104 protein-coding genes and 4 pseudogenes (2 of these 108 running past the window's edge) are annotated in these 113,252 nt (G+C 62.1%); 64 read left to right on the top strand and 44 right to left on the bottom strand.

Annotated elements, in window-relative coordinates; all coding sequences use genetic code 11:
• From rluB to AB5Y51_RS09180, 5 genes are all read right to left on the bottom strand, one after another.
• Window positions 1–850, bottom strand: the 5' portion of a protein-coding gene (gene rluB / locus AB5Y51_RS09200; RefSeq protein ID WP_039039190.1) for a 23S rRNA pseudouridine(2605) synthase RluB. Its footprint begins 74 nt before the window's first position; only the first 850 of its 924 coding nucleotides appear in the window; its start codon is at window positions 848–850; the stop codon falls past the left edge of the window.
• The gene (gene scpB / locus AB5Y51_RS09195; protein WP_039039191.1) at window positions 843–1,535 is read right to left on the bottom strand and encodes an SMC-Scp complex subunit ScpB; all 693 of its coding nucleotides are present in this window, start codon (window positions 1,533–1,535) and stop codon (window positions 843–845) included. The genes rluB and scpB overlap by 8 nt, the downstream gene beginning before the upstream one ends.
• A 41-nt stretch (window positions 1,536–1,576) precedes the next feature.
• Complete coding sequence (locus AB5Y51_RS09190; protein WP_010673703.1) at window positions 1,577–2,458, bottom strand: ScpA family protein; 882 nt, start codon at window positions 2,456–2,458, stop codon at window positions 1,577–1,579.
• A complete protein-coding gene (locus tag AB5Y51_RS09185) occupies window positions 2,451–3,071 on the bottom strand; it encodes an L-threonylcarbamoyladenylate synthase (protein WP_010673702.1) in 621 nt (206 codons plus the stop codon). Before AB5Y51_RS09185 ends, AB5Y51_RS09190 begins: the two co-directional genes overlap by 8 nt.
• Window positions 3,072–3,197: 126 nt before the next feature.
• On the bottom strand, window positions 3,198–4,079 hold the full coding sequence (locus AB5Y51_RS09180) for a PHP domain-containing protein (protein WP_039039192.1): 882 nt from the start codon (window positions 4,077–4,079) through the stop codon (window positions 3,198–3,200).
• Between the two features lie 424 nt (window positions 4,080–4,503).
• Between AB5Y51_RS09180 and AB5Y51_RS09175 the strand changes: the two genes are divergently transcribed.
• The 7 genes and pseudogenes from AB5Y51_RS09175 to trpA all read left to right on the top strand — a co-directional run bounded on the left by AB5Y51_RS09175 (window position 4,504) and on the right by trpA (window position 11,532).
• Window positions 4,504–6,138: an anthranilate synthase component 1 gene (locus tag AB5Y51_RS09175; RefSeq protein ID WP_041213211.1), complete on the top strand. Its 1,635-nt coding sequence runs from the start codon at window positions 4,504–4,506 to the stop codon at window positions 6,136–6,138.
• Window positions 6,131–6,202: pseudogene (locus tag AB5Y51_RS09170) on the top strand (anthranilate synthase component II); the annotation flags it as partial. The gene AB5Y51_RS09175 and the pseudogene AB5Y51_RS09170, both read left to right, overlap by 8 nt.
• A 16-nt stretch (window positions 6,203–6,218) precedes the next feature.
• Window positions 6,219–6,818 carry an aminodeoxychorismate/anthranilate synthase component II gene (locus AB5Y51_RS09165; protein WP_039039194.1) on the top strand — a complete coding sequence of 200 codons (600 nt, stop codon included), beginning with the start codon at window positions 6,219–6,221 and terminating at the stop codon, window positions 6,816–6,818.
• Window positions 6,819–6,828: 10 nt separating this feature from the next.
• The gene (gene trpD / locus AB5Y51_RS09160) at window positions 6,829–7,842 is read left to right on the top strand and encodes an anthranilate phosphoribosyltransferase (RefSeq protein WP_113736249.1); all 1,014 of its coding nucleotides are present in this window, start codon (window positions 6,829–6,831) and stop codon (window positions 7,840–7,842) included.
• On the top strand, window positions 7,842–9,347 hold the full coding sequence (gene trpCF, locus AB5Y51_RS09155; protein ID WP_368178316.1) for a bifunctional indole-3-glycerol-phosphate synthase TrpC/phosphoribosylanthranilate isomerase TrpF: 1,506 nt from the start codon (window positions 7,842–7,844) through the stop codon (window positions 9,345–9,347). Before trpD ends, trpCF begins: the two co-directional genes overlap by 1 nt.
• 188 nt (window positions 9,348–9,535) lie before the next feature.
• The gene (gene trpB / locus AB5Y51_RS09150) at window positions 9,536–10,729 is read left to right on the top strand and encodes a tryptophan synthase subunit beta (RefSeq protein ID WP_368178315.1); all 1,194 of its coding nucleotides are present in this window, start codon (window positions 9,536–9,538) and stop codon (window positions 10,727–10,729) included.
• Window positions 10,726–11,532, top strand: coding sequence for a tryptophan synthase subunit alpha (gene trpA / locus AB5Y51_RS09145; protein WP_368178314.1), 807 nt, complete (start codon window positions 10,726–10,728; stop codon window positions 11,530–11,532). The genes trpB and trpA overlap by 4 nt, the downstream gene beginning before the upstream one ends.
• A gap of 179 nt (window positions 11,533–11,711) precedes the next feature.
• On the opposite strand, the gene AB5Y51_RS09140 is transcribed toward trpA, so the two are convergent.
• Window positions 11,712–12,701, bottom strand: a complete 990-nt coding sequence (locus tag AB5Y51_RS09140) for an IS110 family transposase (protein ID WP_368178313.1) — start codon at window positions 12,699–12,701, stop codon at window positions 11,712–11,714.
• Between the two features lie 879 nt (window positions 12,702–13,580).
• Here AB5Y51_RS09140 and AB5Y51_RS09135 point away from each other — a divergent pair.
• The 3 genes from AB5Y51_RS09135 to AB5Y51_RS09125 all read left to right on the top strand — a co-directional run bounded on the left by AB5Y51_RS09135 (window position 13,581) and on the right by AB5Y51_RS09125 (window position 15,842).
• A complete protein-coding gene (locus AB5Y51_RS09135; protein WP_368178312.1) occupies window positions 13,581–14,120 on the top strand; it encodes a hypothetical protein in 540 nt (179 codons plus the stop codon).
• Window positions 14,117–14,773 (top strand): hypothetical protein, encoded by a 657-nt coding sequence (locus AB5Y51_RS09130; protein ID WP_368178311.1) that lies wholly within the window; start codon window positions 14,117–14,119, stop codon window positions 14,771–14,773. The genes AB5Y51_RS09135 and AB5Y51_RS09130 overlap by 4 nt, the downstream gene beginning before the upstream one ends.
• A gap of 346 nt (window positions 14,774–15,119) precedes the next feature.
• Window positions 15,120–15,842: a hypothetical protein gene (locus AB5Y51_RS09125; protein WP_368178310.1), complete on the top strand. Its 723-nt coding sequence runs from the start codon at window positions 15,120–15,122 to the stop codon at window positions 15,840–15,842.
• 126 nt (window positions 15,843–15,968) lie between these two features.
• Here AB5Y51_RS09125 and AB5Y51_RS09120 read toward each other — a convergent pair.
• Window positions 15,969–16,237: pseudogene (locus AB5Y51_RS09120) on the bottom strand (metal-dependent hydrolase); the annotation flags it as partial.
• A 29-nt stretch (window positions 16,238–16,266) separates the two neighbouring features.
• On the opposite strand from AB5Y51_RS09120, the gene AB5Y51_RS09115 reads away from it, so the two are divergent.
• The 8 genes from AB5Y51_RS09115 to AB5Y51_RS09080 all read left to right on the top strand — a co-directional run bounded on the left by AB5Y51_RS09115 (window position 16,267) and on the right by AB5Y51_RS09080 (window position 21,137).
• Window positions 16,267–17,061, top strand: coding sequence for a hypothetical protein (locus AB5Y51_RS09115; RefSeq protein WP_368178309.1), 795 nt, complete (start codon window positions 16,267–16,269; stop codon window positions 17,059–17,061).
• Between the two features lie 112 nt (window positions 17,062–17,173).
• A complete protein-coding gene (locus AB5Y51_RS09110) occupies window positions 17,174–17,806 on the top strand; it encodes a hypothetical protein (RefSeq protein WP_124245392.1) in 633 nt (210 codons plus the stop codon).
• A gap of 606 nt (window positions 17,807–18,412) precedes the next feature.
• Complete coding sequence (locus AB5Y51_RS09105) at window positions 18,413–18,832, top strand: hypothetical protein (protein ID WP_323941005.1); 420 nt, start codon at window positions 18,413–18,415, stop codon at window positions 18,830–18,832.
• A 214-nt stretch (window positions 18,833–19,046) separates the two neighbouring features.
• Entirely contained in the window at window positions 19,047–19,424 is a 378-nt protein-coding gene (locus tag AB5Y51_RS09100) for a hypothetical protein (RefSeq protein WP_368178308.1), read from the top strand.
• A gap of 109 nt (window positions 19,425–19,533) precedes the next feature.
• Window positions 19,534–19,992, top strand: a complete 459-nt coding sequence (locus AB5Y51_RS09095; protein ID WP_103260459.1) for a DUF6678 family protein — start codon at window positions 19,534–19,536, stop codon at window positions 19,990–19,992.
• Between the two features lie 155 nt (window positions 19,993–20,147).
• Complete coding sequence (locus AB5Y51_RS09090; RefSeq protein ID WP_368178307.1) at window positions 20,148–20,435, top strand: hypothetical protein; 288 nt, start codon at window positions 20,148–20,150, stop codon at window positions 20,433–20,435.
• Window positions 20,436–20,612: 177 nt separating this feature from the next.
• On the top strand, window positions 20,613–20,792 hold the full coding sequence (locus tag AB5Y51_RS09085; protein ID WP_103260461.1) for a hypothetical protein: 180 nt from the start codon (window positions 20,613–20,615) through the stop codon (window positions 20,790–20,792).
• A 102-nt stretch (window positions 20,793–20,894) separates the two neighbouring features.
• Window positions 20,895–21,137, top strand: coding sequence for a DUF3297 family protein (locus AB5Y51_RS09080; RefSeq protein WP_010673692.1), 243 nt, complete (start codon window positions 20,895–20,897; stop codon window positions 21,135–21,137).
• Window positions 21,138–21,414: 277 nt separating this feature from the next.
• On the opposite strand, the gene AB5Y51_RS09075 is transcribed toward AB5Y51_RS09080, so the two are convergent.
• Complete coding sequence (locus AB5Y51_RS09075) at window positions 21,415–21,849, bottom strand: DMT family transporter (protein ID WP_368178306.1); 435 nt, start codon at window positions 21,847–21,849, stop codon at window positions 21,415–21,417.
• A 10-nt stretch (window positions 21,850–21,859) separates the two neighbouring features.
• Window positions 21,860–22,348: a DMT family transporter gene (locus AB5Y51_RS09070; protein ID WP_080769911.1), complete on the bottom strand. Its 489-nt coding sequence runs from the start codon at window positions 22,346–22,348 to the stop codon at window positions 21,860–21,862.
• A 100-nt stretch (window positions 22,349–22,448) separates the two neighbouring features.
• Between AB5Y51_RS09070 and AB5Y51_RS09065 the strand changes: the two genes are divergently transcribed.
• From AB5Y51_RS09065 to tauD, 6 genes are all read left to right on the top strand, one after another.
• On the top strand, window positions 22,449–23,342 hold the full coding sequence (locus AB5Y51_RS09065) for a LysR family transcriptional regulator (RefSeq protein WP_221435874.1): 894 nt from the start codon (window positions 22,449–22,451) through the stop codon (window positions 23,340–23,342).
• Window positions 23,343–23,492: 150 nt separating this feature from the next.
• Complete coding sequence (locus AB5Y51_RS09060; RefSeq protein ID WP_368178325.1) at window positions 23,493–24,596, top strand: ElyC/SanA/YdcF family protein; 1,104 nt, start codon at window positions 23,493–23,495, stop codon at window positions 24,594–24,596.
• Window positions 24,597–24,905: 309 nt separating this feature from the next.
• Window positions 24,906–25,880 carry a taurine ABC transporter substrate-binding protein gene (gene tauA, locus AB5Y51_RS09055; protein ID WP_042014206.1) on the top strand — a complete coding sequence of 325 codons (975 nt, stop codon included), beginning with the start codon at window positions 24,906–24,908 and terminating at the stop codon, window positions 25,878–25,880.
• 16 nt (window positions 25,881–25,896) lie between these two features.
• A complete protein-coding gene (tauB, locus tag AB5Y51_RS09050) occupies window positions 25,897–26,664 on the top strand; it encodes a taurine ABC transporter ATP-binding subunit (protein ID WP_042014207.1) in 768 nt (255 codons plus the stop codon).
• Window positions 26,661–27,491, top strand: a complete 831-nt coding sequence (gene tauC / locus AB5Y51_RS09045; protein WP_368178305.1) for a taurine ABC transporter permease TauC — start codon at window positions 26,661–26,663, stop codon at window positions 27,489–27,491. Before tauB ends, tauC begins: the two co-directional genes overlap by 4 nt.
• Window positions 27,492–27,570: 79 nt before the next feature.
• Window positions 27,571–28,422, top strand: coding sequence for a taurine dioxygenase (tauD, locus tag AB5Y51_RS09040; protein ID WP_043155533.1), 852 nt, complete (start codon window positions 27,571–27,573; stop codon window positions 28,420–28,422).
• A gap of 139 nt (window positions 28,423–28,561) precedes the next feature.
• Here tauD and AB5Y51_RS09035 read toward each other — a convergent pair whose 3' ends face one another.
• From AB5Y51_RS09035 to AB5Y51_RS08995, 9 genes and pseudogenes are all read right to left on the bottom strand, one after another.
• Entirely contained in the window at window positions 28,562–28,930 is a 369-nt protein-coding gene (locus tag AB5Y51_RS09035; protein WP_010673687.1) for a DUF1428 domain-containing protein, read from the bottom strand.
• A gap of 83 nt (window positions 28,931–29,013) precedes the next feature.
• Entirely contained in the window at window positions 29,014–30,375 is a 1,362-nt protein-coding gene (locus tag AB5Y51_RS09030; protein WP_041213223.1) for an MFS transporter, read from the bottom strand.
• A gap of 165 nt (window positions 30,376–30,540) precedes the next feature.
• Window positions 30,541–30,639 (bottom strand): annotated as a pseudogene (locus AB5Y51_RS09025) (protoheme IX farnesyltransferase); the annotation flags it as partial.
• A 13-nt stretch (window positions 30,640–30,652) separates the two neighbouring features.
• A complete protein-coding gene (cyoE, locus tag AB5Y51_RS09020) occupies window positions 30,653–31,546 on the bottom strand; it encodes a heme o synthase (RefSeq protein ID WP_010673685.1) in 894 nt (297 codons plus the stop codon).
• 8 nt (window positions 31,547–31,554) lie between these two features.
• Complete coding sequence (locus AB5Y51_RS09015; protein ID WP_010673684.1) at window positions 31,555–31,884, bottom strand: cytochrome o ubiquinol oxidase subunit IV; 330 nt, start codon at window positions 31,882–31,884, stop codon at window positions 31,555–31,557.
• Window positions 31,885–32,580, bottom strand: coding sequence for a cytochrome o ubiquinol oxidase subunit III (locus AB5Y51_RS09010; protein WP_080560441.1), 696 nt, complete (start codon window positions 32,578–32,580; stop codon window positions 31,885–31,887). It abuts the gene before it with no gap.
• The gene (gene cyoB / locus AB5Y51_RS09005) at window positions 32,501–34,477 is read right to left on the bottom strand and encodes a cytochrome o ubiquinol oxidase subunit I (protein WP_368178304.1); all 1,977 of its coding nucleotides are present in this window, start codon (window positions 34,475–34,477) and stop codon (window positions 32,501–32,503) included. Before cyoB ends, AB5Y51_RS09010 begins: the two co-directional genes overlap by 80 nt.
• Window positions 34,478–34,480: 3 nt before the next feature.
• Window positions 34,481–35,569, bottom strand: a complete 1,089-nt coding sequence (cyoA, locus tag AB5Y51_RS09000) for a cytochrome o ubiquinol oxidase subunit II (RefSeq protein ID WP_080767819.1) — start codon at window positions 35,567–35,569, stop codon at window positions 34,481–34,483.
• Window positions 35,570–36,075: 506 nt separating this feature from the next.
• Complete coding sequence (locus tag AB5Y51_RS08995; RefSeq protein WP_103260469.1) at window positions 36,076–36,519, bottom strand: carboxymuconolactone decarboxylase family protein; 444 nt, start codon at window positions 36,517–36,519, stop codon at window positions 36,076–36,078.
• A 119-nt stretch (window positions 36,520–36,638) separates the two neighbouring features.
• Here AB5Y51_RS08995 and AB5Y51_RS08990 point away from each other — a divergent pair, with 119 nt between their 5' ends.
• Window positions 36,639–37,547, top strand: a complete 909-nt coding sequence (locus AB5Y51_RS08990) for a LysR family transcriptional regulator (protein ID WP_039039206.1) — start codon at window positions 36,639–36,641, stop codon at window positions 37,545–37,547.
• A gap of 90 nt (window positions 37,548–37,637) precedes the next feature.
• Here AB5Y51_RS08990 and AB5Y51_RS08985 read toward each other — a convergent pair whose 3' ends face one another.
• The 3 genes from AB5Y51_RS08985 to AB5Y51_RS08975 form a co-directional block, all read right to left on the bottom strand.
• Entirely contained in the window at window positions 37,638–37,967 is a 330-nt protein-coding gene (locus AB5Y51_RS08985) for a DUF3634 family protein (RefSeq protein WP_039039207.1), read from the bottom strand.
• A gap of 95 nt (window positions 37,968–38,062) precedes the next feature.
• Window positions 38,063–39,034 (bottom strand): nucleoside hydrolase, encoded by a 972-nt coding sequence (locus AB5Y51_RS08980; protein ID WP_069785312.1) that lies wholly within the window; start codon window positions 39,032–39,034, stop codon window positions 38,063–38,065.
• A 132-nt stretch (window positions 39,035–39,166) separates the two neighbouring features.
• The gene (locus AB5Y51_RS08975; protein ID WP_041214821.1) at window positions 39,167–39,466 is read right to left on the bottom strand and encodes a DUF3861 domain-containing protein; all 300 of its coding nucleotides are present in this window, start codon (window positions 39,464–39,466) and stop codon (window positions 39,167–39,169) included.
• An 81-nt stretch (window positions 39,467–39,547) separates the two neighbouring features.
• Between AB5Y51_RS08975 and AB5Y51_RS08970 the strand changes: the two genes are divergently transcribed.
• From AB5Y51_RS08970 to AB5Y51_RS08960, 3 genes are all read left to right on the top strand, one after another.
• Entirely contained in the window at window positions 39,548–39,970 is a 423-nt protein-coding gene (locus AB5Y51_RS08970) for a MarR family winged helix-turn-helix transcriptional regulator (protein ID WP_050498310.1), read from the top strand.
• 128 nt (window positions 39,971–40,098) lie between these two features.
• Window positions 40,099–40,662 carry a HutD family protein gene (locus AB5Y51_RS08965; RefSeq protein ID WP_257726141.1) on the top strand — a complete coding sequence of 188 codons (564 nt, stop codon included), beginning with the start codon at window positions 40,099–40,101 and terminating at the stop codon, window positions 40,660–40,662.
• A 101-nt stretch (window positions 40,663–40,763) separates the two neighbouring features.
• On the top strand, window positions 40,764–41,219 hold the full coding sequence (locus AB5Y51_RS08960; protein ID WP_052130404.1) for a PD-(D/E)XK nuclease superfamily protein: 456 nt from the start codon (window positions 40,764–40,766) through the stop codon (window positions 41,217–41,219).
• Window positions 41,220–41,274: 55 nt separating this feature from the next.
• Here the strand turns inward: AB5Y51_RS08960 and azu are convergent, their stop codons facing one another.
• Complete coding sequence (azu, locus tag AB5Y51_RS08955) at window positions 41,275–41,715, bottom strand: azurin (protein ID WP_041213229.1); 441 nt, start codon at window positions 41,713–41,715, stop codon at window positions 41,275–41,277.
• Window positions 41,716–42,014: 299 nt separating this feature from the next.
• On the opposite strand from azu, the gene AB5Y51_RS08950 reads away from it, so the two are divergent.
• On the top strand, window positions 42,015–43,058 hold the full coding sequence (locus tag AB5Y51_RS08950) for an FAD:protein FMN transferase (protein ID WP_319869667.1): 1,044 nt from the start codon (window positions 42,015–42,017) through the stop codon (window positions 43,056–43,058).
• 41 nt (window positions 43,059–43,099) lie between these two features.
• Here the strand turns inward: AB5Y51_RS08950 and AB5Y51_RS08945 are convergent, their stop codons facing one another.
• Window positions 43,100–43,525 carry an Hsp20/alpha crystallin family protein gene (locus AB5Y51_RS08945; protein WP_039039212.1) on the bottom strand — a complete coding sequence of 142 codons (426 nt, stop codon included), beginning with the start codon at window positions 43,523–43,525 and terminating at the stop codon, window positions 43,100–43,102.
• 270 nt (window positions 43,526–43,795) lie between these two features.
• Between AB5Y51_RS08945 and AB5Y51_RS08940 the strand changes: the two genes are divergently transcribed.
• The 7 genes from AB5Y51_RS08940 (at window position 43,796) to AB5Y51_RS08910 (ending at window position 53,634) form a co-directional block, all read left to right on the top strand.
• Window positions 43,796–45,442 carry a response regulator gene (locus tag AB5Y51_RS08940; RefSeq protein ID WP_042014219.1) on the top strand — a complete coding sequence of 549 codons (1,647 nt, stop codon included), beginning with the start codon at window positions 43,796–43,798 and terminating at the stop codon, window positions 45,440–45,442.
• A gap of 60 nt (window positions 45,443–45,502) precedes the next feature.
• Window positions 45,503–46,465, top strand: coding sequence for an ion channel (locus AB5Y51_RS08935; RefSeq protein ID WP_069785315.1), 963 nt, complete (start codon window positions 45,503–45,505; stop codon window positions 46,463–46,465).
• A 252-nt stretch (window positions 46,466–46,717) separates the two neighbouring features.
• Window positions 46,718–47,524, top strand: coding sequence for an exodeoxyribonuclease III (gene xthA, locus AB5Y51_RS08930; RefSeq protein ID WP_010673667.1), 807 nt, complete (start codon window positions 46,718–46,720; stop codon window positions 47,522–47,524).
• 183 nt (window positions 47,525–47,707) lie between these two features.
• Window positions 47,708–48,196 carry a hypothetical protein gene (locus tag AB5Y51_RS08925; RefSeq protein ID WP_368178303.1) on the top strand — a complete coding sequence of 163 codons (489 nt, stop codon included), beginning with the start codon at window positions 47,708–47,710 and terminating at the stop codon, window positions 48,194–48,196.
• Between the two features lie 285 nt (window positions 48,197–48,481).
• A complete protein-coding gene (locus tag AB5Y51_RS08920; protein WP_182951599.1) occupies window positions 48,482–50,014 on the top strand; it encodes an efflux RND transporter periplasmic adaptor subunit in 1,533 nt (510 codons plus the stop codon).
• A gap of 73 nt (window positions 50,015–50,087) precedes the next feature.
• A complete protein-coding gene (locus AB5Y51_RS08915; RefSeq protein WP_368178302.1) occupies window positions 50,088–53,210 on the top strand; it encodes an efflux RND transporter permease subunit in 3,123 nt (1,040 codons plus the stop codon).
• Window positions 53,211–53,256: 46 nt separating this feature from the next.
• Window positions 53,257–53,634: a copper-binding protein gene (locus AB5Y51_RS08910; protein WP_368178301.1), complete on the top strand. Its 378-nt coding sequence runs from the start codon at window positions 53,257–53,259 to the stop codon at window positions 53,632–53,634.
• Window positions 53,635–53,708: 74 nt separating this feature from the next.
• On the opposite strand, the pseudogene AB5Y51_RS08905 reads toward AB5Y51_RS08910, so the two are convergent.
• Window positions 53,709–55,403: pseudogene (locus AB5Y51_RS08905) on the bottom strand (aspartate aminotransferase family protein).
• Between the two features lie 176 nt (window positions 55,404–55,579).
• Window positions 55,580–56,593, bottom strand: a complete 1,014-nt coding sequence (locus tag AB5Y51_RS08900; protein ID WP_368178300.1) for a lipoate--protein ligase — start codon at window positions 56,591–56,593, stop codon at window positions 55,580–55,582.
• 468 nt (window positions 56,594–57,061) lie between these two features.
• Here AB5Y51_RS08900 and AB5Y51_RS08895 point away from each other — a divergent pair, with 468 nt between their 5' ends.
• The gene (locus AB5Y51_RS08895; RefSeq protein ID WP_368178324.1) at window positions 57,062–59,449 is read left to right on the top strand and encodes a diguanylate cyclase; all 2,388 of its coding nucleotides are present in this window, start codon (window positions 57,062–57,064) and stop codon (window positions 59,447–59,449) included.
• A 33-nt stretch (window positions 59,450–59,482) separates the two neighbouring features.
• On the opposite strand, the gene AB5Y51_RS08890 is transcribed toward AB5Y51_RS08895, so the two are convergent.
• Genes AB5Y51_RS08890 through AB5Y51_RS08870 form a run of 5 tightly spaced genes read right to left on the bottom strand, consistent with a single transcriptional unit; the run spans window position 59,483 to window position 64,901 of the window.
• On the bottom strand, window positions 59,483–62,665 hold the full coding sequence (locus AB5Y51_RS08890) for an efflux RND transporter permease subunit (RefSeq protein ID WP_368178299.1): 3,183 nt from the start codon (window positions 62,663–62,665) through the stop codon (window positions 59,483–59,485).
• A complete protein-coding gene (locus AB5Y51_RS08885; RefSeq protein WP_368178323.1) occupies window positions 62,658–63,677 on the bottom strand; it encodes an efflux RND transporter periplasmic adaptor subunit in 1,020 nt (339 codons plus the stop codon). The genes AB5Y51_RS08890 and AB5Y51_RS08885 overlap by 8 nt, the downstream gene beginning before the upstream one ends.
• A gap of 39 nt (window positions 63,678–63,716) precedes the next feature.
• Entirely contained in the window at window positions 63,717–64,163 is a 447-nt protein-coding gene (locus AB5Y51_RS08880) for a YeeE/YedE family protein (RefSeq protein WP_041214809.1), read from the bottom strand.
• Between the two features lie 13 nt (window positions 64,164–64,176).
• Window positions 64,177–64,590 (bottom strand): YeeE/YedE family protein, encoded by a 414-nt coding sequence (locus AB5Y51_RS08875; RefSeq protein ID WP_162540542.1) that lies wholly within the window; start codon window positions 64,588–64,590, stop codon window positions 64,177–64,179.
• Window positions 64,587–64,901 carry a metalloregulator ArsR/SmtB family transcription factor gene (locus tag AB5Y51_RS08870; protein ID WP_041214807.1) on the bottom strand — a complete coding sequence of 105 codons (315 nt, stop codon included), beginning with the start codon at window positions 64,899–64,901 and terminating at the stop codon, window positions 64,587–64,589. The genes AB5Y51_RS08875 and AB5Y51_RS08870 overlap by 4 nt, the downstream gene beginning before the upstream one ends.
• 87 nt (window positions 64,902–64,988) lie before the next feature.
• On the opposite strand from AB5Y51_RS08870, the gene AB5Y51_RS08865 reads away from it, so the two are divergent.
• The 4 genes from AB5Y51_RS08865 (at window position 64,989) to AB5Y51_RS08850 (ending at window position 68,154) form a co-directional block, all read left to right on the top strand.
• Window positions 64,989–65,174 carry a DUF2892 domain-containing protein gene (locus tag AB5Y51_RS08865; RefSeq protein ID WP_041213243.1) on the top strand — a complete coding sequence of 62 codons (186 nt, stop codon included), beginning with the start codon at window positions 64,989–64,991 and terminating at the stop codon, window positions 65,172–65,174.
• Window positions 65,175–65,226: 52 nt separating this feature from the next.
• A complete protein-coding gene (locus AB5Y51_RS08860; RefSeq protein ID WP_039039227.1) occupies window positions 65,227–66,498 on the top strand; it encodes an NAD(P)/FAD-dependent oxidoreductase in 1,272 nt (423 codons plus the stop codon).
• A 371-nt stretch (window positions 66,499–66,869) separates the two neighbouring features.
• Window positions 66,870–67,244, top strand: coding sequence for a hypothetical protein (locus AB5Y51_RS08855; RefSeq protein ID WP_274799219.1), 375 nt, complete (start codon window positions 66,870–66,872; stop codon window positions 67,242–67,244).
• Window positions 67,245–67,425: 181 nt separating this feature from the next.
• Complete coding sequence (locus tag AB5Y51_RS08850; RefSeq protein WP_368178298.1) at window positions 67,426–68,154, top strand: MgtC/SapB family protein; 729 nt, start codon at window positions 67,426–67,428, stop codon at window positions 68,152–68,154.
• A 77-nt stretch (window positions 68,155–68,231) separates the two neighbouring features.
• Here the strand turns inward: AB5Y51_RS08850 and AB5Y51_RS08845 are convergent, their stop codons facing one another.
• The 8 genes from AB5Y51_RS08845 to grpE all read right to left on the bottom strand — a co-directional run bounded on the left by AB5Y51_RS08845 (window position 68,232) and on the right by grpE (window position 79,135).
• On the bottom strand, window positions 68,232–69,242 hold the full coding sequence (locus AB5Y51_RS08845) for a LacI family DNA-binding transcriptional regulator (RefSeq protein WP_266136589.1): 1,011 nt from the start codon (window positions 69,240–69,242) through the stop codon (window positions 68,232–68,234).
• A 27-nt stretch (window positions 69,243–69,269) separates the two neighbouring features.
• Window positions 69,270–70,685, bottom strand: a complete 1,416-nt coding sequence (locus AB5Y51_RS08840) for a glycoside hydrolase family 32 protein (RefSeq protein ID WP_368178297.1) — start codon at window positions 70,683–70,685, stop codon at window positions 69,270–69,272.
• On the bottom strand, window positions 70,685–72,049 hold the full coding sequence (locus AB5Y51_RS08835) for a sucrose-specific PTS transporter subunit IIBC (protein ID WP_041214803.1): 1,365 nt from the start codon (window positions 72,047–72,049) through the stop codon (window positions 70,685–70,687). The genes AB5Y51_RS08840 and AB5Y51_RS08835 overlap by 1 nt, the downstream gene beginning before the upstream one ends.
• A gap of 81 nt (window positions 72,050–72,130) precedes the next feature.
• Window positions 72,131–73,090 carry an aminoimidazole riboside kinase gene (locus tag AB5Y51_RS08830; protein WP_323922898.1) on the bottom strand — a complete coding sequence of 320 codons (960 nt, stop codon included), beginning with the start codon at window positions 73,088–73,090 and terminating at the stop codon, window positions 72,131–72,133.
• 111 nt (window positions 73,091–73,201) lie between these two features.
• Window positions 73,202–74,692 carry a carbohydrate porin gene (locus tag AB5Y51_RS08825; RefSeq protein ID WP_080944225.1) on the bottom strand — a complete coding sequence of 497 codons (1,491 nt, stop codon included), beginning with the start codon at window positions 74,690–74,692 and terminating at the stop codon, window positions 73,202–73,204.
• Between the two features lie 264 nt (window positions 74,693–74,956).
• Entirely contained in the window at window positions 74,957–76,093 is a 1,137-nt protein-coding gene (gene dnaJ, locus AB5Y51_RS08820; RefSeq protein WP_201890229.1) for a molecular chaperone DnaJ, read from the bottom strand.
• A gap of 254 nt (window positions 76,094–76,347) precedes the next feature.
• A complete protein-coding gene (dnaK, locus tag AB5Y51_RS08815; RefSeq protein WP_010673646.1) occupies window positions 76,348–78,276 on the bottom strand; it encodes a molecular chaperone DnaK in 1,929 nt (642 codons plus the stop codon).
• A 283-nt stretch (window positions 78,277–78,559) separates the two neighbouring features.
• Window positions 78,560–79,135, bottom strand: coding sequence for a nucleotide exchange factor GrpE (gene grpE, locus AB5Y51_RS08810; protein WP_029314044.1), 576 nt, complete (start codon window positions 79,133–79,135; stop codon window positions 78,560–78,562).
• 264 nt (window positions 79,136–79,399) lie between these two features.
• On the opposite strand from grpE, the gene nadK reads away from it, so the two are divergent.
• Window positions 79,400–80,284 carry an NAD(+) kinase gene (nadK, locus tag AB5Y51_RS08805; RefSeq protein WP_010673644.1) on the top strand — a complete coding sequence of 295 codons (885 nt, stop codon included), beginning with the start codon at window positions 79,400–79,402 and terminating at the stop codon, window positions 80,282–80,284.
• A gap of 24 nt (window positions 80,285–80,308) precedes the next feature.
• On the opposite strand, the gene AB5Y51_RS08800 is transcribed toward nadK, so the two are convergent.
• Entirely contained in the window at window positions 80,309–81,466 is a 1,158-nt protein-coding gene (locus tag AB5Y51_RS08800) for a GGDEF domain-containing protein (RefSeq protein WP_279473663.1), read from the bottom strand.
• 306 nt (window positions 81,467–81,772) lie between these two features.
• Here AB5Y51_RS08800 and recN point away from each other — a divergent pair, with 306 nt between their 5' ends.
• The 7 genes from recN to AB5Y51_RS08765 all read left to right on the top strand — a co-directional run bounded on the left by recN (window position 81,773) and on the right by AB5Y51_RS08765 (window position 91,389).
• The gene (recN, locus tag AB5Y51_RS08795; protein WP_042014248.1) at window positions 81,773–83,437 is read left to right on the top strand and encodes a DNA repair protein RecN; all 1,665 of its coding nucleotides are present in this window, start codon (window positions 81,773–81,775) and stop codon (window positions 83,435–83,437) included.
• Between the two features lie 471 nt (window positions 83,438–83,908).
• Window positions 83,909–84,349: a universal stress protein gene (locus AB5Y51_RS08790; RefSeq protein ID WP_041213254.1), complete on the top strand. Its 441-nt coding sequence runs from the start codon at window positions 83,909–83,911 to the stop codon at window positions 84,347–84,349.
• A 194-nt stretch (window positions 84,350–84,543) separates the two neighbouring features.
• Complete coding sequence (macA, locus tag AB5Y51_RS08785) at window positions 84,544–85,707, top strand: macrolide transporter subunit MacA (RefSeq protein ID WP_368178296.1); 1,164 nt, start codon at window positions 84,544–84,546, stop codon at window positions 85,705–85,707.
• Window positions 85,704–87,722: a MacB family efflux pump subunit gene (locus tag AB5Y51_RS08780; RefSeq protein WP_182975942.1), complete on the top strand. Its 2,019-nt coding sequence runs from the start codon at window positions 85,704–85,706 to the stop codon at window positions 87,720–87,722. The genes macA and AB5Y51_RS08780 overlap by 4 nt, the downstream gene beginning before the upstream one ends.
• Window positions 87,719–89,092, top strand: coding sequence for an efflux transporter outer membrane subunit (locus AB5Y51_RS08775; RefSeq protein WP_368178295.1), 1,374 nt, complete (start codon window positions 87,719–87,721; stop codon window positions 89,090–89,092). The genes AB5Y51_RS08780 and AB5Y51_RS08775 overlap by 4 nt, the downstream gene beginning before the upstream one ends.
• A gap of 132 nt (window positions 89,093–89,224) precedes the next feature.
• Entirely contained in the window at window positions 89,225–90,031 is an 807-nt protein-coding gene (locus AB5Y51_RS08770; protein WP_368178294.1) for a siderophore-interacting protein, read from the top strand.
• A gap of 251 nt (window positions 90,032–90,282) precedes the next feature.
• A complete protein-coding gene (locus AB5Y51_RS08765) occupies window positions 90,283–91,389 on the top strand; it encodes a 3-deoxy-7-phosphoheptulonate synthase (RefSeq protein WP_368178293.1) in 1,107 nt (368 codons plus the stop codon).
• A 470-nt stretch (window positions 91,390–91,859) separates the two neighbouring features.
• Here the strand turns inward: AB5Y51_RS08765 and AB5Y51_RS08760 are convergent, their stop codons facing one another.
• Complete coding sequence (locus tag AB5Y51_RS08760; RefSeq protein WP_010673634.1) at window positions 91,860–92,267, bottom strand: H-NS family nucleoid-associated regulatory protein; 408 nt, start codon at window positions 92,265–92,267, stop codon at window positions 91,860–91,862.
• 349 nt (window positions 92,268–92,616) lie between these two features.
• A complete protein-coding gene (dsdC, locus tag AB5Y51_RS08755) occupies window positions 92,617–93,561 on the bottom strand; it encodes a DNA-binding transcriptional regulator DsdC (RefSeq protein WP_368178292.1) in 945 nt (314 codons plus the stop codon).
• A 215-nt stretch (window positions 93,562–93,776) separates the two neighbouring features.
• Between dsdC and dsdA the strand changes: the two genes are divergently transcribed.
• Window positions 93,777–95,108: a D-serine ammonia-lyase gene (gene dsdA / locus AB5Y51_RS08750; protein ID WP_368178291.1), complete on the top strand. Its 1,332-nt coding sequence runs from the start codon at window positions 93,777–93,779 to the stop codon at window positions 95,106–95,108.
• 339 nt (window positions 95,109–95,447) lie between these two features.
• The gene (locus AB5Y51_RS08745; protein ID WP_010673631.1) at window positions 95,448–95,624 is read left to right on the top strand and encodes a hypothetical protein; all 177 of its coding nucleotides are present in this window, start codon (window positions 95,448–95,450) and stop codon (window positions 95,622–95,624) included.
• A 66-nt stretch (window positions 95,625–95,690) separates the two neighbouring features.
• On the opposite strand, the gene icd is transcribed toward AB5Y51_RS08745, so the two are convergent.
• On the bottom strand, window positions 95,691–96,944 hold the full coding sequence (gene icd, locus AB5Y51_RS08740; protein WP_010673630.1) for an NADP-dependent isocitrate dehydrogenase: 1,254 nt from the start codon (window positions 96,942–96,944) through the stop codon (window positions 95,691–95,693).
• Between the two features lie 410 nt (window positions 96,945–97,354).
• Here icd and AB5Y51_RS08735 point away from each other — a divergent pair, with 410 nt between their 5' ends.
• Window positions 97,355–98,446 (top strand): alpha/beta hydrolase, encoded by a 1,092-nt coding sequence (locus AB5Y51_RS08735; protein WP_201890219.1) that lies wholly within the window; start codon window positions 97,355–97,357, stop codon window positions 98,444–98,446.
• Between the two features lie 85 nt (window positions 98,447–98,531).
• On the opposite strand, the gene AB5Y51_RS08730 is transcribed toward AB5Y51_RS08735, so the two are convergent.
• Complete coding sequence (locus tag AB5Y51_RS08730; protein WP_010673628.1) at window positions 98,532–98,681, bottom strand: hypothetical protein; 150 nt, start codon at window positions 98,679–98,681, stop codon at window positions 98,532–98,534.
• 558 nt (window positions 98,682–99,239) lie between these two features.
• Here AB5Y51_RS08730 and AB5Y51_RS08725 point away from each other — a divergent pair.
• The 3 genes from AB5Y51_RS08725 (at window position 99,240) to AB5Y51_RS08715 (ending at window position 102,661) form a co-directional block, all read left to right on the top strand.
• Entirely contained in the window at window positions 99,240–99,533 is a 294-nt protein-coding gene (locus AB5Y51_RS08725) for a hypothetical protein (protein WP_042879347.1), read from the top strand.
• A gap of 236 nt (window positions 99,534–99,769) precedes the next feature.
• Window positions 99,770–101,890: a hypothetical protein gene (locus AB5Y51_RS08720; RefSeq protein WP_368178290.1), complete on the top strand. Its 2,121-nt coding sequence runs from the start codon at window positions 99,770–99,772 to the stop codon at window positions 101,888–101,890.
• 3 nt (window positions 101,891–101,893) lie between these two features.
• Window positions 101,894–102,661 (top strand): DUF3142 domain-containing protein, encoded by a 768-nt coding sequence (locus AB5Y51_RS08715; RefSeq protein ID WP_323922891.1) that lies wholly within the window; start codon window positions 101,894–101,896, stop codon window positions 102,659–102,661.
• Here AB5Y51_RS08715 and AB5Y51_RS08710 read toward each other — a convergent pair.
• Entirely contained in the window at window positions 102,642–103,886 is a 1,245-nt protein-coding gene (locus AB5Y51_RS08710; protein WP_102983802.1) for an NADH:flavin oxidoreductase/NADH oxidase family protein, read from the bottom strand. The two genes, AB5Y51_RS08715 and AB5Y51_RS08710, sit on opposite strands and share 20 nt — an antisense overlap.
• A gap of 224 nt (window positions 103,887–104,110) precedes the next feature.
• Between AB5Y51_RS08710 and AB5Y51_RS08705 the strand changes: the two genes are divergently transcribed.
• The 9 genes from AB5Y51_RS08705 to pykF all read left to right on the top strand — a co-directional run.
• Window positions 104,111–104,602 (top strand): MerR family transcriptional regulator, encoded by a 492-nt coding sequence (locus tag AB5Y51_RS08705; RefSeq protein ID WP_323922889.1) that lies wholly within the window; start codon window positions 104,111–104,113, stop codon window positions 104,600–104,602.
• 2 nt (window positions 104,603–104,604) lie between these two features.
• A complete protein-coding gene (locus AB5Y51_RS08700) occupies window positions 104,605–105,072 on the top strand; it encodes a GNAT family N-acetyltransferase (protein WP_368178289.1) in 468 nt (155 codons plus the stop codon).
• An 82-nt stretch (window positions 105,073–105,154) separates the two neighbouring features.
• Entirely contained in the window at window positions 105,155–106,063 is a 909-nt protein-coding gene (locus AB5Y51_RS08695) for a pseudouridine synthase (RefSeq protein ID WP_368178288.1), read from the top strand.
• A 64-nt stretch (window positions 106,064–106,127) separates the two neighbouring features.
• On the top strand, window positions 106,128–106,595 hold the full coding sequence (locus AB5Y51_RS08690) for an NUDIX hydrolase (RefSeq protein WP_010673620.1): 468 nt from the start codon (window positions 106,128–106,130) through the stop codon (window positions 106,593–106,595).
• Window positions 106,596–106,898: 303 nt separating this feature from the next.
• The gene (gene mnmA, locus AB5Y51_RS08685; protein ID WP_221365667.1) at window positions 106,899–108,005 is read left to right on the top strand and encodes a tRNA 2-thiouridine(34) synthase MnmA; all 1,107 of its coding nucleotides are present in this window, start codon (window positions 106,899–106,901) and stop codon (window positions 108,003–108,005) included.
• A 273-nt stretch (window positions 108,006–108,278) separates the two neighbouring features.
• Window positions 108,279–108,890: a high frequency lysogenization protein HflD gene (gene hflD / locus AB5Y51_RS08680; protein ID WP_010673618.1), complete on the top strand. Its 612-nt coding sequence runs from the start codon at window positions 108,279–108,281 to the stop codon at window positions 108,888–108,890.
• Window positions 108,891–108,920: 30 nt separating this feature from the next.
• Window positions 108,921–110,291, top strand: a complete 1,371-nt coding sequence (gene purB, locus AB5Y51_RS08675; protein WP_041214787.1) for an adenylosuccinate lyase — start codon at window positions 108,921–108,923, stop codon at window positions 110,289–110,291.
• A 152-nt stretch (window positions 110,292–110,443) separates the two neighbouring features.
• Entirely contained in the window at window positions 110,444–111,574 is a 1,131-nt protein-coding gene (locus tag AB5Y51_RS08670; RefSeq protein WP_368178287.1) for a cupin domain-containing protein, read from the top strand.
• A 404-nt stretch (window positions 111,575–111,978) separates the two neighbouring features.
• Window positions 111,979–113,252 carry the 5' portion of a pyruvate kinase PykF gene (pykF, locus tag AB5Y51_RS08665; RefSeq protein ID WP_010673615.1) on the top strand. Its footprint extends 139 nt past the window's final position, so the window shows 1,274 of its 1,413 coding nt (coding positions 1–1,274); the start codon lies at window positions 111,979–111,981; its stop codon lies off the right edge, out of view.

Genomic DNA, 113,252 nt, shown 5'->3' with positions numbered 1-113,252 from the left:
GCTCCTTGCCCTGCATCTCCTTGTGGCGCTTCACGGCGCGACGGATCTGGGCGGCCTGCTTGTGGCGGGTGCTCTTGCCATCCTGCTGCAGATCGACCTTGGATTCGGTCTCGTTGGGCAGGTTGACCAGGCCGCGCAGGTAGTTCACCTCGGGGAGTTTCAGCTCCTGCCAGCCGCCGCGGGGGATGCCGCGATCCAGCTTGACGTCGCCGTAGCGGATACGCATCAGGCGGCTCACCTGCACTTCCTGGGATTCCCACAGGCGGCGCACTTCCCGGTTGCGGCCCTCGGTCAGGGTGACGTTGAACCACTGGTTCAGCCCTTCACCGCCGGCCGGCTTGATCTTGTTGAACTTGGCCATGCCGTCTTCCAGCTGCACGCCCTTGCGTAGGCGCTGCAGCATGGCTTCGGTGATCTCGCCAAAGACGCGCACCGCGTATTCCCGCTCCACTTCGTGGCTCGGGTGCATCAGCCGGTTCGCCAGCTCGCCGTCGGTGGTGAACAGCAAGAGACCGGAGGTGTTGACGTCGAGACGACCCACCGCAATCCAGCGGGCGCCATCCATCTTGGGCAGACGATCAAACACGGTGGGACGTCCTTCCGGATCGTGGCGGGTGCACATCTCCCCTTCGGGCTTGTGGTAGGCCAGCACGCGGCAGATCACTTCCTCTGCGGCGCGGGTCTTGACCTGGTGGCCATCCACCCGGATCACGGCGTTCACTTCGACGCGATCCCCCAGCGTGGCGACCTTGCCATCCACGCTGACCCGACCTGCGGTGATCAGGGCCTCCATCTCACGACGGGAGCCTTGACCCGCGCGGGCCAATACTTTTTGCAGTTTTTCACTCATCGGGTTTACCTGATTGTTGATCGCTGCCCGCCGACATCGCGGACAACCTTGGCTCTTGTGGGACGGCCCCGTTGGCCTCCCCACCATGTTCATGCTCAGCACGGCCTGCCAGAGGCTGACCGTCACCGCCCTCGCCCGGCATGAGCGACAAGGGGGCCTGCAGATCGGGATCCAGCTCGGGGAGCTGCTCCAGACTCTGCAGGTTGAAATAGTCCAGAAATTCACGGGTGGTGGCGAGCAGCTCGGGGCGACCCGCCACCTCCTTGTGGCCGATGCTGCGCACCCAGCCACGCTCCTTGAGGGTGTTGACGATCTGGCTCGACACCGCCACCCCGCGGATGGCTTCTATCTCCGCCCGGGTGATGGGCTGACGATAGGCAATCAGCGTCAGCGTCTCCATCACGGCGCGGGAATAACGGGGAGCCCGCTCGCTCCACAGGCGCGACAGCTCCTCGGCGTACTCCTGGCGGGCCTGGAAACGCCAGCCGGAGGCCACCTCTTTGAGCTCGACCCCCCGCTCGCTGTAATCCTGTCTGAGCTCTGCCAGCAGCAGCTGGACATAGCGGCCGGTGACCGGGTAGTCCGAGAGCACGCTGCCCTTGATTTCGCTCACCGTGAGGGGACGCCCCGCCACGAAGATCGCCGCCTCGATCAGGGTCTTCAATCGTTCAGCAGGCAGCGCCACGGTGGACCTCCCGGGTCCGCGCCCCTGGCGCCGCCCCTCGCTCAGTGTAGATGCTCATGCTCCTCCCCCTTCCCCTGACTCGCCAGGGCAAAATGGATGGGGCCCAGGGGCTCCGCCTGCAAGATCCAGATCAATTGTTCCTTGCACAGCTCCAGCAGGGCCAGGAAGGTCACCAGCACCCCCATGCGCCCCTCCTCGGCCCGCAGCACCTGCTCCAGGCGCAGGGTCTGGCCCAGGGAGAGCATGGCGAGGATCTCCGCCATCCGTACCCGGGTCGGGATCTGCTCGCGGCGGATCTGGTGATGTTCAAAATGAGTCGCGCGTTTTACCACACTTTGCATGTAAAGGGCGAGTTCAACCAGAGAAACATCGGGCGCCAATGGCTTCAAGGCACCAAAATCCGGCGCCATGGCGGCGGCGACGAAGATCTCCCGCTCCACCCTCGGCAGGGCATTGACCCGCTCCGCCCCCAGCTTGTAGCGCTCGTACTCCTGCAGGCGACGAATGAGGGTGACGCGGGGGTCTTCCCCCTCCTCCTCGTCTTCCAGCTCCGGGGCCTTGGGCAGCAGCAGGCGGGACTTTATCTCCGCGAGCCAGGCCGCCATCAGCAGGTATTCCGCCGCCAGCTCGAGGTTGAGCCCCTGCATCAGATCCACGTACTCCATGTACTGGGCGGTGATCTGCAGGATGGGCAGGTTGAGGATGTCGAGCTGCTGGCGCCGGATGAGGTAGAGCAAGAGATCCAGCGGCCCCTCGAAGGTGTCGAGAAACACCTCCAGCGCATCGGGGGGGATGAACAAGTCCTGGGGCAGCTCATGGTAGGGCTGCCCCAGCACGGTGGCGATGGGCGGGGGAAGGGAAGCCTCCCCCGTCGTGCCCGCGGGGGTTGTCAGCGCGGGCACGGGGTCGGCAAGATCACTCAAACGGCGTCGGATCCCCGGCACCGCGGCGACGCAGCACGGGCTCGTCGTCGGAGAAGTCCACCACAGTGGTGGGCTGCTCGCCCAGATACCCGCCGTTGACCACCAGATCCAGCTGCTTGCCGAGCTTGTCGGCAATCTCCTCGGGGTCGAACTCCGCCATCTCGGAGCCCGGCAGGATCAGGGTGGTGGAGAGCAGCGGCTCACCGAGGGCCTCGAGCAAGGCCAGCGCGATGTTGTTGGCCGGGACCCGGATGCCGATGGTCTTCTTCTTCTCGTTCATGAGGCGACGCGGCACCTCCTTGGTGGCCTTGAAGATGAAGGTGTAGGGTCCGGGGGTGTTGTTCTTGACCAGCCGGAAGGCGGTGTTGTCCACCTTGGCATAGGTGGAGATCTCCGAGAGATCCCGGCACACCAGGGTGAAGTCGTGGTTCGGCTCGATGCGACGGATGCGGCAGATGCGCTCCAGGGCATCCTTGTTGCCCATCTGGCAGCCCAGGGCGTAGCCGGAGTCGGTGGGATAGACGATGACGCCGCCGTTTTGCAGGATTTGCACCGCCTGGCTGATGAGGCGAACCTGGGGATTGTCGGGATGTACGTAAAAATGCTGACTCATATGCTCTTCTCGCGATAGGGGGCACGCTCGTTGCCCGCTTCATGGTCAAGGGCCCCTTGGCCCATGACACTACCTTAACCTGTTTGACGCAGACTCGCCTGCATCAAAGATGCCGGCCCGGGGGGGTCAGCGGCTGGCCAGCAGGCCCGCATGCTCCTCGGGGGTGAGCCCGAAATGACCGGGGTGACCCAGCCACAGCGGCATCCCCTCCTTGGGGAGCCAGAGGTGGCGGCCAAGCTCGGTCCAGTTGGAGGGGAAGTGAAAATCGGACCCCACCGAAATATAGAGATCGTGCTCCCTGGCCCACTGGCCGAGATTCGCCCGCTCCTGGGGGCTCTGCTGGGGCAGGGAGACCTCCATGGCATCCCCCCCGACGGCCTTGAAGGCCACCAGCAGCCGCTTGATCCACTTGGCGGTGAGATTGTAGCGGCTCGGGTGGGCCAGCACCGCCAGCCCGCCTGCGGCGTGGATGGCCTCGATGGCCTCCCCCATCCCGGGCCACTCGGCGGGCACATAGCCCTTGTTGCCCCGGCTCAGGTACTTCTTGAACACCTTCTGCATATTGTCGGCCACCCCGCGCGCCACCAGCACCCGGGCAAAGTGGGCCCGGGTCACGGCGGCGTCACCGGCGAGCTGCTTGGCCTCTTCATAGGTGCCCGGGATGAGGCACTTCTCCAGACGACGCCCGATCTCCTCGGCGCGCGCCTCCCGGCGAGCCCGCTGCCCTGCCAGAAAGGCGAGCAACTGGGGATTTTTCTCGTCCACCCCGAGGGCCACGATGTGGATCTCGTGATGCTCCCACCCGGTGGAGATCTCCACCCCGCTCACCAGGCGCAGTGGCAACTGGTCGGCCGAGATGGTCTGGCGCACTTCTTCAAGCCCGTCGAGGGTATCGTGGTCAGTGACCGCTAACACCTCCACCCCTTTTTCGGCGGCGCGGCGCACCAGGTCGGCGGGGCTCAGCACCCCGTCCGAGGCGGTGGTGTGGCAATGAAGATCGAATCTCATCGGCGTGTTTCGCTCTTGTTTGGGACCTGCCTGGAAAAGGCCGGCAAAAAAGCGACTTGACTTGGCCGCGGCTTTATCGTTTTCTGTAGGCACTTCATTGCAAACATCTTTTTACAGGACTCAATCTCATGCAAGCGACTTCCATCCTGACCATCTGGTGGTGGCACACTCCCTGACATGCGGGCGTGTGGTCGTTGCTGTACCTGTAATCTGACAGCAAGTTAAGAACCCAAAGAAAAAGCCCGCTGACCCCAGCGGGCTTTTTTATTATCCGGCAAATGGACCTGTGATGAAACCGACAATTCAGAGAAGCACACTGACATGGCGATGGCGAACTCGCTGACGTGACCCGAACCCGACCCATTTTCAAGAGAGACAGCGCCATGACCATCGGTGACACACAACACATGCAAGGGAAGGCATTATGACAGGCAACAAGACCCGTTTGCCCCTGGGCGAATTCGATACCATCCGGCTCAATGCCCCCTATGTGACAGACCCCCTGGCACTCTATACCCGACTCTGCCAGGACAGACCCAACAACCTGCTGCTCGAATCGGTGGAGATCGACTCCAAGGCCGGTACCCAGAGCCTGCTGCTGGTGGACGCCTGCCTGCGCATCGAGTGCCGCGGCCGCGCCGTGCAGGTGCGCCCCCTCGGCGACAACGGCGCCGCCCTGCTGCGCCTGCTGGAGCAGCGCCTGCCCGCCGTCATCACCCAGACCCGAGTGGCGGACGAGCTGCACCTCGACTTCCCGGCGTCCGATCGGGAGCTTGACGAAGACAGCCGCCTCAAGGGCAGCAGCGTGCTGGACGTGCTGCGCACCCTGCAGCGGGAGCTGCAATGCCAGCAGGGCAAAGAGGCCCTCTTCATGGCGGGCAGCTTCGCCTACGACCTCATCGCCTCCTTTGAAGACTTGCCCGAGGTGCCAGAGGGGAGCAACGACTGCCCTGACTACTGCTTCTATGTGGCCGAGACCCTGATCACCATCGATCACATCAAGCAGAGCACCCAGTTGCTGGCCTGCCTGTTCGGCGGCGAAGAGGATGAGCAGCTGGACGCGCGCTACGCCCGCCTGACCGCTCGCCTCGAGTCCTTCAAACAGGCCTGTCAGCAGCCGCTGCCTGCGCCGCAGGGCACGGCGCCGCTGACCGGCGCCCTGGCCGTCGACAAGGGGGACAAGCAGTTCTGCGCCGAGGTCGAGAAGCTCAAGGGCTTCATCCGCCGTGGTGACATCTTCCAGGTGGTGCCGTCCCGCAGCTTCTCCCTCCCCTGCCCGGATCCCGTCGCCGCCTATCGCCGCCTCAAGCAGACCAACCCCAGCCCCTACATGTTCTACGTGCAGGACGAGGGCTTCACCCTGTTTGGCGCCTCCCCCGAGAGCGCGGTCAAGTTCTGCGCCAACAGCCGCCAGGTGGAGATGTACCCCATCGCCGGCACCCGCCGCCGTGGCCTCAACCCGGACGGCAGCATCAACCTGGATCTGGACGGCCGCATCGAGCTGGAGCTGCGCCAGGACGAGAAAGAGGTGGCCGAGCACCTGATGCTGGTGGATCTGGGCCGCAACGACATCGCCCGCATCTCCGCCCCCGGCACCCGCTACGTCAAGGATCTGCTGAAAGTGGATCGCTACAGCCACGTCATGCACCTGGTCTCCCGGGTGGTGGGCACCCTTCGCGCCGACCTTGACGCCCTGCACGCCTACCAGGCCTGCATGAACATGGGCACCCTGACCGGTGCCCCCAAGCTGCGCGCCAGCGAGCTTATCCGCATGGTGGAAGGCAAGCGTCGCGGCAGCTACGGCGGCGCCGTGGGTTACCTCAACGGCGCAGGGGAAATGGACACCTGCATCGTCATTCGCTCCGCCTTCGTGAAAGAGGGGGTCGCCCATGTCCAGGCCGGCGCCGGGGTGGTCTATGACTCCAAACCCCAGGCCGAGGCGGACGAGACCCGCGCCAAGGCGGCGGCCGTGCTGGCCGCCATCGCTGCCAGCCATGGCACCTCCCTGCAGGCCCTCAGCGCCCAGCAGGAACAACACAAGGACGTGAGCCATGACTAACATCTTCCTGCTCGACAACTTCGATTCGTTCACTTACAACGCTTTGGCCGACCAGTTCCGCACTTCGAAGGAGCAGTCCCATGACTAATATCTTCCTGCTCGACAACTTCGACTCGTTTACCTACAACCTCGTCGACCAGTTCCGCACCCTGGGCTACCCGGTGCGCATCTACCGCAACAGCCTGCCGGCGAGCCGCATCATGCAGGAGATCGACGCCTGCGAAGGGGACGCCGTGCTGGTGCTCTCCCCGGGGCCGGGCGCTCCCCATGAGGCGGGCTGCCTCATCGATCTCATCAAGCTGGCCCGTGGCCGGGTGCCCATCCTCGGCATCTGCCTCGGTCATCAGGCCCTGTGCGAAGCCTACGGCGGCACCGTCGGGGCGGCGGGGGAAATCGTCCACGGCAAGCGCTCCCTCATCGAGCACAACGGCCATGGCGCCTTCGCGGGGCTGCCGAGCCCCTTGCCGGTGGCCCGCTACCACTCCCTGGTGGCCACCTATGTGCCACAAGAGTTGCAGGTGATTGCCCACTATCAGGGCATGCCCATGGCCATCGAGCAGCGTGACGAGCGGGTGCTGGGCTTCCAGTTCCACCCGGAATCCATCATGACCAGCGAAGGGGCCCGTCTGCTCACCCAGGCCCTCGCCCATGTCACCCGTCCAGAAAGCCACGTGCGGTAAGGAAGAGACCATGCATCAACATCTCAACACCCTCTATCAGGGTCAGTCTCTCACCCGCGACGCCGCCCGCGACGCCTTCGGCCAGGTGGTTCGTGGTGAAGTGGATCCCATCGTGCTCGCGAGCCTTTTGACCGCCCTCAAGATCAAGGGGGAGACCCCGGAGGAGATCGCCGGCGCCGCCGAGGCGCTGTTGGCCGAAGCCCGCGACTTCCCGCGCCCGGACTATGCCTTCTGCGACATCGTCGGCACCGGAGGGGACGGCCTCAACACCATCAACGTCTCCACCACCTCGGCCCTGGTGGCCGCCGCCTGCGGCTTGAAAGTGGCCAAGCACGGCAACCGCTCGGTCTCGAGCAAGTCGGGGTCGAGCGATCTGCTCGACAAGATGGGGATCAAGCTCGACATGAGCCCGGCCCAGGCCCGCCGCTGCCTGGACGAGCTCGGGGTCTGCTTCCTGTTCGCCCCCCAGTACCACGCCGGGGTGCGCCACGCCATGCCGGTGCGCCAGGCCCTCAAGACCCGCACCCTGTTCAACGTGCTGGGGCCGCTCATCAACCCCGCTCGCCCCAGCTTCCAGCTGATGGGGGTCTATGCCCCCGAGCTGGTGCGCCCCATCGCCGAAACCCTGCTGGCACTCGGCCTGAAAACCGGTATGGTGGTGCACGGCGCCGGCCTCGATGAGATTGCCATCCACGGCCCGACCCAGGTGGCGGAGATCCGCGACGGCGAAATTCGCGAGTACTTGCTCACCCCGGCGGACTTTGGCCTCGACACCTACCCGGTCAGCGCCATCCAGGGCGGTGAGCCCGAGGAGAACCGCGCCATCACCGCCGCCATCCTGGAAGGGCGCGGCAGCCCGGCCCACAACGCCGCCATCGCCGCCAACGTGGCGCCGCTCCTGGTCATGGCGGGCGAGGCCCCGGACTTTCGGCAGGCCGCCGCCCGGGTGCTGACGGTGCTGGCAAGCGGCCAGGCCGCCCTCCTCGCCCGGGATCTCGCCACCCTGAGCCATCAGGAGGCATGATGTCAGCCACCACCACAGCGTGCCCCAGGGGCACTCACCCAGAACGCCCGACGGGCAACAGCCAGCTTCGCAAGGATAACGAGATGTCAGATGTCATTGCTCCCCACGCCTTTCTGAACATGGCCTCCATCAGCCAGACCATTCTCGGCAAGATCGTGGCGGCCAAGCAGGAGTGGGTCGCCGCCCGCAAGGAGAGCCAGCCCCTGGCGAGCTTCCAGGACGCGCTCACCCCGAGCGATCGGGACTTCGAGGGGGATCTGCGCCAAGGCTCCACCCGCTTCATTCTGGAGTGCAAGAAGGCCTCCCCCTCCAAGGGCTTGATCCGCAACGACTTCAGCCCGGAGGCCATCGCCGACATCTATGGCCACTACGCCACCGTCATCTCGGTGCTGACGGACGAGAAGTTCTTCCAGGGGGATTTCGCCTTCCTGCCCCGGGTACGGGGCCGCGTCCAGCAGCCGGTGCTCTGCAAGGACTTCATGATTGACCCCTATCAGGTCTATCTGGCCCGCCACTATCAGGCGGACGCCATCCTCTTGATGCTCTCGGTGCTCACCGACGAGGGGTATCGCGCCCTGTTCAAAGTGGCGAAAGAGTTGGGCCTCGGGGTGCTCACCGAGGTGAGCAACGAGGAGGAGCTGACCCGCGCCATCGACCTCGGCGCCCCGGTGATTGGCATCAACAACCGGGATCTGCGGGATTTGAGCGTCGATCTTGCCCGCACCCGGCAGCTGGCCGCCAGGATCCCGGGGGATCGGGTGGTGATCAGCGAATCCGGCATCAACCACCGCGCCCAGGTGGCGGCCCTGCGCCACCACGCCAAGGGCTTCCTGGTGGGCTCCTCCCTCATGGCGGAGCCGGATCTGGAGGCCGCGGTGCGCAAGCTCGTGCTCGGCCAGAACAAGGTGTGCGGCCTGACCCGTCCCGAGGACGCCGCCGCCGCCCATCAGGCGGGCGCCGTGTTCGGCGGCCTCATCTTTGTGGCGAAAAGCCCGCGCTACGTGGACATTCCCGCCGCCCGCGCCGTGATGGCGGGTGCGCCGCTCTCTTACGTCGGGGTGTTTCGCAATGCCCAGCCCGCCACCATCGCCAAGACGGTGGATGCACTGGGGCTCGCCGCCGTGCAACTGCACGGGGATGAAGACGCCGCCTATATCGAGACCCTGCGCCCCCTGCTGCCGGCGGGCTGCCAGATCTGGAAAGCCGTAGGAATAACGAGCGGCGAGCCCCTGCCCGCCCTCGACTACCCGGCGGATCGCCTGCTGCTGGATACGAAAGTCGGCAGCCAGAGCGGCGGCACCGGTCAGGCGTTCGACTGGACTCTGCTGGCCGGGCTCGACAAGAGCAAACTGATGCTGGCAGGGGGGCTCAACCCCGACAACGCCCTCGAGGCCGCCCGGGTGGGCTGTCTCGGCCTTGATTTCAACTCCGGGGTGGAGAGCGCCCCGGGCAGGAAGGATGCCCACAAGCTGGCGGCCGCCTTTGGCGCCTTGCGTCAACTGTGAGCGCCCTCGTGACTCATTCAAAGAATTAATGAACTGCGTTTGCCCATAAGCACAAGGAATAATGTATGACCCTGCTCAACCCGTTTTTCGGTGAATTTCGTCGATGACATGTATGTGCCCCAGCCATACGCATCAGCCCGCCAAGGCTCATACCTGATCTCAATTGCAGAATGTAAAGGAAGATAACCATGACCCTGCTCAATCCGTTTTTCGGTGAATTTGGTGGTATGTATGTGCCCCAGATCCTCATCCCCGCCCTGCTCCAGCTGGAGAAGGCCTTCGTCGATGCCAAGGATGATCCGGCCTTCGTCGCCGAGTTTCAGGCGCTCCTGACCGAGTACGCCGGTCGCCCGACGCCGCTCACCCTGACCCGCAATTTGACCAAGGGCACCAAGACCCGCCTCTACCTCAAGCGTGAAGATCTGCTGCACGGCGGCGCCCACAAGACCAACCAGGTGCTGGGTCAGGCGCTGCTGGCCAAGCGGATGGGCAAGAGCGAGATCATCGCCGAGACCGGTGCCGGTCAGCACGGCGTGGCCACTGCTCTGGCCTGCGCCCTGCTCGGCCTCAAGTGTCGGGTCTATATGGGCGCCAAGGATTGCGAGCGCCAGAAACCGAACGTATTTCGCATGAAGCTGATGGGCGCCACCGTCATTCCGGTGCACTCCGGCTCCAGCACCCTGAAAGATGCCTGCAACGAGGCGCTGCGGGACTGGGCCGCCAACTACGAGTCGGCCCACTACCTGCTCGGCACCGCCGCCGGTCCGCACCCCTTCCCCACTATCGTGCGGGAGTTCCAGAAGATGATCGGGGAAGAGGCCAAGGCCCAGTGCTTCGAAAAAGAAGAGCGCCTGCCCGATGCGGTGATCGCCTGCGTCGGCGGCGGTTCCAATGCCATCGGCATGTTTGCCGACTTTATCGATGAGCCTTCCGTGCGCCTTATCGGGGTCGAACCCGGTGGTCACGGCATCGAGAGCGGCGAGCACGGCGCGCCGCTCGGTCACGGCAGCAAGGGGGTCTTCTTTGGCATGCACTCCTTCCTGATGCAGGACAACCAGGGCCAGATCCAGGAATCCTACTCCGTCTCGGCGGGGCTGGACTTCCCCTCTGTCGGCCCCCAGCACGCCCACCTGGCCGCCATCGGCCGCGCCGAGTACCCCTCGGTGACCGACAAGGAGGCGCTGGACGCCTTCCAGGAACTGGCCAAATCCGAAGGCATCATCCCGGCGCTGGAGTCCTCCCACGCCCTGGCCCACGCCCTCAAGATGGCCCGCAGTGAACCGGAAAAAGAGCAGGTGCTCATCGTCAACCTCTCCGGCCGTGGCGACAAAGACATCTTCACCGTTGCCGACATTTTCGAGAAAGAAGGAACCTTGTCATGAACCGTTACGCACAACTCTTTTCCCGTCTGGACAAGGCCAATCAGGGCGCCTTCGTGCCCTTCGTGATGCTGGGTGACCCCACCCCCGAATTGTCCCTGGCCATCGTCGATGCCCTGGTCGAAGGGGGCGCCGACGCCCTCGAACTCGGCATTCCCTTCTCCGATCCGGTGGCGGACGGCCCCACCATTCAGGGCGCCGCCCTGCGAGCCTTTGCCAGCCACACCACCCCGGACGACTGCTTCGGCCTGCTCGGCCGCATCCGCGCCAAGTACCCACAGCTGCCCATTGGCCTCTTGGTCTACGCGAACCTGGTCTATGTGCGCCACATCGACGGCTTCTACGAGAAGTGCCAGCAAGCCGGTGTGGATTCGGTGCTGGTGGCGGACGTGCCGGTGCAGATGTGCGAGCCCTACAAGGCGGCGGCCGACAGGTTCGGCATCGACAGCATCTTTATCGCCCCGCCCAACGGCGATGCCGAGACGCTCAAGGCTGTTGCCGAGCTCGGCTCCGGTTACACCTATCTGGTGAGCCGCGCCGGCGTGACCGGTGCCGAGACCAAGGCCGGCATGCCGGTGGAGGGCCTCATCAACACCCTGCGCGAGTTCAACGCCCCCCCCGCCCTGCTCGGCTTTGGCATCAGCGAACCGGCCCAGGTACGTGACGCGATCAAGGCTGGCGCCGCCGGTGCCATCTCCGGCTCCGCCGTGGTGAAGATCATCGAGACCCACCACCAGAACCCGGAGCATATGCTCACCCGTCTGAAGGAGTTTGTGGAAGGGATGAAGGCCGCGACCAATCGATAAGGGGCGGCATTGGTCAAATGCCATTGACCATGTCTGCAAAAAGGGAGCCTGATAGGCTCCCTTTCTATTTTCTGCTTGTTGCCGCTCCCAGCGTCTTTGTCCCCTCTCCCCTTGGGAGAGGGCAAGGGTGAGGGAACCCATAATCCCCCGGCGTTATCGAATCGTAGATACCGTCTGTGTTAGCAAGATTCCTGGCTGTAGTTTTTGTTATAAGGCTGACGGTTTTTAATGACGCCAAAGCACAGGTGTACCAGCTTGCGCATTGCAGCACCTAATGCCGACATTTTGCTTTTTCCAGACGCGATCAGCCGTTCGTAAAGTGCTTTTACATGGGGGTTATGTCTGCTTGCAACCACGGCTGCCATATAGAGCACCGCTCTGATATGCGAAGGCCCAGTCTTGGATAGCTTGGGCCTGCCAAGTACCGAGCTGCCAGACTGCCGCTGTATCGGCACCACGCCCAAATAGGCTGCGAGGCGTTCAGCTGTATGGAAGTGGTGGAGGTGTATGACTGACAAGAGGTGCTGACTTGTTTTTATTCCAACGCCCGGAATAGTGATCAGCAATGCGGCATCGTCACGAAGTTCCGGATGACGATTAATGTGATCATCTATGTCTTGCCGAAGCTTTTTGAGCTGCGTTTGCAGGAACATAATTGAGTCAGCCAGTGACTGGCGAATCAGTTCTGGCGTGTCTGTTGCGTCGGCTTTTTCCTGCCGATTTTTCTCACGCAGCAGGTCTTGGTGGACTGCATCAACTCGAGACAGCAAAGCTTGCAGGGCTCGAGCCTGTGGCGTTGGGGGTATCCAAATGGTGGGCTGGACTAATGCGCCGTAGCGCGCCAGCACCAAGCTATCGAGCCCATCCGTTTTACTTCGAATAGCTAATCCTTTGGCAAAATCGCGAGCCTGTGCGGAATTGATGATCGATACCTGCATCCCCGCGTCATGTAGTGCGATGGCTGCTCGTTCGTGATAAACCCCAGTGCCTTCCATTACCGCATGGGTATCAGAAGCCGAGATCCGTTGTTTATCAAGCCAATGGACTAACTCGGTAAAACCAGAGTCGTTGTTGTAAAAGGACTTTGTCTTTCGCTTACAGCTCGAGAGCTCAAGCAATAGACAACAATCCAACTTGGCCTTGGCCACATCAATACCGAGATAATGCACGGCAAATTCCTCATGTTAATGACCAAATCGCCCACTTGCCTTGTACATACAGGGTCTGAGCCCTTGGCTACCGTTCAGTGTCGGGTTTGGCGATGAGGTGAGGATGAGGGCCATATCTACGGCACAAGGTTTAGTTCCTTAAGGTTCGAATCTGGCTTCCTCAGCCTCATGTGATGAGAGCTAATCATCACGCAAGTAAGATACAAGGTTCGAATAGCGCAGCGTATTCGGACGTTCGCGATCCGGGCGGAGTTACTCCGAGCTCCCGAGCCAACGGTTGGCCCCCTGATGCGGCTGCACCGCATGGGACGCGAGGGCGCTGCCCTCGACAGGGTTTCGCCCGCCCTTCGGGCCTGGGCGAGTGACTTTGGAAAGACCCAAAGTCACCAAAAGTCTTCTCCCCTTGAGAGAGGGTTGGGGTGAGGGTAACTTTGCATTCCCAGCAAAATCAGTTGCTTACTCAGCGCACGTTTGAATGACTAATTTATTGATCCAACACAAATTCCCGCCAAAACACGCTTCTCAACACGCCACCAGCCCCTTAAGATACCCGAATGACAATCAACCTCTCGGAAGAACGCCATGACAGCGATTGTTGCTATTTCGCAGGTTAACAACAGCGAACTGGGAGCTGTCACTCAGGGGCGGTAGCCTTGCCTAATAAAATCGACAGGAACTTGTAAGTATGGTGGGCTCTTTGATTGTACTGTTGTCCAGAGGTCACTTGTGACGAAATAATTTAAGACGAGTTTTTCATGGCGATTATCAATATGACATGGAGTTATATTGAAAGCTTCCTTATCTGGCTAATACAGATGCTCACTTCATTACTGTTAAGTGAAAATATATTTTAGCCCCTTATCTATTGAGGTTTAATTTATGAATAAAAAAGAAATCGAATTGAGACTCAAGGGTGCCCTTTGCCCCATAAACAATGCCTTTGGCAACTCCATCCTATTCACAAAAAAATACAGGTCTATAAAAAAACTAGACGCTATGCTATTAGAACGCTGTGAGAAATATAATCTAGAGATTGATTCAATCCAAAGAAAATATAAACACATGTCAATCGACAATGATTATAAGACATTCGAGCTGGTTAATATGGCAATAGGATGCTTAGGAAACAAAGCCAGCAGCTTCGGAACGTCTTATTGCGTTGCTCATGATAAAAATTTGCACCGAGAGTTGAAAAAACGCTTAGAAAAGATCGGTCCAATTGGGACTAGCCCCAGCTCTGGCAAGACAAGCAATATCATTGGAAAATGTGCTGAGGTTAAGGCTGCAAACCCTGTTTTAAGAGGGGAAAAGGGTATATGTATAATAAACTTAAAATTTACACCAGCCAGAAGACCACGCACATTGCAAAAGCACCGCACATGCTCTAATTGTCAGGAAACTTTCGGATTAACAGAATGAGCCATTTTGACTTTGACTTTGATTTGTTTTTTTACCCAACACTTTCATTTGAATTACTTTTTAATCCCCTTGAAATCAAAAGAAATAAGAACCTCCAGCTAATTCACATTGCCACGGCCGGAGGCTATATATCAAACCAAGTCCATAGTAATACTTTTAACCACAGAATGCGCCATAAATTAAAAAACAGCATAGGGTTAGATGGTCCAGTTAGGATAAATCCAAACCTCGAATCGATATTGGGAACAAGCCTAGACAAAGACCTCAACACCCCAAAAAGAACCGCATTGAATATATATACCAGTAACTTTTCTGAATATGCACAACGTAATTGCTTTTCATTTGACAGAACCCATATCAGTAACCCACTAATCAACCTATATCATCTTGTAGCTGCACCACCTGACAAAAACGCTGGGGATAAAATACCTGACCACGGCTCACCCTATCATTTTTCTTTCTGTAAATTTAACAATTTTACATTTTTATTGTTAAACAACATCTATGAGCTCCTCCCTGACCTGGCAGATTTTTCTATCCCAATTAACGACTTTTGTAGTCCCCTTGATTGCAACAGCCTTAGCCGATACGAATTCAGTATAAAATCATCCATCATAGGGATTTCACCATTTGAATGGCCCAAGTATTCATAGCTACTTTCCAATAGCTGAAAATTCTGATGGGTAGGGCAACATCAAGATAATAGTACAACATAGCAATGGCCAATAAAAATATACAAGGCGAAACATATATCTACTTGGTCGGACTTGAAATGTATCAAAACCTGGGTTTTATCTTCGCGATAAGGCAATCTCAAATATAGGAAATGATGAAGAGTTCGAGTCTATACAGATAGTTAGGACACTCCCCTTTCTGAACACCTCGCTGCATTGCTGCATTGCTGCATTGCTGCATTGCTGCATTGCTGCATTGCTGCATTGCTGCATTGCTATAATTATTCAATAGCTTTATTTTTTAGGCATAGAAAAATATAAAATCATGATAGATAAAAATAAAATTGCATCAATTGCTAAAAAATCCAGTCAATTTGCAGGAGCTATTCTGTCCGCTATAGGGATAATCAATATCCTTGACGACCTAAATTCTTGGAGGCTGTTTGGGCTTTACTTGATTGAAAAATCTAGCTTTATTGGCTTAGAGGATGTGTTTCATTATACATTTTTGTTTATTCACACCATATCAACATATTGGCATTTGTGGTTGCATCCAATATTTGATTTATTAACATCATGGCTTCCTTTTAAAATCCCATTCTTGATTAAAGATATGCTAATAATAGCTTTATTTGTAATTATGGGAAAAAGAAAGGCATTTCGAGTTTTTACGCAAAGTTTGAAGAAAGAAAAACAAGTAATGTCTAAAATTGTGCACCAATATTTAAAAAACCAAAATGAACGTTTTTTATACTTTTCAATTAGAGATGCAAAATCATATATACTTATGCACAATGCCGACAAAGGTATTCTAGAATCATACGAAATACAAAACATAGAAAAATTCAACCGTTGTTTTGGAGAGGATGCCGAAGCATTTGCCTATGATGTATTAACAAACCCTGAATTACTACAACTTCACGAACAACATTTATCAGCATTAAACCTTTCAGAAAATCTTAAAAAGTCAATATATTTCCTAGCCTCAATAGTCATAGTTTTCTTACTTTTCGATTACATTTATCTGTTGCAACAAAATTTAAATTAAAATCATCTAACGAGAATTAGGACATCCACCGTTTCTGAGTAAAAATCAGCATCGCTAACATTCAAAATGATGGGAGTCCTACTGTTCTGTTGCCAGTTTGGGATTGGTCCAGCCACGCTAAATCCGCTAATCACTTCCCATCCAACCCCGTCCCCACACCCGCCACCCAATCAACACCAGCATCAATACCATCCCCGACAGCCATACCCAGTAGGCTCGGAGAGGATCACCGCTTCACCTCGGGCGGTGAGATAGGCCTCCAGCTTGAAGGGAGCGACCCGGATCACCTGCCAGGGGGCGAAGAAACGCTCGTCACGCCATGGCCAGAACCAACCTACCCCCTTGCCGCCGGTGGTATGCGCATCGAGCAGGCGGTGGGGGAGCAGAGAGACCAGAGCGGTGGCGGAATGCTGGGAGTATTCCTATGGACAGGCAGGCTCGTCTCCATTCGTGGCTCAAAACGCTTGCCATGGGTATCCATCTTACGCATCATTCACCATTTATAGAGTCATACGAAAACGGAATGGTGATGAAAAAAGGGTTATTCCTGCTTTTAATGCTGTTGCAAGCACAAGTTTTAGCCGAAGGCGCCCCTCTGAAAGCCAAAGATCCGCTCGATTTTGTCCCCAAGGGATATGTTGTCTTTGAGAAAATCGAGGGGGATTTAAACAAGGATGGCCAGAGTGATATGGTCATCGTCATCAAAGGCACTGACAAGCGCAATGTCATTGTTGACGAATACCGTGGTGAGCTGGATCGTAATCGGCGAGGCCTTATCATCGCGTTCAATAAGGGGGATCACTATGAGCTGGCGCTCGATAATCCAAGCTGTTTCTCCTCGGAGCATGAAGATGGTGGTGTCTATTTTGCCCCTGAGCTTTGGGTCTCCGTAGAGAAAGGGATCTTGCAGATCCACTATGGCCATGGACGTTATGGTTACTGGTCTTACAAATTCAGATATCAGAACGCCGGTTTCGAATTGATTGGCTACGACATGAGTGAAAACCGCGGCACCCTCGTCGAGCGGGTGACGAGCATCAACTTCTCGACCAAGAAAATATTAATAAAGGAGAACATCAATCAGGATGCGCAAGAAGATGGTGACGAAATCTTCAAAGAAACCTGGAAACGATTCACCTTGCCAGCACCGTTTACCCTAAAAACGGTTGCTGACTTTGATGATTTTTACTACGACAAACTGTACAAAATCATTCTCTAGATACCTTGAAGGGTATCTGGATAAAAAGACTACATATATAAAAACGGTAAATCCAAGCGAAGGCAGCGTATACCCAAGGCTTTGTGAGAATTTGTACATACAAGGAAAAGTAATGAATACAAATCAATTTGAGATGAGAATCCACAATCAACAGATTGCTTGGATTGCTCCTATAATAGAACAATGGGGACTACTCCACAAAGAATTCACTGAACAGAAGCAGTATAATGACTGTCTCTACTGGTATAATGAACGGGCTAATGTAAGCGCCTTTTCAGGAGCTGTTTGGAGAAGTGGCGGAATTGCCTTGGAAGAGTACTCCAGCCAAAAAGGTAACATAGATAACACGGTTAACGGCCGTGTTGATCTGTATTTTTCAAAGCAAGCTAATATCGCTATTGCTGAAGCAAAGATGGAATGGCTGTATTTTGGTGAACGAGCTAAATCAGATCTAGATGAAAAAATAAACTCGGTGGTGGGAAAGGCAAAGAATGATATAGAACATAGCCTAGGCCCCAGCGCCTATCACCTCGGCATAGGACTTTCCTTTATCGCTCCATATTGGCGAAAAAATTATGATGGTTCACAAGATATGCTGTCACTTAGGGCGTTGATAAGGTCATACAACTGTGCCTTCTATGCAATATTTGAGTCCAGTCGTGATGTCATCAGTAGCAAAGGCAATGTTTGCAATGCAATAGTTCTTATTGGCACCATGCATTTAAAGTCAGAAGACATTGTATAGATATATAAACACTGTTATTTCTTAAGGTTTGGTCGCATGGCCTGCCCACAAAAATGTGGCTTCCGACCTCGCTCTATAACCAAATGTCATCATATAAAATGAAAAGGGAATTCTTGTGAGCTCTGAATATATTGAGGTAAGCAAACAGTTTTCTGTTGGGTGGGAAACATTGATGTTAATCAATGCTGTCCTCGCCCAAGGGAAGAACCGTAGCGGTTTAGCCTGGTTTTTTATTTCATTGCTGCTAGGCCCGGTTGCAACATTGATATTGGCTCTGGTTCCAAAAAGAACAGAAAGTCAATGACAAGACATACTTTAACCATGATGCTTTTCAATTTTGTGATAACAGGTGGATCATGTAGCGATTCATTTTTATCAATTTGGCAGGTTCTAAAAATCAGTCAATATGCTTGAAAAAAACAAATTATATCGCTGTGAACTGGCGCTATATGAATTTTCCTAGTTGATGTTCATGTTTGTACCGCAATCCAGGCCGTGTATCAATCCCTCACCATGAATATATTTCCATCAGACATATTCGGATATCCCGGTAAGGACCTGGTATCTGATGGTGCGATCATGCTCTCAATCTGAGGCTCATCAAAAATGAACCCCCTTTTTTTATCTGAAAGACATCCTGTTTCCCATAAGGCGGCCATTCTTGCTGATGAAGGGACTTCGGTCTGGCTCTACATGACAGACTCCGGGTCTGATTACCCTGCAGCGGACTGTTGGCTGCTCAATACGGTACCATCCCCTGCACATCTGAATGAGCACTGCGACAACAACGCACCGCCGGCAATCCTCAAGTTTGTTGTTCCTGGTAGTGAAGGTGATGCACCCCTCGAAAGCGATATTGAGCTGCGTTGGGCGCCTGACGGTCATTCCGTCGCCCTGTTGGTCAAGGGTACTCCACTGGGGTTTATTGCACAGGGAAACAAACATGGCTACAGCAAGAATCTGGTGACTGCCAGCCCGTTTGGCATGCCATTTGAACAAGAGCTTTATGAGCGGTTGTTCCCATGATCACTCCTGTCTTGTCGGCCTGTCATTCAAGACGTTCATAGCCTTCACTGGTCTGGATTGACCACCCCATCTTGCCAACAGGTCGGGCAATATTGCAGCCAAATCCCAAACACAGAATCTGCCGCAGAACAATTTTCTGTTATGCATGTTGACCGCGAGATAGGTTGCCGCCGCTGGATATAACACGCCATAACATAGAATCTGAGAAGGCAAAATGGACAATCTGGAAAAAATCAAAAACCTTATTCCGCTATGGTATGCACAAAGGAAGTGGGCTGAAGAGCTGCTTGTACGTGTTTTTCATCTGGCCTCCGCAGAGGAAATATTGGAGCCAAAGCATAGGGAAAGCATGACCCTACCAGGGAATCATTGGGTCTATCGTACTCATGGTGTTGGTGTCGGTATATACCGAACTGCTTCTGTCGGTGGAATAGACTTTGATTTCAACAAGCCAGATCCCGACGAATGGCGCTTAAAAATATTCTTTGAAAAACAGTACAATGAAGGCAACCTCTCTTTCACCGCGTACCACGATCTGTATGAGGACGAAGAACTGCTTGACCGCGTTATAAAAATAGCGCTTGACAGGTGATCTACAACACCTGCCGTTTATCAAACCAATATCTGGTTTTAGTGGGTCGTGTCACGACAGGGCGGCGTAGATTTCCCGGGCAAGGTGTCATTCGATCTGGAGGATAATGATGGACATTCGACATAGAGAGCCCGTCAAAGAGTATGTTATCAAGGCAGGCATGACGTCTGTTTCGAACAATTCCAAATGGAATCGTCTTTTTGCGTTGCTGCATCAGAGCAACAGGTTCTTCCAATACCGGCGAACGGATCTGGATGGTTCCACATTTCCAGAAGATGGCAAGAGCTATACACCAGAACTGGCCCAATATTGGGGCAACTTCTGGGCCATGGAGTTCCTGGACGTCCTGGCATACCAGGCTCACTCCAGAGGGGCATTGCTGGCACCGGATATTGAAGATTTCACGGATGAAGCGATTCATATTGCGAGCCAGGCCGGTGTCAAATTTACCATGCTGGAGCGTGGTATCCGGGTCTGGGGTTATGTGAGAAAAGAGAGCCATCCCGTTTTCGTCTGTATGCACAACCAGTCTCTACAGGCGCAGCGGCAGGACCACTGCGCGAACTAGCGTACTGTGTTGACCCTTATTTTTCTGCATTGCGCAAACGACTTGCGCCCCAAAAAGAGCGACGAATGTCTTGGTGCAAATACATGCCCTACACAGGGTAGTGTCACTGGACATATCAACCATCGTCACACACCAGATGTTGCAGGTAAAGCAATATGCTCGATGAAATACAGCTGGCATTTACGCCAGACAATGTAAAACAGGTTTTGACATGGGGCGCCCATCCAGAAAGTGCACCTCACCATCATGAGTCCATTGCTCACTGGTGTGAGGCTTTCTGGAACAAATACGCTGATGTGGATGCCCCCGCAGAGATTGATGCCGTGATGCCCATACTCGCGGAGGTAGAATCGAACTGGGATATCCACGTTGCGTTGAATAAAGAGTCTGCCTCCATGCCTGCTGAATGGTTTGTCGCATGGTTATCTCAACTACCGGAGTGACAAGGCAACTCCCCGTCAGGCCGGAATCGCAAAATAGCACCTCGTGACAGAATAGAGAGCCGGAAGAAGATGACCCATTGTTGAATTACACCAACTGGCATGGCTGATTAACGCTGCGAAAGGCTAGCGACAAGCGCCTGATCCTCCATATTTCACATCCAATAAGTGAATCGCCCCATGACAAGAACACTTATCCAGCTTCTGTTGACACCGCTTCTGGCGGTTGCCTTCCTCTATCTTTGCAGCCTGCCGGAGGATCTCTATTTCGACCCGCCGCTCTTAAGCTATGTCGTCATGTTTCTTGTCACTCTGGCTGGCACCGCCTATGGCAGGATCAAGGCCTGGCGCGCCTCCTGACCGACCTCATCACAGATTCTCAAGGCTGCGCAGACGCAGCCTTGAGCCCATGGCGGGCATTGCCTACAATGACCCACTTTTTATCACACTCAGGTCTATAAAATGAGCGACAACAAACCTGCACTGCCCGACCGTCTGGCGGCCAACCCGCGCAGCCCGCACCATGTGGCAGAGTGCTTCGAGCACGAGATCGGCATTCGCGTAAACGGCAAGGAGCGCACCAATGTCGAGGAGTACTGCATCAGCGAAGGTTGGGTGAAGATCCCCTCCCCAAAGGCCAAGGATCGCTACGGCAACCCCATGCTGATCACCGTCAAGGGCACCGTCGAGGCCTTCTACGCCTAAGCTGCGTATGACCGCGACGCCCAGAGCAGGGGCGCGACCCTGTTATTTCAGAACACCGGCCTTGCGCCGGTGTTCTGCTGTTGAGGGCGGCCCAGGGTGACAGGCGCCTCTCTTTCTTTGCTCTCTGTTGCCTTCCTGTTTCTTCCTTTCCCTCCCTTTCTTTCGCCTTATTCCTTTTCATCTGGGCCCTGATCCGGCAGGCGAGCCGCCTTTGGCATCCAGGCAGGGCGACGCTCTTGTCATCCCTGCCGGTTTACCCAGACCATCACCGCATCACTCACCCTCGGGAACGCGACTTGCCGCCCTGCCAGCGCTGCAGAGCTGCACCGGCCAGCACCAGCAGAGTGCCGAGCAGATCGCTCATTTCTAGGCGCCCGGCCAGGGCATCGAGCAGCGCGCCCCCCGCCAGCTGGCCCGTGACGATGAGCAGGGCGCAGGCCAGGGCGCCGATCCGGCCGATGGCCCAACTGCTGATGGCGACGAAGAGCGCCCCCAGCACCCCGCCGAGCAGCAGCCAGGGATCGAGACCGGCGAGCCGCTCCCAGGGTGCCCCTTTGAGGATGAGCAGGACGCCGAGCAGCCCGAAGCCGAACAGGTGGTTGGCCAGCGACGCCGTCATGGCGCCCCGGGCGCTGGCGAGGCGGCCATTGAGGGTGCGCGACAGGCTCACCGCCACGCCGTTCAGCAGTCCCAGCAGAATCAAGAGGGTCATGGTGTCTCTCCTAATGCAGCACGATGAGCAGGGCGCCGGCCATCACCAGCAAGGCGGCGAGCGCGTCCTTCCCCGAGGGGCGGCGGCGAGCCAGTCCGAGCCAGCCGAGGCCATCGCACAGGGCACCAAACAGCAGCTGGCCGAGCAGCAGCAGGGCCAGGGTGCCCGCCATGCCGAGGGGCGAGTTGAGGCAGAGGGCCGCCAGCACCACGGTGAGCGCCCCCGGCAGACCGCCGAGCCAGGCCCAGGGCGGGGCCGCCTCCGGCGTCGGGGGCCTTGGGGAGAGCCACCACAGGAGCCCGGCCACCAGGCTGCCGACCCCGTGGGCCAGCCAGCTCGCGAGCCAGGGGTCGGTGGCGCGGGACAGGGCGCCGTTCTGGGCGATCATCAGCGCCAGCAGCAGGCCGGCAGCGAAGGCGGCCAGGGCGCCTAGGGTCTGGCCAAGTGTCTGGCCGAGGGCGGGGCGGCCGGGGCCGCGGTCAACAAGCGGGGGGATCATGGGGTTGCTCCTTGGTTGAACTGACGAGCAGGGTAAATTGTTTTTGATTTGGGGATAATCTACCCTCCTGGAACAACATTGTTTCCATATCGAGAACAACATGAACCAGGAAGCCTTCGCCCTGCTCCCCGCCTTCGTCGCCGTGGTGGAGTCGGGCACCTTCTCCGGCGCAGCCCGTCAGCTCGGCCTCAGCAAGTCGGTGCTGAGCAAGAAGGTGAGCCAGCTCGAGCAGGCCCTCGGCTGCCAGCTCCTCTATCGCACCACCCGCTCCCTCACCCTCACCGAGGCGGGGGAGCGCTACTTCGAGACGGTGCGCCATGCAGTGCGCCTGGCCAGCGACGGGGAAGATGCCATCGGCGCCCTGCAATCGGCCCCCCGCGGCCTGCTGCGGGTGACGGTGCCCATGGTCTATGGCCGGCGCCACATCGCCCCCCTTGTCCCCGAGTTTCTCGCCCTTCACCCCGAGGTGCAGTTGCAGTTGGAGATGAGCGACGCCCGGCAGGATCTGGTGGCCGAGGGGTTCGACGTGGCGGTGCGCATCGGCGAGCTGGAGGATTCGAGCCTGGTCGCCCGCCGCCTCGCCCCCTGTCTCAGCACCCTGTGCGCCGCCCCCGCCTACCTGGCGCAGGCCGGCACGCCCCGCACCCCGGCGGATCTCGAGCGCCACAACTGCCTCTTCTACTCCCTGTTTCGCGGAGGCACCCAGTGGCGGCTGCACGGCCCCGAAGGAGAGGTGGCCATCACCCCCAGGGGCAATTTCGAGGTCAACAACAGCGATGCCATCCACACCGCGCTGCTGGCGGGGCTTGGCATCGGCAACATGCCGGACTTCATCGTGGCGCGGGATCTCGCCATCGGGCGGCTGGTGCCCGTCCTGCCAGACCATGCCCTGCCCGAGCACGGCATCTGGTGCGTCTATCCCAAGCGCCGCCACCTGCCCGCCAAGGTGGCGGCCTGGCTGGCCTTCCTGCAGGAACGTCTGGGGCTGCGCTGAGGGGGGTCATCGGGATAACCGGAACGGTTCACGTTTTTTTCATCGGGAAGGGAGTAGAGTAGGCAGCAAACCAAGCATCTGTTTTTATTGGAAAAGCATTCAGGGGACGAGCCACGGCATCGCGCCCCGCACCCCAGAGGGAGCCCCATGATGAAGAAAACCGCGATTGCCCTGACCCTCACCAGCCTGCTGACGCTGCCGCTCGTTGTCTCATCCGATGCCTGGGCCGCCCCGGTGCGCTCCCTGCAAAAGGAGCAGAATTACGAGCAGTTCATCAGCAAGCGCCAGGTGGTGGATCAGCTGCTGGCAGACGCCGCCCGCATCTTCCACTCCCCCGCCCGGGTCTCCGATGCGGGCTTCACCGCCAAGATGCCGAGCAACATGGAGCAGGTGACCACCCTGCTGCTGGAGGCCCACCAGCTCGAGCCCTATCGCACCGATCTGCTCGTCTCGGCGGCCAACGCCCAGATCTACAACGGCAACGTGGACAGGGCCATCGCCCTGTTCGAGCAGGCCCTCACCGCCGCCCCGGACGATCTGGACATCAACACCTATCTCGCCACCTGGCAGCGCTTCAAGGGCAACCAGGCCAAATCCGATGGCTACCTCAAGCGGGTCGGCGAGCTCAATGCCGGTCGCGCCGCCGACTTGCAGCGACTGTTCGCCACCGTGGACAGGGTGGTCGCCACCCCCCTCAAGGAGCGTCAGGGACGGGGCGAGAAGAAGGGGCGCCGCGCCATCGTCACCCTGGGCTATGCCCTCAATCCCGATGGCTCCATGCACGAGATCCTGCTGGGACGCCTCGAGACCACCCGCGCCCTGGCCCAGGCCGATCCGGCAGCCCTCATCATCCTCACCGGCGGCGTGCCCCAGAACCGCCAGACCGAGGGCAAGCTGATGGCGGACTGGCTGGCGAAAAAGGGCATCGACCGCTCCCGCATCATCGAGGAGAACTACGCCACCAGCACGGTGGAGAACGCCCTCTACAGCGGCTATGCCCTCGCCCGCCACGAGATTGAGTTCGCCACCCTGGTGAGCTCGGCGAGCCATGTGCGCCGGGGCCAGACCCTGCTGGAAATCGCCTGTTGGCAGAGCGGCCCGGCGAACATCCGCATCGACAGCGTCGCCTACCCGGACAAGCCCCTCTCGGCCCTGGCCAAGGCAAGCCCGGAGGAGCTGCTTGGCATCTACCGGGACGCCCTGCGCACCTACGGCCTGTGGAGCTACCGCTCGGCCCCGCTGGTGGAGCGCTGATCCCCCGGCCCCGCCACCCTGGCGGGGCCTTTTCCTCTCTTCTCCCTGTCAGTCACTGCCCTCCCTGTTGGCCAGCCCCTGCACGCACCTGCTGGCCCCTGGTGGCCGGCCCTTGGCCCCTTGCGCCAGCCACCCGATAGACGGCGGGTGAGCAAGCTATCCACTTTCTGGCATATCTCAATCAGATCATTGATTTACCGTTCTTTTTCTAAGAACCAAACGGCATGAGAACACCCTTCTCGTTCCTTCGCCCCCGGGGATGTTCAGATAAAGATGTGGCTTCCAACACCCCCAACAAGGAAGTGCATCATGACAGCAAAAGGCATCTCTCTGTGGCTCGCAGCCTCCATGCTGCTCGGCCAGTCCGCCCAGGCCCTCGACGTCACCGTGGCCTACCAGACCTCCGCCGAACCCGCCAAGGTGGCCCAGGCCGACAACAGCTTCGCCAGGGAGAGCGGCGCCACCGTGGACTGGCGCAAGTTTGACAGCGGCGCCAGCGTGGTACGGGCGCTCGCCTCCGGCGACGTGCAGATAGGCAACATCGGCTCCAGCCCCCTGGCGGTGGCGGCAAGCCAGAACCTGCCCATCGAGGTGTTCCTGCTCGCCTCCAAGCTCGGGGAGTCCGAGGCTCTGGTGGTGAAGCAGGGGCTCGCAAAACCCGAGGATCTCGCGGGCAAGCGCATCGCCGTGCCCTATACCTCCACCACTCACTACAGCCTGCTGGCGGCCCTCAAGCACTGGAACGTCGACCCCGCGACGCTGCAGATCGTCAACCTGCAACCACCAGCCATCATCGCCGCCTGGCAGCGGGGCGACATCGACGGCGCCTATGTCTGGGCCCCCGCCCTCAACCAGCTCACCAAGGAGGGCAAGGTGCTGACCGACTCCGCCCAGGTGGGTGACTGGGGGGCGCCGACCCTGGACGTCTGGGTAGTGCGCAAGGACTTTGCCAAGGCCCACCCCGAAGTGGTGCAGGCCTTCGTGAACAGCACCCTGGCCGCCCAGCGCGACTACCTGGCCAACCCCGACGGCTGGCTCACCAAGCCGGACAACCTCGCCAAGCTGGCCAAGCTGAGCGGCGTTCCCGAGGCGGACGTTCCCGCGCTGGTGAAGGGCAACACCTACCTCGATGCGAAGGCCCAGAGTGCCGAGCTCGGGCGCCTCGTCAACCAGACCATCATCGACACCGCCCGCTTCCTCGAGAGCCAGGGCAAGGTCGCGAACGCCGCCTCGGACTACCGCCAGTTCGTGACCGATCGCTTCGTGAAAGCCGTGGCCCAGTAAATCCAAGGAGACGACCATGTTGCAGCTCTCTCATGTGTCCGCCGAGTACGCCGGCAGACGGGTGCTCGACAACATCAACCTCTCCCTGTCCGAGGGGGAGCTGATGGTGGTGCTGGGGCCCTCGGGCTCGGGCAAGACGACCCTCCTCAACCTGGTGGCGGGCTTCGAGCCTTGCCACCACGGCCAGATAAGCCTTGAGGGCAAGCCGGTCACCGGCCCCGGCGCCGAGCGCGGCGTGGTGTTCCAGAGCGAGGGGCTGCTGCCCTGGCGCAACGTGCGAGACAACGTGGCCCTCGGCCTGCAGCTGGCGGGCGTGCCCAGTGCCGAGCGCACCGAACAGGCCCAGGCACTGCTGCGTCAGGTGGGGCTGGAGGGGGCCGGCGATCGCGCCATCTGGCAGCTCTCCGGCGGCCAGCGCCAGCGGGTCGGCATCGCCCGGGCCCTCGCCACCCAGCCCCGCCTGCTCCTGCTGGACGAGCCCTTCGGCGCCCTGGACGCCTTCACCCGGGAGCAGATGCAGACTCTGCTGCTGCGCCTGTGGCACGAGCACCGGCGTCAGGTGCTGCTCATCACCCACGATATCGAGGAGGCCATCTTCATGGCCACCGATCTGGTGCTGCTCTCCCCCTCCCCCGGGCGGGTGACGGAGCGGCTGACCCTGGATTTCGGTCGCCGCTTCGCCGCCGGGGAGCCCTGCCGCAGCATCAAGTCCGATCCGGCCTTCATCGAGCGCCGTGAATACGTGCTGGAACGGGTGTTCGCAGAGCGGGAGGCCTTCGCATGACCCTCGCCCTCGCCCGGCAACGGGATCTCACCCACACACGGGCAGCGGGCTGGCCCCTGCCCCGCCGTCTGACCCTGAGCCTCGCCACCCTGATCGTGCTGCTGGCCCTGTGGTGGCTGGTGGCCCACTTCGGCTGGGTCGATCCCCTGTTCCTGCCGCCCCCACAGCGGGTGCTGGCACAGCTCATCACCGTCGCAGGCCCTATGGGCTTTATGGATGCCACCCTGTGGCAACACCTGGGGGCCAGCCTGTGGCGCATCCTGGTGGCGCTCGCTGCCGCGGCGTTCTTTGGCATCACGGTGGGCATCGCCATGGGGCTCTCCCCCACGGTGCGCGGCGTGCTGGATCCCCTCATCGAGCTCTACCGCCCGGTGCCGCCGCTCGCCTACCTGCCACTCATGGTGATCTGGTTTGGCATCGGTGAAACATCGAAGGTGCTGCTCATCTATCTGGCCATCTTCGCCCCCGTGGCCCTGGCGACCCTGGCGGGCGTGCAGAGCGCCAACGCGGTGCGAGTGCGGGCGGCCCAGGCGCTGGGCGCATCCCGGTCCCAGGTGCTCTGGCACGTGATCCTGCCCGGCGCCCTGCCGGACATCCTGACCGGGCTGCGCATCGGGCTCGGGGTGGGCTGGTCCACCCTGGTGGCGGCCGAGCTTATCGCCGCCACCCGGGGGGTGGGCTTCATGGTGCAATCCGCCGGCGAGTTTCTCGCCACCGACGTGGTGCTGGCGGGCATCCTGGTGATCGCCCTGATCGCCTTCGTACTGGAACTGGGCCTGCGCGCCCTGCAGCGCAGGCTCACCCCCTGGCATGGAGAAGGACAATGAGCCACAGGCTGACCGCGATCCTTCGCCCCCCTTTCCTATTGGCATCGGGCCTTCACGCCCCCAGACATGGAGCAAGACCATGACCGACAAGTTGACCATTACCCCCCTCGGCCCCCACATCGGCGCCGTCATCGCCGGCGTCAATCTGGCCGAGCCCCTGAGCCAGGGGCAGTTCGAGCAGCTCCATCGCGCCCTGCTCAAATACCAGGTGCTGTTCTTTCGCAACCAGCCCATCACCCCGCGAGCCCAGCGGGCGCTGGCGAACCGCTTCGGGGATCTGCACATCCACCCCGTCTACCCCCACACGGAGGAGGCCGAGGAGATCATCGTGCTCGATACCCACGACGACAATCCGCCGGACAACGACAACTGGCACACCGACGTGACCTTTATCGAGACGCCCCCGGCACTGGCCATTCTGGCCGCCAAGCAGCTGCCCCCCACCGGGGGGGACACCCTCTGGGCCAGCGGCATCGCGGCGCTGGCGGCCCTCTCCCCGCCCCTGCAAACCCTGCTGGCAGGGCTGGAAGCCGAGCATGACTTCACCAAGTCCTTCCCCGCCCATCGCCATGATGACAGCGAGGAGGCGCGCCAGCGCTGGCAGGCGGCCGTGGCCCGTCACCCGCCCCTGCGCCACCCGGTGATCCGCACCCACCCGGTGAGCGGCCGTCAGGCCCTGTTCGTCAACGAGGGGTTCACCACCCGGCTGCCCGGGCTGCCCCCCAAAGAGAGCGAGGCCCTGCTCGGCTTTTTGTTCGAGCACATCACCCGCCCCGAGTTCCAGGTGCGCTGGCGCTGGCAGGAGAACGACATCGCCATCTGGGACAACAGGGTGACCCAACACTATGCCAATGCCGACTACCTGCCGGCCCGCCGGGTGATGCACAGGGCCACCATTCTCGGGGACAAGCCCTTCTGGCGCCCGGGCTGAACGTCCCCCATGGAGAGCGACCATGAGATAACGCCCAGCAAAAAGCCCGCCGGCTGGCGGGCTTTTTCATCATCTGACGGGCCTGGGTGTTGCTATCGGCCCTTGCGCTCCGGCCACCTGGGTGACCCGATGGCCGGTCTCAGCCCTTGAGCTCCAGCACGGTGGTGAAGCCTCCGAAGATCATGCGGGCGCCGTCAAACGGCATGGTCTGGTGCAGGGGATTGGCGGGGTCCATCCTGGGGTCCTGCATCATCTTGCCCATGGCGTCGTCCCGCACCGCCTTGCTCGGCCACTCCACCCAGGAGAAGACCACGGTTTCATCCTCCCTGGCCGCCACCGCCCGATAAAAGTCGGTCTGCTTGCCGTGGGGCACGTCGTCCCCCCAGCACTCCAGCACCCGGGTGGCGCCGTATTCGAGGAAGATGGGGTCAAACTGCCCCGCATGATCGATCAGGGCCTGCTTGTTGGCCGTCGGCACGGCGAGCACGAATCCGTCCACGTATGACATCAGAGGTTCCTCCTGTGAGTGAGGATCTCAGCATAGCAGCCGCCCATCAGCCCGCGCTCTGCGCCGCCCCGCGCAGCCAGCCATCACAAAGAGACCAGCCGCTCCAGATCGCTGCGGGTCAGGCGCTTGCTGTCCACCTTCACGTAGAGGGAGTGCTCCTCGCGCACCAGCAGCACGTCGCTCACCCCCTCGCAGGCGCGGATCCGCTGCTCCAGGGCCGGGGTGGCCTCGACCCCTTCCGGCAGCACGATGCGCAGGCTGCTCACATAGGGGGGCTCGGCCATGGTGAGGCTCACCCCGAGCCAGGCAAGGGCCAGGGCGGCACAACCGCCAAACACCAGGGGGCCGCCCCCCAGGCTGTAGAGCAGGCCACCGAGACTGCCGCCGATGGCGACCCCGAGGAACTGACTGGTGGAATAGACCCCCATGGCGGTGCCCTTGTAGCCCGGCGGGGACTCCTTGCTGATGAGAGACGGCAGCAGCGCCTCCATCACGTTGAAGCCGATGAAGAAGAGCTGCAACCCGGCGAGCAGACCCCACAACTGCTGGCCGCTCTGCCAGAGCACCAGCTCGGCGGCCAGCATCACCACCACGCACCCGATGAAGACCCGCTTCATCTGGCGGTGCTTCTCGGCATAGATGATGAAGGGCACCACGCTCACGAAGGCGATCAGCATGGTGACCAGATAGGCCTGCCACTGGCTGTCACGGGGCAGGCCCGCACGTTCCAGCAGGGGCGGCAGGGCCACGAAGCTCGACATCAGCAGGGTGTGGACGCAGAGGATGCCGAGGTTGAGCTTGAGCAGGCGAGGGTTGGTGAGCACGGTACGAAAGCTGCCTCGCACCATGGCGGACTCGCGATTTTGCAGGTGGGCCGCCGGGGTCGGCACCACCCAGAGCACCATGGCGATGGCGGCCAGGGCCAGCAGGGCGATGAGCCAGAAGAGGCCGGACAAGCCCAGGGCATGGGTGATGAGGGGGCCGGTCACCATGGCGATGGCGAAGGTGATGCCAAAGCTCACCCCGATGAAGGCCATGGCCTTGGTGCGATTCTGCTCCCGGGTGAGATCCGACAGGAGCGCCATGACGGCGGCGGAGATGGCGCCGCTCCCTTGCAGGGCGCGCCCGACGATGACCCCCCAGATGGCGTCGCTCAGGGCGGCGATGACACTGCCAAGGGCAAACATCAGCAGGCCGCCGACGATGAGGGGCTTGCGCCCCACCTTGTCGGAGAGCAGGCCGAAGGGGATCTGGAACAGGGCCTGGGTCATGCCGTAGATGCCGATGGCAAGCCCGATGAGCGCCTCGGAGGCGCCCGCCAGGGACATGCCGTAGGTGGTCAGCACCGGCAGCACCATAAACATGCCGAGCATGCGCAGCGAGAAGACGGAGCCGAGCGCCCAGGTCGCGCGTCGCTCGCCCCTCGTCATGGTGAAATCATTCATGAGGGCCTCGATGAGTCAAAAAGAAGAGAGAAAGAAAGGGGTGACAGGCGCCCGGCCGCCCCCGAAAAATCGGCGATGCCCCTCGCAGGGCGGCGCCCATAATAGCAGAGCCGGGAAGATTCCCGGCTCTGGATTTCATGCATTTCAGGGGTGCAGTTCACACTATCAGGGCAGCATGCTCACCAGCAGCGGCGCTGCGTCCGGCTGGAAGCCCACCGACATCATCACGCTCAGGCAGGTGAAGATGATGACGATGGAGAACATGTCAGCTCCAGCGTCAGGGCAGCATGCTCACCAATACAGGCGCTGCGTCCGGCTGGAAGTCCACCGACATCATCACGCTCAGGCAAGTAATGGTGACGATGGAGAACATGAACAGCTTGCGCGCCCAGAGGGAGTCGTCCACCGCCGCCTTGTAGCCCGACAGCGCCATCCCCAGCCACCAGACGCTCACCGCGGTGGCCACCACCAGATACTTGTAACCGGCGTAGCCGCCGAGGAACAGCATCAGGGTCGGCACCATGAACGCCAGGATGTAGAGGGTGATGTGGAGCTTGGCCACCGGGATCCCCTTCACCACCGGCAGCACCGGGATGTTGGCGGCCTGGTAGTCCTTGAAGCGGAAGATGGCGATCGCATAGGAGTGCGGCATCTGCCACAGGCTGAAGATCGCCAGCAGGATCAGGGCCCCCGAGTCGAACTGCCCGCTCACCGCGCAGTAGCCGATGACCGGCGGCGCGGCGCCGGAGAGGCTGCCGACCAGGGTGCCATAGACCGAGTGGCGCTTCATGTAGAGGCTGTAGACCCCCACATAAACCAGGAAGCCCAGCACCGCCAGCAAGGCGGCCAACGGATTGGCCGCAAAGTAGAGCAGTGCAATGCCCGCAACGCCCAGCGCCGTCGCATACCAGAGGGAGACACCGGGGGCGATGAGCCCCCGCACCAGGGCGCGGTTCTTGGTGCGCTCCATGATGCAGTCGATGTCCCGGTCGATGTAGTTGTTGAACACGCAACCGGAGGCCACCACCAGTGACACCCCCACCATGGTCAGGATGAACAGGGGCACATCCAGGCTCCCCTTCGAGGCCAGCAGGAATCCCCCGATAACCGAGATGAGGTTGCCGAAGATGATGCCCGGCTTGGTCACTTGCAGGTATTGCTTCATCATCATCAACCCGCTCAGTGAACCATCATGTTGATGTTGAGGTTGTACATGATCCACAGGGAACCCACGACCACGATGGCGATGATGAGCACGGTAAAGACCAGTGCCACCAGGTTCCAGCGCTCCTCGGAGGAGGTGTTCATGTGCAGGAAGTAGACCAGGTGTACGAAGATCTGCACCACCGCCATGGCCACCACGGTGCCGAGCACCACGGCGTGGGAGGCGGAGCCGTCCATCACCATCCAGAACGGCACGGCGGTCAGGATGAGTGACAGCACGAAGCCGATCATGTAGGACTTGACGCTGCCGTGGCTGGCGCCGTGATTGTCAACGGAATGACTCATTTACATGACCCCCATCAGATAGACCACGGTGAAGACGCAGATCCATACCACGTCGAGGAAGTGCCAGAACAGGCTCAGGCACATCAGGCGAGTGCGGTTGCGCTCGGTCAGCCCCTTCTTGGTGATCGACACCATCATCACGATGATCCAGACCAGGCCGCTGGTCACGTGGATACCGTGGGTCCCCACCAGGGTGAAGAAGGCAGAGAGGAAGCCGCTGCGATCCGGGCCCGCCTCGTGCACGATCAGGTGATGGAACTCGTAGATTTCCATCGCGATGAAGCCGGCACCCAGCAGGAAGGTGACGAACAGCCAGGTGTTGACCGCCGCGACCTTGTTCTTGTTCATGGCCAGCATGCCGAACCCGAAGGTGATGGAGCTCAGCAGCAGCAGCATGGTTTCGGCGAACACGAACGGCAGTTCGAAGATGTCCTTGCCGGTGGGGCCGCCGGCAGTGCCGTTGACCAGGACCGCATAGGTCGCGAACAGGGTCGCGAACAGGATGCAGTCACTCATCAGGTAGATCCAGAAACCGAATACCTTGGTGGCACCGGCATCGTGGTGCCCATCCTCATGGGCACCGTGAGAGTGATGTAGTACGTCAGTCGCCATGGAATTAAGCCACCTTGTTGATGTTGTCGAAATGCTGACTTTCGATGCGCTCGATCTCGTCAACCTGTACGTAGTAGTCCACATCGTCGTTGAAGCTGTGGATGATCCAGGTGGCGATCATGCCGATGAAGCCGGCGATAGCCATCCACCAGATGTGCCAGATCATGGCAAAGCCGAACACCACGCTGAAGGCGGCGATGATGACACCGGCACCGGAGTTCTTCGGCATGTGGATGGGGGCATACTGGGCAGGCTTCTTGTAAGCGCTGCCGTCAGCCTTGGCTTCCCAGAAGGCGTCCAGACCGGTGACCTTCGGCTCGATGGCGAAGTTGTAGAACGGCGGCGGAGAGGACGTCGCCCACTCCAGGGTACGGCCACCCCAGGGATCGCCGGTCAGGTCGCGGTTCTTCTCGCGGTCGCGGATGCTGACCACGATCTGGATGACCTGGCACAGCACGCCCAGGGCAATCAGACCGGCGCCGCAGGCGGCGACCACCAGCCAGCCGTGGAACTCGGGATCGATGTTCTGGCTGACACGACGGGTCATGCCCATGAAGCCCAGCACGTAGAGCGGCATGAAGGCCACGAAGAAGCCGGTGATCCAGCACCAGAAGGCACGCTTGCCCCAGACGTCATCCAGCTTGAAGCCGAACGCTTTCGGGAACCAGTAGGTGATACCGGCGAAGCAGCCGAACACCACGCCGCCGATGATGACGTTGTGGAAGTGGGCGATGAGGAACAGGCTGTTGTGCAGCACGAAGTTGGCGGCCGGCACGGAGAGCAGTACCCCGGTCATGCCACCCACGGTGAAGGTGATGATGAAGCCGACGGTCCACAGCATGGGCGAGGTGAACTCGATGCGACCGCGGTACATGGTGAACAGCCAGTTGAAGATCTTCACCCCGGTCGGGATGGAGATGATCATGGTGGTGATGCCGAAGAAGGCATTCACGTTGGCGCCGGACCCCATGGTGAAGAAGTGGTGCAGCCAGACGATGAACGACAGCACGGTGATCGCCACGGTCGCCCACACCAGGGAGGTGTAACCGAACAGCTTCTTCTTGCAGAAGGTCGCCACCACTTCGGAGAAGATCCCGAACACCGGCAGCACCAGGATGTACACCTCGGGGTGACCCCAGGCCCAGATCAGGTTGATGTACATCATCATGTTGCCACCCATGTCATTGGTAAAGAAATGGGTACCCAGGTAGCGGTCTGCGGTGAGCAGGGCGATGGTGACGGTCAGGATCGGGAAGGAGGCGATGATCAGGATGTTGGCACACAGGGCGGTCCAGGTGAAGACCGGCAGGCGCATCATGGTCATGCCAGGGGCACGCATGCGGATGATGGTGGCGAAGAAGTTCACGCCGGTCAGCAGGGTACCCAGACCCGAAATCTGCAGACTCCATATCCAGTAATCGACCCCGACCCCGGGACTGAACTCCAGCCCCGACAAGGGCGGATAGGCCAGCCAGCCGGTCTGGGCGAATTCACCGACCCCGAGGGAGACGTTGATCAGCACCACGGCCGCGGCGGTGAACCAGAAGCTCAGGTTGTTCAGGAAGGGGAAGGCCACGTCACGGGCACCGATTTGCAGCGGCACCACGATGTTCATCAGACCGATCACCAGCGGCATGGCCACGAAGAAGATCATGATGACGCCGTGGGCGGTGAAAATCTGGTCGTAGTGATGGGCGTTCAGGTAGCCTTCGCCACCCCCGGAGGCGATGACCTGCTGGCCACGCATCAGCACGGCGTCGGCAAAGCCACGCAGCAGCATGACCATGCCCAGAATGAGATACATGATACCGAGGCGTTTGTGGTCGACCGAGGTCAGCCACTCTTTCCACAGATATTGCCACTTGCCGTAGTAAGTGATGAGACCGGCGATGGCCAGGCCCCCCAGAATGATACCGGCTATCGTGACCATGATGATGGGTTCATGGTACGGAATAGCCTCGAGTGTCAATTTTCCAAACATCGATTATTCCTCGGATCCTGCTTTCACACTCTTGTCGGCCGACATGGCCATGTGTCCGGCATGGGCGTCATGGTTCATGGCCTGGTTCTCCATGGCGTCCTCTTGCGAGGCCTCATGGTTCATCCCTTCGTGGTCCATGGCACCCGCTTTCGGGGCGGCGTCATGGTTCATGGCCTCGTGGTTCATGCCCTCGTGATCCGCGGAGCCCGCAGCCGGGGTGGCGTGACCACCATGGGACATGCCGCCCATGAACTTGTTGATGATGTTGACGAACAGCTTGGGATCGGCGCTGGCGAAGTACTCCACCGGGTGGTTTTCGCTCTTCTTGGCCAGGGCATTGAACTCATCCATGGTGCTCAGGGCCTTGGAAGAGGCCTTCACCTTGGCTACCCAGGCGTCGAAACCGGCTTGGTCCTGGGTCGCGATGGCCTTGAACTTCATGCCGGAGAAACCGGCACCGCTGTAACCGCCGGAGATGCCCTTGTACTCGCCCGCCTCGTTGGCAATCAGGTGCAGCTTGGTCTGCATGCCGGCCATGGCGTAGATCTGGCCGCCCAGTTGCGGGATGAAGAAGGAGTTCATCACGGTGTCGGAGGTCACCCGGAAGTTGACCGGGGTGTTGACCGGGAAGGCCAGTTCGTTGACCGATGCAATGCCCAGCTCCGGATAGACGAACAACCACTTCCAGTCCAGGGAAATGACATCCACCTGAACCGGTTTGACGTCCGATTCCAGCGGCTTGTAGGGGTCGAGGGAGTGGGAAGTTTTCCAGGTGATCACCGCCAGGATGACGATGATGATGACGGGTACAGTCCAGACGACTGCCTCAATCTTGTTGGAGTGGGCCCAGTCCGGCGCATAGGTGGCACTGGTGTTGGACGCCCGGTATTTGTAGGCGAACGCCACCGCCATGACAATCACTGGCACCACCACGATCAGCATCAAGCCGAGTGCGGTGAGTATCAGTGACTTCTGCTCCATACCGACCTGCCCCTTGGGGCTCATCAGTGCCATGTCGCAGCCACTCAGCAAGCTGGCGGTCGCGAGCAGCAGCAAAGCGCCCAAGCCCCTCTTCACATCAAAGAGTCTCATGCAATGTCCTCATCTTTTGAAGGCTTATTGGTATAAAAAAATGCAGCATTTTATTGCATCAGACCGGCATGTGAACAACATGAAAAATTAATCCCAAAAATGTTCAAAAGGTGATGGAAAGCGGCATCAGATGTTAATCCCTTGACAATGACCAATTTATTCAAGTTACACCGCGGCAATTCATCTTCCGTTAATCTCTCGCGCCACCAAAAGTGACCACCAATTAACCAAAAAGATCCATATGGTCTGTTTTTAACCCGCCATTGCGATCAAAAAAGAGCCATACAGCCCCTTTTCGACTCACAGGTCATTTTTCCACACCTTGATCTGGATGGGTATTTTTCGGGGAAGATAAAAAAAATAATTAATCAAACGAATGTATGATTAACTTCCCGCCCCCCGACAACGGTCGCAACCCCTGGCACCAGAGGGCACACTTCGTAACAAAACGGGCCCTTGTGCGGGCCCGTTGACAATCGTTTTCTCTCCCTCCCTCGGAGTCGGAGTCAGGAGTGATTGTGTTCCATCCGGGTCGCCACGGCGATCCGGTTCCAGGCGTTGATGGTGACCACCTGCACCAGACACTGGGCCAGCAGGGTTTCCCCCAGTTGGGCCAGCGCCGCCTCATAGGTCTGCGTCGTGAGCCCCTTGTCGGCGATCAGGGTCACCTCGTCGGTCAGGGCCAGCACCGCCCGCTCCCGGGCGTCGAACAGCGGCGACTCCTGCCAGGCGGCCAGCGCCAGCAGACGCTGGGCACTCTCCCCGTGCTTCATCGCCACGTCGGCGTGCATCTCGATGCAGTAGGCGCAGCCGTTGATCATGGAGGCGCGCAGCTTGATGAGCTCCTTGAGCGACAGGGGAATGTCGGTGCCCCCGAGGTAGGACTCAAGGCCCATCATGGCCGAGACGGCGGCGGGCACCTGGTTGGCGAGCTGGATACGGTGTGACATGGCAAGACTCCGGTGATGGACCCCGGATGGGGCGGTGAGCTGATTGTTCACTTTTTCATTGTTGATTAGAATATCGTCATAACCTGCAACAGTTTTGCGTTTATCGCAAAGGTGAATCCATGCTGGATCGCATCCGCATCCTGGCCCAGGTGGTGGAATCGGGCAGTTTCTCCCGTGCCGCCCGCGCCCTCAACCAGGCCCCCTCCTCCGTGACCCGTGCCATCGACGCCCTGGAGCAGCAGCTCGGGATCCCGCTCTTCAAGCGCAGCACCCGCCAACTGGTGCTGACCGAGCAGGGCGCCTATTTTCTCGCCCGCTCCCTGCCCCTGCTGGAGGAGGCGGATCAGCTGGTGCAATCCCTGCAACCCCTCTCGGTGGCGCCAGAGGGGCCGCTGCGGGTCTCGGTGTTCGAGAGCTTCGGCGCATCCTGGCTCTCTCCCCGCCTGCCCGACTTCCTCGCCCGCTACCCCGGGGTGCGCCTGGAGGTTGCGCTGGACAACCGCATGGTGGATCTCGATGCCGAGAACGTGGACGTGGCGGTGCGCATCGGCAAGCCCGCCGACAGCAGCCTGCACACTCGCCATCTGCTCACCAACCGCTCGCTGCTGGTCGCCTCCCCCGCCTATCTGGCCCGCCATGGCGAACCCGCCCATCCCGCCGAGCTGGCCCACCACAACTGCCTCATTCGCGGCCATGGGCGCCAGCGCCAGCACTGGTACTTCCAGCAGGGCACGGAGCGCGAGAAGGTGGCGGTGCAGGGCAACCTCGCCTCGGTCGGGGGCACGCCCCTGCTCTGCGCCGCCCTCGCGGGGTGCGGCGTGCTGCTGCTGTCGAGCTGGATGGTGCAGCAAAGCATCGACGAGGGCACCCTGCTGCCGCTGCTGCCAGAGTGGCTCGCCTCCCCCTACGAGGATCGCCAGGACGAGATCCACGCGGTGTTTCGTGGCGGCCGCTTCCTCAAACCCCAGACCCGCGCCTTCATCGACTTTCTGGTCGAGGCGATCAGGCCCTTGCAAGGGCCGCGCTGACCGCAACAGAGCCTCCTGGCGAAACGCTGAAAACGCAGACGCCGGGCACAGGGCCCGGCGTCTGGAAATGAGGGTCGCCACGGCGACCGCTCAGCGTGATTTTCGCCCGTCAGGGCTCGGGGAGAGCCCCCGGTAATCCCCGTAGGGGAAGATGTTGCGCAGGCGCTGGGCCACGGGCTCGGGGATGGAGCGGGAGAAGACCAGCCTCACCCCGTTGCCGTCCCGCAGGCCCAGGATGCGCCCGCGCACCGGCTCATGGTGCAGGATCTGGGTCGCCTGGGTTACAAAGCGCGGCGGCACCGAGCCCCGTTTCACCACCACCTTGCCCGGCGCGAGCCGGACCTCGAACAGGGCACCGCGCCCCAGCGTCATCAACCACCCGATCAGGGCTATCGCCACCAACAGAGACAACCAGGCCATTGCGTCTTCCTCCCGTCAACCCGATGTTCGCCAGTATAACCGGGGGCGCCTCACCATGACCCGGCCGCCATCACGCTTTCACTCACTGCCGGGCCTTATCGGCGCCCCTGGCCCCAGGCCACCAGGGTATCCCGATAGAGGGCGAGCAGGGCCTGATCCCGCACCGCGACCCCGACCTGCTGGGCCGGGCAGTGGGCCCACTCGTCATGGGGATGGCGGGTGTCGTCAAATTTTTGCAGGGTATGGCCGATGGCGGGCCCCTCGGTGATGACCCGCACCGGCCCCTTGCGCAGGGTGAACAGCGCAGGATCGATCACATAGGCGATGGCGGAGGGGTCGTGCACATGGCACCCCGCCATGCCGATGCGCTCGGAATAGAAGCGCAGGTAGAAGCGGCTGACATCCCACAGGAAGCGGCCCGGCTCCCCCGCATCGTCCCGCAGGGCATCCAGATAGTCGGCGGTGAAGATGCTCTGCTGGGTGACGTCGAGCCCGATGATCACCAGGGGCCAGGGGGCGGTGAAGACCCGGTCCGCCGCATCGGGATCGTCGTGGATATTGGCCTCGGCATAGGGGGTCACGTTGCCGCGATGGCCGTTGACGCCAAAGGCGCCGCCCATCACGACCACTTCTTTCACCAGGGCGGCTACCTCGGGGGCCGCCTCGAGCGCCAGCGCCAGGTTGGTGAGGGGCCCGATGGTCACTAGCGTGATCTCGCCGGGGTGGGCCTTCACCGTCTCGACGATGTATTGCCAGGCCGGGCGGGGATCCGGAATGAGGGTCACCTCCCCCGCCTGGACGTCGCCAAACCCGCTCGGGCCGTGCACCACCGTGGTCGGGCCCACGGGCTCGCGCAGCAGCGGCGCGGCGGCGCCCCGGGCCACGTCCGCCTTCATGCCATATTTTTGCTTGAGCCAGAGGGCGTTGCGGGTGCCGTTTTCGATGGTGGCATTGCCAAACACAGTGGTGATGGCGAGCAATTCGATGGCGGGGTGCGCCTCGGCAAACAGAATGGCCATGGCATCGTCGATGCCGGGATCGGTATCCAGAATGATCTTGTGGGTCATGGGTCCTCCGTGAAACGAGAGGCCAGTGTAGCGGGCCGTCGCCGCTTTGACAGCACCGGGATCACAACCTCGGGGTTTCCTTTGCATCAGGCATCCTGGCGGGAGCACTCGCCCCTGGGGTCAGGGCAGGAGTCACTCGGAAGGGGCGACCACCGCCTCCTCTCCCCTGGCGGTGCGTTTCAGTTGCCCCATGAATTGCTTGAAATGGGGGAGAAACCCCTTGAACAGCTCCTCTTTGCGATGCTGCATCATGACTTCGCCAAACAGCTTCAACCCGACGATAAACGCCTGATGTTCCTGCTCCGACATGGGCAGCTTCCCCTTGCTGAGCGCCAGGATGGCAAAGATGTCGTCGTGATTCTGGCAGTCGAACTGCAACGGGGGCACCTCGCGGTCCAGCGCCTGGACCTGTACACGATAGGTGTGTGGCATCTTTCATCTCCTCTCGGGCTGGGCTTTTACCCATATGGTTGATAAAATCAATTAAACCCTTTTAAGTTGACTTTATCAACCATGAAGTTGTCAAACCGCCTCTTCCGGATCCTCGATCAGTACAAAATCGCCATGACGCAGCATTTCCGGGCACAGCAGATCGCCCTTAGCCCCCTCCATTACAAGGTGCTGCAACTGATCCATGCGCTGGATCCCGCCACGCCGCAGCTCATTGCGCAGCGGTCGGGCCGCGACAAGGCGCAGGTGACGCGCCTGCTGCAGGAGATGGAGAAACAGGGGCTCATCGAGAAGCGGCCCCATCCCACTGACAGACGCAGCATCTGTCTGGCCTTGACCCCGCTGGCCTGCGAGCGGGTCAACCAGGGGGAGCAGGAGGCCGCACGGCTCGACGAACGGCTGTGTTCCCTGCTGACGCCGGCGGAGATAGCGCAGTTGCAGCAACTGCTGGACAAGATAGAAAAAGGGCTTGAGTCGACCGATTAGGGTCAGCGTCAGGGGCCCGCTGCCTGATTTGTGGCCAACCAGCGCGGCCTGCGCTGGCGGCGCCTTGTGAGCCACTCCCGGAGATGGTATCACTGGCCCCACTCTCCCCTTCCCGCCGAGGCGCCATCGTGATCACCCTGATTAAAGAGTCCGACCAGTTGAAAATGCCCTGGAAGAACAGGCAGGGCACCACGGCCCAGATCCTGATCTCCCCCCCTGGTTCGACCCTGGACAAGCTCGACTTTGACTATCGGCTGAGCTCGGCCCCCATCAAGGAAGCGGGGAGTTTCTCCCGCTTTCCCGGCTACCAGCGCATCCTGCTGCCCGTCAGCGGTGCCGGTTTCGTGCTCAACGGCCACCCCTACGCCACCTTCGAGGCGGCCCACTTCAGCGGGGATGACGAGACCCGCTGCGAGCTGCTGAAAAAAGAGGTGACGGATCTCGGGCTCATCTACCACCCGGCGCGCATCAGCGCCAACGTGCGGGTGCTGAACCTGCCCTTCCCCCTCAGCCTCACCCTGGAGGCGGACAAGTGCTACCTCTGCCACCTGCTGGAGGGCCAGCTCACCGTGCAGGGGCAACAGGTCGCACCGGGCGAGACCCTGGCGGTGCAGGGGGAGGAGAGCATCCGCTTCGAGTGCGGCAAGAAGACCACCCTCGCCTTCTTTACCCTGCAAGCAAACGTACAATAACCGCAGCCCATTTATGACTAGGCCAAAAAATCATCTGCAGATTGATATTTGGCCTCATGGGAGTAGCATGGGTCTCTCTGGTTTATGTGATGAGAGATCCTATGCAATACACATTGGACGGATTTGAAGCACCACCTGAGCTCAGTACTGAAGAAGAAAAAAGTAATCAACAGTTGCAGACAAAAATAAGGGGCATCTTAGAGGAATTTAAATATGCAGAAGGAAATAACCTTGCTATTCCCAAGACGTTCAAGACTAGAGTCCCCTACGAAGATCTGTATGGATTGAAAGCCTTTAGTGCTTTTGTCATTAACCATCCACTCGATGGCTTGACTAGAGTGGAACCTCACCAACAACAGGTTTCAGGCTCAGTTGACCGTAAGTTTCCTTTCTTTTTACAAAGTGCCCATAAAGCACCAGAACCTAATGTCATTATCTTGATTGAAGGCCAAGGGCACAAAAAAGCAGCATTCGAATGGTTGAAGTCTGAAGCAACGAAGTGCGCAGAAAAGAATATCAAATGCTATGACCTGGCGGAGTTTACCCTCTGGCTATAAGGGTCAAAACAAAAAGCCGGGATACCCCGGCTTTTTCCTGTCAGGCCATGGCGGCCTACCCCACCTTGAAGCTGCCCTTCATCAGGGCGAAGTGGCCCGGGAAGGAGCAGAAGAAGGTGAGATCCTTGCCCGCCAGGCCGTCGGTCTTGAAGGTGACGCTGGTGCTCTCGCCGCCCCCCACCAACTTGGTGTGGGCCAGGATCCTGGGGTCATCCTTGGGCAGGTAGTCGTGATCGACCCCGGCGCTCATGCCGGCGGTGGCGATGGCCTGATAGTCGGCGGTGTTGGCCAGCACCCAGTTGTGGCCCATGTTGGCCACCGGCAGCTTGCCCGTGTGATTGAGGGTCACCGTCACCTCCTTGCAGGTGGCCGGCACGCTCATCGCGGTCTGGTTGTACTGCATGGCGTCATTGCCTTCGATCACCAGTGCGCACTCGTCGGCCAGGACCGGGGTGGCGAGGGAGCCAAGAAGCAGCAGGGTTAACACCTTTTTCATCATTTTCTCCTTTGATTGACGAAGGATGACAGCACAGGCATCTCGCCCCCATGGGCGCGACCCGCAAAGATGCTGTCAGGATCGATCTTCATTGTATTCAAATGTCACCGAAGGACGACCGCTTTTGGGCCAGCCTGCGGGCCCGGTCACTTCTTTTCTCCCGACCCCGGGCCCAAAGCGGGTTGATCAAATTCCCCTCCGGCTTAATTATTTGCGGCCTTCCCGCCCACGGCCACTCGCCAGCACCACAGCCGTTGGCTAAGCTGCTCCCCCGTCGATGACTCCCGCGAGAATGAGAGATGAAGTTCCCCTTTGCGCCTGCGCTGGCGCGCACCCTGCTGCTCTCCCTGATCCTGCTGCTTGGCGCCTGCCAGCCGGCCCCGACCCAGACCCGCATCCAGGGCAACACCATGGGCACCTATTATGCGGTGACCCTGAGCGACCCCTTCCCCGGCGGACAGGGGGCTCTGCAACAGGAGGTGGAGGCGCTGCTGGCACGCCTGAACAAGGAGATCTCCACCTATGATCCGGGCTCCCTCATCTCCCGCTTCAATCAGGGAACGGGGCAGCCCCCCCAGGTCATCCCGGCCACCATGGCGAAGATTGTGCAACAGGGGATTGACGCCGGGCACCTCACCCGGGGGGTTCTCGATGTCACCGTGGGCCCCCTGGTCAATCTGTGGGGATTCGGGCCGGACAAGCGCCCGGTCAGGCGGCCCGGCGCAGAGCAGATCGCCAAGGCGCGGGAGCGGGTCGGCATCGACAAGCTCACCCTGACCCCCGAGGGGGATCACTTCCTGCTCGGCAAGGCCATCCCAGACCTCTATCTGGATCTCTCCACCCTGGGCGAGGGGGCAGCCTCCGACGAGATAGCCGGGCTGCTGGAGCAAAAAGGGGTCCACAACTACCTCATCGAAGTGGCGGGGGCGGTGCGCAGCAAGGGGCACAACGACAAGGGCAATCCCTGGCGGGTAGCCATCGTCGAGCCCTCGGACAGACCGGGCGCCATCGAGGACGTGGTGACCCCGAACGGCATGGCGGTGAGCACCGCCGGCAGCTATCGCAACTATTACGAGCTCGACGGCAAGCGCTACTCCCACATCATCGATCCCGCCACCGGCGAGCCCGTGACCCACAAGCTGGTCTCCGCCACCGTCATCACCCCCACGGCCCTGGAGGCCGATGCCCTCGACACCGCCCTCATGGTGATGGGCCCCGAGCGGGCGATGGCCTTTGCCAGGGAGCACAAGCTGGCGGTCTATCTCATCGAGAAGACCGCCACGGGCTTTGCCGCCAGCCACACCCCCGAGTTTGCTCCCTATCTGGTGCGCAAGCAGCCCTGAATGACGAGGCCCCGCAGTGCGGGGCATCGTTCACTGACCGCCTATTCGATGGGGATGCGGTGGGGCGCGGGGCTGGCCGCCTGCTTGGGCAGGCGCAGGGTGAGGATGCCGTTGTCAAAGCGGGCGCTCACCTGCTCTGGCGACACCTCCACCGGCAGCTCGACGCTGCGCGACACGCTGCCATAGTAGCGCTCGCTGCGCAGGGCCCGTTCATCCTTGTTCTGGCTGTCAAACTGGCGGATCTCCGCCTTCAGGGTCACCAGCTTGCCGTGCACGTCCACGTGGATGTCCTCCTTCGCCACCCCGGGCAATTCCGCCTGCAGCAGGTAGTCATCCCCGCTCTCCCGCAGATCCAGCTTGATCTGGCTGGGCAACGGGTCCCCGTGCAGGGGGCGGATGTAGAAGCCGGAGGCCATGTCGTGGAACAGATCATCAAACAGGCTGGTGCGACTTGGTAGCAAACTCATCTGATCCCTCCTTGTGAGCGGGCAAGGGAGCAGACGGGCACCCTGCCCTCTGCCGCCTCCCGCATGCTGACGCTCTTCAAGTCTAAAAACCGGGACGTCGCCTGCCAGTGCCAACTCGCCTTCCCTTGACCGGGATCAAAGGCAAGACACCCTTTTTTTCACCCAAGGTCTGCGGGTAAAACCGGGGGGCCTCCCCATGTGCAATTGCCTGCCTGCGGACTTTGGTGGCACACTTCTCCCACCAGCCCGTAGCGCCTTGATGCCAGACAGATGCAGACACCGGACTCCGTACCCGAGAAGAAACCCCAGCCCAAGCCCAAGCGCATCCTGCTGGTCAACGAACAGCGTTCCTTCCAGATGATGATGAAGGCGATGCTGATCAACATCGGCATCAACCGCATCACCTACACCAACTCCGCCGACGAGGCGCGCCGCCGCTGCCAGAAAGAGAGCTTCGACATCTATCTGCTCGACTATGAGCTGGGGGCGGGCGAGAACGGCCGCCAGTTGCTGGAAAGCCTGCGGGATCAGCAACTCATTCCGCCCCAGAGCGTGGTGATCATGGTCAGCAGCGACGGCTCCCGCGCCATGGTGCTGAGCGCGCTGGAAGCCGAGCCCGACGAATACCTGATGAAGCCCTTCTCCCAGGAGCAGTTCTCGTTTCGCCTCAAACGCGCCCTCGCCCGGCGCCAGGCTCTGGAGAGCGTCTTCAGCGCCCTCACCCGGGACGATCTGCCCGCCCTGGTGGAGGCCTGTGCCAAACAGGCGGACGCGGTGCCCCGCTTTGCCAACTTCTGCCGCTGCCTGCAGGCCGATACCCAGCTCAAGCTGGGCCAGGCCAAGGAGGCCCGCAGCCTGATGCGCCAGCTGCTGGCGGGGCAGGAGAACAGCTGGGCTCGCCTCACCCTGGGCAAGGCGTGCCATACCCTGGGTCTGCACGAGGAGGCGGTAAGCCACCTGCAAGCCACCCTGAAACACACCCCCCTGATGGTGGAGGCCTACCTCTGGCTCGCGGAATCCCTGCTGGCGCTGGGCAATGACGAGCAGGCCCAGCAGGAGCTGCGCCGGGCGGTGGACATCTCTCCCCAATCGGTGCAGCTCTCCCGCCGTCTGGCGGAGGTGTGCCTGCAACGGCACGACTACGCCCAGGCCAAGGACGTGCTGCTCGCCCTCATCGACTTGTCGCGCAACTCAATCCACCGCACGCCACATTATCTCGGGGCCTATATCCAGACCCTTACCCTCTATGCCCTCAACAGCAACGACGGCTACCACATCGCCAACCTGCAAAAGCAGGTGAACTCCGCCCTGTCGCGCATCCGCGACTCCCTGATGATGTCGGAGTTCAACTACCCGGTGTTCGAGCAGATCTGCCAGGCCCGGGTGCGCATCGCCCTGGGGGAGCTGCTCAAGGGCAAAAAGATGCTCTATCGCGCCAACCAGAACTGGCTGGACGAGCCCGCCACCATGCCTCCGGCCCTCCTTGGCGAGACCATACTCGCCCTCTATCAGCTCGGGGAGTTCGAGTACGCCGAGAGCCTGCAATCCCTGCTGGCGGAGGATGAGGATCGGCTGCTCACCACCTGCATCCAGGTGACCCGGGATGACAAGACGGTGCAGGAGCGGCGCCAGCGCTATCAGCAGCTCAACGATCTGGGCATCAAGGCCTATCAGGCCGGGGAGCTGGAGCAGGCCCTCGGCCACTTTCGCGAGGCCCTGCGCCGGGCGCCCGCCAATACCGGCGCCGCCCTCAACAAGATCCAGGTGCTGCTGCAACTCATGCAGAAGAACCGCAAGAGCCCGGAGTTTGGCGCCGAGTGCAAGGAGACCCTGGAGGTGCTGGAGGGCATCCCCCTCAACCCCGCCCAGCAGGAACGTTTTCGCAAGCTGCGCCAGGAATATCATCAGCACAGCTGATATCCCCCCTCCTCCCCTCACCTATGCTGATACTGACTCAGGGAAGGGAGGGGCAACACCATGGCAATGTGCCGATACCTGGTGGCCGATGGCCGCCACTGCACCGAAGAGGCAGGGGATCATGATCTCTGCCGCTGGCACGACCCCGCTGCGGCCCACAACACCCCTGATACCGCCCAGGCGCTGGAGCGCTATGTGCGCCAGGGAGGCCTGTGCCACGGCCTGCAACTGGCCCGCGCCGAGCTGGCGGATCTCAACCTGGTGAACAGACAGGGTCCGGAGGGATTCTTGCTGGAGCAGTGCAACCTCTATCGCGCCAACCTGCGGGGGGCCCATCTCTACGGCATTCGCATCAAGGGCGGCAGCCTGATGAAGGCCGATCTGAGCGAAGCCAACCTCCACTGCGCCACCCTCGACGACGTCAACCTGCTCGGCATCCGCTGGAAGAACACCCGCCTCGACAACCTGGAAACGGGCAAGCGGCTGATGCAGGACAGAAAGGGGCGCCGCGAGCGGGACCCGGCACAGGCCCGCGTCTGGTTCAAGGAGGCGGAGGAGACCTACCGGGATCTGCGCAAGGCCTCCGAGGCCCAGGGCATCTTCACCATGTCCGGTCGCTACATCCAGCAGGAGCTCACCATGCGCCGCCTGCAGATGCCGTTCTGGTCCTACCGCCGCTTCGCCTCCTGGATAGTGGATCTCTTCTGCGGCTACGGCGAGGCCCCGATGCGGGTGGTGCTTTTTTCCCTGCTGCTCATCGTCATCTGCAGCATTTTTTACTTCTTCTGCGGCCTCAACTTCGCGGGCACCCACCTCATCTATCGCCCGGACGCCCCCCTGGAGCAGAACGCCATCTTCCTGATGGAGTGCCTCTACTACAGCGTGGTGACCTTCACGACGCTGGGGTATGGGGACTTCACCCCGGTGGGGTTGTCGCGGATCTTCGCCGCCTTCGAAGCCTTTACCGGCAGCTTCACGCTGGCACTGTTCGTGGTGGTGTTTGTCAAGAAGATGACCCGCTAGAAACCTGTCCACGATCTTGCTGGGAGGCCGCTTCCAAGGCTCATGTGCTGCTCGCTTATGTGTCGCCAGGCGCTCTCATGTATACATATGCACTCAGGTTCCTCTGCTGCGCGTCACCTTGCTGACAGACTCTCGCGACAGATCGTGAACAGATTCCCGAGCCGCTGCGCCAGTCACAGCCCCCGAACTTGCATCCATCGCGGATTCCTAGTCCAATAAGCGACGAACAAAAACGACATGAGCACCCCGAACATGAAGATCATCTCTTTCAATATCAATGGCCTGCGCGCCCGTCTTCATCAGTTGCAAGCCCTTATCGACAAGCACCAGCCGGACGTGATCGGCCTGCAGGAGATCAAGGTGCACGACGAAGCCTTCCCGGTCGCGGACGTGGAGGCCATGGGCTACCACGTGGTCTTCCACGGCCAGAAGGGGCACTACGGGGTCGCCATCATGAGCAAGCAGGCTCCCATCGAGGTGCAAAAGGGCTTCCCCACCGATCCGGAAGATGCCCAGCGCCGCATGATCATGGCCAGCTTCAAGCGGGAAGACGGCTCCGTCATCAAGGTGATGAACGGCTACTTCCCCCAGGGGGAGAGCCAGGATCATGAGACCAAGTTCCCGGCCAAGCAGAAGTTCTATGAGGACCTGCAGCACTACCTCGAGACCCACCACACCCCGGACGACCAGATAGCGCTGATCGGGGATATGAACATCTCCCCCACGGATCTCGACATCGGCATCGGCGAGGCGAACCGCAAGCGCTGGCTGCGGGATGGCAAGTGCTCCTTCCTGCCCATCGAGCGGGAATGGATGGAGCGGCTCAAGGGGTTCGGACTCACCGACACCTTCCGCGCCGCCAACCCCACCGAGTGCGAGCGCTTCTCCTGGTTCGACTACCGCTCCAGGGGCTTTGACGAGAACCGGGGCCTGCGCATCGACCTCATCATGGCCTCCGACGCCCTCAAGGACAAAGTGACCGAGACCGGCATCGACTACGAGCTGCGTGGCATCGACAAGCCCTCGGATCACGCCCCCATCTGGACCTGCTTCGCCTGATCCCCACGCCAGGCTCGCCCTCGCCAAAAGCCCCGGCCCCCGCCCATGCGGGGGCTTTTTTTGTTCACTGCCCCGCCCTTTCTTAATTCATGTCAATTCCCAGGCAGACGGCGCTTGCCAGGCCTTGACCTTCTCCTTTCGGCAAGGTTTAGATTCGGCCCATCCGTCACAGGGAAACCACCCATGCTCTCATCGAGATTGCCCACCACCTTCATCGCCCGGCTGTTGCTGGGGCTGATGCTCGTCTGCAATCTCACCCTGTGCATCGGCTGGCATGGGGCGGCCACCGCCCTGCCAAGTGACGCATCCGCATCCATCCTGACTCCGGCGCAGCTCCCCTTGTCTCATGGACGGCACCAGAGCGAGCCTGTGCAGCACTCCGCCATGCACCAGGCCGACACAGCCTCCCTCTCCTGCCACGGCGGCCCCCAAAGTGAGGCGGCCCCGCCCGGGGAGGAGTGCCAGATGCAGAGCGGCGCCTTCGGCGCCACCAGTGCACCGCCCCTGCTCGGCCTGCTGCTGTCACTGCTGCTTCCCCTGCTGTTGCTCCCTTCGTGGCGCCTCGCCCCCCTGCTGGACAACTGGTTGCGGGATCCCTTCCTGCGATCCCGCGGCACCCACCCTCCCTCCTGGCCACGCCGACACCTGATGTTGTCGGTGCTGCGCCACTAGAAAGCGCTTCTCTCGCGGCAGCGACAAGCCTCGGCTTGCCCGTTTTCTGCCGCCTTGCCTGACCCTGTGACGACTGGCCCCGCCAGTAACAGGGAGCCGTGCGTTCGCTGACTCGTCAGCAACGCCCCGTTTGCCGCCTCGTGGTGATGCCCTGCCCGCGCACACCACCACACAGGCGGCCTGACAGAAGAGAAGAGATATCATGTCATCCACCCCCGTTATCCGGTCTGCCTGCACGCGGCCGTGCCAGTCCCCCCTTCGCCTCCTGTGCGTCGGAGGCTTGTCATGAACAAGACGCTGTTGATGTCCGCCCTGCTGCTCGCCCTCGGCGCCGGTGGCGGCTACTGGGCCGCCAAACAGACCGGTGCAGGCCCCGCCGCCAAAGAGAAGACGCCGCTCTACTGGGTCAACCCCATGGATCCCCGCGACAAGCGCGACGGCCCAGCCAAGGACAACATGGGGATGGACTTCATCCCCGTCTATGAGGAAAAACAGGGCGGCTCACCGGGCACAGTCACCATCAGCCCCGAGATCCAGCAGAATCTTGGGGTGCGGCTCGCCAAGGTGGAGAAGCTCCCCATCCACCAGCAGATCGAGACGGTGGGCTACGTCGGCTATGACGAGGACAGGCTGGAGGCGGTCAACGCCCGCATGGCGGGCTGGGTCCGCACCCTCGCCATCAAGAGCGAGGGACAGCAGGTGAGCAAGGGAAGCCTTATCTACGAGCTCTATGCCCCGGATCTGGTCAACGCCCAGCACGAGTATCTGCTCGCCCTCAACACCAGCAACCCTCTGTTGCTGCGCGCCGCCGAAGGCAAGCTCAAGTCCCTGCAGGTACCGGCGGATCAGATAGCGGCCCTCAAACGCACCCGTCAGGTGCAGGAGACGGTGCGCATCTATGCCCCCAGCAGCGGCTATGTCTCCGAGCTGAAGGTACGCGAAGGCCAGTATGTGGAGCCCGCCGCGGCGCTCTTTAACATCAGTACCCTCAAGCAGGTGTGGGTGAGTGCCGAGGTGTTCGAGCGTCAGGCGGCCCAGCTGAAGGTAGGCGATCCGGTCACCATGACCCTCGACTATGCCCCCGGCCGCCACTGGCAGGGCCGGGTCGATTACCTCTACCCGACTCTGGATGCCACCACCCGTACTCTCAAGGTACGGCTGCGCTTTGCCAACCCGGACGAGTTCCTGAAACCCAATATGTTCGCCAAGGTGACCATTCAGGCGGGCAAGGGAGAGCCGCAATTGGTGGTGCCGAGCGAAGCGGTGATCCGCACCGGCAGCCAGGACCGGCTGGTGCTGGCGCTGGGGGATGGCAACTTCAAGTCGGTCGCCGTCACTCTGGGCCCCCAGTTTGGCGACAAGGTGGCCATCAAGGCAGGGGTAGAGGCTGGGGATAACATCGTCAGCTCGGCCCAGTTCCTGCTCGACTCGGAATCGGCCATCGATTCTGACTTCCAGCGCATGACGGCGGTACGCCCCGCCCAGGTGTGGACCCAGGGGGAGGTTGAAAGCATCGATCTGGCCAACCGTACCCTGATGGTCTCCCACCAGCCCATCCCCGAGTGGCAGTGGCCCGCCATGGAGATGGAGTTCACCGTGGCAGATGGGGTCGATATCAGCAAGCTGGCCGAGGGGCAGACCCTCCATCTGCAAGTAATGCAGGAGGGTGATGAGTACCGCATCACCACTATCCATCAGGAGAAGTCACCCGCTACTGACGGCGACGCCAAGCCTGTGGCAGATGAGATGGGCAAGATGGAAGGCATGGACCATAGCCAGCATCAGATGGCGATGCCCGAGATGGAGAAGAAGTCATGATCCCTGCCATCATTCGCTACGTTGCCAACAAACAGGCTCAGCTCTCTGCACCCAATGAGCAAGGAGCCCAATCATGATCCCGTCAATCATTCGCTGGTCCATCGGCAACCGCTTTCTGGTGCTGCTATTGACCCTCATGCTCACCGCCTGGGGACTCTGGTCGGTGAAGCAGACTCCGGTGGACGCCCTGCCGGATCTCTCCGACGTGCAGGTGATCATCAAGACGGCCTACCCGGGCCAGGCGCCTCAGGTGGTGGAGGATCAGGTGACCTACCCGCTCACCACCGCCATGCTGGCGGTGCCGGGGGCGACCACGGTGCGCGGCTACTCCTTCTTCGGTGACTCCTTCGTCTATGTGCTGTTTGACGACAGCACCGACCTCTACTGGGCCCGCGCCCGGGTGCTGGAGTATTTGAGCCAGGTCGCACCCAACCTGCCCGCCTCCGCCCGCCCCCAGCTCGGCCCCGATGCCACCGGGGTGGGCTGGGTCTATCAGTACGCCCTGGTGGACAGAACCGGCAAACATGATCTCAGCGAGCTCACCTCCCTGCAGAACTGGTTCCTCAAGTACGAGCTGCAGACGGTGGACGGGGTCTCCGAGGTCGCCACCGTGGGCGGCATGGTGCGCCAGTATCAGGTGCGGGTCGACCCGGACAAGCTGCGCGCCTACGGCATTCCGCTCTCCCTAATCGAGACCGCCATCAAGCAGGGCAATCAGGAAACCGGCGCCTCCGTCATCGAGATGGCGGAAGCGGAGTACATGGTGCGCTCCAACGGCTATCTCAAGAGCGTCGAGGATCTGAAGCAGATCCCGCTCGGTACCAATGTGCGCGGCGCCCCGCTGCTGCTGGGTGACGTGGCAGATGTGATCACCGGGCCCCAGAGCCGACGCGGCCTGGCCGAGCTCAACGGCGAGGGAGAAGTGGTGGGCGGCATTATCGTCATGCGCTACGGCGAGAATGCCCAGCACACCATCGACGGGGTCAAGGCGCGGCTCGCCCAGCTGAAAAGCAGCCTGCCGGAGGGGGTGGAGGTGGTCACCGTCTACGACCGCTCCGACCTTATCCAGCGCGCCATCGACAACCTCTCCGGCAAGCTGGTGGAGGAGTTCGCGGTGGTGGTGCTGGTCTGCCTCGCCTTCCTGTTCCACCTGCGCTCGTCGCTGGTGGTGGTCATCTCCTTGCCCATCGCCATCCTGACCGCCTTTATCGTGATGCACCTGCAGGGGATCAACGCCAACATCATGTCGCTGGGGGGCATCGCCATCGCCATCGGCGCCATGGTGGATGGCGCTATCGTGATGATCGAGAACGTCCACAAGCACATGGAGCGGGAGGTGCTCACCGACAAGAACCGCTGGCGCATCATCACCGAGGCGAGCATCGAAGTGGGGCCCGCCATCTTCTTCTCCCTGCTGATCATCACCATCAGCTTCCTGCCGGTGTTCGCGCTGGAGGCGCAAGAGGGGCGGATGTTCCACCCGCTCGCCTACACCAAGACCTACGCCATGGCCGCCGCGGCCGGGCTCGCCATCACGCTCGTTCCAGTAATGATGGGATACTTCATCCGTGGCAAGGTGCTGGCGGAGCAGGCCAACCCGCTCAACCGCTGGCTAAGCCAGGGCTATGTGCCGCTGCTCAAGACCGTGCTGGCCCGTCCGAAAACCACCCTGGCCATCGCCGCCGTGGTGACGGTGGCGGGCTTCTGGCCGCTCAAGTATCTGGGTTCCGAGTTCATTCCGCCGCTCGATGAGGGGGACATCATGTATATGCCCACCACCGCAGCCAATATCTCGGTGGGCAAGGCGCGGGAGATTTTGCAGCAGACCGACAAGCTCATTCGCACCGTGCCCGAGGTGCAGAACGTGTTCGGCAAGGCGGGGCGCGCCGAGTCGGCCACCGACCCCGCCGATCTGGTAATGATGGAGACCAGCATCCAGCTCAAGCCACGCGATCAATGGCGCCCCGGCATGACCCCGGAGAAGCTCAAAGAGGAGCTCGACTCCCTCATCCGCTTCCCCGGCCTCACCAACGCCTGGGTCCCCCCCATCAAGACCCGCATCGACATGCTGGCTACCGGCATCAAGACCCCGGTCGGCATCAAGATTGCGGGGCCGGATCTCAAGGTGATCCAGCAGCTCGGCCAGCAGCTGGAACAGATCGTCGGCAAGGTGGAGGGCGCCTCATCGGTCTATGCCGAGCGGGTGGCCGGTGGCCGCTATGTGAAGGTGGACATCGACCGACTCAAGGCTGCCCGCTACGGTCTCAACATCGCCGACGTGCAGGCGGTGCTCGCCACCGCGGTGGGCGGCATGGAGGTGGGCCAGACCATTGAGGGGCGCGAGCGCTACCCCATCAACCTGCGCTACCCCCAAAGCTATCGCGACTCGGTAGCCAGCCTGGAACTGCTGCCGCTGGTGACCCCGAGCGGCGCGCGCATCGCGCTGGCGGACGTGGCGCGGGTCTACATCAGCGACGAGGCGCCCATGCTGCGCAGTGAAAACGCGCGCCTCAACGGCTGGGTCTACGTCGATATTCGCGGCCGCGACATCGGCTCTTTTGTGGCAGAGGCCAAGGCCGAGGTGGACAAACAGCTGGTGCTGCCGGCGGGCTACGCCCTCACCTGGTCCGGTCAGTTCGAATACATGGAGCGGGCCAAGGCGCGCCTCGCCTACGTGGTGCCATTGACCGTCACCATTATCGTGCTGCTGCTCTATCTGGCGTTTCGCCGCGTCCAGGAGGTGCTGCTCATTCTCACCACCTTGCCGCTCGCGGTAGTGGGCGGGATCTGGACCCTCTGGCTGCTGGACTTCAACCTCTCGGTGGCGGTCGGGGTGGGCTTTATCGCCCTGGCAGGCGTCGCGGTGGAGACCGGCGTCTTGATGCTGGTCTACCTCAACCACGCCTGGGATGACCTCGTCGCCTGCGGCAAGCCGGACCAGGCGGGCCTGCACCGGGCGGTGATCCACGGCGCCGCCCTGCGCCTGCGCCCCAAGATGATGACGGTAGTGACCATCATTGCCGGCCTGTTGCCCATCATGTGGAGCCAGGGCACCGGCTCCGAGGTGATGCAGCGCATCGCCGCCCCCATGATTGGCGGCATGGTGACGGCACTGGTGCTGACCCTGCTGGTGCTGCCTGCGGCCTATTACCTCTGGCGCAGCCGCAACCTGCCTGCTTATCAACAATCCGAATGACCCGATTTCCCAACCCTTTTCGACTGAACGATTGAAGGAAAACACCATGAACTACAAGACGCTGACCCTGACATTGCTGCTGGGCCTTGCCACCCACACCAGCCTGCAGGCAGAGGAGATGATGAACCACCAGGGGCACGACATGGCGCAAATGGAGGGGATGAACCATGAGGGCCACGACATGGCCGCCATGCAAACCGAGCAGACCCTGATCAAGGGGACCATCACCCGCCTCGATGCCGCCAACGGCAAGGTCGGCATCAAGCATGAGGCCATCGCGAACCTCAAGATGCCAGCGATGACCATGGTCTTTCGGGTGGCCGATCCGGCCCTGCTCAAGGATCTGAAGGTGGGGGATGCGGTGCGCTTTCACGCCGAGAACCCGGCCGGCAAGCTCACCGTGACCGCCATCCAGAAACAGTAAGCAGACTGATTTCAGTAAAAGACGGCGGGATTATCCCGCCGTCTTTATTTATGACATCACAACATGTGGCTCTGTCAGCCACGAATATGCGCGATAAAGGCGTCGATCTGCTCGCGGGTGCAGGCGGGGTTCATAAAGACCGCCTTCTCCCCGGCGATATAGGAGTACTTGCCACGCTCGTCGTATTCCGAGTGCGCCACCGCCTCCACCCAGTTGGTGTAGAGCCCCACCTTGCCGCGTCCCTTGAACAGGCTGCGGTGGTACTCGGTGTTGCGGGCCAGCCGCGCCTTGTAGGCCGCATCCGGGCTGCGGGCCAGCTCGAAGGCGAATTCGGCTTCCGGGTCCTGCACCCACTCGGGGTTGTAGATCTTGAAGCCGACACTGGGCCCCTGATTCTCCTGGGCCACCAGCTTGACGTTGCCGAGCTGGCTTAACCGGAAGCGGAAATAGTTGGCGTTTTGCAGGCAGTGGGCCAGCACGGTGCGATACCCCTCCACCCCCAGGTAGTTGAGGGCCGCATAGGCACCGAACAGGCCGCTCGCCCCACGGGAGCACTCGATGGTGGATTGCAGGTGGGTCTGACCCTGGATGTCCCGCTCAAAGTAGGAGAAGTTCTCCGGATCGTTCTCCATCGCCTTGAGATCGCTCTGCTCTTTTATCATCACCAGGCTGGAGGTGTAGGGCACATAGCCCCACTTCTGGAAGTCCACGGTGAAGGAGTCGGCGTATCTGAGCTAGGCGAAGCGGCTCACGTTGCGCGCGATCCCCGCCAGGGTGGCGGCGTTGATGGCGAGCGGGTTGGCGGCAAAGTCGTAATCCAGGAAGAAGATCATCGACCAGCCGATGGCGGCGTCGACGTGGATGTGGGGCCTGACCGCCACCTCGAAGCGCTCGCAGAGGCGATCCCGCAGCTCGACCACGGGTTTGACCCTATCCACCCCGAAGGTGTCGGTGGTGCCCATGGTGAGCATGATGGTGGGCACCACGTGATGAAGGGCAAAGCAGGCGGTCAGGGTACGCTCGAGGTGGTCGAGATCGATGTCGTTGTTCTCGCCGACCTGGATGCGGATGGTCTTGTTCTCGATGTCCACCCCGAGCAGGGAGAGGTTGGTGATGTTGGAGTAGTGACCGCCCTGGGAGTTGATGATGCGGTAGTCCTGATAATGGCCTAGCCCCTTGTGCTTGGCCTGTGGCAGGCTCTTGCGGATGCCGAGCAGGTAGCCGTAGAGGTTACAAAACGTCCCCCCCTGGGTGAAGATGCCGGTGGCGCGGGCCGGGTCGTAACCCGCCAGCAACGCTATCTGGCGCACCACCTTCTTCTCCAGCTCCTCCGCCACCCCGGCGTATTCGGAGTAGACCAGGTTGGGGTTGGCCAATATGCCCATCTGGGCACCATAGATGGCGGGATCCGCCGACATGGTGATGACGTTCTCGACGCTGGAGGGGTTCTCCCAGTCCTTTGACAAGGCGCCGGCAAACAGCAGCTCGGCCATGGGCTCCCCCGGCGTGCGCATGGTGGCTGGCACCGGCATGGTCTCGCAGAGATCCGCCAGACGGGCGCGGCCATCGGGCCAGGCAGTGAGCCGCGAATCCGGCGCCAGTCCACGGGCGCGAAACTCGTTGAGGGTGGCAAAGCCGGGCTCGCGAAAGACCGGCCAGAGATCGGGATTGCGGGAGAAGAAGTGGGCTTTGACGGTGGCAAAACGGCGGGCGAATTCAGGGGAGACGGCGTTGACGCCCTCATCTTTCAGATAGACCAAGTGATTCATTTTTATACCATTGATACTGCTGAGGTGCGGTTTTTATACTCCAGTGACACCTCTATCAACAGAGACAATAACTAATGATCTGCCCTACTTTTTGTCATGTTGGCGCCCTGACGGGCGCCGTGCCCCCTCTCCCCTCTTTTCCCCTGTTCATCTTGTGATCCTGGGCATGGGCAAGGTCAGCGCAGGGCGGTCAGCAGCCATGCCGAAAACCCTTCCAGCTCGGGGTTGGCCGAAAACGTCGCCCGCCACTGACGCAACAACTCGTCGATGGCCTCGGGACGATAGGCCACCCCGGGCAGGCGTGCGGCCAGGTCATCCAGGGGCGCAGGGTCCAGGGTGTCACTGAATATCTGTGCCCGTCCTATCACCCCCTTTTCCACGTCGAAATGAAGCTCGACCCCGCCCCAGGGGAAACGCTCCTCCAGCAGGTGGCTGAAGGCGGGAGCATGGCCGAAGTTCCACTCCCAGCTGCGTTGGCGGGCAAAAGTCTCGGCAAAGCCGGGCAGGTCGGGCATCCGCTCGGGGGAGATGTGCTCGGGCTGCACCACCTCACCGTGATGGGCAAAGAAGGCGTCGCACAGGGCCTGCACCACCTGCTCATGACCCAGGCCAGGCAACAGCTCGCCAAGGTTCGCCACCCGGCTTCTCACCGAGCTGATGCCCTTGGCCGCGAGCTTCTTCGGATCCGGGTTGAGGTAGTTGGCGAGCCGGCTCAAGTCTGCGTCCAGCAACAGGGTGCCGTGGTGAAAGCCGCGATCCTGGGTCTCCCGGTAGGCCGAGCCCGACACCTTGCGATCCCCGTCCGGGGCCGCCACCAGCAGATCGTTGCGGCCCGAGGCGAAGGCCTCCACCCCGAGCCGCTTGAGCGCGTCCAGCACGATGGCGGTGGAGATGCTCTTGTCGTACTCCGGCTTGCCCGCCATGAAGGTGAAGCAGCTGTTGCCAAGGTCGTGGAACACGGCGCCACCCCCGCTGCTGCGCCGGGCCAGGGTCACCCCGTCCTCTTCCATGCGGCGGGTGTTGCACTCCTTCCAGGGGTTCTGGGCCCGGCCTATCACCACCGTATTGTCATTGCGCCACAGGAACAGCACCCGCTGGGCCGGGTCCATCTGGCGAAAAATGCACTCCTCCACCGCGAGGTTGAACAGGGGATCGTGGGAGTCGGAGAGCAGCAGGCGCAAGGAAGACATGACAGGACCTTCTCGGAAAACAGGAAACGGATGACTACCATACCACCCTGAACGGAGGAAGGCGTCCCCCGACCGCCACAGGTCGACACCCGATCGGGGCAAGAGCATCAACTTCTGATACGACAGGAGAAGACAAGCGGGAGTCGCCGAAAACACGCAGTTTATCATTAACAGGCGAGAAGAGAGGCGGCAGCCATCCCTCCTGGAATGACACCTTATGCCCTTGTCACCGGGCCGGTGACGGGTTGACAAGGTTTCAAAACGAGCCGTGACGCCCATTGGCGTGATGAATGACACAAAAATGACTTTTACTGCCTCTCGCGCCCCATCTTATTGGGGCCTGCTCCCCTTGCGAATGGCAGGAAATTGTTTGACTCTAGCCAGAAGAGCACCTCCCGAGAGAACAGCGGTATGACGGAGTCCGATGCATCTCGCCAGCCTGTACGCTGGCTTCTGCCCTTCTGGGTGATGATTGCCACCCTGACCACGGCTGACCTCAGGGCGGATGAGCGCGTCATCCTGCAACTTCCCTGGCAGCACCAGTTCCAGTTTGCCGGTTACTACGCCGCCATCGCCAAGGGGTTCTACCGGGAGGCCGGTCTGCAGGTCACCCTGCGGGAGGCGGGGCCGGGCACCGACGTCATCAATGAAGTCACCACGGGTCGCGCCCAGTTCGGCATCCGCGGCAGTGATCTGCTGCTGGCCCGGGCAGCTGGCCGCCCAGTGGTGGTGCTCGCCGCCATGTTGCAGCACTCCCCCCTGATGCTCATCACCCTGGAGCGGCCGGATATCCAGACCCCGGGCGATCTGGCCAACAAGCGGCTGATGCTCGAACCCGGCTCCAACGAGCTGCTCACCTACCTGCATCGCTACACCCGCAGCCGGCAGTGGGATACCCTGCCCTACGAGCGGGGGGTCCAAGCACTGCTGAGGGGCCAGGCGGACGCCATCAGCGCCTACAGCACAACCGAGCCCTTCACCTTGCAGCAACAGGGCATTCCCTACCGGGTGTTCAGTCCCCGCGACATCGGGTACGACTTCTACGGAGACAACCTCTTCACCTCGGAAAATGAGGTCTTCAACCAGCAGGAACGGGTCCAGCGCTTCTTGCAGGCCAGCCTCAAGGGGTGGCGCTATGCCATGGATCATCCCGAGGAGATGATCAACCTGATCCTGGAGCACTACCCCAGCGGGGCCGGGCGTGAGGCGCTCGCCTTCGAGGCCCGTGAAACCCGGGCCCTGATGCAGCCCGACATCATCGAGCCCGGCTACATGCAGCAGGATCGCTGGCAGCAGATCGCCCGCACCTACCAGGAGGCCGGGATGATCAAGGCGGTGCCCAACCTCACCCCCTTCCTCTACAACAGTACCCAGGCGAGCCTTCGCCAGCAGCGCCAACTGCTCGACAGGAGCGTGGCCATCGCCATGCTGATCTCCTTCTCCCTGCTGGCCCTGCTCGGCGTCTTCCTGCACCTCTATCTGCGTCTGCGGGAAGAGGCCAGTGACCGACAGCGGCTCACCCGGGAACTGGCCCAGCGCGAGCAGCACTACCGTTTCGTGGCGGAGAACAGCGGCGACGTGATCTGGACCATGGACACCGACAGCCTGCGTTTTCGTTACATCAGCCCCGCCATCGCGTCCCTGAGCGGCTATGAGCCCGCCGAACTCTTTGCCCTCTCCCTGCGCCAGCTGCTCCCCGATGAGTCCTGGAAACAGCTTCGCGACGGCATCACCGCCTCCCTCGAGGCCTGGCAACGGGGGGATCATGGGCAGACCCGGTGCGTCATCCACTCCCAGCTGCGCCACAAGCAGGGTCATCTGGTGGCCATCGAGACGGTCACTACCTTGCATGGCAGCGCCAGCACAAGACCGGACGCCATTTTGGGGGTGACCCGGGATGTCACCGAACGTTCGGCCCGGGAGGAGATGATGCGCCGCCTCGCCTTCTATGACCCCCTCACCGGCCTGGCCAACCGCCGCCTGCTGCAACAGCGGCTCAAGGAGACCCTGGAGCAGGCTCCCCAGCAGCCCCTGGCCCTGGTCTTCATCGATCTCGACCACTTCAAGCCCATCAATGACACCTTCGGCCACGAAACCGGCGACCTGCTGCTCAAGTTGGTGGCCGAGCGCATGGGGGAGTGCGTCAGGGAAGAAGATCTGGTGGCACGCCTTGGGGGGGACGAATTCGTCATCATGCTGCCCGATACGGATGCCTCGGCCCTCGCGGTCGCCGACAAGCTGCACCACTGCCTGCATCACCCCTTCCAGCTTGAGCAGCAGGCGCTGCGCATCTCCGGCAGCATAGGGGTCGCCCTCTATCCGGATCACGGCACCGACCCCAAGACCCTGATGCACCACGCCGATCAGGCCATGTATCAAGCCAAGCACCATGGCCGGGGCAGGGTCTGCCTGTTTTCCACCGGGCAGGATCCCCTCCCCGGCACCCTGCAATGGCAGCCCGCCCACGCATGCGGCCACCCCCGCATCGATGCGGACCACCGCCAGCTCTACCTGCTGGCCAACCGCTTGCTCGAGCACATGCAGGATCCCGGCATCCATCCGGATGCCTTGCTGGCAGACATGGCGCAGATATTCGAGATGGCGCGCCAGCACTTCCTCCTCGAAGAGCAGGTCCTCGCGCAATATGGCTATGAGGAGCTGGCGGCCCATCGCCAGGAGCACCAGCATCTGCTGAAAAAAGCCGGTCAGCTGATGGCGGCCGCACAGGCGGGCACCCTTGGCAACGACGCCCTGCTCAACTTCATCATTCAGGAGCTGGTCGTGGGTCACATGAGCCAGGCGGATCGCCGTTATTTCCCCCTGATGAAAACCTGCGATGCCCGCGAGGCGGTGTGAGACCCGAAAACAGGGGGCACGTGCCCCCTGTGTTTACCTCTGACTTCGGCGCACAAGCAGGCTGTAGTAGAGCAGCGGGATCACCACCAGGGTGAGCAGGGTGGAAACCAGGATCCCGAAGATCAGGCTGATGGCGAGGCCATTGAAGATGGGGTCATCCAGGATGAAAAGCGCCCCTATCATGGCCGCCAGCGCCGTCAGCATGATGGGTTTGGCTCGCACCTGCGCCGCCTCGATCACCGCCTGCTCGAACGCCATGCCACTCGCTCGCTGCTGCTCGATGAAATCCACCAGCAGGATGCTGTTGCGCACGATGATCCCGGCCAGGGCAATCATCCCTATCATCGAGGTGGCGGTGAACTGGGCCCCCAGCAGGGCGTGACCCGGCATCACCCCGATGAGGGTGAGCGGAATGGGGGCCATGATGATGAGCGGCACCAGATAGGAGCGGAACTGGGCCACCACCAGCAGGTAGATGAGGATCATCCCCACCCCGTAGGCCAGCCCCATGTCGCGGAAGGTCTCGTAGGTTATCTTCCACTCCCCGTCCCACAAGAGGGCCACCTCCCCCAGCTTGTCGGGCTGATGCACGTAATACTGTGGCAGCGAGATGTCGGCACCGGCGGCAAACATGCCGTAGAGCGGGCTGTCGGCATGGCCGCCCATGTCAGCCACCACCATCACCATGGGCTGCATGTTCTTGTGCATGAGGTAACTGGGGGCGACCTCGTCACGACGGCTCACCAGCTCGGAGACCCGCACCAGCTGGCCGCTCTGGCTGCGCACCTTGAGAGCCAGGATGCCGGTCAGATCCCGCTTGTCACCGGGGGCGAGCTCGATGCGGATCGGCACCGGATACTTGGCGCCTTGCCCCTGCAGCCAGCTGGCATCCTGATAGCCCACCCCGCCATTGAGGGTCGCCACCAGATCCCCGAGATCGACCCCGAGCAGGGCCGCCTGGGCGCGATCCACCACCAGCCGCCACTTGGGCTGGGGGTCGGTCAGATAGATGTCCACGTCCACCAGATCCGCCGTGGCCACAAAGCGGGCCTGTACGGCGCGGGCAGCGGCTTCACGGGCGGCCTGCGTCGGGCCATACACTTCCGCGACGATGGGCGACCAGACAGGCGGTCCCGGGGGCACCTCCACCACCTTGAGGTTGCCCCCTGCCGCGCTGGCGATGGCCTGCAAGGGCGCACGCACCGACCGGGCAATCTCGTGACTGCTGCGATCCCGTTCATGCTTGTCCACCAGATTGACCTGAATATCACCCACGTTGGCGCCGCTGCGGATGAAGTAGTGGCGCACCAACCCGTTGAAGTTGATGGGGGCGGCGGTGCCGGCGTAGATCTGGTAATCCTTCACCTCGGGCACCCTGGCGAGCTCCCGACCCACCGCCAGCAGGGTGCGCTCGGTCTGCTCCAGGGTCGCCCCCTCCGGCATGTCGAGCACCAGCTGGAATTCCGACTTGTTGTCAAAGGGGAGCATCTTGAGCACCACCCACTGCACCACGGGCATGGCGGCCGCCCCCGCCACCAGCAGCAGAATGGCCAGCCAAAGCTTGTGTCTCGCTCTTTTGGCACCCGCCCCCATCAGGAAGGGGGTCATCAGCCGGTGAAAGAGCCCGGCCTTGGCCTCACCGTGGGCGACATGCCCCTCGCGCTTGAGCAGGTGATTGGCCAGCCAGGGAGAGAAGATAAAAGCCACCAGCAGGGAGATGAGCATCCCCATGCTCGCATTGATGGGGATGGGGCTCATGTAGGGGCCCATCAGGCCGCTGACGAAGGCCATGGGCAGCAGGGCCGCGATGACGGTCAGGGTCGCCAGTATGGTCGGCCCCCCCACCTCGTCCACCGCACCCGGAATGAGATCCTTGAGGGACCCCTTGCCCAAACCGCGATGGCGGTGAATGTTCTCCACCACGACGATGGCGTCATCCACCAGGATGCCGATGGAGAAGATAAGGGCAAAGAGGGACACCCGGTTGAGGGTAAAGCCCCACGCCCAGCTGGCAAAGAGGGTCAGCGCCAGGGTGATGACGATGGCGACCCCCACCACCAGCGCTTCGCGCCACCCCATGCTCACCAGCACCAGCAATACCACCGCCGTGGTGGCAAAGATGAGCTTGCCGATGAGGGTGTTGGATTTGGTCTCGGCGGTGACGCCGTAGTCACGGGTCACCGTCACCTCGACCCCAGCCGGGATGAGCCGATTCCTGAGGCTCTCCACCCGTGCCTCCACCCGCTTGGCCACCTCCACCGCGTTCTGCCCCGGCTGCTTGCCGATGGCCAGGGTCACCGCCGGGTAGCTGGCTTGCCCCTGCCCCATCCAGCTGCGCTGGACCGGTGTCTCTTCCCCAAGCGCCACCCGGGCCACCTCACCGAGATAGACGGGCTTGCCGTCGTGCAGCCCCACCACCAGCTCCCGGGCCTCCTGCTCGCTTTGCAGGAACTGCCCCACCTGCACCTTGATCTCCCGGTTGTCTTGCACCACGGCCTGCTCGCTACCCGCCTGGTTGGCGGCGGCGAGCCGTTGGTTCAGCTCGCCCCAGCTGATGCCGTGGGCGCTGAGGGCCGCCGGATCCGGCATCACCCGCAACACGGCGCTCTGGCTGCCCAGCGTGTAGATGTCCCGGGTACCGGGAATGCGCTTGAGTTCGGTCTCCAGCTCGTGGGCGACCCGGGTCAGATCGGGGGCCCCCAGCTGCTTGCTCCCCTCTTTGCTCCAATCTTTGCTCCATAAGGTCAGACTGACGATGGGAACATCGTCTATTCCCCTGGGTTTCACCAGAGGCTGACCCACCCCCAGCCCCTGGGGCAGCCAGTCTCGATGGGAGTCGAGCTGGTTGTTGAGATCCACGATGGCCTGCTCCCGGCTCACCCCCACCTTGAACACCACCACCAGCAGGGCGCCATCGGGTTGGGAGAAGGAGTAGAGGGTATCTATCCCCTTTATCTGGGAGACCACCTGCTCGGCAGGGGTGGTGACGAGGGACTCCACCTCTGCCGGGCTGGCCCCCGGGAAGGGAATGTAGACGTCGGCGAAGGTGACATCGATCTGGGGCTCCTCCTCCTTGGGGGTCACCAGCACGGCAAAGAGGCCGAGCAAGAGCCCCACCAGCGCCAGCAGCGGGGTGATGGCCGAGCCCTGAAACAGGGCCGCCAGCCGACCCGCCGGCCCCAGGCGGCCATGGTTGCCGTTCAGCTCGCTACTCATGGGGCACCTCCTGTTGACGGCTCCAGGCATCGGGGGCCAGGGTGTCACCGCCCTTGAGACCCGCCAGGACCTCGCACAGCCCAGCCTCGCAGTGGCCGACTCGCACCGGGGTCAGGGCCCAGCCCTCCCCCTCTTTGAGGTAAACGCCGTTGAACTCCCCCTGCCGCAGCAGGGCGGGCTCCGGCACTTGCAACACCTGACGCTCACCCTGTTTGAGCTGCACCTTGAGCCACATGCCGGGCAGCACCCCTGCCGTGTTCGGCGGCAGATCGAGGCGCAGCCGGAAACTGTGGCTCTGGCTGTCGGCGTAGTTGAAGCGGGTCAGCTTGACGGGAGTCACGGCCTTGCCACCGGGCAGCAGCACCTGCACATCCAACGGCTGGCCGGCGAGAGCCAGCGCGGACTGGGGCAGCTCCAGCTCCACCCTCAGCTCGCCCAGGGAGAAACCGGATAGCAGCGGCGTACCGGGGGCCACCGTCTCCCCCAGCTCCACCAGCCGCCTGGTCACCACCCCGGCGTAGGGGGCGAGGATACGGGTATAGCCGTAGGCTTCCCGGGCCTGGATGAGGGCGGCCTCGGCGGCATTGACCTCGGCGCGGGCGGCCCGATCCGTTGCCTGGGCGTTGTCGAGCTGGGCCCGGGTGATCACCCCCTTGGCGATGAGGGCCTGATAACGGGTGAGCTGGCGCTCGGCCTCCACCTGCTGGGCCTGGGCCCTGGCCACCCGCGCCTCGGCGCCGGTCACGGCGGCAGACTGCTCCTTGCCGCTTATCTCGAGCAAGGGTTGCCCGGCCTGTACCTCGTCGTTCACATCCACCAGCATGCGGGAGACCCGGCCACTGGTCTGGGCCGCGACCGTCCCCTGATGAATGGCGCTCACGGTACCGCTCAGGGTGAGCCAGTCGGTGACGCGCTGCGGGGTCAGCGTCAGCGACCCCTTGGCCTCCTCGGCCGCCACCAGGGTGGATGTCATGACCAGCAGGGTGGTCACCAGCAACCGGATTGTGTTCATCATGATTCTCCTTCCCTGGCTCATTGGCACCTTGAAAACTCAGGCAATACGGTGCTGGCGAGCCTTCTCCAGCACCCTGTTCCAGACCTTGTCCACCAGCAGGATCCCGGCCGCCATGGCCCCGATGAACAACAATATCATGGGCTGTCCGCTGGAAATGAGACTCAAGGCAGGCCCTGGACAGATGCCGACCAGGCCCCAACCGATCCCGAACAGTGCGGCCCCGCCAATCAGGCGGCGATCCAGCACGGGAGCGGGGACCCGGGCCATGGGCTCCCCCAGCAGGCTCAGACGACGGGGCTTCACCAGCAGGAAGTAGCCCGGCATGAAGACAGCCAGGGCCCCTCCCATCACGAAGGCCAGGCTGGGATCCCAGGCACCGGCCAGATCGAGAAACCCGGTGACCCGCGCCGGATCCATCATCCCGGAGAGGGCCATTCCCAGCCCGAACAACAGACCCGCAAACAGACTTGTCAGCAATTTCATGGCAATCAACCCGTCAAAACATGTGGTGAGTAAAGAACACGGTCGCCACGCCCATCCCCATAAAGGTGAGAGTCGCCACCACGGAGCGCGTCGACAGCCGCCCCATGCCGCAGATGCCGTGACCGCTGGTGCAGCCATTGCCAAGACGGGTGCCGATGCCCACCAGCAGGCCGGCCAGCACCACCACGGGCCAGCCGGGCAAGGCATCAAAGGCGGGCATGGTGGCCCAACCCAGGGTCAGCGCCAGCCAGGCCCCCAGTCCCAATCCCAGCAGAAACAGCACACGCCAGGGGGTTTTGTACTGCATTGCACCGGCCAGAATGCCGCTGATCCCGGCCACCCGGCCGTTGAACAACATCAGGATCAGGGCCGAGAGCCCCGCCAGCATGCCGCCCCCCAACGAGAGCAGCCATTGGCTTTCCATCATCGAATTTCCTCATCTGAGTGACAAAAATGGGTTTGCAGCGCCGCCAGCACATCGGCCGCCGCCTCGCTCACCAGGGAGTAGTAGATCTGCTGGGAGACTTTGCGCGAGCGGACAAGGCCCTGGCGCTTCAATACCGACAGTTGCTGGGAGAAGGCCGACTGCCCGAGCTGGCTGTGGGCCAGCAGCTCCCCGACCCCCTTCTCCCCTTCCACCAGCTGGCAGAGCACCATCAGGCGTTCGGGATGAGCCAGCGCCTTGAGCAGGCCGGCGGCGGCTGTCGCATGTCGGTTCATCTCGTCGAAGTGGCTCATAAGATTAAATTAGCAATTGCTGATATTTGTTCTATTGTATAAAACATCCCTAAATTAGCAATCACTAAACAAGAAAGGAGACGAGAAATGACTGTCGATAACGGAGTCAGAGTGGTCGCAGGTGGCATGTTGCTGCTGTCGCTGCTGCTCACGGCCTGGGTCCACCCGGGCTTTGTCTGGTTGAGCGTCTTTGTCGGGGTCAACCTGATCCAGAGCGCGTTCACCGGGGTCTGTCCCGCCGCCGCCGTGCTCAGGCGAATGGGGCTCAAATAGGCAGGCAGACATATTGGCTCACAGGAGCCGTGTAATAGAGCGGAGGCTCATTATGGCAACCATCATCATCATCGGGGCAGGGTTGGGGGGCATGTCGGCCGCCTACGAGCTCAAGGCCGAACTCGGCAAGCAGCACGACGTCATCCTGGTGAACGACAAACCCGACTTTGAATTCAACCCTTCGAACCCGTGGATTGCGGTCCGGTGGCGAGAGCGCAAGGATATCTCCCTCCCCATAGAGCCTCATGTGAAGAAGAAGGGGATCCGCTTCATCCACGCCGCCCTGACCGGGTTGCAACCCCTCGAACAGCAGATCCGCCTCTCCGATGGCCAGCACCTGCACTACGACTTTCTGGTGCTCTGCACCGGCCCCGCACTCGCCTTTGAAGAGGTGCAGGGTGCGGGCCCGACGGCGGGCGGCACCGCCAGCGTCTGCACCCTCTCCCACGCAGAGGAGTGCCTGCACAGTGTCAACGGGCTGCTCGACGAACCGGGTCCGGTGATCGTCGGTGCCATGCCCGGCGCCTCCTGCTTCGGCCCGGCCTACGAATACGCCTTCATCCTCGATCGCCACCTGCGCGACAAGAAGGTGAGAAAGGACGTGCCCATGACCTTTGTCACCAGCGAACCCTACATCGGTCACCTCGGCCTCAACGGCGTGGGGGATTCCAAGGGCATGCTGGAGAGCGAGCTGCGCATGCGCGACATGCAATGGATCTGCAATGCCCGCACCGTGGCGGCCAGGGATGGGGTGATGACGGTGGAGGAGCTGGATGAAGATGGCAACGTCAAGCGCACCCACAGCCTCCCCTACAAGCATGCCATGATGCTGCCCGCCTTCGCCGGCATCAGCCCCCTGCGGGGCCTTGAGGGGCTGGTCAATCCCCGCGGGTTCGTCATCGTCGACGAACACCAGCGCAACCCTGTCTTCCCGCAGATTTACGCCGCCGGGGTCTGCATCGCCATCCCGCCCCAGCACAAGACGCCGGTACCGACCGGGGTGCCCAAGACCGGCTACATGATCGAGGCCATGGTGCGTACCTTAAGCCACAACATCAAGGCGGAGCTGGACGGCCAGCCCCCGGTCACCCGGGCGGTGTGGAATGCCATCTGTCTGGCGGACATGGGGGACACAGGGGCCGCCTTCGTGGCCATGCCGCAGATCCCGCCGCGCAACGTCGCCTGGTTCAAGAAAGGGAAGTGGGTCCACCTGGCCAAGATAGCGTTCGAGAAGTATTTCCTGCACAAGATGCAGGTGGGTGACACCGAACCCATCTATGAAAAACTGATGCTCAAATACCTGGGCATCGACAAGACCCGGTAACCCCCCAAGGGCCCGCCGGTGAAGGGAAGAGGGCTCCCTTCACCGGCTCTTTCATCTCTTTTTTATTATGTTTCAATATGTTGCTATCAAGGGCTCGGGGTTTACCCAGGCCGCCGTATCGGCTACCATGTCGCCTCTTTATCACTAGCGGAGACCATCGGTGGGCAACTCATCAAGTGACAGACGCACGCCGGCCCTCGTCGTCGGCACCCTGGTCGCGAGCTAGCCGCAGGTTTTTCTCTGCCGCGACTCGCCACCCTGCGAGAAGTGGATCCCTCTTTTCCCCGCTTTTCACACTTGACGTCAGGTGACGCGGACTCATCCCACGACACCTTGCCTGCATAGTTTCTGCTTCCCAAAAGGAGGCTGCTATGCGCTTGATTTCAAACAACCCTGTCGCTGACAAATCCCCTTCCCTGCTGAGCAGACTGGGACGGGGCCTGCGACCACTCTGGCAACGTGGCAGACGGCGTCAGCACCTCTATCGGCTGCACATCCGCTGCGAAGACAGAGCCGACATGGAGCAGGTGCTGGCGGCAGTGAGCCACACCCTGCAACCGGCCGGACTCAGGCCTATGCAGTCCATGCAGCCCGGGCGCGGTGAAGGCCGCGTGCTGGTGCTGAGCCTCTACTGCACGCCGCCCCAGCGCCGCTATCTGGTGCAGTTCATCCACCAGGTCGGGGCTGTCCACCCGGTACGCTGGGAACTGCGCCCCCGCGCCGGGGACGACGCCACCAGGCATTGACCCTCGAATGAGGCGGGTCCTTCCCGGGCAACCGTGAAGGCCCTCTTCCCTGCTCTGCGCCATCCCGCCCCGTCAGGAGGCGGGTCGCGCCCTTGCATTCACCACGATGTCGACCTTGCCCCCCGTCTCTCACGCAACCCGGGGGCGAAGGCTGGTCGGCATCCCCAGAAGGAGACCCTTCATGAGAATGTGGCAACAACTCGATTTTCTCGCCCTGCTCGACACCCTGGCCAGCCTGCTGCTCGCCTTCGTGCTGGGCAGCCTGGTCGGCCTGGAGCGCCAGTACCGCCAGCGCACCGCCGGCCTTCGCACCAACGTGCTGGTCGCCGTGGGGGCGGCCCTGTTCGTCAACCTGGCCCAGCGCATCTATGACCTGCATGGTGGCACCTATGGGGTCGTCCACGTGGTGGCCTACATCGTCTCCGGCATCGGTTTTCTCGGCGCTGGCGTCATCATGCGCGAGTCCGGCAACATCCGGGGCATCAACACAGCGGCCACCCTGTGGGGCGTGGCCGCTGTCGGGGCCGCCTGCGGCGCCGGGTTCGCCCTGGAGGCCATCCTCGGCGCCCTCTTCGTGCTGGCCGCCAACACCCTGCTGCGCCCCCTGGTCAACCAGATAAACCGTGACCCGGTGGACAACATGGACACCGAAGTGACCTATCACGTGACCGCTCTCATCGGCCGCGCTCACCAGAAGGAGGTACTGCCCTGGCTCGAGCAGATGCTGGAGCAGGCCCACTACCCCCTGAGCGAGCTCGACATCACCCCCTTCGGCGATCAGGATCTCGAGATCTCGGCGGCGCTGCTCGCCACCGCCATCGATGGCACCAAGCTCGATGCCCTGATGAACACGCTCGGGGAGCACCCTCACATCAAGCAGATCTTCTGGCGGGCCAGCATCACCGATTGACGCCCTCATACCAGACGCAGCACAAAAAGCCCCGCCGGATCCGGCGGGGCTTTTCACAGGAAAGGGAAGCCGTGTGCCTAGCGGCGGCTGCGCCAGCGCACCCTGGGGTTAATGACCTGGGCGGTCTGGGCAGGGGGATTGCCCGCGATGAGTTGCTGCATCATCTCGAAGGCGGCCCGGGCCAGGGCCGGGCAATCCTGGGCCACGGAATCGATGCGCATGGGGATGCAGTCGAGCAGATCGTGATCGTCGAAGGTACACAGGCGCATGCCGGTCTCCATCAGTTCCGCCTCGTTGAGGTAGCGCAGCACCCCCTCCAGCAGGGTGAAGGAGGCGGTAAAAAGCCCCTTCGGCGGCGCCCCGAGTTCGTCCACCAGCTCAGACATCAGCTGATAACCCGAGCTCGGCTGGTAGTCACGGTGGCGGACCCGGTCTGAAGTGGCCTCCAGCCCGGCCCGGTGCAACCCGAGCTCGTAACCCGCCAGCCGGTGGCGGCTGGGGGAGAGATCCAGCAGGCCGCCGAAGTAGTAGATCTCCTCCCCGCAATCCTCGGCCATATCCTGTACCAGCTCGGCGGTAGCCTTGCAGGCGTCCGAGATCACCATGGGCAGGCGCGACTCACCGATGTGGCGGTCGAGCTGCACCACCGGCAAGCGGTCGTGGATGCGGGCATAGATATCGTCGCTATGGCCACTGGAGGCGACGATGAGGCCATCCACCTGACGGCTGATGAGGTTGTCCACCACCCGCTGCTCCAGGGTGGGGTCATCCTCTGAGCAGGCGATGAGCAGCTGGATCCCCACCTCCCGACAGCGGGCCTCCAGGGCACGGGCGATGCTGGCGAAGCCGAAGTTGGTGAGGTCGGGGATCACCAGCCCCCAGGTGTAGCTGCGCACCTCCCGCAGGGAGCGGGCATGGATGCTCGGCTGATAGTGGCACTCGTCCGCCACCGCCTGGATCCGCTTGCGGGTATCGTCGGCGATGCGGTATTCCGCACTCTTGCCGTTGAGCACCAGGCTGGCGGTGGCCTTGGAGACCCCCGCAAGCGTGGCTATCTGGGCAATCGTGATCCGTTTCTTCTTCTCCACCTGACCTCCCGGCAAACTGATACCGGGCTATTGTACTAGGCAGGTCGCCAGCGGCCAGTGATCGAGGCAAATTTTGCTGCCATCACCACCGCAACGTGCGGAAAGTACTGGGTTTTCGCCGGGGAAGTAACGGGTCGACAAGCTCTGGCGCCCGCCATCGACGAAGCACTCCAGGCTGGAGCGGTCACACAAGACGGTGATCTTGCCCCCAAGCCAGGGGGCGCTTCGCTCCTCCCACTCCCCGCTCTGCCAGTTCTGGCGCCGCAGCACAAGACGCCCCGGCTGCCACACCAGCTCGACCACGGCCCCGAACCCGAGGCGCCCTTCACCGCACAGCGCCAGATCGAGCCAGGCCGAGTCGATGGCAAGGCGCGGCAGCTCGCCCGGCGCCCCCTCGAAGCGGGTCTGCTCCCCTTTCAGGGCGCCCAGCTCTGCCACCGGCCGCTGGCAGAGCCACTCATCCTGCCAGAACAGCTCCCGCGGGCAGCTCATCTGGTGGATCCAGCCGTGATCGAGAGTGGGCTGGCTCATCTCGTTCTCCTCCGGCAAGCCCAGCCAGCCGAACAGCAGGCGCCGCCCCTGGCTGTCCTGAGTGGTCTGCGGCGCATAGAACTCGAAGCCCCTGTCCAGTTCATGGAAAGCCCCGTGGGCGAAATGCTCGCCGTCGAAGTCACCCGCCAGCCAGCCGCACTGGTAGAGGTTGTGATAATCCTCTCCCTGCGGGGCAATCCCCTGCGGGCAGCTGATCAGCACATGGCGATCTCCCAGGGGGAAGAGGTCCGGACACTCCCACATATAGCCAAACTCCCCGAGACCGCCGCGCCCGCTGCCGGCGATGGGGCCCACCAGCGTCCAGGCATCCAGGGTGTCACCGCGATAGAGCAGCACCTCCCCCCGATCGTCCAGGGTGCGGGCCCCCAGCACCATCAGCCACTGCCGACCGTCGTGCCACACCTTGGGGTCGCGCACATGGCCGCTGTAGCCTGCGGGCAGGTCCAGCACAGGGCCCAGCTTGGCAAAGCCCCCCGCACCGTCGGCGCGGGCCAGACACTGGTAGGCGGTGCGGCTGCCGTCCGGGTATTTGACGTTGCCGGTGTAGATGAGGGTCAGACGCCCCTGCTCATCGCTCACCGCCGAGCCCGAATAGCAGCCGTGGCTCTCATAGGCCTCGGTGGGCAATAGCGCCACCGGCTCATGCTGCCAGTGCAGCAGATCGGTGGAGGTGACATGCCCCCAGCCCTTGTTGCGGTGCTCGCAACCGAGCGGGTTCCACTGGTAGAAAAGATGGTAGTGCCCGTCGTGCTCGATGAAACCGTTGGGATCGTTGAGCAGCCCCACCGGGGCTGCCAGATGCCAGCGGGGCCGATGGGGATCGGCCGCCACCTTGAGCTGTCCGGCCAGCAGGGACCGGACAACCTGGTTGAGGAATTGGCTTTCCTTCATCACTCCACCTTGTACTTGAGCAGGTAGGAGGCGGCGAAAGCGGCGCCGAAGGCGATCACCAGACCGATGACGTAGTGGATGAGGCTCATGGGCTGGACGATGGCCATGCCGGGGATGCCGGTCAGGCCCACCGCCGTCATGCCGACCTTGGCCGCCACCACGTAGGCGCCGCCGCAGGCCCCGCCGAACAGACCGGCCAGGAAGGGCTTGATGTAGCGCAGGTTGACCCCGAAGATCGCCGCCTCGGTGATGCCGAGCAGGCAGGACATGGCCGCCGGCACCGTGATGGCCTTGATCTTCACGTCCCGGGTCTTGAAGTAGACCGCCAGACAAGCCCCACCCTGTGCCACGTTGGCCATGGCCCAGATGGGCAGCAGGAAGTTGACGCCGATGGCAGGGTTGGCCAGCAGGCCCGCCTCAATGGCGTGGAAGCTGTGGTGGATGCCGGTGATGACGATGAGCGAATAGGTGCCGCCAAACACCAGACCCGCCAGCCAGCCTGCCTGCTCATAGAGGGCGCTCAGACCGAACGAGATGCCATCCCCCAGCACCCGACCGGCGGGGCCGATGAAGAGCAGCGCCACGAAGCCGGTGATGATGACGGTCAAAAACGGGGTGAGGATGAGATCCAGGGCGTCAGGGATGCGCTTGCGCAGCTGCTTCTCCAGGTGGGACATGAACCAGACCGCCAGGAGCACCGGGAAGACGGTGCCCTGGTAGCCGATCATGGCGACATCCAGGCCGAAGAAATCCATGGTCTTAAAGCCCCCGGCCACGCCCCAGGCGTTGGTCAGGGCCGGGTGGGTGAGAATGCCGCCGAGCGTCGCCCCCAGATAGGGGTTTCCGCCGAATTCGCGCGCCGCCGTAAAACCGATGAGGATCGGCAGGATGATGAAGGCTGCCGAGCTGAACATGTCGAGCATGACGAACAGGGCGCTGTCGGCGTTGACCCAGCCGTAGGTGCGCACCATGCCGAGCAGCCCCATCAGCAGACCGGAGGCGACGATGGCCGGAATGATGGGCACGAAGATGTTGGAGAGGGTCCGCGCCAGACGCTGGGCCACGTTGAGCTTGGCCGTCGCCATGTCGGTCAGCTCCGCCTTGCTGGCGGTGCCGGTCCCGGTTAGGGTGACGAACTCCGCATAGACCTTGTTGACCAGGCCGGTGCCGAAAATGACCTGGATCTGGCCAGCGTTGCTGAAGCACCCCTTGACCCCCTCCAGCTTGTCGATGGCGGCCTTGTTCACCTTGCTGTCGTCCGCCAGCACCAGCCGCAGCCGGGTGGCGCAGTGGGCGGCGCTGACGATGTTCTCCTTGCCCCCGAGCAGGGGCACCAGATCCTGGGCTATCGCACTGATATTCATATTCTTCCTCTTATGGCCCGCCGTCGGCAGGCCCATGTCACATGAGAGTAGGGTCTGTCGACCCGCGGTTCTAGCCGCGGATCAACAGCCGTCTGCGCCTGATCGCAAAAATTCATCCAGCCGGGTGCGGGTGGGCAGTGCCGTCATCGCCCCCTTGGCGGTGGTGGCGAGCGCCCCGCAGCCGTGGGCCTGAGCCAGGATGGCGGGCAGCTCGGCCAGCGTCGGCAGCGAGGTCCGTTCGGCCAAGGCCACCAGCAGCCCGGCGACGAAGGCGTCCCCCGCCCCCGTGGTATCGAGTGGCGTCACTTTGGGCCCCACCCACTCCAGCAACTCGCCACCCAGACGGGCCACCACGCCCCCCGCCCCCCGGGTCACCAGCACCAGTGCCGGGCCTGAAAGAGTGGCAAGCCCCGCCGCCAGATCGTCCAGACCGCTCAGCAGTTGCAGCTCCTCCACCGAGAGCTTGACCACGTCTGCGAGGGCCATGGCCTCGCGCACCACGGGCAGCATCTCGGCAGGGTTGCCCCACACCTCTGGCCTCAGGTTGGGGTCGAAGCAGACCCGCCCCCCGACGGCCCGGATGGTCGCCATGGCTTGCAGGCAACTGCTGCGCACCGGCTCGTTGGCGAGCGCAATGGAGCAGGTCAGCAGCCACTGCCCGGCCTGGAAGACCGGCAGATCGGCGTGGCTCAGGAACTGATCGGCGCTCGGGCGCACCATGAAGGTGAAACTGCGCTCCCCCGCCTCATCGAGATCCACCAGCACCGTGCTGGTGCGATGGGCCGGATCCAGGATCAGGTGGCGAATGTCGACCCCCTCCCTGGCCAGGGTCTCCCCCATGAAGCGGCCGAAGGGATCCGCGCCGACCCGGCCAATGAAGGCCGACTCCCCGCCGAGCCGGGCAACGCCCACCGCCACGTTGGCCGGTGCGCCACCCGGACACTTGAGGTAGTGCTGCTCCCCTTCCGGGATCAAGTCCACTACCGCATCCCCCATTACCCACACACGATTCGTCACCTTGTTGCTACTCCACTGCTGCACAGGATTTGCCGGGGTCAGCCCCGGGTTCTGGGTCCGCATTATCAGCTAAACCGTTTTAGCTAACCAACAGATCCCGGGGCCGCCTGCCATTTTTGTGATCGGGATAACGAACTAGAACCAGGTTTCCATCTGCACGCCGAAGTTCCACTCGCCCCCGGCGGTGAAGTTGCTCTGGCCCATGGCATCGGAGCTGGCGTAGTTGTCGAGCTCGGAGGACCAGTCCATCCAGGTGGCGAACACCCGAAGCTCGGGCCGCTCGAAGAAGCCGGCGGTCTGCGCCTTGAAAGTCGGCGCGAAGGTGAGCTTGGTGAAATCGCCGCTCACCGCCTGACGACCCTTGTAGCCCTTGGGATCGAGGTCCATGTACTGCCAGGTCGCCTCGTAGACCAGCTCGACGTTCTGGCTCAGCACCTGGGCCAGGCGGCCATTGAGGGTCACCCAGCGGTACTCGTCCCCTTTCACGTAACGATCCTGGCTGTGCTCGGCCAGCAGGGCCGGGGCCACACGCCAGCGGGGCGCAAGATCGGTGGCGCCAAACACGGCGACCCGCACCGCATCGGCATCCGGCAGCAGCTCGCTGTCGGAGCCCAGCCCCTTGAGCTCGGCACCCAGACCGTGGCCATACAGCACCGCCGCCTTGGAGAAACCGGGGTTGATGCCAAAGAAGCTGTCGGCGTGGTAGGCCACCAGGGTGTGGGCCCCCTTGTTCGCCGCTTCGCTGCCCGCGCCGCCGTCATTGATGCGCGCCTCGTTGTCCTTGGCGGAGAGGCCGTTCAGCATCCACTGCCAGTTGCCAACGCGGTTGTTCATGGTGAGGATGTAGCTCTCAATGTCGGAGAGACCGCTCGCGCTGATGTCGCCGTAGTCGCGCCCGTAGAGGGAGAAGTTCGCCTTCCAGCTGTCGGCCAGCTGCACGTCGTAGACGCCGCCGCCGGTGCCGGCCAGGAAGACCACGTCCGAGTCGAGCCAGTGGATGTCGAAGTTGTCCCGGTCAAAGCGCTTGCCCGCCCAGAGCACCGAGTGCTGGAAGGGGCCGCTGAAGCTCGCCAGATCGCCGATTTCGGCAAACACCTGGCGGGTGTTGAGGCTGGAATCGCTGGCGGTCCAGTCGTTGCTGGTCTCCACTCCGTCCGCCAGCATCAGCTTGTAGCGGGCCCAGCTGCCATCGTCGAAGGTCTGGGTCTTCAGCAGGTTGGCCTCCATGTAGGTGTCATCCTCGTTGCCAAGGCGACCCACGGCGCCGCCCACCGAGCCGGCCGGGGTGATGTAGGGGCCGCCGCGGCCACCGTTGCCGTTGCCGTTCACCAGCAGGCCCGAGCGGGCATAGCCGTGGAACTCGAAGCCCTGGGCCCCGGCGGTCTGCTTGTCCACCTTCTCGCTCTGGGCCTTGGCCACCACGGCCGTCTCGCGGGCTTCGTTTGCCTTGCTCTGGGCCTCGTCGGCCCGCGCTTCGGCAGCGGTGGCCCGCGCCTCGGCTGCCTGCACCCGCGCCTCCAGCGCCGCCAGCCTGGCTTCGATACCACCATCCGCCGCCCACAGCGGGCTGCTCATTCCCAATCCCAGCGCCACGGCCAGCGCCAACTTGCTCTTGAACATCGTCATCGTCCTCACCTGTCTTCTGTCGCCCGTCCGGGCTCTGTTGTTGTTGACGAGCCGAGGATAGCTAAACCGCTTTAGCTGACTCAATATGCCAGCTAAACCGTTTCAGCAGGAGTGTGAGCGGGATAACATTTGTACAGGGGGAATTGGCGGAAGTTGTGAGGAGGATCCCTCATCGGGATCCACTCAATAAGGGGGGATCCAGGCCAGATGGCGGGCAAAAAAAAGCCGGCACATCCGTGCCGGCTTGGGTAACGTGGGTCGCGTTTATTTGGTCAGATCGTCGAAGAAGCGTTTCACCCCTTCGAAGAAGCCTTCGGATTTCGGCTTGTGGGTCTTGGCAGCGGCGCCGCTGAAGGAGTCGTCCAGCTGGCGCAGCAGATCTTTCTGGGTCTCGGTCAGCTTGACCGGAGTCTCGATCACCACCTTGCACATCAGATCCCCCACCTGGCCGGAGCGCACGGACTTGACGCCCTTGCCCCGCAGGCGGAACAGCTTGCCGGTCTGGGTTTCTGCCGTGACCTTGAGCTTGACCCGGCCATCCAGGGTCGGCACCTCGATCTCGCCGCCGAGCGCCGCCGTGGTGAAGCTGATGGGCACTTCGCAGTAGAGGTCGTTGCCGTCACGGACGAAGATCTCGTGCTCGCGCACGTGAACCTGTACGTAGAGATCCCCCGCCGATGCGCCGGTTTCCCCCGCTTCCCCTTCGCCGGAGAGACGGATGCGATCCCCGGTATCGACCCCGGCCGGGATCTTGACCGACAGGGTCTTGGTCTTCTGGTAGCGCCCTTCCCCATGGCACTTGCGGCACGGATCCTTGATGATCTTGCCGCGACCGTGACAGTGGGGGCAGGGCTGCTGCACCGCGAAGAAGCCCTGGCGCATCTGCACCTGGCCGGAGCCGTGGCAGGTGGGGCAGGTCTGGGCCTGGCTTCCGGTATGGGCACCGGAGCCGTTGCACACTTCGCAGTGGACCTGGGTCGGGATCTTGATCTCCTTGGAGACCCCGCGCACCGCCTCTTCCAGCGTCAGCTCCATGTTGTAGCGCAGGTCGGAGCCACGGGCCGGGCCGCGACGACCGCCCCCGCGACCACCGAAGATGTCGCCAAACACGTCGCCGAAGATATCGCCGAAATCGGCACCACCGCCAAAGCCGCCGTGGCCGCCACCCTGGCTCGGATCCACCCCGGCATGACCGTACTGGTCATAACGGGCACGCAGGTTCTCGTCGGTCAGGACCTCGTAGGCTTCCTTGACCTCTTTGAACTTCTCTTCAGCCCCGGCATCACCCTGGTTGCGATCCGGGTGATACTTCATGGCCAGACGCTTGTACGCCTTCTTGATCTCGCGCTCGTCGGCACCTTTCGACACCCCGAGCACTTCGTAGAAATCGCGCTTCGACATACTCATCCTGTTGCTATATCAGCAGTTACGCAGACGGGCGTTGGTTACCCAACGCCCGTAAATTCATTGACGAATCTGCTCACACTCTTACTACGAAGCCGTGATCAAGGCTCATGTGCTGCTCGGAATCCTCACGTATATCTATACGCTCCGGTTCCTGCGCTGCTCTTTACCTTGCTGACGGCCTCTCGCGACAGACCGTGAACAGATTCTGAGCCGATGGGCGAAGCGGACTTCGCCCATCCGGGTCGGGCTTATTTCTTGTCGTCTTTCACTTCTTCGAACTCGGCGTCGACCACGTCGTCGTCAGCCTTGGCAGAAGAGGAGGACTGACCGGCGTCAGCACCGGCGGCGCCTTGCGCCTGAGCCTGCTGCTGGGCAATCTCCATCAGCTTCTGGGACGCTTCCAGCAGCGCTTGCTGCTTGGCTTCGATGGCAGCCTTGTCGTCACCCTTGATGGCGGATTCCAGCTCGCTCAGGGCCGTCTCGATCTTGGTCTTCTCGTCGGCAGGCAGAGCTTCACCGGCTTCGGTGACCTGCTTGCGCACGGAGTGGACCAGACCGTCAGCCTGGTTGCGGGCCTGCACCAGCTCTTCGAACTTTTTGTCCTCGGCCGCGTTGGCTTCGGCTTCGCGTACCATGCGTTCGATCTCGTCATCAGACAGACCGGAAGAGGCCTGAATGGTGATCTTCTGCTCCTTGTTGGTCTCCTTGTCTTTCGCGGAGACGTGCAGGATGCCGTTGGCGTCGATGTCGAAGGTCACTTCGATCTGCGGCAGACCGCGCGGTGCCGGGCGGATGCCTTCCAGGTTGAACTGACCCAGGGACTTGTTGTCGCTGGCGCGCTTGCGCTCACCCTGCAGCACGTGAATGGTCACGGCAGACTGGTTGTCTTCGGCGGTGGAGAACACCTGGGACTTCTTGGTCGGAATGGTGGTGTTCTTCTCGATGAGCGCGGTCATCACGCTGCCCATGGTCTCGATCCCCAGGGAGAGCGGAGTCACGTCCAGCAGCAGTACGTCGGTCTTGTCACCGGACAGTACGGCACCCTGGATGGCAGCACCCATGGCCACGGCTTCGTCCGGGTTGACGTCTTTGCGCGGCTCTTTGCCGAAGAAGTCGGCCACGGTCTTCTGAACCAGCGGCATACGGGTCTGACCGCCCACCAGGATGACGTCGTCGATCTCGCCAACGGCCAGACCGGAGTCTTTCAGGGCGACACGAACCGGCTCCAGGGAGTCTTTCACCATGTCTTCCACCAGGGATTCCAGCTTGGCGCGGGTCACCTTGATGTTCATGTGCTTCGGACCGGTGGCATCTGCTGTGATGTACGGCAGGTTCACGTCGGTCTGCTGGGCAGAAGAGAGCTCGATCTTGGCTTTTTCGGCGGCGTCTTTCAGACGCTGCAGAGCCAGCTGGTCATTGCGCAGATCGATGCCCTGCTCGCGCTTGAACTCGTCAACCAGGTAGTTGATGACGCGGTTGTCGAAGTCTTCACCACCCAGGTGGGTGTTACCATTGGTTGCCAGCACTTCGAAGGTGGTTTCCCCTTCGACTTCGTCGATCTCGATGATGGAGATATCGAAGGTACCGCCCCCTAAGTCATATACGGCAACCTTGCGCTCGCCCTTGACCTTGTTGACGCCGTAGGCGAAAGCCGCGGCAGTCGGTTCGTTGATGATGCGTTTGACATCCAGACCGGCGATGCGACCGGCATCCTTGGTGGCCTGACGCTGGGCGTCGTTGAAGTAGGCCGGTACGGTGATCACCGCTTCGGTCACCGGCTCGCCCAGGTAGTCCTCGGCGGTCTTCTTCATCTTTTTCAGCACTTCGGCAGAGATCTGCGGCGGTGCCATTTTCTTGCCTTTCACTTCAACCCAGGCGTCACCGTTGTCGGCCTTGGCGATGGCGTACGGCATGATTTTCAGGTCACGTTGTACTTCGTCATCTTCGAAACGACGGCCGATCAGACGCTTGATGGCGAACAGCGTGTTCTTCGGGTTGGTGATGGCTTGGCGCTTGGCCGGCTGACCAACCAGGATTTCGCCGTCATCGGCATAGGCAATGATGGACGGAGTAGTACGGTCGCCTTCCGCGTTCTCGATCACGCGAGCATGGTCGCCATCCAGAATAGCGACGCAGGAGTTGGTAGTACCCAGGTCAATACCGATGATTTTACCCATTTGACGAATCTCCAAATACTTTGAATAAACTGGCGAGGGGCTCGCCTTGATACGTTAACGGCTAGGTGGGGCCTGCCACTGTGGCTTTCAAGCTCCCGGCATCAAATTTTTTGTGCCGCCGTGGCCTTGCAACCTATATGGGGTCTCAAGTCGGCGCTTCAAGTCCGGCCCTGAAAAAACCTGCATACAGGCCACCTGACAGCCAAATGACGCCAGACACGTCTTTTGGCGCCACATCCAACAAAAAGCCCGCCAAGCGGCGGGCTTGGTGAGAACAGCGCGATCAGTCAGCGGACTTGGAGACCATCACCATGGCCGGGCGGATGACGCGGCCGTTGAGCTCGTAGCCCTTCTGCATCACGGCGATCACGGTGTTCGGCGCCACGTCGGCACTGGGCACCATGCTCATCGCCTGATGGGCATTGGGGTCGAACGGCTGGTTGGTCGGGTCCAGCGCCACCAGGCCAAACTTGGCCACGCCGCTCTGCATGGATTTCAGGGTCAGCTCGACCCCTTCAATCATCGGCTTGAGGGTGTCGTTCTCCTTGTCCGCCAGCTCGATGGCGCGCTCCAGGTTGTCCAGCACCGGCAAGAGCTCTGCGGCGAACTTCTCCAGTGCAAACTTGTGGGCTTTCTCCACGTCCTGAGCGGCACGGCGACGCAGGTTCTCCATCTCGGCGACGGCGCGAATGGCGCGCTCGCGCTCTTCCAGGGAAGCCTGCTGGGCCGCCTCCAGCTGGGCCTCCAGCTCGGCGATGCGGGCCTGCTCGGCTGTCACTTCACTGTCTACATCGGTCGGCTCGACTGGCTGGGCTTCCACTTGCTCCATCGCTTCAACCTTTTGTTCTTCGTGGCTCATGACATCTCCAATATTCAGGGGTTGCGTGTGAGGGTGGCTGGCGTTCAGACAAGCGACACGCGCCAGCAGACCCTGTGTTGGCGCTATTATGGGGACACAGCCCCGGCTTTCAAGGGGAAAAGGGCAGATCGGGCACAATGGCGCCCATCCGCGTGCCAGGCAGCCCCTTTTCGGGGCCGATTGCACCAACCGCCACGGAGGCAGACAAATCCCCGGCAAAGCGCGGTATACTCCCCCCCAAGACTCTCCCAGACCCGATAACCTATGGATTCTCCGTTCAAAACCGTTGCCCTCATCGGCAAGCCCCATCATGAGGGGGCCAACCAGACCCTGACCGGCCTGTACCAGTACCTGACCAGCCGCGGCTTTCGCGTGCTGCTGGAGAGCCGGGTGGCCCATACCCTGGGGCTGCTCGGGGAGAACGTGATGGATCTGGTGCAGCTCGGCGAGCAGGCGGATCTCGCCATCGTCGTCGGCGGTGACGGCAACATGCTGGGGGCCGCCCGGGTGCTGTCACGGTTCGATGTGGCGGTGATCGGGGTGAACCGGGGCAACCTCGGCTTCCTGACCGATCTCTCGCCCCAGGATTATCTGCTGCCCCTGGAGCAGGTGCTCTCGGGTCACTTCAAGAGCGAGCATCGCTTCCTGCTGGAGGCCGCCGTCTATCGCCACGGGGAGCGCAAGTCGAGCAACCTCGCGGTCAACGAGGCGGTGCTTCACCCGGGCAAGATCGCCCACATGATCGAGTTCGAGGTCTACATCGACGGCAGCTTCATGTACAGCCAGCGCTCGGACGGCATCATAGTGGCGACACCCACCGGCTCCACCGCCTACTCCCTGTCGGCAGGGGGCGCCATTCTCACCCCCAAACTCAACGCCATCACGCTGGTGCCCATGTTCCCGCACACCCTGAGCAGCCGCCCCATCGTGCTGGATGCGGACAGCGAAGTGCGGCTGCTGGTCTCGCCGGACAACCAGGACGACGCCATGCAGGTGAGCTGCGACGGCCAGGTCACCCTGGCGGTCCACCCGGGGGACGAGATCCTCATCAAGAAGAGCAGCCACAAGCTGCATCTGGTGCATCCGCTGGATTACAGCTACTTCCACGTGCTGCGCAACAAGCTCGGTTGGGGCAGCAAGCTCTTCTAGCCAGGCAACACCGGTGGCGAGGGTCTACCCCTCGCTGCTTTCGACCAGCCGAGGCGGTGCCGGCTCGAATGCCAGATGCACCCCGTTTCTCCCCGCTTCCTTCACCCGGTACATGGCAGCATCGGCTTTGGTCAGCATCAGTGCCAGGTCCGCCTCGGCACTGGCGCACACGACCCCCATGCTCACCGTGACCCCCTCGCAAGGCAGGCAGGCCCCCTGCCGGGAGCCCGTCTCTATCTGGCGGCGGATCCGGTCACAGATGTCGCGGGCCATCTGGCCGCTCACGCCCCCCATGATGATGGCGAACTCCTCGCCACCGATGCGCCCCACCAGATCATCCTTGCGTACCTCGGCCACCAGCACCCCGGCCACATAGCGAATGACCTCATCCCCGCAGCCGTGACCAAACTGGTCGTTGACCCGCTTGAAGTGATCGATATCCAGGACCACCACGCAGCGCGTCTGCCCAGGCATAGCCCCCTCTCCCTGCCTGAAGAGACCGCGCCGATTGAGCACCCCGGTGAGGGGATCCCGCTCCGAGAGCGCCAGCAATGCCTCCTCCGTCTCCACATAGGCCACCAGAGGCAGCAGCAACACCGAGCCGATGGTCAGCACCATGTGCATGAAGAAAATGAGATCGAGCCAACCTCCGTCTCCCATCCGCCCTTCGGCTCCCAGCAAGAGCAGCCCCCCCTGACTCAGCAGGATGGTGAAATGCAGCAGGTAAATGAGCGCCACCACATGGAGCACCCGCTTCTGTTGCCGGCCGAGAGAGACGATGAGGCAGGCGCACCACAGGTACAACATCGACTCCATCAGAGCCAGCACAATGCGCACGGGGGCGAGGCTGGACAGTCCCAGATAGAGCAGCAGCAACACCGCCACGCCTCCCCTCACGGCACGGGGATGCCATGCCCGCTCGTAAAGCGCACAAAAACCGGCGAGCAACAGCAGGATGCTCATGAGCGAGACCAGGCCGCCGACCCGGATGCCCAGCGCCGGATACCCTCCCAATACCCCCAGACTGAGCAGCAGGATGGAGAGGGAGAAGAGAAAAGCGGAGAGGGACCAGTACAGAAAGTTGCCTCGACCCGGCTTCAGGGAGTGGATGAACAGCATGATCAGCCCCGACATCAGGTTGATTGCCAGGGAGATCAGCAGCAGGGTTGGGGTATGGATCATCTTGACGCATCCTTGCGAAGAGGTCTGTACACAGCCCAGGCTCAACCAAGACTGTTTCGAGTGTGTCTCAGCCAGCCACTCACCACAAGAGAGCCCCTCAAGGTGGCTTCTCGCATCGCCTCAGCCCATGCCAGGTACGCAGGTTGATTTTGCAGGCCATCTGATCGGCGTCACACCCATGCCGCGGCCTTGACATCCTTGCCCTCCCCCTGTTTCGCAAAAATCCTCCCTGCCCACTTTACTGTATATAAGACCAGTATATACTGGATGCATACACAGTAATGTTGACCCATACAGGATGAGACCATGCTGACCCAGCTGACCGTCAACAACTTCGCCATCGTCAAGTTTCTCGAGCTCGATCTGCAACCGGGGATGACCTGCATCACCGGGGAGACCGGGGCGGGCAAATCCATCGCCATCGATGCTCTGGGGCTGTGCCTGGGGGAGCGCGCCGAAGCCAGCATGGTGCGCCCGGGCAGCGACAAGACCGAGGTGAGTGCCCGCTTCCTGCTGGAGGGTAATCCTGCCGCCCGGGCCTGGCTCGCCACCAACGAGCTTGAAAATGACGGTGAGTGCATCGTCCGGCGGGTACTGTCCGCCGAGGGGCGCTCTCGCAGCTATATTAACGGGGTTCCCGTCCCCCTCGCCCAGCTCAGGAACCTGGGTCAACTGCTGGTCAACGTCCACGGTCAGCACGCTCACCAGATGCTGCTCAAACCCGATTACCAGCTCGCCCTGCTGGACGGCTACGCCGGTCATCATCTGCTCCTCGACGATGTGCGCCGCCACTACCAGCAGTGGCGCCAGTTGCAAAACGAGCTCAACCGGCTCAAGGCCGAGCAGCAGCAGCGGGAAGCCCGCCGTCAACTCATCGAATACCAGGTGCAGGAGCTGGACGAATTTGCCCTTCAGCCGGGAGAGTTTGAAGAGATTGAAGAGGAGCATCAGCGGCTCGCCAATGGCACCGAGCTGATGCAGGAGTGCGGGTATTGCCTCGATCTGCTCTATGACAATGAAGAGACCACCATCGCCGGTCTGCTGCAGACGGCCGTGGACAGGGCCGAGACCCTGGTCGGCATGGACAGCCGGCTTGGCAACGTGCTCGGCATGCTCAACGAAGCCCTGATCGGCGTACAGGAGAGCCACAGCGAGCTGCGCAGCTATCTCGACCGGCTGGAACTGGATCCAGAGCGCTTCAACGAGCTGGAGAGCCGCCTCTCCAAGGCCATCAACCTGGCACGCAAGCACCATGTCAAACCGGCGGAGCTGGCCCTGCACCATCAGGAGCTGGCCGCCGATCTGGCCCGCCTCAACTCCGACGAGGAACGACTCGAGGGGATGGAAGACGAGCTGGCCTCGGCCCGCCAGGCCTTCGTGCAGGCCGCCGAGGCCCTGAGCCAGAGCCGCCAGCGCTATGCCGAGGAGCTGGGCGCAAAGGTAAGCGCCAGCATGCACGAACTGGCGATGCCAGATGGCCGCTTCGCCATCGAGGTGCGACCCGATGCCCAGAGCAGCCTCTCGCCCCTTGGCATCGATCGGGTGGAGTTCATGGTCACCACCAACCCGGGTCAGCCCATCCAACCCCTTGGCAAGGTGGCTTCCGGCGGCGAGCTGTCGCGTATCAGCCTCGCCATCGTGGTGATCAGTGCACGCAAGATCTCCACCCCGACCCTTATCTTCGACGAAGTGGATGTGGGGATCAGCGGCCCGACCGCCGCCGTGGTGGGCCGCCTGTTGCGCCAGCTCGGCGAATCCACCCAGGTGATGGTGGTCACCCACCTGCCCCAGGTGGCAGGCAAGGGTCACCAGCACATGGTGGTGAGCAAACACACCGACGGCAAGACAACGGAAACCCAGATGCAGGCGCTCACCCCGGGTGCCCGGCTCAACGAACTGGCCCGCCTGCTGGGGGGCGATCAGATCACCGACAACACCCTGGCCAACGCCCGTGAGTTGCTCGCAAGCTGACCACGGGGCGGGAGGGATGCCCTCCCGTCCATGTCGGCCCTTTCAGATTGACCGTGCCATCATCGCGCTGGCCAGTTGAAGCCTCTTGCCGACGGCGCCGGCCTGGTTGACCCATGCCGTGAGCCGCAAGCAAGAACGAGGGGCTGCCTTGGCTAATCCGCGGCACGTGTCTTGATGCTCAGTCTGAACCTGCCAGCCTGGTCATCACCCAGTCGGGCTTCCATCGCCATGGTCAGGACGCCACTCATCTTCGTTGCACTCATTCACATTTCGAACGGACCCACTCCTTCATTTTCCATTCAACTCAGTCTGTTATGATGATGTAAACGGACTCGGTACCTTCAGTTGCCATCGACAGAAGGTGACGCTTGATGCAAACACACCGGGTTCGTTTGAGCTGACATTTCGCGGGAAGGGAGGATGGGAGCGCGCTTCCGCCGTCTGACCCGCACCTGCCAAGGAGAACTGCTTATGAGCCCGACCAATATTGTGCTGTTGCTGGAAGGCAAGGATTACGAGCAGGAGACACTGGCCAAGGCGAGCCGTCTGGCACAAGGGCTGGGCGCCAACCTAACCTTGTTGCACCTGACCCACAGCAGCAAGACCCGTCGCAATAGTCTGTCCCTGTCACAAGAGGAGCGCAGCCCCCAGGGCACCCTGGATGCCAAGGCGATCATCAGTGAACTCATCACCCAGCTGTCTCATCCGGTGGATTACCAGTGCCTGGTGGTGGATGACGTGGTGCCGGATCTCCAGCGCTGGCTGACCGCTCACCCCGCCGACCTCTTGCTGGTCGGCAGCCGTCATCACTGGATGGAGGGCTCGCTGGCCCGTCTGCTCCTCTACAAACTGCCCCTCGATATCCAGATCTGCCACGAGCCTCACGCCGCCTTGCTCAAAGCCGTCGGTTGACACCACAAGACCCGCTCCCTGAGCGGGTCTTCTTGTTTCTGACGCCCCGCCGTCACCCTCCCCCAGCTTGACCTCCTCCACTGCGTCACCGCCAGAACCACACGATTTCTTACACATTGCTCGCTTCTTTTTGAGGGCCATTTGCTGCACGATATGGCCCTTGCACGCCTTCGCTCGTTTCGTTCAGGTGATAAATGAAAGCTCTTCGAAAACCCGGCAAGCTCGCCCTGCTCGCCCTTGTGCTGATCCCTCTCGTCACCTGGCTGGCCTGGCCAGGCAACACACCGGACCCGGTACTGACCGCAACGGTTACCCGACAGGATGTGGAGCAGACGGTGCTCGCAAGTGGCGTACTGCAGGCCATCGAGCAGGTGGATGTGGGGGCCCAGGTCTCGGGTCAGGTCACCTATCTCGCGGTGGAAGCGGGTCAACAGGTCAAACAAGGAGAGCTGCTGGCGGAGATCGATCCCCTGATCGCCCAGAACAACCTCAAGACCGCCGAAGCTGAGCTGGCCAGCCGCCGCGCCCAGCTCAAGATCAAGCAGGCACAGCTCAAACAGAACGAGCTTGCCTGGCGCCGCCAGCAGCAGATGTTTCGGCAGGAAGCGAGCTCTCGTGCGGATCTGGAGAGCGCCGAAGCCCAGCTTGCCGTCACCCGGGCCGAGCTGCAAAGCGCCCAGGCCGATATCGACAACGCCATCATCAAGGTGGAGCGCGCCAAGACGGAGCTCGGCTACAACCGCATTCAGGCCCCCATGGATGGTACCGTCGTCTCCATCGTCACCCGGCAGGGGCAGACCCTGGCCGCCAGCCAGACGGTACCGACCCTGCTCAAGCTCGCCAATCTCGACACCATGACGGTCAAGGCCCAGATCTCCGAAGCGGACGTCACCCGTGTCAAGGCGGGCATGCCGGTCTATTTCACCCTGATAGGGGATCCGGATACTCGCTACCACGGTACCCTGCGCACGGTCGAGCTGGCCCCCACCAACATCAATGAGCAGACGGCCAGCACCACGGCCACCAGCAATGCGGCCATCTACTACTATGCCCTGTTCGATGTGCCCAACCCCGGCCATCAGTTGAGGGTCGCCATGACGACCCAGGTCACCATCGTGCTCGGCGAGCGCAAGCAGGTACTGACGATTCCCCAGACCGCCCTCGGCAAGAAGATCGGCGACAACGAGTACGAGGTCAGCCTGCTCAAGGCGGGGGACCAGAGAGAGACCCGCCGCATCAAGACCGGCATGAAGGATGACATCAAGATTGAGGTGGTGAGCGGCCTGACCGAGCAGGATAAGGTGATCCTGGAGCAGGGCAAGCCGGCCCTGCACGATGAAGGGGAGATGGAGCCGTGAGCGAGCCCCTGATCCGTCTCAAGGGCATCGAGCGGCGCTACCAGAGCGGAGAGCACGAAGTGACCGTGCTGCACCCGCTGGATCTCGCCATCGATGCCGGGGAGATGGTGGCCATCGTCGGCGCCTCCGGCTCCGGCAAATCGACCCTGATGAACCTGCTGGGCTGCCTCGATCGCCCGAGCGGCGGCCAGTATCTGTTTCGCGGCCAGGATACCGCGACCCTGGATGCCCTCTCCCTGGCACGGCTGCGCTGCCACCACTTCGGCTTCATCTTCCAGCGCTATCACCTGCTGCCCCATCTGGATGCGGCCGCCAACGTGGAGATCCCCGCCATCTATGCCGGCACCGCCCGCCTTGATCGCCAGGCCCGTGCCCGCACCTTGCTGACCCGCCTGGGACTGCAGGATCGCAGCCACCACAGACCCGGCCAGCTCTCCGGCGGTCAGCAGCAGCGGGTCAGTATTGCCCGGGCGCTCGCCAACGGCGGCGAGGTGATCCTGGCGGACGAACCCACCGGCGCTCTCGACAGCCAGAGCGGCAAGGAGGTGATGGCCATCCTCAAGGAGCTGCACGCCCAGGGCCACACCATCATTCTGGTGACCCACGACATGGCGGTGGCAAGCCATGCGGATCGCATCATCACCCTGCGTGACGGGCGGGTAGTGGAGGACAGCGGCCATCGGGCGACCGATGACAACGCAGCCTCCCCATCCGGGGCGCCGGCCCACCCGCAGCCAGGTGACGGCAGCCAGCTGGCCCCTCCCCCTGTCGGGCAAGATGTACAGGGAACAGGCGCCGCCGTCCGCACCGCAAGCCGGGGCTGGGATCGCTACCGGGAGGCGGGGCGCATGGCCCTGCACGCCATGCTGGCCCATCGCATGCGCACCTTCCTCACCATGCTCGGCATCATCATCGGCATCGCCGCCGTGGTCAGCGTGGTGGCGCTCGGTCAGGGGGCGCGCGCCAAGGTGATCGACGACATCAACGCCATGGGCACCAACACCATCGACATCTTCCCCGGCAAGGACTGGGGAGACGAGAAGGCCGCCAGCATCCAGACCCTGAACGAGCGGGATCTCGACGCGCTGCTCGGCCAGCCCTATCTGGAGGGGGCCAGCCCCCAGATAGCGACGTCGGGCCAGCTTCGCTATCGCAACAAGACCAGCAGCGGCAGCGTGATCGGGGTCGGCAACGACTTTTTCCGGGTCAAGGGGATGACGCTCACCCAGGGGCGCCTGCTTGATGAGCGGGACATTCGCAACCGGACGGCAGTCGCCGTGGTGGATGGCAAGACCATAGAGAGCCTGCTCGGCAAGGTGGACCCGGTCGGCCAGGTGGTGCTGGTCGGCACCCTGCCGGTGCGCATCGTGGGGGTGGTCACCCAGGAGACCGGCTTTGGCCGCAGCAGCCAGTCGGTCAATGTCTGGCTCCCCTACAGCGCCGTCATGAGCCGTCTCCTCTCCCAGCAGCACTTCACCCAGATCACCATCCGGGTCAAAGACGGCGTCCAGCCCGCCCTGGCCGAGCAGGCGGCAGTCGCCCTGCTCACCCAGCGCCACGGCGTGAAGGACTTCTTCACCTTCAGCAGCGACAGCATCGTCAAATCGGTGGAGAAGACCACCGCCACCCTGACACTGCTGGTCTCCGCCATCGCGGTGATCTCCCTCATCGTCGGCGGCGTCGGGGTGATGAACATCATGCTGGTCTCGGTGGTGGAGCGCACCCGGGAGATAGGGATCCGCATCGCCGTCGGCGCCCGCCAGTCCGACATACTGCAACAGTTCCTCATCGAGGCGGTGATGGTCAGCCTGCTGGGGGGGCTGCTCGGTATCGGCCTCGCCCTGCTCATCGGCGCTCTCTTCTCCCTGCTCGTGGAAAGCTTCCAGATGCGCTTCTCGCTCTTCTCCATCCTGATGGCCTTCGGGTGCTCCTCCCTCATCGGGATCCTGTTTGGTTACCTGCCCGCCCGCAATGCGGCCAGGCTCGATCCGGTGGAGGCACTGGCGAGGGAATGACGATGCACAACCTATCAAGGCTCGGGCTAAGCCTGATGCTCACCGCCAGTCTCGGTGCCTGCAGTCAGCAGAGCACCTATCACAGACCCGATCTCGACGTGGCGCCAGCATGGCAGCAGGAGAGCCAGGGTCTCACCGTGCAGCAGGCAGGCCCCTGGTGGCAGGGATTCCAGGATCCCGCGCTCGATCGCCTGGTCGAGGCGGTGCTGGCCGCCAACCCGGACATGCGGGTGGCCGGGCTCAAGCTCAAGAACGCCCTGCTCGGCGCCGATCTGGCTGACACCAACCTCACCCCCTCGGTCAGCGCCAATCTCGGGGCCAGCGGCACCAAGAACATGAAAGATGGCAGCGCCAGCAGCAACCTGGGCCCCTCCCTCAACCTCAGCTACGAGGTGGATCTCTGGGGCAGACTGGCCGCGGCAAGGGATCAGGCGAGCTGGGAAGCACAGGCCAGCGAACAGGATCTGGCCGCCACCCGGTTGCTGCTCATCGGCAAGACCCTGGAGCAATACTGGCAACTGGCCTACCTCGGCTCGGCCATTACCCTGGGCACCCAGCAACTGGCCAATCTGGAGCGCATTGAACGCCTGACCCGCGCCAAATACGAAGCGGGCGCCGTGACCCGACTCGATCTGGTACAGGCCAGCCAGCAGAAGGCAGGCAAGCAGGCGGAGCTCGCCACCCTCACCCAGCAGCGGGCACAGGCGGGCAATGCTCTTCGCCTGCTGCTGGGCCGCAGCAGCGGGCCGCTCGCTGACGCTCCCGACGCCCTGATCATGGGCCCGATCCCGTCCCTGGCGGCCGGCATTCCCGCCGATGTGCTGGCCCGGCGGCCCGATGTGCGCGCCGCCGAACTCAGGCTGCGCAAGACCCTTGCGAGGGGAGACGAGATCCGCACCGGCTTTTATCCCACCCTGAGCCTGACCGGCGGTGCCAGCACCACCTCGGATACCCTGACCCAGGTGCTGCAAAATCCAGTCGGCACCCTGGGCGCCACGCTGGCGCTCCCTTTCCTCGAGTACAACAAGACCCGGCTCTCCATCGCCAGCGCCGACATCGACTACCAGATTGCCGAAACCGAATTTCGCAAGCAGCTCTATACCGCGCTGCTGGAAGTGGAGGATGGCCTGGCCGCCCGTCAGCAAGGGGAACAGCGGCTGCGCTATCTGGAGCAGCAGAGGGCCTATGCCCGGGAGGCCGAGAGGCTCGCTAGCGCTCGTTTTCTGGCCGGTGCCACCGGGGTGCAACCCTGGCTGGATGAGCAGAACCGCCTGTGGGATGCCGAGCTCGCCCTGCTGGCACAGCAGCAGGCCCAGCTCAACAACATGGCAGGCATCTATCGGGCGCTGGGGGGAAGCGATCGAACCTGACCCAGGCAGAGAGTGTGGGATCGCGATGGACATCCCGAGGAGGTCAATCGCGACCCATTCTTCCCACAAACCAATTGATAATAGTTTTCATTTCATCAAGAATGGGCGCCATCATCAGCCAGGAGTATGCCCATGTCTCAACCCGCCCCGGCCAATCGCCCCCGCCTGCTCACCGTCAAGCATGTTCAGGATGTGAGCCCGCACCTGCGCCGAATCTGCCTGACCAGCCCCGAGCTTGTGGACTACCCCTTCAGCTGTGGCGGTGCTCATGTCAAGATCATGCTGCCCCGACCGGGTCAGCGCGAGATAGTGTTGCCCACCCCCACCGACAAGGGGCCTCGCTGGCTCGATCCCGCCCAGAAACCCGTCATTCGCACCTTCACCATACGCGCGTTTCGCCGGGAGGCGCTGGAGCTCGACATCGACTTCGCCCTGCACGGCGAGGCCGGCCCCGCCAGTCGTTTCGCCCTGCACGCCAAACCGGGTGACAGGCTCGCCATCTCGGGTCCGGGCGGTCCCGACCCCATGCTGCAAATGGCCGAGCACTATTACATGGCGGGGGATCTCACCGCCCTGCCCGCCATCAGCGCCATGGTGGAGGTGATGCCGTCCCATGCCCGCGGCCATATCGCCCTGCTGGTCCCCCATCAGGACGACGTGCAGGATCTGTCGCTGCCGGCCGGCGTCGACCTGCGCTGGTTCGTGGGCAATCCGGAACAGGCCGCGACCCTGGTGGCGCATTTCACCGCCCAGTCCATGGTCGCAGAGGGGAGCTATTTCTGGTTTGGCGGGGAAGAGAGCCTGGTCGTGCCGCTGCGCCGCCACGTCAGACGTGCCCTGGATGCCGAGCGCCAGCGGGTCTACGCAGTCCCCTACTGGCGCAGCGGCAAGGATGAAGACGCCTACCACCAGGACAGGCACGCCGTGATGGACAGCTGATCCCCTCTTTATCTTGTGACTGGCGGGCTTCTTCCCTCGGGGAAGCGGCCTGCTTTTGCTGCGGTTCCCCCGCCATCGTTCCCTCTCCCCCCATCTTCGCCTGGCGATTTCATTGCGCTTGCATTTGAGACAAACACCAAGATAATGACAATCATTCTCAACAACTGCGATGAGCCGTGAACCTGTCTGCTCCCAACGGGATGGCGCATACGGGTTCCCCATCGCACACATGCACAGCAAGGTAACTCCAGATGGCAGTTTTGAATTCGGTCATGCGCGCCTTCGCCATAGAGGCGCTCCCCACCCCTGCCGAGCTGCTGGCGCAGCACCCCTGTCCGGTCGACATGGCCCGGCACATCGACAACCAGCGCCATCAGGCACGCCGGATCCTGGCAGGTGAAGACGATCGCCTGCTGGTCGTGATTGGCCCCTGCTCCATCCATGATCCCGTCGCGGCCCTGGACTATGCCGGACGGCTGGCACGACTCGCCACCGCCTATGAAGACAGCCTTCAGATAGTCATGCGCGCCTATTTTGAAAAGCCGCGCACCACGGTGGGCTGGAAGGGGCTGGTCTTCGATCCGCACCTGGACGGCAGCAACGACATCAATCGGGGATTGCATCTGGCACGCCAGGTGCTGCTCGACATCAATGGGCTGGGGCTCGCCACCGCCACCGAATTCCTCGACACCACCAGCTTTCTCTATCTCGCCGATCTCGTCAGCTGGGGCGCCATCGGGGCACGCACCACGGAGTCTCAGGTCCACCGGCAATTGGCCTCCGCACTGCCCTGCCCCGTGGGATTCAAGAACGGCACGGACGGCAATATCCGGGTCGCCATCGATGCCATCCAGGCCAGTACCGCCTCCCACCTCTTCACCGCCCCCGGCAGCCAGGGCGGCATGGTGGTGATCAAGAGCGAAGGCAATCCCGACGGCCATATCATTCTGCGTGGCGGTACCCTGCCAAACTACCACCAGAGCGATGTGGCGGAGGCAGCAGACCGCCTCACCCGCCAGGGACTCCCCCCTCGCCTGATGGTGGATTGCAGCCATGGCAACAGCCAGAAGCTGCACACGAACCAGCTGAAGGTCGCCAAAGAGCTCTGTCGCCAGCTGAGCGAAGGGAGCCAAGCCATCGCCGCCGTCATGGTCGAGAGCTTCTTGCTGGGAGGAAACCAGAAACCGGCACCTCTGGGTGAGCTGCAATACGGTCTGTCAGTGACCGATGCCTGCCTCTGCTGGGAAGAGAGTAAACACCTGCTTGCCATGCTGGCAGAGGCGGTCCAGGCCCGTCGCCGCACCCGGAGAAAATACACACACGCCGTTCAGTCTGAGCTCGGACAACCCGTCATCTAGCATTCGGTTTATTTGTTTGCCACCAATCCGTGTCTGCCTCATCCGCACATTGTCCGGCATCGTGCGGATATATCGCAGAAGAGCGGTGTCAAACAGACCATAAATAGAGGGGATAAATTAATAGGCGGTGGGCGTCATGCATCAGCATGAAAAAGAGACGGGCCGCTCAGGCGTACAGATGAGTATCCACCGCCGCTATTTCATTCTGTCACAGCAGGTATCCATGTTCGTTTCTCACAAGGGACGAAGAAAAACGGGCTGTATGAGTCCTCAGTGCGTATAAGTGGCGAGGTGGCGTGGAAGATGATGCGCCACCTTTATTGGGCACATGATGGTTATGGCTATTCCAGACGAGGCTCTCCAATTAACCGGAGTAACCTGCGCAATTGGGTTTTACTGCGACATCATCTGAACTCTGAAAATAATAATGCCGCCCTGCAGGCGGCATTATCGAGAATCGGATCCGGCGATCAGATCAGGAAATCGTTCAGATCCTTGCCCAGCGCAACTTGCTCGGCGATGGCCTTGGGCATACGACCCTGACCGGTCCAGGTCTTCTCCTGACCGTCTTCCTGGTATTTGTATTTCGCAGGACGGGGAGCACGCTTGCTCTTGGTGGTGCCCGCCGCAGCCGGAGCCGCCACGCTGCCGATCAGCTCACGGGGATCGATACCAGCCTGTTGCAGCATTTCGGTGAATTCATTCAGTTTGCGCTGACGCTCTTCCTGTTCGGCGCGTTCCTGTTCAACGGACTCGGCACGCTCGTTATATACCAGGTCAAACTTTTCTTTCGCTTCTTGCAGTTGCTCAAACGGCAGTTCACGAATGGCAGCGCGCAAGCTGCGAATGTTCAGCAGAACCTTCAGAAACTCGTTCATTACTTCCTCACAGAATTATTTTTGTATGTCACAGGGATAACACGATTTGAGAATAGCATGCCCATTGGATAACAACATAATGTTTTTATACCATCCGGCAAAGCGCTGACACCATATGGACATTATTCACCGTGGTTAATTCCCTGCCTGATACTTATTGGGAATACTCTCACAGACTTTATTTCCTATTTTCCCCGGTTAATCTCAGGCTCACCTCATCCGTTGCACACGGTGTTATCTCTTACCCGCGTCGCTCTGCGCCAGGTCATTTAGCAGCAGTGCTGGCCCTTATTGTACAAATAGTGCGCTCATGGCCATGACCTTCGCGGACAATAAACCAGGTCCCGTTTCAGGATGCCCCTTGCGCCTGATCCTGTATCCAGCGGATGAATGCCTGGATCTTGGGACACTGGCGGTGAGGGAGGGTCGCCAGGTAATAACGCGGCTCGCAGCGCACCGCCATGTCCGGGAAGGGCATCACCAGCGCTCCGCTCGCCAGCGCCTGGCTTGCCAGTTGCCTGCGCCCCATTGCGACACCGGCGTGGTGGGTGGCGGCAAGGATCGCCAGATCCGCCCGATCAAATCCCATGTGTGATGCGCAAGCCTCCAGGGAGAGATGCCAGTGACTCCCCCAGGTGCGCCACTCGTCGCTGTCGGTGTCCAGGCCCCAGGCTTGCCTGTCATGGAGCAGGCGACACCGATGCAGATTCCCCACCGCCCCCATCAGACCGTGGTCGCTGGCGTATAGAGGGCTGCACACCGGCACCATGAATTCATCCATCAGGGGGTGGATGGCCAGGCCCGTCGGGGTTCTGGCATCGAAGTTGAGGGTCAGATCGATGCCGTAGCCGTGCAGGTTTATGTGCTCGTTGCCCGTCAGCAGGTTGAGCTCGATGTGAGGATGCAGACGGGAAAAATCGGCGAGCCTTGGCACCAGCCAGCACTGGGCGATGGAGGGGCGCGAGTGCAGCGTCAGAGATCCCGACAGCGCCTGCTCCCTGATCTCCAGCACCTCCTGATTGATGAACTCCAGGGAGGAGGTGAGCGCCCAGAAGATGCGCTGCCCCTCCGTGGTCAAGGCTACCTTGCGGTGAAAGCGCTGGAACAGCAAAAACCCGAGTGCCTCTTCCAGGGCCGAGATGCGGTGGCTCACCGCGCTTGGGCTCAAGGAGAGCTCGTCGGCGGCGAGCGCAAAGGAGCCGTGGCGGGCCGCCGCCTCGAAGGTGTGGAGCCTGGCGAGCTGATGACTGCTGAGCAGCTTGCTCCTCACCCCCGGGTGCTCATCGCGTTGCATGGTTGGGCCTCCCTCTCTTTTATCTGGCAGATGATACCAGAAGGGCGAGGTTTGCATTCACCAGGAAGACTCAACTCACCCGTATTCGAAGAGACAGCAGGGTAGATGACCATTTGCATCAACTGGGCTCATCCAAGCGACGCGTTTTATCATTTGTCACGGCAACGCTGGTGCCATTCAATGGGATGATTCCGTCACCACCCCGAGAGGCTTTCATGACACACACCGACATTGCCGGGCTCATCACCCGCTTTCCCCTGCTCGAGCCGCTGATCGCCCTCACCCCTGTGACCTGGTTCAATCCGGGGGCCACCTCCCTCGCGGAAGGATTGCCCCATGTGGGGCTCACCCGGCACGACGTGGCCACCGCCTCCGCCCGGCTCGCCCGCTTCGCCCCCTACCTGTGCGAGGCCTTCCCCGAAACCCGCGCCAACCACGGCATCATCGAGTCCGGGATCGCCGCCATCCCGACCCTGCAGGGGACCCTCAATGCGCGCTACGGCGTCAAACTCACCGGCAGGTTGCTGCTCAAACAAGACAGCCACCTGCCCATCTCCGGCTCCATCAAGGCGCGCGGCGGCATCCACGAGGTGCTGGCCCATGCCGAACACCTGGCCATCCAGGCTGGGCTGCTGCGCGAGACGGATGACTATCGCACGCTGTTCTCGGACGAGTTCCGCCACTTCTTCAGCCAGTACAGCATCGCGGTGGGGTCGACCGGCAACCTCGGCCTCTCCATCGGCATCATGAGCGCCCGCCTCGGCTTTCGCGTCACCGTCCACATGTCCGCCGATGCGCGGGAGTGGAAAAAGAAAAAGTTGCGCGAACATGGCGCCATCGTGGTGGAATACGCCGAGGATTACGGGGTGGCGGTGGAGCAGGGACGCAAGGAGGCCGAGCGCGACCCCAACTGTTTCTTCATCGACGACGAGCACTCCCGCACCCTGTTCCTCGGCTATGCGGTGGCGGGCGAGCGGGTGAAAAAGCAGTTCGACGAGATGGGCATCAGGGTGGACGCTGACCATCCGCTCTTCGTCTACCTGCCTTGCGGCGTCGGCGGTGGCCCGGGCGGGGTGGCCTTTGGTCTCAAGCTGGCGTTCGGGGACAACGTGCACTGCTTCTTCGCCGAGCCCACCCACTCCCCCTGCATGCTGCTCGGGGTCCACACCGGGTTGCACGATGCCATTGCGGTGCAAGACCTTGGCATCGACAACCTCACCGCCGCCGACGGCCTCGCGGTGGGACGCGCCTCCGGTTTTGTCGGCCGCGCCATGGAGCGGCTGCTTGCGGGCTTCTACACCCTTAGGGATCAGGAGATGTACGACCTGCTGGGGCTCCTGGCCCGGGATGAAGAGATCCGGCTCGAGCCCTCGGCACTGGCGGGCATGGCTGGCCCCTGGCGAGTGGCCGCCAACCTTGAGTGGCAGAGTGGGCAAGGACTGGATGCAGCCAAGATGGCCGGGGCCACCCACCTGGTGTGGGCCACCGGCGGCGGCATGGTGCCCGCCGAGGAGATGGAAAAATACCTGGCCTGCGCCCGGATCTGATCTTTTTTTCGTCCCCGTGACCCGCCGACCTGGCGGGTTTTTCTGCTGCGAGATCAGCAAGATGGCACCTTAGCCCTCGCCACCATGACACAGACGGCCAGACTGCTGGACAGCCTGATTTGTCATCCAGCCCCACCGACTGGTTATTTTGTGATACGATAGAGACCGTTTTTTGACATCTGCGCCCCGTTGTCCCCTTTTTCCGGTGAGATAACCACCGGATCCGGCGACCAACACCTGCCGGGCGCAGCACAACATGTACCCAGTTCGAATCGCTCCTGCGCGACCTTGACGCCAGGAGCACTCCCCTCTGGGCACCTTAGATAAGGAGATCGGGCGATGAAACAATATCAAAGCTGGTTGGGACAATATCTGATGAGCCGCCGTGACGGAGACCACGCCATGGCATCCGAGCTCGCCAGCTCCATCTGCGAATTCTGGCAGGCCCGTGGAGATGAGGCCGAGACCAGCAAATGGCAGCAGATCTACGAGCAGCACGTGGAAAAAACCACCTGACGACCTGCTCTCTTCCATAAAAAAACCGGCGCTCATGGCGCCGGTTTTGCATTTCAACGACCCGGATCACATCTGGTCGATCATGTCCTGGGCGAACTGGGAGCAGGAACGCAGGGTGGCCCCTTCCATCAGACGCTCGAAGTCATAGGTGACGGTCTTGTTGGCGATGGCCGCTTCCATCCCCTTGACGATGAGGTCGGCCGCCTCGGTCCAGCCCAGGTGGCGCAGCATCATCTCGGCAGAGAGGATGAGGGAGCCCGGGTTGACCTTGTCCTGACCAGCGTATTTCGGCGCGGTGCCGTGGGTGGCTTCGAACAGGGCAACGCCATCGCCGATGTTGGCACCCGGCGCGATGCCGATGCCGCCGACCTGGGCCGCCAGCGCGTCGGAGATGTAGTCGCCGTTGAGGTTCATACAGGCAATGACGTCATACTCGGCCGGACGCAGCAGGATCTGTTGCAGGAAGGCATCGGCGATGACGTCCTTGACCACGATGGTCTTGCCGGTTTTCGGGTTCTTGAAGGAGCACCAGGGGCCGCCGTCGATGAGCTGGGCATCGTACTCTTTCTGGGCCAGGGCATAACCCCAATCCTTGAAGGCACCCTCGGTGAACTTCATGATGTTGCCCTTGTGCACCAGGGTCACGGAGTCGCGATCGTTGTCGATGGCGTACTCGATGGCGGCACGGACCAGACGCTCGGTACCGGCCTTGGACATGGGCTTGATGCCGATGCCGCAGGACTCGGGGAAGCGAATTTTCTTCACGCCCATCTCGTTTTGCAGGAAAGCGATCACCTTCTTGGCTTCATCGCTGTCCGCCTTCCACTCGATGCCGGCGTAGATGTCTTCGGCGTTCTCGCGGAAGATCACCATGTCGGTCAGCTCGGGGTGCTTGACCGGGCTCGGGGTCCCTTCGTAGTAACGGACCGGGCGCAGGCAGACGTAGAGATCCAGCTCCTGGCGCAGGGCCACGTTGAGGGAGCGAATACCGCCGCCGACCGGGGTGGTCAGCGGGCCCTTGATGGCCACGCAGTATTCACGAATGAAATCCAGGGTTTCGGCCGGCAGCCAGGCACCTTCGCCATAGACATGAGTCGATTTCTCGCCGGTATAGATCTCCATCCAGGCGATCTTGCGCTCGCCTTTGTAGGCTTTCTCAACCGCAGCATTCACCACATTCAACATGGCCGGGGTCACGTCCACACCGATACCATCCCCTTCGATAAACGGAATGATGGGGTTGTGGGGAACCTGCAGCTTGCCGCTGGCATCGACTGTGATTTTCTGGCCCTGGGTCGGGATAACTACTTTGCTTTCCATCGGCATCTCCTAACTTCCGTTTGTTATCAATCTGATCGTTGCGCGCGGCCATCTTAAGCCCATCCATTTGCATAATCAAATAGCGGGCGTGCATGTCAGACCATAGTCGGGGAGTGGATCACAGTGCGCCTGAGGATCCCCTCCTCCCTCGCCGCCCTCTGGTCCTGACGAGGCGCAGGCCCCGTCCATCCGGGCCTCTTCCTCTCTTGATGACAGCCTCTCCCTGCCCTCGCCGCCCCGAAGGCGCCACTCCCCCAAATCCCGTTCGCCTTTACATCGTCGTAACCCCTTTGGCGAGGCAAGGCGCGCCGGGGGACAGGCTGCCGGATCCGGACTAGGCTCTTTGCCAGTGATCGGGGCGCCCGGGGCGTGGCCGGTCATGAAGAGAGCACGACAACAAGGAGAACACCATGTTTATCGTCACCAACCGGATGGTCAACGAGCAGGGCAAGACCCCCAGCGAGATCTTTGGCGAAAAACCCGCAGAGGGCCCCAACGAACTGCGCCTCGCCGAGGCCCGGCGTCAGGGCAAGCAGTGGCAGCTGGACCTGCTGCCGGATCAGATCACCGCCGAGATGGCCGCCAGCGTCGGCCTTGACCCCGACCTCCCCCACCCGGCCAGCGCCTATGTGGCGCGCAAGCTGCTGGAGCGCTGCACCGGGACCGGCAGCACGGCCAAGCAGAAGCTCAAGACTGGCAAACACCTGCTGCTGTTCGTACACGGCTTCAACAACGATCTTGACGATGTGCTGGAGCGAGCCGCGGGGCTCGAGGCCCGTTACGGCGTCGAGGTGCTCTGCTTCAGCTGGCCCGCCAATGGCGGCGGCGCCCGGGGCGTGCTGAGCTACAAGAGCGACAAGCGCGATGCCCTGGCCTCGGCCGGGGCCCTTGACCGGGTGCTGGAGAAGATGAAGGGGCTGCTCGACGAGTTCAACGGCCAGTATGTGACGCAACTGGAAGAGAAGGCCCAGAAGAAGTTCGCCGACAACGGCGAGGCCTGGGATCGCTACTTCGCCAAGGAGGTGAACAAGCGCTGCCCCTTCACCATCAACCTGCTGCTGCACAGCATGGGCAACTACCTGTTCAAGCACCTGCTGGGCAGCACCACCTACCACGCCAACCAGCTGCTGTTCGACAACATCATCATGGCCGCCGCCGACACCAACAACGAGCTCCACGCCCAGTGGGTCGATCGCATCCAGTGTCGCAACCGCCTCTACATCACCATCAATGAGCGCGATGGTGCCCTGATGGCATCGCGCATGAAGATGGGGGAGCAGCAAAAGGCGAGGCTCGGCCACTACACCCGGCGGCTGGACGCCAGAACGGCCACCTACGTGGACGTGACCAATCAGCCCCATGTGGGGGACTCTCACGCCTACTTCGAAGGGGATGCCCTCGCCAACGAGAAGGTGCTGCGCTTCTTCCACACCGTCTTCAACGGCGGCACCGGCGAGCGCGCGGAGCTGTTCGATGCGGCCCAGAACCTCTATCGCCTCTAGCCACTGCGCAAAAAAAACCACCGCCCCAAACAGGGCGGTGGTTTTTCATTATGCGCTCACTTGGTGGCCACAAGGCCGCCAGGGGCTAGTGTTCTGCCGCTTCCGGCTGGGGCGCTTCGCTGCGCTCCCGTTGCAGTTCATCGACCCTGGCCTGCCATCTGTCCTGGGCCTGTTTTTGCCCCTGGGACTCGAATTCCTGGCGCATGGTGTCGATTTTTTGGTCAAGTTTTTCCATCAGGATGTCTCCTTACATCTCGGGTTACACACTGGCTGACGGCACTGTTTGGCCAACCTGCTCACCCGATTGGACACCAGGTTTTCCCCAATTGTCCAACAAAATAAACGATTGATTATGCAAAAACCAATCTAGAAAATGGGTTGAAGCTCCTTATGAAACCCCATCGCTCACCCTGAAAACGCCTGATAAAAACACCATTTTTTCCATTTATATCAATATTTTGATATTTATCACTCGCTCAATGACGCCCTTGAGATCGGCATGACGAATGTATGCACATTTTTTTTCACAAAAACTCCCCAATCTCCAGGTTTTGCGACCGGAAAGTCCCCCTTGTCCATCCAAAAATGCGATGGGTTATGACACAACCCATCTCTTTAATGGATAGATAATCCCCAACCCCGGCCCTGCGGCTTGCCAACCCGACCACCAGCAGGTTCGCTTGTTACCCATCCGGGCATATCCCGCCCCACTCCCGCCCCGATAAAATGAAGCCGCACCACGCCTGCTGAGCGGGTTGTTGCCGCCCTCATCCCCTCTCGTCGGAGTCATGACATGGATCTCTTCTGGTGGTTTGCCCTGCCCGTCGCCGCAGGCACCTTCTATGGGTGCTATTTCTGGAACCAGCGCCATGCCCAGCCCGACTGGCTGCGCCTGCCCACCCGCGCCGACTACCTGCACCAGCATCCCGAATGCGCCATCGACGATGAACTGGGGGCGCGCTGCTGCGCCTGCGGCTCCGACAAGGTGCTGGGCCACCCCCAGACCGGCTGGCCTGATCATCGCTTTCGCCACACCTGCCTCGCCTGCGGCAAGGCGCTCTTTCGCACCGAAGAGCCCCCGATATAAGCATCCACATTCGCCCTTTTTGTATGGCGATGGCAGATGCTGACACCCGCGAAGCAGCAAAGAGCACGCGCTCGGGACAGGGAGATGGCGCAGGCGTCCTGACAGGGAGAGCGCCGACCAGGTCATAATGGGTTGTCGTTTGTGACCCTGTTTCGTACTATTGCCCGCCACTGCGAACCCCCTTTTCCGGCCCGGGCGTCATGCACGGCGCGGGCCCACAAACGGATAGCGATCCCATGACATCTCTGACCCACTGCTCGGTGCTGGCGATGACGCTGGTTGCACTGCCCGCTCTCGCCTCCGGTGACGGTGACGGGTGCGGCTTCTGGCTCACCGACTGCCCTCTCCCCACCTATCCGCTCTATCTCAACGAGAACGACACCCGGGGCAACCTGCTGATGCTGCTGGGGGATGCCCAGCATCACCCCCTCCCCTTCACCCTGCCGGCGGATCCGCTGAACGAGCGCAGCCAGCCGCTGTTCTACCTCACCCGCCTCCCCCAGCCGGAGGAGGTGGAGGACCCGGCGCTGCGCGAGCAGCTCGGCAGCCGGCTGGCCGCCTACGACCCGTCCCTCCCCCCGCTGCTCGAGCACTACGCGGGCCACGACTCTCTCTACGGCCACGCCATCTCCAACTCCCTCTCCTCGGTCAGCGCGTTTCTGGACGCCCTCGAGCAGAGCGAGGTGCCCGCCCCGGAGCGCACGTCGCTGCTGCGAAGCCGTCTGCTGATCCTGGGGCAGCAGGAGAGCCCGGCCCCTGCGACCGAAATGAGCAGTGCTGCCCTTGAGTGGCAGGGGTATCTGCAGGCCGCCCGACACTTCTACGAGAGCCGCTTCGAGGAGGCCCGCGCAGGCTTTGCCGCCTTGCAGCAGGCCAAGGCCCCCTGGGTGGCCGAGAGCGCGACCTACATGGTGATGCGCACGGAGATCAACCTCGCGATGAAGGAGGCGAAGGACGAATACGGCGATCAGGACGTGACCAGGAGCGACAAGGAGGCCCTTCGCCGCGCCATGGCCCAGGGTCAGGCCTATCTGGCGGCCTACCCGCAAGGGCGCTACGCCAGCTCTACCAGAGGACTGTTCAGACGCATCCAGTGGATGTCCGGTGATCTCGGCGCCCTGCGGGATGCCTATGACGAGGCCATGGCAACCCGCCAGCCCTTGCCGGCGCTGGAGGCCCTGGTCAACGAGATCGATCTCACCCTGCTCAGTGGCGATGCCTATCGCCATCAGGCGGCCTATCAGGACTCGGCCCAGCCGGCGCTGCTGTTCGTCAATGCCCTGCGGGGTCTCAGACCGACCTATGAGCGGCCGCGGGACTGGCAAGATGCCCAGCTGGACGACGCCATCGCGCACCTGCAAAAAACCGGTCACCAGGCGCAGGCGGCCTATCTCAAGGCCTACGCCCTCTTTTTGGACAAGCAGTTCGAGCAGGTGCTGGCCCTGCCCTCCCCCGGGCAGGAGGACGCCACCCTGGCATTCAGCCACCAGATGCTGCGCATCTGGGCCTGGCAGGGCATGAAGGCCTTCGACAAGGCCGAGCAGGCCCTGATGGCGCTGGTGGCCTCCCCCCTGGGTCAGGCCCAGCAGGCGTTCGTGGAGAACGTGCTGGCGGATCACTGGGTGCGCACCGGCAACACGGCCGCCATCTTCCAGCCGGGCAGCCCCATCACCCAGCTGCGCATCCGCGCGGCCGTGCTCAAGCAGGAGGCCGAACCCGCTCTGTTGCGCCAGCAAGCCAGTCAGGGCCCGAGCGCGGCGGAGCGGCAGATTGCGCTCCATACCCTGCTGGTGCGGGATCTCATCGCCAGCGACCCGGCCACCTTCTTGCAGGATGTGGCCCTCATCCCCGCCGATTACAAGGAGGCGACCCCTCCCGCCGACGCGCCCTGGGAGCCCGTGCCCAACGGGGATGTGCGCCTCTCGGCGTTCCAGTGGCGCGGAGAGGGGACGCCCCAGGGCTACCACTGCCGGGATCTGACCCAGACCCTTGGCACCCTGGTGCAGCGCCCCGACGATGGTCATGCCCTCAACTGCTTCGGGGAGTATCTGCGCAGCCGGGATCCCCATATCGACCTGTGGCAGGATCGCGAGATGATCTGGGGGCTGGCGCAAGACGAGCGCCCCACGTTCCCGAGTCGCCTCGCCCTCTATCAGGCCGTGATGGCCAACCCCAAGGCGGAGCCCGAAGACAAGAGCTATGCCCTCTATCGCGCCATCCAGTGCTATGCCCCCTCCGGCTACAACAGTTGCGACAGCCAGGAGATCCCCAAACGCACCCGGCAGGCCTGGTTCAACACCCTCAAGCAGCGCTATGGCAACTCGGTGTGGGCCAGATCCCTCAAATACTACTGGTGAGCCATGAGCAGACCCCCTGAACGCGCCCTGCTGGCGCTGCTGCTGACGGCCCTGGCCACCCCCCTTGAGGCCAGTGTCGATGCCAGCGCCTATCACGGGTTCTGGCTCTGGTCCGCCACCCGCCACCAGCCGGTACTGGAACAGGCCAGCACCCTCTATCTGCATCAGGGGGAGATCCTAGACAGGCCCGGCGGTCCCCGCTTCGTCAAGCTGGGGCGGGTTCCCTCCCCCCTCAAGGCCGGGCAGGTCTGGCTGGTGGTGCGTGTCAACGCCCTCCCCCTCTCCCCCGCCCACGAGCAGGTGCTGGTGCGCCTCTACGAGGGGTGGCGCGCGGCCGGGGCCAGGGTGGCGGGCATCCAGATCGACTTCGATGCGGCGACCCGCCAGCTCGATCGCTATGGCAACGCCCTGCAACAACTGCGGCGCGCCCTGCCTCCCGGGTGCAAGCTCAGCGTGACGGGGCTGCTCGACTGGGCGAAAACGGGGGATGTGGCAGAGCTCAATCGCCTGCCCGTGGACGAGCTGGTGATCCAGACCTATCAGGGCACGCGCACGGTGCCGGGCTATCAGGCCTATCTGCCCGCCATGGCGCACCTGACCATCCCGTTCAAGGTAGGGCTGGTGCAGGATGGGGAGTGGGATCCCGCCTGGCAGACAACACTGGCCGCCTCCCCCCACTACCGGGGCGAGGTGGTCTTCCTGCTCAACCGCCCGGCGCCGATCCCGGGGACCAGCAGGGCGATATCCTCCTTCACACCCCCTGCCCCTTGATCCAGCGCCGATAGCGGGCATTGCCACGCAGGGTCTGCCACTGCTGGCAGGCCAGCGCCAGGGCGGGTGCGACCTTGGGGCGGCTCGGCTGGCCACGCCCGAGGCGCCGCAGCTGGTATTTCACCATCGCCATGTAGCCCACCGAGGCCAGCACCTTGTTGCGCCAGGGGATGGGGCGCAGCTCGGCGCTGGCCGCCTGCTCCCGGTGCCATCTGGCGGGCAGATCCGGGGCTATGGCCAGCGCGGTGGCCATACCGACGACCGCCACTCCGCTGCCGAGCACCTGTTCGACCACCGGATAACGGCGGATCCCCCCGGTCACCATCACGGGCATGCGGGCGGCAGCCACTATCTCCTCTGCAAACGTCAGAAAATAGGCTTCCCGCGCCAGGGTACGGCCATCCCGGGCCTGGCCGTGCATGGCGGGCGCCTCGTAACTGCCGCCGGAGAGCTCCACCAGATCCACCCCGAGGGGGTTGAGCATCTCCACCACAGCCCTGGCATCCTCGGTGCTGAAGCCGCCACGCTGAAAGTCGGCGGAGTTGAGCTTGACCGACAGTGAGAAGCACTCCCCCACCTGCTCACGTATCCCCTGCACTATCTCCAGCAGCAGGCGGGCACGATTCTCAAGGCTGCCGCCCCAACGATCGCGACGCTGGTTGGTGAGCGGCGAGAGGAACTGGCTCAACAGATAGCCGTGAGCGGCGTGGATCTGCACCCCGTCAAAGCCCAGATCCTGTGCCAGCCGCGCCGTGTGGATAAAGCGCGCCTTCACCTCGGCAATATCGCGCTCGCTCATGGCCCTGGGCGGGGCGAACTGCCTGGAGAAACTACCGAGCGCCATGGGCACGGCGGAAGGGGCCAGGGTGGGCTGCCCCAGCGCCGCCGGCATCTGGCGACCGGGGTGGTTGATCTGCATCCAGATCTGGCCCCCGCCGCTTTTGGCCGCCTCAGCCCAGGCCCTGAAACGCTCGCCTATCTGTGGGGATAGCGCCGGGGAATCGAGCACCACGCCCCCAGGCCCCGTCATGGCGCGCCCGTCCACCATCACATTGCCAGTGATGATAAGGCCGGCGCCCCCCTCTGCCCAGGTGCGATAGAGCTGGATCAGCGCCTCCGAAGGGGCATGGTCACGGTCGGCCATGTTCTCTTCCATGGCGGCCTTGGCGAGGCGGTTGATAAGCTGGCTGCCATTGGGCAGGGTCAGGGGAGTAAAGGGGTTCATGGCAATCTCCTCGGTAGTGAGGGCCCCACCATAAGTTTGAAGCCGACTTGAAGGTCAAGCCCCTTTGTCGGGATGCCGCTGCGATGGGGGAAATACTATCCAGCCGCACCGCCCTTGCTCAGGGCCGTTGACATTCAAGCGGACTTTAACCCTAGAATTCCCCAGACCCCGCCCCCTCAGTCATTGACATGGCGGGCCCATCAACCCGCAGCCCGAGAGGCAAGATGAAGATCGGTGAACTGGCCAGACAGACCGGCATAGCGGCCTCGGCCATCCGCTTCTATGAAGCCAGGGGCCTGCTCAGCCGTGTGCGGCGGGGTGCCAACGGCTATCGCGACTACCCGCCCGAAACGGCGCAGTTGCTGGCCATCATCGGCCAGGCCCAGCAGGCGGGCTTCTCCCTCGACGAGATCAAGCAGCTGGTACCCGCCGACATCAGCTCCTGGCAGCACGCCCCGCTGCTGGCGGCGCTCAAGGCCAAGGTGAGCGATATCGAGGCGCTGGAGGCAAGGCTTGCCCACAGCAAGCAGCAGCTGCAGGCCCTGATCCAGCTGGTTGAAGCCAAACCGGGCGAGATGCCGTGCGAGGAGAACGCCGCCCGGGTGCTGGCCAGCATGGGCATTGCCTCCCCCGAGGGCGCCGCCAAGGCCACCACATCGGTCAAGCCCGCCATCGTTTCGCGCGGCGCTCACCGTCACAAACAGGGAGAGAGATAAGGATGACGTTTGTCGAGATGGACCCCGCCCACCTGCCGCTGGCCCTGCTGCTGGAGGCCGATCCCGCCGCGTCGCGCATCGCCGCCTACCTGCCCGGGGCCTGGGGCTTTGCCGCCCTGGCGGACAACGAGGTCGTGGGGGCCTGCGTGGCGGGCCTGGTGGGGGAGCAAACCGCCGAGATATTCAACATCGCCGTTGCCCCCAACCGCCAGCAGCAGGGCATCGGCTCCGGCCTGCTGCGCTTCGTGCTGGAGAACCTGGCCGGGAAGGGGATAGGCCGCGTCGAACTCGGTACCGGCAGCTTCGGCCACCAGCTCACCTATTACCAGCGCCACGGCTTTCGCGTCCATGCCGTCGTGAAGGACCACTTCCTCATCCACTATCCCGAGCCCCTGATGGAGCACGGCATCCAGCACAAGGACATGCTGCGCCTCTCCCTCGCACTGACGCCGGACACCGCCTCCCCCTGACCCGAGAGGGAAGCCCCGCCCTCCCCCTGATGGCCGCCCACTGTGGTACACTCCGCCATCCCCTGTTTTTGGTAGGCATGCGATGAAATCAGCCCGTCCCCATCTCTCCCTCTCCGCCCGCCCTGACGCAGGCCGCACGGCCAGCGGGCCCACCACGGTGCGCCCATCCCAACGCCGGGAGGCCCGGCACACAGGGAGGGTCAACGAGCGCAAACCGGCCCCCGCCCCGGCGGATCGCAAGCTGCTGCTCCTGAACAAGCCTTACATGGTGCTCTGCCAGTTCACCGACGAAGGGGGCCGCGAGACCCTCAAGGATTACATCAAAGAGCCCGGCATCTATGCCGCGGGCCGGCTGGATCGAGACAGCGAAGGGCTCTTGCTGCTCACCAACGACGGCAAGTTGCAGGCACGCCTCACCCAGCCGGGAGAGAAGACCCCCAAGACCTACTGGGTGCAGGTGGAAGGCATCCCGAGCGAGGAGAAACTGGCCGCCCTGCGCGCCGGTGTGGAGCTCAACGACGGCATGACCCTGCCCGCCGGGGCGCGCATCATGGATGACCCTGCGGTGTGGCCACGCAACCCGCCCATACGCGAGCGCAGGGAGATCCCCACCTGCTGGCTCGAGATAACAATCGTGGAGGGGCGCAACCGTCAGGTGCGGCGCATGACCGCCCACATCGGCCACCCCACCTTGCGCCTCATCCGCTACGCCATCGGGGAGTGGACCCTCGATGGGCTCGCGCCGGGAGAGAGCCGCGTCCTGCCCGCCCCCGAGCTGGCACCGGCGCCACGACCAGCCGCCACGCAAGGCAAAGCACGGGCATCCGCCGCAGCCGGGGGCACTGGCCGCAGTGCCCCCCGCACCGCCCGGCCAACAGATCAGGAACCACCTCAGGGGCGGGAGCGCCGCGGGGCAGACCCGCGCCCCGGCAATCGCAGCGGCGGGCGCACCACCGCCCGCCGTCCGGCTCGCACCAAGCCCTCTGAATGAAGGCGACAGCGGATCTGCATCGAGCGCCCCCGCCGGGGCACAGCCAACAAGACAAGGAGTCCTTATGAGCGATCACCCACCGCTGCCCACCCGCCTCACCGTGGCCGCCCTGGTGCACTGGCAAGGGCGTTTCTTGCTGGTGGAAGAGGAGATTGCGGGCAAGCGCCGCTTCAACCAGCCCGCCGGCCACGTGGAGCCGGGAGAAGATCTCATCCAGGCGGCCTGCCGCGAGCTGAAGGAGGAGACCGGACTCACCGCCGCCCCCACCGGCTGGCTCGGGGTCTACCTCTTCAAACCGGCGGACAGCGAGGCCACCTTTGTGCGCACCGCCGTCATCTTCGACCTTGAAAAGTCGCCCGGTCAGCACCATCCAGAGGATCCCGACGGTGACGTACTGGCCTGTCACTGGCTCAGCCTGGAGGAGATTGCCGAGTGCAAGCCCGCCCTGCGAAGCCCCCTGGTGTGGCAGTGTATCCAGGACTATCTGGCCGGCACCAGGCTGCCGCTGTCGGCCCTCAAGGCCTTCATCTGAGAGCCTGCCCACGCTCTTACTGCGAGACCGAGATCAAGGCTCATGTGCTGCTCGGAATCCTCACGTATATCTATACGTTCCGGTTCCTGCGCTGCTCTTTACCTTGCTGACGGCCTCTCGTGACAGATCGTGAACAGGCTATGCGGGACCGTTTGGCGCCATTTTTTCATCATGGCGCCGACAAATAGAAAAACGATTTCCCGCCGCCGGGCTTCCAAGGGGAACGGCGGCAGGGAGATGTGACCGGGGGCGCAAAACTCTGGTAGAATACGCCCCGTTTAAACGAACTGGTAACTTCGACTAATGACAGACAACAGCCAAATCAAGGTGATCGTCGGCATGTCCGGCGGCGTGGATTCTTCCGTCTCGGCCTACCTGCTCCAGCAGCAGGGCTATCAGGTCGAAGGCTTGTTCATGAAGAACTGGGAAGAAGACGACACGGACGAGTACTGCTCTGCCGCCCAGGATTTGGCTGATGCCAAGGCCGTCTGCGACAAGCTGGGGATGAAACTCCACACCATCAACTTCGCCGCCGAATACTGGGACAACGTGTTCGAGCACTTCCTGGAAGAGTACAAGGCGGGTCGCACCCCGAACCCGGACATCCTGTGCAACAAGGAGATCAAGTTCAAGGCGTTCCTGGAATTCGCCGCCGAAGAGCTGGGGGCCACCTACATCGCCACCGGCCACTATGTGCGCCGTGACGACAGCACCGGCCGCCCGCGCCTGCTGCGCGGCCTCGATACCAACAAGGATCAGAGCTACTTCCTCTACACCCTGAGCGAAAAGCAAGTGGGTCAGAGCCTGTTCCCGGTTGGCGATCTGGAGAAGCCGGAGGTGCGCCGCATCGCCGAGCAGCTGGATCTCATCACCGCCAAGAAGAAAGACTCCACCGGCATCTGCTTCATCGGTGAGCGCAAGTTCAAGGACTTCCTGGCCAAGTTCCTGCCCGCCCAGCCCGGCCCCATCGAAACCGTGGACGGCAAGATCATCGGCGAGCATCAGGGGCTGATGTACCACACCCTGGGCCAGCGCAAGGGGCTTGGCATCGGCGGTCGCAAAGATGCCACCGAAGAGGCCTGGTACGTGGTGGACAAAGAGGTGGAGCGCAACACGCTCGTGGTGGCACAAGGGGAACACCCCCGCCTCTACTCCGACGGCCTGGTCGCGAGCCAGCTCCACTGGGTGGATCGCACCCCCATTCGCGCGCCGCGCCGCTGCACCGTCAAGACCCGTTATCGTCAGGAAGACATCCCCTGCCTGATCCAGCCCATCGACGATGAGACCATCCGGGTCATCTTCGACGAGAAACAGGCTGCGGTGACCCCGGGCCAGTCCGCCGTCTTCTACGACGGGGAAGTGTGTCTGGGCGGCGGCATCATCGAACAACGTTTCAGCCATCCGGTCTAAGGGCTGGGCGCTCACGAGCGTCCGCGCTGTACTCCCTTCTCCCCTCGCGGGAGAAGGGTTGGGGATGAGGGGGTAACCACCCTCACCCTCTCCCTGAGGGAGAGGGGACAAAGAAAAACAGTACCAGGCAGCGATACATGATTGGCAACGTCCAGGCCGGATCATGGCATCGGCCGGTGAAAGAACAGAACAGGGCTGTGAAGACATGGCCGACACATTCCAGGCCGGATAATGGCATCGGCCGGTGAAAGAACAGAACAGGGCTGTGAAGATATGAGCGACAAATTCCAAGACAGAACCATGGCCTTCGCAGGCATCTGCCAGGCCGCCTATCTGGTGCAGAAAGTGGCCCGTGACGGCTCCTGCGACGAAGCCTCCCTGCGCGAGAGCCTGCAAAGCATTCTGGTCACCAACCCCACGCAGCCGCTGGAAGTGTTCGGCAGCCACCTGGCCATTCGCGACGGCTATCGCGCCCTGGTGGAACAGCTGGGGGCCGACGGCAGCCAGAAGAATGCCGAGCTGACCCGCTACGTGGTGAGCCTGATCGCGCTGGAGCGCAAGCTCGCCAAGCGCAAGGACATCCTCAACATGCTGGGGGAGCGGATCAGCCAGATCGGCCGCCAGCAACAGCATTTCGATCTGCTCGACGAGCAGATCCTGGCCAACATGGCGAGCATCTACAGCGACCTTATCAGCCCCATCGGGCCGCGCATCCAGGTGGCGGGCACCCCGCTCTTCCTGCAGCAGCCCCTGGTGCAGCACAAGGTGCGCGCCCTGCTGCTCGCAGGCATCCGCGCCGTGGTGCTGTGGCGCCAGCTCGGCGGCAGCCGTACCCAGATCATCTTCGCCCGCAAGAAGATGGTGGAACTGGCCAAACGATTTTAACCCCCACACCAATCATCAGGAGTTCACCCCATGGAGCTGTCCGCGCTGACTGCCGTTTCCCCGATTGACGGTCGTTATGGCGACAAGGCCGATGCCCTGCGCCCTATCTTCTCCGAATTCGGTCTGCTGCGTTTTCGCGTCGAAGTCGAGGTGCGCTGGTTGCAAAAACTGGCCAGCCACGCCGGGATCCCGGAAGTCCCTGCCCTGAGCGAGGCAGCCAATGCCGTGCTTGACGGCATCGTCAGCAACTTCAACGAGCAGGATGCCGCACGCATCAAACAGATCGAGCGCACCACCAACCATGATGTGAAAGCGGTGGAGTACTTCCTGAAAGAGAAAGTCGAAGTGAACCCGGAGCTGGCCGCCGTCAGCGAATTCATTCACTTCGCCTGCACCTCGGAAGACATCAACAACAACTCCCACGGCCTGATGCTGAAAACCGCCCGGGAAGAGGTGATCAAGCCTTATTGCGAAAAGCTCATCGGCGAGATCAAGCGCCTGGCCGTCGAGTACCGCGACATGCCGCTGCTCTCCCGTACCCACGGTCAGCCGGCGACCCCGAGCACCATGGGCAAGGAGATGGCCAACGTCGCCTACCGTCTGGAGCGCCAGCTCAAGCAGATCATGGCGGTGGAGCTGCTGGGCAAGATCAACGGTGCCGTGGGCAACTACAACGCCCACATCAGCGCCTACCCGGATGTGGACTGGCACCAGTTCTCCGAGGAGTTCGTCACCTCTCTCGGCCTGACCTGGAACCCCTACACCACCCAGATCGAGCCCCACGACTATATCGCCGAGCTGTTCGACGCCCTGGCCCGCTTCAACACCATCCTGATCGACTTTGACCGTGACGTCTGGGGTTACATCTCCCTGGGTCACTTCAAGCAGCGCACCATCGCCGGCGAAATCGGCTCCTCCACCATGCCCCACAAGGTCAACCCCATCGACTTCGAGAACTCCGAAGGCAATCTGGGTCTGGCCAACGCCGTGTTCCAGCACCTGGCGAGCAAACTGCCCATCTCCCGCTGGCAGCGTGATCTCACCGACTCGACCGTGCTGCGCAACCTGGGTGTGGCGGTGGGTTACTCCCTGATTGCCTATCAGGCGACCCTCAAGGGCATCTCCAAGCTGGAAGCCAACGCGGACGCCATGGCCGCCGATCTGGACGCCAACTGGGAAGTGCTGGCGGAACCCATCCAGACCGTGATGCGCCGCTACGGCATCGAGAAGCCCTACGAGAAGCTCAAAGAGCTGACCCGTGGTCGCCGCGTCGACGCCGAAGGGATGCGCACCTTCATCGACACCCTGGAGTTGCCGGAAGCGGTCAAGGTCGAACTCAAGAAGCTGACCCCGGCCAACTACATCGGCGACGCCCAGCGTCTGGTCGATCTGCTGAAATAAGTGATGTAACCGAACCGGCGGGGGCTCTGTCATGACGGCAGGGCCCCCGTTGATTTTGGCCCATTTGATATGATCACCCTCTATCGGGCCATTTCAGAGCCCTTGCCCAAGCCCGCCTTGGGCAAGCCCTCTCACAAGATACGAGAAGCACCATGTACCAACTCAATCTGGATATCGCTCACTTCCTCGAGCACTACTGGCAGAAGCGCCCGCTCCTCATCAAGGGCGGCTTCACCGACTTTCAGGATCCCATCAGCCCGGACGAGCTGGCGGGTCTGGCCATGGAAGAGGTGATTGAATCGCGCCTGGTCACCCGCTTCAACAACCAGTGGGAGGCGGCCCACGGCCCCTTCGAATCCTACGATCACCTGGGGGAAGAGAACTGGACCGTGCTGGTGCAGGCGTGCAACCACTGGGTACCCGAGGTGCACGAGCTGGCGGTGCCCTTCCAGTTCATCCCGGGCTGGCGCTTTGACGATGTGATGGTGAGCTTCTCCACCCCTCACGGCGGTGTCGGCCCCCACATCGACAACTACGACGTCTTCATCACCCAGGGTCAGGGCAAGCGCCACTGGCGGGTCGGCGATGCCAAGCCCTTGAACGAGTTCGCCGCCCACGCGGCCCTGCTGCACTGCGAGCCGTTCGAGGCGATCATCGACGTCATCATGGAGCCGGGCGACATCCTCTACATCCCGCCCGGATTCCCCCACGAGGGCTACGCCATCGAGCCCTCCCTGAACTTCTCGGTGGGTTTCCGCGCGCCGGACGCCAAGGCCCTTGTCTCCTCCTTTGCCGATCACCTGATCGACAACGAGATCCGCACCGAACGTTACGGCGACCCGGACCTCCAGCCCCGCACCCGCCACGGGGAGATCCAGCCCCACGAGCTGCACCGCCTGCGGGAGTTGATGCAACAGGCCCTCGACGACGAGACCCTGTTCAAGGAGTGGTTCGGCACCATGATCTCCGAGGCCAAGCACGATCTGGACGTCAATCCGGTGGAGCCGGACTACAGCGCCGACGAGGTGGCCGACCTGCTGAGCCAGGGGGAACCCGCCATCAAGGTGCCGGGGTTGCGCAGCGTCTGGTTCAGCGGCGAGAGCCGCACCTGCTACATCGACGGCGAAGCCTGGACCCTGCCAAGCGAGGATCCGGCCGCCATCGCGCTCCTGTGCGACAAGGACATCATCACCCAGGACGCGCTGGTGGAACTGGCCGATCAGGCGGGCTTCCTGCAACTGCTGACCCGGCTGGTCAACCGCGGCTACTGGTTCTTCGGCTGATCCAGAGGGCTGCCGCCCCTCCCGGCGTGCCGGGAGGGGCGGCGTTTTTTTCCGCTGTAGGCCAACCGGCTCCTGCCTTGCGCTGCTTCGCCCTGACGCCGCGGGAGGGAGTGACTACACTGGATGACGGCCAACGGCATCGGGCCGGATCGCCCCGGCAAGGGGGCCCTGTTGTTTGTCATTTAACAACATGGGATCGGGCAGGATGCGGGGCCAGAAATGGGAACCAAATGGCCTCAGTTGCGGAAAATCAATTATTTTAGCCCCTAAAATGAGCTGTGAGCGAAAACGTTATCTTTCAAATTGAGGCCGTTTTCGCTCAAAACGTTGTTTCTGGATCATAAAAAGTATCCAAAAACTGGTGTATATTGCACGGCGGAAATTCCTTAACCATGAAGACTGACATGAAAAAGACCAAAATCGTCTGCACCATCGGTCCCAAGACCGAATCCAAAGAAATGCTGGGCAAGATGCTGGATGCCGGCATGAACGTCATGCGCCTGAACTTCTCCCACGGCGACTATGCCGAACACGGTGGTCGCATCAGCAACCTGCGCGCTGTCATGGCCGAAACCGGCAAGCACGCAGCCATCCTGCTGGACACCAAGGGTCCGGAAATCCGCACCATCAAGCTCGAAGGCGGCAACGACGTCTCCCTGGTCGCCGGCCAGACCTTCACCTTCACCACCGACCAGACCGTGGTGGGCAACAAAGACAAAGTCGCCGTCACCTATGCCGGTTTTGCCAGCGACCTGCGCGTCGGCAACCGCATCCTGGTTGACGACGGCCTGATTGGCCTGGACGTCATCGAAATCACCGAGCGCGAAGTGATCTGTAAAGTGCTCAACAACGGTGACCTGGGCGAGAACAAGGGCATCAACCTGCCGGGCGTCTCCATCAAGCTGCCGGCCCTGGCCGAGAAAGACAAGCGCGACCTCATCTTCGGTTGCGAGCAAGGCGTTGATTTCGTTGCCGCCTCCTTCATTCGCAAGAAAGAAGACGTGCTGGAAATCCGTGAGCACCTGAAAGCCCACGGCGGCGAGAACATCCAGATCATCTCCAAGATCGAAAACCAGGAAGGCCTGGACAACTTCGACGAGATCCTGGCTGTCTCCGACGGCATCATGGTTGCCCGTGGCGACATGGGTGTCGAGATCCCGGTAGAAGAAGTGATCTTCGCCCAGAAGATGATCATCGAGAAGTGCAACAAAGCCCGCAAAGTGGTCATCACCGCCACCCAGATGCTGGACTCCATGATCAAGAACCCGCGTCCGACCCGCGCCGAAGCCGGCGACGTGGCCAACGCCATCCTGGACGGTACCGACGCAGTCATGCTGTCCGGTGAATCCGCCAAGGGCAAGTACCCGCTGGAAGCCGTGACCATCATGGCCACCATCTGCGAGCGTACCGATGCCGTGATGCCCTCCAACCTGTCTGCTGCCAACGACAGCAACAAGCTGCGCATCACCGAAGCGGTTTGCAAAGGCGCGGTAGAGACCTCCGAGAAGCTGGACGCCCCGCTGATCGTGGTTGCCACCGAAGGCGGCAAGTCTGCCAAGGCCATCCGCAAGTACTTCCCGAAAGCCTGGATCCTGGCCATCACCACCAACAAGAAGACCGCTGCCCAGCTGGTGCTGACCAAGGGTGTGGTTGCTCACGTGGTTGACTCCATCGCCTC

The sequence above is a fragment of the Aeromonas sp. R7-1 genome, assembly GCF_040908115.1.
Lineage (GTDB): Bacteria > Pseudomonadota > Gammaproteobacteria > Enterobacterales > Aeromonadaceae > Aeromonas > Aeromonas caviae.
The sequence above is the reverse complement of the archived record's forward strand: the minus strand, read 5'-3'. Positions and strand labels throughout refer to the sequence as shown.

What these genes read in the sequence shown, in the direction of transcription:
- AB5Y51_RS09185 (WP_010673702.1), bottom strand. Translation starts at nt 3,071, where the DNA reads ATGAGTCAGCATTTTTACGTACATCCCGACAATCCCCAGGTTCGCCTC.
- AB5Y51_RS09180 (WP_039039192.1), bottom strand. Translation starts at nt 4,079, where the DNA reads ATGAGATTCGATCTTCATTGCCACACCACCGCCTCGGACGGGGTGCTG.
- AB5Y51_RS09175 (WP_041213211.1), top strand. Translation starts at nt 4,504, where the DNA reads ATGACAGGCAACAAGACCCGTTTGCCCCTGGGCGAATTCGATACCATC.
- AB5Y51_RS09165 (WP_039039194.1), top strand. Translation starts at nt 6,219, where the DNA reads ATGACTAATATCTTCCTGCTCGACAACTTCGACTCGTTTACCTACAAC.
- trpD (WP_113736249.1), top strand. Translation starts at nt 6,829, where the DNA reads ATGCATCAACATCTCAACACCCTCTATCAGGGTCAGTCTCTCACCCGC.
- trpCF (WP_368178316.1), top strand. Translation starts at nt 7,842, where the DNA reads ATGTCAGCCACCACCACAGCGTGCCCCAGGGGCACTCACCCAGAACGC.
- trpB (WP_368178315.1), top strand. Translation starts at nt 9,536, where the DNA reads ATGACCCTGCTCAATCCGTTTTTCGGTGAATTTGGTGGTATGTATGTG.
- trpA (WP_368178314.1), top strand. Translation starts at nt 10,726, where the DNA reads ATGAACCGTTACGCACAACTCTTTTCCCGTCTGGACAAGGCCAATCAG.
- AB5Y51_RS09135 (WP_368178312.1), top strand. Translation starts at nt 13,581, where the DNA reads ATGAATAAAAAAGAAATCGAATTGAGACTCAAGGGTGCCCTTTGCCCC.
- AB5Y51_RS09130 (WP_368178311.1), top strand. Translation starts at nt 14,117, where the DNA reads ATGAGCCATTTTGACTTTGACTTTGATTTGTTTTTTTACCCAACACTT.
- AB5Y51_RS09125 (WP_368178310.1), top strand. Translation starts at nt 15,120, where the DNA reads ATGATAGATAAAAATAAAATTGCATCAATTGCTAAAAAATCCAGTCAA.
- AB5Y51_RS09115 (WP_368178309.1), top strand. Translation starts at nt 16,267, where the DNA reads ATGGACAGGCAGGCTCGTCTCCATTCGTGGCTCAAAACGCTTGCCATG.
- AB5Y51_RS09110 (WP_124245392.1), top strand. Translation starts at nt 17,174, where the DNA reads ATGAATACAAATCAATTTGAGATGAGAATCCACAATCAACAGATTGCT.
- AB5Y51_RS09105 (WP_323941005.1), top strand. Translation starts at nt 18,413, where the DNA reads ATGAACCCCCTTTTTTTATCTGAAAGACATCCTGTTTCCCATAAGGCG.
- AB5Y51_RS09100 (WP_368178308.1), top strand. Translation starts at nt 19,047, where the DNA reads ATGGACAATCTGGAAAAAATCAAAAACCTTATTCCGCTATGGTATGCA.
- AB5Y51_RS09095 (WP_103260459.1), top strand. Translation starts at nt 19,534, where the DNA reads ATGGACATTCGACATAGAGAGCCCGTCAAAGAGTATGTTATCAAGGCA.
- AB5Y51_RS09090 (WP_368178307.1), top strand. Translation starts at nt 20,148, where the DNA reads ATGCTCGATGAAATACAGCTGGCATTTACGCCAGACAATGTAAAACAG.
- AB5Y51_RS09085 (WP_103260461.1), top strand. Translation starts at nt 20,613, where the DNA reads ATGACAAGAACACTTATCCAGCTTCTGTTGACACCGCTTCTGGCGGTT.
- AB5Y51_RS09080 (WP_010673692.1), top strand. Translation starts at nt 20,895, where the DNA reads ATGAGCGACAACAAACCTGCACTGCCCGACCGTCTGGCGGCCAACCCG.
- AB5Y51_RS09075 (WP_368178306.1), bottom strand. Translation starts at nt 21,849, where the DNA reads ATGACCCTCTTGATTCTGCTGGGACTGCTGAACGGCGTGGCGGTGAGC.
- AB5Y51_RS09070 (WP_080769911.1), bottom strand. Translation starts at nt 22,348, where the DNA reads ATGATCCCCCCGCTTGTTGACCGCGGCCCCGGCCGCCCCGCCCTCGGC.
- AB5Y51_RS09065 (WP_221435874.1), top strand. Translation starts at nt 22,449, where the DNA reads ATGAACCAGGAAGCCTTCGCCCTGCTCCCCGCCTTCGTCGCCGTGGTG.
- AB5Y51_RS09060 (WP_368178325.1), top strand. Translation starts at nt 23,493, where the DNA reads ATGAAGAAAACCGCGATTGCCCTGACCCTCACCAGCCTGCTGACGCTG.
- tauA (WP_042014206.1), top strand. Translation starts at nt 24,906, where the DNA reads ATGACAGCAAAAGGCATCTCTCTGTGGCTCGCAGCCTCCATGCTGCTC.
- tauB (WP_042014207.1), top strand. Translation starts at nt 25,897, where the DNA reads ATGTTGCAGCTCTCTCATGTGTCCGCCGAGTACGCCGGCAGACGGGTG.
- tauC (WP_368178305.1), top strand. Translation starts at nt 26,661, where the DNA reads ATGACCCTCGCCCTCGCCCGGCAACGGGATCTCACCCACACACGGGCA.
- tauD (WP_043155533.1), top strand. Translation starts at nt 27,571, where the DNA reads ATGACCGACAAGTTGACCATTACCCCCCTCGGCCCCCACATCGGCGCC.
- AB5Y51_RS09035 (WP_010673687.1), bottom strand. Translation starts at nt 28,930, where the DNA reads ATGTCATACGTGGACGGATTCGTGCTCGCCGTGCCGACGGCCAACAAG.
- AB5Y51_RS09030 (WP_041213223.1), bottom strand. Translation starts at nt 30,375, where the DNA reads ATGAATGATTTCACCATGACGAGGGGCGAGCGACGCGCGACCTGGGCG.
- cyoE (WP_010673685.1), bottom strand. Translation starts at nt 31,546, where the DNA reads ATGATGATGAAGCAATACCTGCAAGTGACCAAGCCGGGCATCATCTTC.
- AB5Y51_RS09015 (WP_010673684.1), bottom strand. Translation starts at nt 31,884, where the DNA reads ATGAGTCATTCCGTTGACAATCACGGCGCCAGCCACGGCAGCGTCAAG.
- AB5Y51_RS09010 (WP_080560441.1), bottom strand. Translation starts at nt 32,580, where the DNA reads ATGTGGACTACTACGTACAGGTTGACGAGATCGAGCGCATCGAAAGTC.
- cyoB (WP_368178304.1), bottom strand. Translation starts at nt 34,477, where the DNA reads ATGTTTGGAAAATTGACACTCGAGGCTATTCCGTACCATGAACCCATC.
- cyoA (WP_080767819.1), bottom strand. Translation starts at nt 35,569, where the DNA reads ATGAGACTCTTTGATGTGAAGAGGGGCTTGGGCGCTTTGCTGCTGCTC.
- AB5Y51_RS08995 (WP_103260469.1), bottom strand. Translation starts at nt 36,519, where the DNA reads ATGTCACACCGTATCCAGCTCGCCAACCAGGTGCCCGCCGCCGTCTCG.
- AB5Y51_RS08990 (WP_039039206.1), top strand. Translation starts at nt 36,639, where the DNA reads ATGCTGGATCGCATCCGCATCCTGGCCCAGGTGGTGGAATCGGGCAGT.
- AB5Y51_RS08985 (WP_039039207.1), bottom strand. Translation starts at nt 37,967, where the DNA reads ATGGCCTGGTTGTCTCTGTTGGTGGCGATAGCCCTGATCGGGTGGTTG.
- AB5Y51_RS08980 (WP_069785312.1), bottom strand. Translation starts at nt 39,034, where the DNA reads ATGACCCACAAGATCATTCTGGATACCGATCCCGGCATCGACGATGCC.
- AB5Y51_RS08975 (WP_041214821.1), bottom strand. Translation starts at nt 39,466, where the DNA reads ATGCCACACACCTATCGTGTACAGGTCCAGGCGCTGGACCGCGAGGTG.
- AB5Y51_RS08970 (WP_050498310.1), top strand. Translation starts at nt 39,548, where the DNA reads ATGAAGTTGTCAAACCGCCTCTTCCGGATCCTCGATCAGTACAAAATC.
- AB5Y51_RS08960 (WP_052130404.1), top strand. Translation starts at nt 40,764, where the DNA reads ATGCAATACACATTGGACGGATTTGAAGCACCACCTGAGCTCAGTACT.
- azu (WP_041213229.1), bottom strand. Translation starts at nt 41,715, where the DNA reads ATGAAAAAGGTGTTAACCCTGCTGCTTCTTGGCTCCCTCGCCACCCCG.
- AB5Y51_RS08950 (WP_319869667.1), top strand. Translation starts at nt 42,015, where the DNA reads ATGAAGTTCCCCTTTGCGCCTGCGCTGGCGCGCACCCTGCTGCTCTCC.
- AB5Y51_RS08945 (WP_039039212.1), bottom strand. Translation starts at nt 43,525, where the DNA reads ATGAGTTTGCTACCAAGTCGCACCAGCCTGTTTGATGATCTGTTCCAC.
- AB5Y51_RS08940 (WP_042014219.1), top strand. Translation starts at nt 43,796, where the DNA reads ATGCAGACACCGGACTCCGTACCCGAGAAGAAACCCCAGCCCAAGCCC.
- AB5Y51_RS08935 (WP_069785315.1), top strand. Translation starts at nt 45,503, where the DNA reads ATGGCAATGTGCCGATACCTGGTGGCCGATGGCCGCCACTGCACCGAA.
- xthA (WP_010673667.1), top strand. Translation starts at nt 46,718, where the DNA reads ATGAAGATCATCTCTTTCAATATCAATGGCCTGCGCGCCCGTCTTCAT.
- AB5Y51_RS08925 (WP_368178303.1), top strand. Translation starts at nt 47,708, where the DNA reads ATGCTCTCATCGAGATTGCCCACCACCTTCATCGCCCGGCTGTTGCTG.
- AB5Y51_RS08920 (WP_182951599.1), top strand. Translation starts at nt 48,482, where the DNA reads ATGAACAAGACGCTGTTGATGTCCGCCCTGCTGCTCGCCCTCGGCGCC.
- AB5Y51_RS08915 (WP_368178302.1), top strand. Translation starts at nt 50,088, where the DNA reads ATGATCCCGTCAATCATTCGCTGGTCCATCGGCAACCGCTTTCTGGTG.
- AB5Y51_RS08910 (WP_368178301.1), top strand. Translation starts at nt 53,257, where the DNA reads ATGAACTACAAGACGCTGACCCTGACATTGCTGCTGGGCCTTGCCACC.
- AB5Y51_RS08900 (WP_368178300.1), bottom strand. Translation starts at nt 56,593, where the DNA reads ATGTCTTCCTTGCGCCTGCTGCTCTCCGACTCCCACGATCCCCTGTTC.
- AB5Y51_RS08895 (WP_368178324.1), top strand. Translation starts at nt 57,062, where the DNA reads ATGATTGCCACCCTGACCACGGCTGACCTCAGGGCGGATGAGCGCGTC.
- AB5Y51_RS08890 (WP_368178299.1), bottom strand. Translation starts at nt 62,665, where the DNA reads ATGAGTAGCGAGCTGAACGGCAACCATGGCCGCCTGGGGCCGGCGGGT.
- AB5Y51_RS08885 (WP_368178323.1), bottom strand. Translation starts at nt 63,677, where the DNA reads ATGAACACAATCCGGTTGCTGGTGACCACCCTGCTGGTCATGACATCC.
- AB5Y51_RS08880 (WP_041214809.1), bottom strand. Translation starts at nt 64,163, where the DNA reads ATGAAATTGCTGACAAGTCTGTTTGCGGGTCTGTTGTTCGGGCTGGGA.
- AB5Y51_RS08875 (WP_162540542.1), bottom strand. Translation starts at nt 64,590, where the DNA reads ATGATGGAAAGCCAATGGCTGCTCTCGTTGGGGGGCGGCATGCTGGCG.
- AB5Y51_RS08870 (WP_041214807.1), bottom strand. Translation starts at nt 64,901, where the DNA reads ATGAGCCACTTCGACGAGATGAACCGACATGCGACAGCCGCCGCCGGC.
- AB5Y51_RS08865 (WP_041213243.1), top strand. Translation starts at nt 64,989, where the DNA reads ATGACTGTCGATAACGGAGTCAGAGTGGTCGCAGGTGGCATGTTGCTG.
- AB5Y51_RS08860 (WP_039039227.1), top strand. Translation starts at nt 65,227, where the DNA reads ATGGCAACCATCATCATCATCGGGGCAGGGTTGGGGGGCATGTCGGCC.
- AB5Y51_RS08855 (WP_274799219.1), top strand. Translation starts at nt 66,870, where the DNA reads ATGCGCTTGATTTCAAACAACCCTGTCGCTGACAAATCCCCTTCCCTG.
- AB5Y51_RS08850 (WP_368178298.1), top strand. Translation starts at nt 67,426, where the DNA reads ATGAGAATGTGGCAACAACTCGATTTTCTCGCCCTGCTCGACACCCTG.
- AB5Y51_RS08840 (WP_368178297.1), bottom strand. Translation starts at nt 70,685, where the DNA reads ATGAAGGAAAGCCAATTCCTCAACCAGGTTGTCCGGTCCCTGCTGGCC.
- AB5Y51_RS08835 (WP_041214803.1), bottom strand. Translation starts at nt 72,049, where the DNA reads ATGAATATCAGTGCGATAGCCCAGGATCTGGTGCCCCTGCTCGGGGGC.
- AB5Y51_RS08825 (WP_080944225.1), bottom strand. Translation starts at nt 74,692, where the DNA reads ATGACGATGTTCAAGAGCAAGTTGGCGCTGGCCGTGGCGCTGGGATTG.
- dnaJ (WP_201890229.1), bottom strand. Translation starts at nt 76,093, where the DNA reads ATGTCGAAGCGCGATTTCTACGAAGTGCTCGGGGTGTCGAAAGGTGCC.
- dnaK (WP_010673646.1), bottom strand. Translation starts at nt 78,276, where the DNA reads ATGGGTAAAATCATCGGTATTGACCTGGGTACTACCAACTCCTGCGTC.
- grpE (WP_029314044.1), bottom strand. Translation starts at nt 79,135, where the DNA reads ATGAGCCACGAAGAACAAAAGGTTGAAGCGATGGAGCAAGTGGAAGCC.
- nadK (WP_010673644.1), top strand. Translation starts at nt 79,400, where the DNA reads ATGGATTCTCCGTTCAAAACCGTTGCCCTCATCGGCAAGCCCCATCAT.
- AB5Y51_RS08800 (WP_279473663.1), bottom strand. Translation starts at nt 81,466, where the DNA reads ATGATCCATACCCCAACCCTGCTGCTGATCTCCCTGGCAATCAACCTG.
- recN (WP_042014248.1), top strand. Translation starts at nt 81,773, where the DNA reads ATGCTGACCCAGCTGACCGTCAACAACTTCGCCATCGTCAAGTTTCTC.
- AB5Y51_RS08790 (WP_041213254.1), top strand. Translation starts at nt 83,909, where the DNA reads ATGAGCCCGACCAATATTGTGCTGTTGCTGGAAGGCAAGGATTACGAG.
- macA (WP_368178296.1), top strand. Translation starts at nt 84,544, where the DNA reads ATGAAAGCTCTTCGAAAACCCGGCAAGCTCGCCCTGCTCGCCCTTGTG.
- AB5Y51_RS08775 (WP_368178295.1), top strand. Translation starts at nt 87,719, where the DNA reads ATGACGATGCACAACCTATCAAGGCTCGGGCTAAGCCTGATGCTCACC.
- AB5Y51_RS08770 (WP_368178294.1), top strand. Translation starts at nt 89,225, where the DNA reads ATGTCTCAACCCGCCCCGGCCAATCGCCCCCGCCTGCTCACCGTCAAG.
- AB5Y51_RS08765 (WP_368178293.1), top strand. Translation starts at nt 90,283, where the DNA reads ATGGCAGTTTTGAATTCGGTCATGCGCGCCTTCGCCATAGAGGCGCTC.
- AB5Y51_RS08760 (WP_010673634.1), bottom strand. Translation starts at nt 92,267, where the DNA reads ATGAACGAGTTTCTGAAGGTTCTGCTGAACATTCGCAGCTTGCGCGCT.
- dsdC (WP_368178292.1), bottom strand. Translation starts at nt 93,561, where the DNA reads ATGCAACGCGATGAGCACCCGGGGGTGAGGAGCAAGCTGCTCAGCAGT.
- dsdA (WP_368178291.1), top strand. Translation starts at nt 93,777, where the DNA reads ATGACACACACCGACATTGCCGGGCTCATCACCCGCTTTCCCCTGCTC.
- AB5Y51_RS08745 (WP_010673631.1), top strand. Translation starts at nt 95,448, where the DNA reads ATGAAACAATATCAAAGCTGGTTGGGACAATATCTGATGAGCCGCCGT.
- icd (WP_010673630.1), bottom strand. Translation starts at nt 96,944, where the DNA reads ATGGAAAGCAAAGTAGTTATCCCGACCCAGGGCCAGAAAATCACAGTC.
- AB5Y51_RS08735 (WP_201890219.1), top strand. Translation starts at nt 97,355, where the DNA reads ATGTTTATCGTCACCAACCGGATGGTCAACGAGCAGGGCAAGACCCCC.
- AB5Y51_RS08730 (WP_010673628.1), bottom strand. Translation starts at nt 98,681, where the DNA reads ATGGAAAAACTTGACCAAAAAATCGACACCATGCGCCAGGAATTCGAG.
- AB5Y51_RS08725 (WP_042879347.1), top strand. Translation starts at nt 99,240, where the DNA reads ATGGATCTCTTCTGGTGGTTTGCCCTGCCCGTCGCCGCAGGCACCTTC.
- AB5Y51_RS08720 (WP_368178290.1), top strand. Translation starts at nt 99,770, where the DNA reads ATGACATCTCTGACCCACTGCTCGGTGCTGGCGATGACGCTGGTTGCA.
- AB5Y51_RS08715 (WP_323922891.1), top strand. Translation starts at nt 101,894, where the DNA reads ATGAGCAGACCCCCTGAACGCGCCCTGCTGGCGCTGCTGCTGACGGCC.
- AB5Y51_RS08710 (WP_102983802.1), bottom strand. Translation starts at nt 103,886, where the DNA reads ATGAACCCCTTTACTCCCCTGACCCTGCCCAATGGCAGCCAGCTTATC.
- AB5Y51_RS08705 (WP_323922889.1), top strand. Translation starts at nt 104,111, where the DNA reads ATGAAGATCGGTGAACTGGCCAGACAGACCGGCATAGCGGCCTCGGCC.
- AB5Y51_RS08700 (WP_368178289.1), top strand. Translation starts at nt 104,605, where the DNA reads ATGACGTTTGTCGAGATGGACCCCGCCCACCTGCCGCTGGCCCTGCTG.
- AB5Y51_RS08695 (WP_368178288.1), top strand. Translation starts at nt 105,155, where the DNA reads ATGAAATCAGCCCGTCCCCATCTCTCCCTCTCCGCCCGCCCTGACGCA.
- AB5Y51_RS08690 (WP_010673620.1), top strand. Translation starts at nt 106,128, where the DNA reads ATGAGCGATCACCCACCGCTGCCCACCCGCCTCACCGTGGCCGCCCTG.
- mnmA (WP_221365667.1), top strand. Translation starts at nt 106,899, where the DNA reads ATGACAGACAACAGCCAAATCAAGGTGATCGTCGGCATGTCCGGCGGC.
- hflD (WP_010673618.1), top strand. Translation starts at nt 108,279, where the DNA reads ATGAGCGACAAATTCCAAGACAGAACCATGGCCTTCGCAGGCATCTGC.
- purB (WP_041214787.1), top strand. Translation starts at nt 108,921, where the DNA reads ATGGAGCTGTCCGCGCTGACTGCCGTTTCCCCGATTGACGGTCGTTAT.
- AB5Y51_RS08670 (WP_368178287.1), top strand. Translation starts at nt 110,444, where the DNA reads ATGTACCAACTCAATCTGGATATCGCTCACTTCCTCGAGCACTACTGG.